Here is a 115343-nt window from a genome sequence, read left to right as displayed (position 1 = left end):
GTAGCGGAAGTATTACGATTGGTGAGAAAGTCATTAAATCAGATGAGAAAAATAAAGGGTTAAAAGAAGTTCGTCAGCATGTTGGATTAGTTTTTCAGTTTCCGGAATATCAATTATTTGAAGAGACGGTTGAGAAGGATATTATGTTTGGACCGATGAACTATGGTGTGTCTGAAGACGAGGCACATCAGCGAGCACGTGATGTCATTCAGATGGTCGGATTAAATGAATCTATTTTAGAGCATTCACCATTTAATTTAAGTGGTGGGCAGATGCGCCGTGTCGCAATTGCAGGTATTTTAGCGATGAATCCAGATGTGTTAGTGTTAGATGAACCAACAGCAGGTCTTGATCCTCAAGGTCAACATGAAATGATGGAAATGTTCAATATATTACATAAGCAGTATGGAAAAACGATTGTGTTAGTGACGCACGATATGAATTTAGTGGCAGAGTATGCTGAGGAAATGATTGTGATGCATCGTGGTGTCATGAAGTTAAAAGGAACACCACAACAAGTGTTCAAAGAAGTTGAAGCATTAAAAGAGTGTGGAATTACATTGCCGATTGCCGCACAAAATTATCATCAGTTAGCGAAAAAAGTCGGATTATCTGTGGATAAACTGCCGTTAACGACAGACGAGTTTGTTAGTCAGATTGAAGCTTTAGTAGGGAGGCGATAGTTGGTGAATGGGATTGTTATTGGTCAATACTTACCAGGTCAATCATTTTGGCATCGACTAGATCCACGTGCTAAGCTTGTGGCGACGTCATTATTCGTGGTGGCAAGCTTTTTGATTGATAGTTGGTTATTCATGGGGTTGTTAATTGTAGCGGAGTTAGTCGCCATGACGTTAACGAAAATTCCATTGAATTATTTTATGAGAAGTTTAAAACCTGTGTTTTTCTTTGTAATTTTAACGTTTGTTTTGCAAATAATTTTTAATAGGCAAGGCCAGGTTATTTTTAGTTTAGGACCGATTGAAATTTATGATGAAGGCTTAAATTTAGGATTCTTTATGAGTATCCGATTAATCATTGTTGTGTTGATTTCAACACTTCTAACGTTGACGACGAAGCCGTCTGATTTAACGTTAGCACTGGAGTCATTATTTAAGCCTTTAAAGAAGATCGGATTCCCTGTATCTGAGTTAGCCTTGATGATTTCAATTGCACTGCGATTTATTCCAACGTTATTCGAGGAGACTCAAAAGATTTTAAAGGCGCAGGCGTCACGTGGTGTGGATATTAGTGAAGGAAAATTTAAAGATAAGGTGATGCAACTGATTTCTCTGCTTGTACCTTTATTCATTTTATCCTTCAAACGTGCCGATGAGTTGGCGAATGCGATGGAGGTTCGTGGTTATGTGCCGGGGCGTTTGAGAACGAGTATTAATCGTTTAAATTGGAAAGTATCAGATACGGTGCTTGTTTTAGTTTGTGGGGCTCTATTTATTGGGGCAATTATTTTTTAAGGTGGCGAATTATGAAAAGAATTAAGTGTACGGTGGCGTATGATGGAACGTTATTTAATGGTTATCAGCGTCAGCCAGGACAGCGTACGGTTCAAGGTGAGATTGAGGCAGCATTAGAGAAGATTTGTAAGGTACCGATTACGATTCATAGTTCAGGACGTACGGATACAGGTGTTCATGCTTATGGACAGGTATTTCATTTTGATAGTGAGGTTAATATGGATGGAACGCGTTATGTTAGGGCGCTCAATTCGATGTTACCAGAGGATATTTATGTTTTAGATAGCCATGAGGTTCATCCTGAGTTTCATTCGCGCTATCATGGTAAGATTAAAGAGTATCGCTATAAGTTGTCATTAAATACGTATAATCCCATGAAGCGTCATTATGTTTATTATCATCGTCGTCCGTTGGATGTGGCGAAGATGCGTGAGGCGATGACGTATTTATTAGGAACGCATGATTTTACATCGTTTTGTGGGAACTTAGATGAGATCAATAAAGAGCGTACGATTTATCGGGCGGAGTTGCTTGATGAAGAGGGTGAGTTAACATTTATTTTTGTTGGAAATGGATTTTTACGATATATGATTCGTATTATGGTTGGGACGCTCATTCAGGTCGGTGAAGGGCGTAAACAACCAGAAGATATTAAAAAAATCCTTGAAATGAGGGATCGTCGTTTAGCAGGACATACGGCTAAACCACAGGGGCTTTATTTACAGCGTGTCGATTATCCAGAGGAATTATTGAAACCTTTGACGGATATCGAGGAGTAAAATTGATATTTGTCAGATGTTGTCTTTCAAGGTGATGGAGAGGTAAAAAATGAAAATATAATTATAAGGTCTTTGTTTGTTTATCAAAGAGTTTATGTTATAATTTATAGTAGATAGGGTGAAATAAGGGGAGCAACGAGTTATTTGTTGAATTATACAGGAGGCAAATATGGCACTAAAATTCATAAATAAATTATTCAGTCGACAAGATCAACCGACACAAAGCATGATTCAACCTAATGACGCTTTAAATCTTGAGGATCTTTCGAAATATACACAAGTGATTACGAACAAAGAAACTTCAGGGTATAAAGGATTAAAGCGTGCGTTTGATGATAAATTGCCAGTTCAGCTGACAGTGGCTGATGAAAATGGTGAGTCTTTTGTAGTTTCAGGGACAATTTCTCATTATGACGAACATTATGAACAACTTTTAGTTATCACAGATTCAACTTTAAAGCGTGTAGTTTTTAGTCAAATTGTTGACGTTAAAATTGAAGAAGAATAGTTTTTATAGAGTAAAGAAAAGAGTCATCGGTTGATGGCTCTTTTTTTGTTATGTACAGATAATAATTAGGAGGAGACATCATCGTTGAAGAAAATTCTATAATGGGCATTACAGAGAAAGAGGGCTAACCGATCTTTCTCTCATAAATAAATTTTCTAATGATTTGTCTCCTATTTTTTTTATTACCCATAGCTTCCCGATGCTACGTGACTCAATCTATTATTGAGATGGTATCTGTTATCCACACATAGGGCCGCCCCCCGTCTATGTAGATAAATGTTTCTTTAATAGATAGGGGAATTTTAAAGTTTGACTATGATGAATGAATGAAGCGATGATATAGTTTTTATGTTTTATCCTTCTTAATAGAGTTCACGTTTTAAATGATTGATGTTTTCGTACATGATGCTAAAGTAGTCGTCACCGTTTTGGATTTGTTCTTCGGTGAGGGTGGCGAGGGTATAGAGGGGGATGCTTTCTAGGTTAAGACTGTTTTGGATTTGTTCGATGATGCTTGAGTCGATGTTAGGTTCTTGGAAAAGGTAGTATAGGTTTAATGTTAGCGAGGTATTGATGAGCTGCTGAAGGTCTTGTTGTGGGAGTTTGTTTTCATAATAGTCTAGGATGGGGATTTGAATGAGTCCATAACTTTGCCATGTAGAGAACGCGTCATGTGTCGTGATGAAATATTTGTTTGGAGCATCACTTAAGCTTTCGAAGGCTTGATTGAGTGTGAGGAGTTTTTCCTTTAATTGATTGTAGTTTGCTTGGAAGATAGCTTCGTATTCTGGTCGAAATGCGGTGAGTTCATTTTTGATGACTTCACACATGATGATAGCATACGATGGATGTAGCCAAAGATGGTTATATACTTTAGACAAGGTTTGTTCTGAGCGACCATCTTTATGTTGTGGGATAGCTTGGGAGTGTCCAGATGATTCTTCGACGGTGAGTGTTCCACTAATGAGGGTTTGTCCTTGTCCAATTTCGGGGGCTGTTTGTTTTTTTACTTCGGTTAACATATTAATTGAAGGAATATGTTGCTCGTCAATAATAGAGGTAAGGTCGAGGGTATAAGGTTCGAGGGTTGGATCGATGTAAATGACTAAGTCTGATTTTTGAGCAGTGTTTAAGGCGTTTACCGTGAGCTTATAGTTGTGGATATCAGCTTCGTCTTGTACTAGTTGGGTTGTGTTGACGTATTGACCTCCAATTTGCTGGGTAAAATAGGTTAATGGGTAAATGGTTGTGGCTACTTTGAGGGTAGACGTCGTTTTGTTTTCGTTAGTTGTGTGAGTACATCCTAAGGTGATGATACAAAGTAGGAAAATAAGATATTTTTTCATCATGTTGTTAAAACTCCTTATCGTAGGATGGTTATATTTTTTCCAATACAATGCTTTTTAATCCATAATGAGGTGGAGATAAATTTCTTTAAAATAGGGGGTATTTGTGAGATAATGTTGTTTGATATTTGATTTTTTGATAAAGGAGTTTAGACGATGAGTGGATTATTTATTACACTAGAAGGCGGAGAAGGTGCCGGAAAGACGACGATTGCGAATGCGGTAATCGATAAGTTATCAACACTTGGAATCGAGACGTTATATACACGTGAACCGGGTGGGATTAAGATTGCTGAGAAAATTCGTGAGGTCATTTTAGATCGTGATCATACGGAGATGGATTGTCGTACGGAAGCTTTACTTTACGCTGCTGCCCGTCGTCAACATTTAGTTGAGAAGGTGAAACCGGCTATGGATGAAGGTCGTATTGTGTTATGCGATCGCTTTGTGGATAGTTCAATTGTGTATCAAGGTTATGCTCGTGGCATTGGGATGGATGAAGTTCGTGAGATTAATCAGTTCGCGATTGAAGGGTTTATGCCGGATTTAACAATCTTTTTTGATATTAAGCCTGAAATTGGGTTAGCTCGTATTGCAGCGAATGATTCTCGTGAGGTAAATCGTTTAGATTTAGAGGGATTAGCCTTCCATGAGTTAGTTTATGAAGGATATAAAAAGCAAGCAAAAATGAATCCAGAGCGTATTGTTTCTGTGGATGCGACAAAGTCTGTTGAGGCATTGACAGATGAGGTTTGTGCATTAATTTTAAGTAAGTTGAATAAATAAGCAAGATGGATTTGAAAGGAGGTGACGCGTGTGCGCGGATGGGAAAAAGTTTCAGATCGCCAGTCTGAGGTGGTTCGATTTTTAGTGAATAGTTATCATAAGAATCGCTTAGTTCATGCGTATATTTTAGAGGGCGCTAAAGGTGTCGGAAAGTTGTTTGTTGCGAAGAATTTTGCTAAAATGTTATTGTGTGAATCAGAGGATAAGATTTGTGGAACGTGTCGAAGTTGTCAGATGATTGAGAATGAGGGACACGTGAATGTTTATGTGATTCGCCCAGAAGGAAATAGTATTAAAAAGGAGCAGATTCAGACGTTGCAATCGGAGTTTTCAAAGATGGCGGCGGAGAATTCGGCGAAGGTTTATATTATTGAAGATGCTGATAAGATGTCGGTGAGTGCAGCGAATAGTTTGTTAAAGTTTTTAGAGGAGCCAATGAAGAATACTTATGCGCTTTTATTAACGGAGAATAAACAGATGTTGTTACCGACGATTCGTTCACGCGCGGTTATCCTTTCTTTTAAATCGTTACCCCATGAGGAGTTAATTAAGCAGTACTGTGAAGCGGGAGTGAATCAGTATGCGGCGATTGTCGCGTCGTTAACGCAAAATTTAGATGAAGGGATTAAGTTAGCGGAATCGGAGCGTTTGGCATCGTTAATTGATTTTGTTTTGAAAACTGAGGATTGTTTTGTAAAGACGAAGTTAGATCCGTCTATTTTGTTCATGCAACATCAGGATCTTTTTAAGGAAAAGGATTCTCAGTTATTATATTTAAAGCTTTTTATGATTTATTATGAGGATGTACTAAGGATGAAGCTAGGTAAGACTGAGCAGCTTGCTTTTAGGTTGTATCCTTCTTCACTTTCCACAAGTGAGCAAGCAAATACGACGACGTCGTGTTTGAATAAGTTGCGTGCGCTTTTGGAGGCGGAGAAGCGTTTGATGGCGAATGCGAATGTGATGCTTTGTTTTGATCAGTTATTCTTAGAGATGAGAGGAGGATTTTAGTCATGCAATATGAAGTAGTAGGGGTTCAGTTTAAGCAGGTTGGGAAGAAGTATTTCTTTGATCCAAATGGGTTTGAGCTTAAAAAAGGCGATTATGTTTTAGTTGAAACGGTTCGCGGGATGGAGTTTGGTACGGTTGTAATTGCTCCGAAGCTGGTTGGTGAGGAAGATGTGTTTTTACCGCTAAAACCTGTGATGCGAATTGCGACGGAAGAGGATATTGAGAAGCATCGTCAAAATAAGGCGGATGAAGCTTATGCAATTGAGGCTTGTGAGCAGTTAATCGTTAAAAATAAGTTAGATATGCAGCTTTTAGGTTGTGAATATACGTTTGATCGTACGAAGTTAATTTTCTATTTTACGGCTGAAGGTCGCGTCGATTTTAGACAGTTAGTTAAGGATTTAGCGTATACGTTCCGTTTACGTATTGAACTTCGTCAAATTGGGGTTCGTGATGCAGCAAAAATGATTGGTGGATTAGGTCCATGTGGACGTGTGTTATGTTGTACATCATTTTTAGGGGAGTTTGCAACGGTAACGATTAAGATGGCGAAAAATCAACAGTTATCATTAAATCCATCAAAGATTTCGGGGATTTGTGGAAAACTTTTATGTTGTTTAAAATACGAGAATGAGACGTATGTGGAATTAATGAAACGATTACCTGACGTTGGAAACCGCGTGTTAACAGAGTTAGGGGAAGGGCGTGTTCGTTCAATTAATATGATTTCTGAAACGTTAATGGTGGAGTACAAAGATACAATCCGTAAACATGACGCCTCAGAAATCCTTAAAATCTTAGACCGTAAAGTCAAAAAAGAAGAAATCCAAATCGATCCAGAACTAAAACAATTGATTGATTAAAAAGTTGAGAGTCGTGTTTAGTCTGCTCGTAAAAGTCGTCTAAACTGATATTGACTCTTTAAGAGTCGATAGGCAGTTTAAGACTTTATAGAGAGACTGCGACTCGAAACTGGATTAGCTAGTGCTATCTATTTCGTAATCTATATTTATAAGGAATAAGTTTTTAGTTTAGCATTTGAGTTTTTCCAGGGAGAGCTCATTAGTGTGAATACTAGTTATTTGTGGTTCATTATTAATGATGCTACTTAGATTGTGGATAAAGTGTTTATTAAATGATATTGTTTCAAGTTTTTTAATATTTAAAAGTCCTTCACCTATATGAAGGACTTTGTCTTAGAAGTAGAATTTTACCGTAGTTTATATTTTTTCATTGGATGGTGCTTGATGTGTTAGATAAGGAAAAGTTTTTGAAAGAGAATGAGGTTTTGAATGATTTATTAGGTTATGATGGTTTAAAAATTATTCAAAATCCTGAGATGTTTAATTTCTCGTTAGATTCGACGTTGCTTGGTGATTATGCGACGTTAAATAAGAATGCGAAGTCGATTGTGGATTTATGTACAGGGAATGCACCGGTTCCTTTATTTTTATCACTTCGTAGTAAAAATGCTCATATTACAGGTGTTGAAATTCAAGAGATGTCTTATGACTTAGCAACACGTAATGTGGCAGTGAATGGTCTGGAAGATCGTATTACGATTGTACAGGGCGACTTAAAAGGGATTCATGAGAAACTTGGAAAGTATGCACATGATGTGGTGACGTGTAATCCACCGTATTTCAAAGTGAATCCAGATAGTAATTTAAATAAAAATGATTATTTAACGATTGCACGTCATGAAGTATTAGCAACGCTTGATGATGTCGTGAAGGAAGCGTCATTATTGTTAAAGCAAGGTGGACGTTTTGCGATGGTGCATCGTCCGGATCGTTTAATTGATATTATTGAAACCTTTAGAAAATATAAGATTGAACCCAAGCGTATGCGTTTAGTGTATCCTCGTATTAATCGTGAAGCTAATGTGCTTTTAATTGAAGGGATTAAAGGTGGTAATCCAGGAAACCTTCGTATTGAAAATCCACTATTTGTTTATGAAAATGAAAAGAGCTTAAATTATAGTCAAGAAATCTTAGATTTATTTATGCTTGGTAAGAAAGAATAGTCGTCTCGATTAGAGGCGACTTTTTTACGATTAAATGAATCTTGTTATAAAGAGTTTGCTTCATGGATAGAATAGTTTTAGGTGATAAGATGAAAAGATCGATTGTATTAATAGTACTGGCTATTTTGACGGTGATTGTTTATTTTTCAAGTTTTTATTATTCGTCAGTAATTGATAGTGTGGCAGTCGCGACAGGGAGTTTAATTTATATTGGACTTTCGGTGGCATCCATTTTAGTGTGGCTACTTATTTTTATTTACTCGGACTCGAAGAATAAATTACCGTGGTTGTTTGTCATTGCATTGTTTCCGGTGATTGGATTGATTTTGTATATTATGCTTGGAAATGGATTCCGAGAAACGTTCCGTTATCGTCGTCGAATGAAACAGCTTGGATCAGACTATGTGGTACCGGCGAGACATCATGATCATTCGGATGTTGAAACGGAATTGAGCTACGAGGCATTAAGATTAGTAAAGTTAAATAAAATAACAAGTCAAAATGATGTCACCTTTAAGACGAAGACGCGTATTTTAACCAATGGTGAGCAAAAGTTTCCGGTCTTATTAGAGGCGATTAAAAATGCAAAAGAGTTTATTTTTTTAGAATATTATATTTTCCACAGTGATGAGATGGGGATGCGTGTCATTGATGCACTCATTGAGCGTGCGAAGGCAGGCGTTGAGATTCGTGTCTTAATTGATTCGATGGGATCTTCAAAACGAATGTCAAAGGATGCGATTCAGATGATGAAGAGTGCTGGAATTATGTTTGCGGAATTTGATAAGGTATGGATTCCATTTTTATCGAATAAAATGAATCATCGAAATCATCGTAAAATTTTAGTGGTGGATGGGAAGTTGGCGATAACAGGTGGTATTAATATTGGGGATGAATATATTCATCGTTCCGTAAAATTTGGCTTTTGGCGAGATACATCTATTCTCATTGAGGGCGAGGCCGTCCATGATTTAGCTGTGATTTTCTCAGGCGACTGGTTTTTTGCAACGGGAGAGAGACTTGAGGATGATCGTTACTATGTGTCTTATCCGAGTGAGGAAGATGGTGGGGTACAAGTCGTTGATGCTGGACCACAATCAACAATCGCGCCGATTAAGCAATCGATTTTTCGAATGATTATGGATGCAAATCATAGTATTTACATTATAACTCCATATTTAATCCCTGATTTTGATGTTATAATGGCTTTAAAAAATGCGGCTTTGTCTGGAATTGATGTTCGAATCATTGTTCCAGGTCGACCAGATAAGAAGTTTGTTTATTATGCAACTCAATCTTATTTTGAACAACTATTGGCCGTTGGAGTTCGTATTTTTACGTATGATGGGGTGTTCTGTCATGCGAAGGTGATTGTTGTGGATGAGAAGATTGCGACGGTAGGAACGACGAATATGGATATTCGAAGTTTTTATTTAAATTTTGAAGTAAATGTCATGCTGTATCAAACCCAATCGATTGAAGCTTTACTAAATGATTTTAATATTGATTTTTCACGTTCGACTGAGATTATTTATACTGAGTGGCAAAAACGTTCAATTATAGCGAGAACAGCACAGTCACTGGCTCAATTATTTTCAGCAGTCATGTAGAAAGGATGGTTAGATAATGATTGCAAATACGCATCGGATGGTAGGTGAGTTTTTATATCAACAGTTATCACCATCAAATCAAGCCTTTATCCACAAACGACGTTTTGTGTATGGAAATATCAAGCCGGATATTCATCAGAAGTATTTACGGATGAGCCATTATCATCGAGATAATGAAGAAATCATTTTTGATATGCTTCATCGTTTGTTAAACAGTAAAGCGAGTATTCCAGAGTTTTCTGAAAAATTAGGGATTTTAATTCACTTTTTCTGTGATTATGCGTGTATTTATCATGCGAATGATTATTTATATGACAATCATTCGATTGCCAAGCATTTGAAGTACGAAGTGATGTTACATCGTTATGCTGCGAAGAAATTTGCGACACTTGATACGGTGAAAATTATTCCGTTTCGAAGTGTGAATGAAATTCGAGAGTATGTCTATAAGTTAACGCATCGTCTTAATCAGGTGCCTATAACTAGAAGTGTGGCACAGGATTTTGAGGACATGGTGGTGCTTTCGGTATCAGTGATGCAATATGTCATCAATCGGTATGAATTTCATAAATTACTGATAAGTCATAACAAAAAAGAAGCCTAAAATCTGTTATAATAGAGGGGATCATTGATAGATGGAGTGACCAAAATGCAGATTCAAAAAAGTTTTAAGCAAGAATTAGCGTGTTTATATTTAGTGGCAACGCCGATTGGAAATTTAGGTGATATGACGCCACGTTGTATAGAAGTTTTAAAGTCAGTGGATTTAATTGCGGCAGAAGATACACGACATACGAAAAAGTTATGTCACGTTTTTGAAATCGAGACACCGTTAACGAGTTATCATGAGCATAACAAGGATTCAAAAGGTGATTACATTATCGAGTTATTAAGCGAAGGGAAAAATATCGCATTAGTAAGTGATGCGGGATTACCTTGTATTTCTGATCCAGGTTATGAAGTGGTCGCTGCGGCGATTGAAGCCGGATATGCTGTGATTCCAGTACCAGGTGCGAATGCAGCGCTATCCGCATTAATTGCTTCAGGTTTAGTGCCACAACCATTTTTATTTTATGGATTCTTAAATCGTGTGAAATCGAAGAAGAAAAAAGAGTTAGAAGATTTAAAATATCAACCGTTCACAACGATTTATTATGAGTCTCCACACCGTATTAAAGAGACGTTACAAGCGATGCTTGAGGTGTTAGGAAATCGCCGTATTGTCATTGCGCGTGAGTTAACGAAACAGTATGAAGAGTTTGTGCGCGGAAGTATTGAAGAAGTGTTAGAGATTGTAGATGAGTTACGCGGTGAGATGGTTGTCATTGTTGAAGGCTCAACTGAGAAAAAAGAGGAGACTCTTTGGTGGCAAGAGCTTGATGTAGTGGATCATGTTGAGCATTATGTCGGGGAAGGATATAGCACGAATGAAAGTATTAAACGTGTCGCTAAAGAACGTAAGATGGCGAAAAACGAAGTTTATCGTGCATATCATATAAATTAACAAACGGGTAGAGGTGAAGAGTATGCAAGAGTATTATCGTGATACATGGGCAGAGATTGACTTAGATGCGATTACTCATAATGTAAAGCAAATTAAAGACTTACACCCAACGAAGGAAATCTTCGCTGTTGTGAAAGCCAATGGATATGGGCACGGGGATGCCGAAGTTTCAAAAGTTGCGATTGAAGCGGGGGTTAGTTGTTTAGCGGTAAGTGGTCTTGATGAGGCATTACGTCTTCGTAATTCTGGGATTGAGGTGCCAATTTTAGTACTTGGAATGACCCGTCTAAAAGATGTACCATTGGCTGCAGAAAATAATATTTCATTAACAGCTCACGATGAAATGTGGATTGAACATCTTGTTTCATTGCCTCTAACAACACCTGTTAAAGTGCATTTGAAAATTGATAGTGGGATGCACCGTTTAGGGTTGATGACGGAGGAGCAGGTTCAAAAGAATTTTAATAGGCTGAAGATGGCACCGATGGTTGAGGTTGAAGGTGTCTTTACTCATATGGCGACGGCAGATAGTGATAAAGAGTATTTAGGGCATCAGATTGAGACGTTTAAGCATTTGATTGCGAGTTTAGATTTAAGTGATGTGAAGTATGTTCATTTAGAAAATACGGCTACATTACTTCAAAAAGAGTTCGATTTTGATCATGGGATTCGTTTAGGACTTGGTCTTTATGGAATTAATCCAGATAAAGAGTTTATCCCGATTGAGTTTGAATTAAAGCCAGCGCTTAAGTTGTTATCAAATTTAGTTCAAGTAAAAAAAATTAAAAAAGGTGATAAAGTTGGATACGGGGCCACTTATGAAGCGCAAGAAGATGAGTGGATTGGCGTTGTTCCAATTGGTTATGCTGATGGTTGGACACGTTCGCATCAAGGACGACATGTCATCGTTAATGGTTATGAATGTGAAATCATTGGACGTGTGTGCATGGATCAGATGATGATTCGTTTGCCAAAACAATTTCCAATGGGAACAGAGGTTACATTAATTGGAGATGGTATGCCAGTTGAACGCGTTGCTGCAGAAGTAGGAACGATTAGCTATGAAATTTTATGCTTAATCAGTGACCGTGTTCCACGCGTCTATAAACAAGGTGGAAAAATAATCGCCGTGAAGAAGATGCGATTTGAGTAAGCTTCCCTACGCTAAGAAGCGAAGCTCTTAGCTATCTTCTACTAGCAGGGTAAAAGAAAGGTTGAGTGTGATGGTTAGACTTCTGTATAGGTCGTATCTAGTGATCGAAACTCATGTTATGAGTTTAGTGGTGCTAGAAGAGTTAATAAGAAGTCTGTCACACGAAGCTGCATTGATGAGTGCCACCATATTATAGAATTATAGGTGTGCAGAGCATTCTCAACTACTAGGTAAATGTTAGCTGAAGTGAGAGCAGCAGTGATCTCTTATTACAAAGGTTAGATTAGCATTTTAAATAATAACAGAAAAGGCAACTCTATCGAGAGCTGCCTTTTCTGTTATTTTGATAGGGGAAAAACTGGATTTTATATTCATGAGAATGTGAAACTATATATAGGATGATTTATTAAAGGGGAATTTTTAATAAACAAGATGGATAAGCAAAAGAAACTGATGACTAATAAGGATTTGATAGTGGCTTATATTTACACGATAATTGTTTTATTTATTTAGACAGTTATTGATTTAAGTAATGGAAAATCGAGCTTAGTCTTATTTTTGTTAGTAACACAAAACCTTATTTTAATAGGTGCTCGTTACTTTTATTAGAGAAAATAATCTGAAATTTCATGATAGTGAGAAGTGGTAAAGATATGTAATGGGGTTATTATTTCTTATGACAATCAAGCTCAATTGGTTTTGATAAATAACTGAAGCATGGAACTCTAGTGCCTCAACAGACCCCTCCTCACTTTATATTTAATCTACAGGAATTGGTTGAGTAATATTTTAAATTGTAGGAGTTAGTAGCATAGTCGTAGCTTTTATTCAATAAGATAAAAAAGATCATGTAAAGCATTATTTTTTTGTGTAAGTTAGATATTGTTTTTATTTGGCTCTTTATTTTTAAGTTGAACTAAAAAGAAACTTGAAGTGAATTTATTATATTTTGAAGCTGAGGTCTCAAATTATGTAAAGCTAAAGCTTTGAGATAAGAAAATATAGCTCTAATTTATATTAGAGGAAATGTGGAAATGATATATATGAATAATATACAAGAATACTAACGTTAAGAAAATCAGTAATAAAATAAAAACTATGATATCTAAAATGAGAAATAATAATTTGTCAGATAACTTTTTCACCTTTTTCTCCTTTCAATCTTTTGGTGTTAAATTTCATCTTAGTAATAGATGAAGGTTAATTAAATTTGACTGTTTAAATTAATTATAAAAAAGTTGATAGCCTATTTTGTTAGTATGGCATCAAATACTAAATAAGACAATATATCACATTTTTAAATTATTAAAGTGATAGGTTTTGAAAATACAAATAACACGATATATTATTATATATAGACCATCACGCCCTAGAGGCACCACAATAAACGAAAATAAAGTGTGCGTTGAATGAGATGGCTTAGGTTCACTCACAATATGTTGTACAATCAAGGACGATGTTTCTTGGATCGAATAGACCGATATATAGACTGTTCTGACAACTTCTCTTTGAACCACATTTTGTCCCTGAGGACGTATAGTAGAATAATAATCATGAAGTTGGCATTGTACGTAAATTATATTCAAAGGAGAATTCAGACCATGGATGTTCTTTACAAAACTTGTTGTGGGATTGACGTGCATAAGATGAAATTGGTTGCCTGTTTGTGTAAAGGCCACAAGCAAGAAATCAAGGAATTTAGTGCCAAAACAAAAGATATCAAAGCAATGGCTAATTGGCTTGAAGAGAATCAATGTGAAATGGTAGCGATGGAATCGACTTCTGTTTATTGGAAACCACTGGTTAACATCTTTGAAATGCGCGGTTTAAATTATATGATCGTGAACGCCAAAGACTTTAAAGCTGTTCCTGGTCGGAAGACAGATGTTTTAGATAGTGCTTGGTTAGCCGATTTACTTCGCCACGGTTTACTTAAATCAAGCTTTATTCCAAGTCGTGAACAACGTGAATTAAGAGAGGCGACAAGGTATCGCAAAGCGATAACTGAAGAAAGAGCTCGTGCCCTTAACAGACTTCAAAAATTATTAGAAGGTGCAAATATTAAAATTGGTTCGGTTCTTTCAACTATTACAGGTAAAACAACGATGAATCTACTGGATTATGTTCTAAACAATGATGAAATGATGGATGAAAAAACAGCTGAAACCTTAATTATCAGTCGGATATCGGCTTCTGTTAAAGAGGTGACAGAGGCGATGGAAGGAATTATGACCCCTTTTCAAAAAATGATGATGAAACAAGTTCTCACGCATCTTCATGAATTATCTGAAAGAATTGAAGAGATGGATATCATCATTGAGACGTATATGGCAGAATATTGGGAAGCGATTAAGAAGCTTGAACAAATTCCTGGAGTCGGAAAGAAAAGTGCGGAAATTATTTTAGCTGAAATCGGATTGGATATGAATCAATTTCCAACTGCGGGGCATCTAGCTTCATGGGCAGGTGTAGCTCCTGGAAATAATGAAAGTGCGGGCAAAAGAAAAAGCGGGCGAACCCGCAAAGGAAATAAGATACTAAAATCGACCCTCGCACAGGCTGCGAAATCAGCAGCTAAGAATAAAAATAGCTTCTTTCATGCTCAGTATCAACGAATTGCCATCAGAAGAGGAAAAAATAGAGCCACCATGGCGGTCGCTCATTCCATCCTAATCGCCATCTATCATATGTTGAAAGACGACCAGGAGTTTATTGATTTAGGATCCGACTACTACCATCAATTTAATACCGAGAAAAAAATCAACTCATACCTGAAAAAGTTAGCTGCTTTAGGATACAGAGTTGATGAGCATTCTACGATATCACCAGTCGGATAATTTATTATCGTAAAAAACAAGTGATTTAAAACATAAAAACACAAACAATTGTTGTTGAAAGTTGCCTTTATTTCGACAGTAATTTATGACATGATTCGAGGCCTACAAGGGAGGTCTTTTCAAAGCTGACCTCACGGAGGGAGTTTGTATTTATTTTCATAGTAGAAACAGATAAGTTTTTCACATTTTTTCGCAGAGTCTTTGGATCACTTCTGAAGGTCTTTCATTGATATGTTGAATAAATCCTTGAACAGCGTTTCTAATCTCATTTATATTTTTATAAAAGACATTATGAATCACAGATTGTTTTAACCATTTCCATAATCCTTCAATTAAGTTTAATTCAGGACTATAAGGTGGTAAAAAAACTAACCTTAATCTATTTTTGTGTTCGTTTAAAAAAGGTTGTATGACTTTAGCGTGATGAATTCTTGCATTATCTAAAATCAAAACAATCTTTCCACTTGGATATTCCTTTAAAACATTGTTTAAGAATTTAAGAAAAATCTCAGCTGTGTAACGTTCTTCTTCTTGAACATAAACGTGACCTGTCTCATAGTTAAGGATTCCTATTAATTTGACACTTTTATTATTTCCGTAAGTAGGAATGATCCGTTGTTTTCCTTTGGGAAACCAATTATTGACTAATGATTGATAATCTCTAATGGAACTTTCATCTTGAAACAATAAATGATCAATCTCTCCACGAATCAAAATTTTTTAATTGTTCAAATTCCTGTCTAAATCCCTCTTGTTTTTCTTGACTAGCTCTCGCTAATGAGTAAGTCGGACGTGTGTAGCTAAAACCTAAGCGTAACAACATGTCACGCATTCCTCCTTTAGTAAATGAGATATCAAATTCTCTTTTTACCCAAAGACATAGAAGCTTACAATTCCAAGTCATATAAGGTTCTAGCCCAACACTTGAAGGTGTTTTCTCAACTATTGTTTCAATTAAAGAAGCTTCCTGTGAAGGTGAAAGTTTCTTCGGACAGCCTGATTTTGGGCGTGGGTTTAATCCCTCAAGTCCATACTTTTTATAATTTCTAACATGTGTTCCGATGGTCTGAGCAGTGAAGGGAACCATCTTAGCGATTTCTACATTTTTGTATCCTTGTAAGTGTAAATAGATCACTTGATAACGAGTATAAAGTTGTTTAGATGATGTTTCACGCATCGCTGTTTCAATTGATTTTAATTCTGTCTGATTCATAGTTGCCCCAATTTCTATTTTAAAATGTATGTTTAATCCCTACTATTTTAACATAGATTTTGACGAATTTTGACCACGAATGTTTGAATTTAAAACTATGAAATACATTTCTGTTTATATATATATGATTTAAATTTATATAAAGATGGGGTTGTTTTTTAGGGAGAGGTAGAATCATAAGTAGTTAATTATTAAAAAAGAAATGGTGGAAGTATGCTTTTAAGTGCAGCGAAGAAAATCAAAAAGTGTCGTGAACACTTTGGAATCTCACAATATAAATTTAAGCAATTTGGTATTAATCAACATTATTTAAGTATGATTGAATCAGGAAAACGAGAACCCTCATCTGATATGATGAAAGATATTTATAATGCTTTATATCAATTAACAGATGGGAAAGTCGAGAATCTTTATACAAAAGAGCAGTTTTTGATGACACAAGATGATCAAATACGATATTGGTTTGAAACAAATTATTCTTCAATCGATCAAAAGATTAAAGATTATGAAAATTATAGTAAAATATTAAGAAAATATAAGATGTTTGACCTTATCATTGAAAATGATATTGCCATTGGTCAATTTTACAAAGAAAAAGGGGAATTTGATTTAGCAAATAAGTTCTTCTTTCAATGTTTAAAAGAAAAAGAAATCACTAAATTACAAAAATCAAAGGTGTATCGAGAAATCGCTTTGAATCTACGTCGATACTCTAACTATAAACAGTCGTGGTACTATTGTTTATTAGCATTAGATGAGTTAGAAGATAAAACGTCAAACGAATATTATCAACTATGTTTTGATATTGGGGCTATGTATTATAAGCTTAACAATTTTGAGGAAAGTAACAAATGTGTAAATTATCTCTTGAATCATTGTGATGTTCCACAATTCATTTCCTTAGGAAAGTTGTTAAAAGCGTTGATTTTACAAGAGTTAGGAGAAAACAAGGAAGCACAGAAGATATATAAAGAATTAATCCAGTTTCCAGTTGATTATACAGATTTCATGTATGCCAATTTCCATCTATCTAGAAGTTATTTTATTGAAAAAGAGTATGACAAGGCATTATCTTATTCACAGCAAGCACTAGATTGCTCCTTGAATGATTATCGCCGAGATTTGATTAGACTTTTAATTTTTAGGATTCATAAAGAGTTAGGAAATTATGAAGAAGCATTAAAATATAGTAACCTATCTAAAAAGGGGATTCTCTCATCTTCAATCTTAGTTCATGTAAAAGAATGGTACGAGGAGAGCATTAGCCTTTTTTGTTTGTTAAAAGACTATGAGACAGCAAAGCAACTGCTACAAGAAGTTAGTTGCCATCATCAATTCTGTAGTTTATTAAATGAGTTTAAATTATTATATTTAAAATATTTATCTCAAGAAAATACCCCAATAAAAGACTTAATGATTGAGGTATTAAATTTGAGTTAAACAATAGAGCAGTGAAGTCTTTAAAGGGAAAAGACTTCTTTTTTATTTGCCAGTGCAGTCAATAGATAGAAAGTAAAAAGTATTTTACAAATTTATAATAGGCTAGGGTGTAAATCTACTTGAATACTAATTCCAGTAAAAAGTTTTCAAAAATAGTGATATTTTGGGGTTATTTTGCAGGGCTTCCTCGTATATTGTAAGGTAAGCGTTTTTTGAGGGAGGGCTGCATTTGATGAAACATTCTGTGAGAGCAGTCATCGTGGAGGATGGCAAGCTACTTTGTGTGAAGTTGGTTGATTGTGCAGATGATGGGCAGTTCTATTATATGCTACCTGGTGGAGAGGCCCTGAAAATAGAGAATATATTTGACGCGACTGTGCGGCATTGTTTAGATAAAGTGAATTTAAAGGTGAAAGTACATGACTTATTGTTTGTGCGGGATTATAAGACCCAGCATTATAATGGTCATGAATCACAGGTTGTTCATGAAACGGAGCACATTTTTTTGTGCCATGTGTTACAGAAGCGGGATGAATTATGGGGGTCAAATCCTGAGGAGAATCAAATTGGTGTCGAGTGGATTCCAATTCGAGATTTAACAGAGTATGAATTTTCACCGCCTGAACTGAGTCACGTCATTAGTTCATTTTGTAAAGGGGAGATTGTGGATATCTATTTAAGCGAATAGTAAAAAAACACCCGATGGGGTGTTTTTTTACTTGAGCGAGAGACGTTTATAGATTTGTGGGAGGTTTTGCAGCGTTGCATTAATTTTATATGATTCATTCTCCTTGTGAATCGTTGCCGTGAGAAGCTCATCTTCAAAGTGATAAGTTTCGATTTCAAAACCATCGGACCGAATATCATAAAGTAACTGACTGAATGGATAATTTTTTAAATCTTTTTTATCGCTGTAATAAATGTACGGTTGGTTCACCACTAAGCGCTCCGTTCGTTTCAGTTGTTTAAGATTATGAATGGTCGTCAGTCTTCGTTGAGCGATATATTTATTTGGATAAAAAAGTGCCGCTGCGATATCACTATTGATTGGTAAGTGTGCGAGACAGTATTCAATTAAGTTAATATCTCTTTTGGTGAGTTGACCTTTCACATTTTTCATATTAGTATCTCCCCCTTGGCAAACAGTTTAGCAAACCTTAGTTGTCGAAGGTTAGAGAAATACAGATTCCGTGTGTATACCTAGATGGATAGTCAAATTTATACAGATGATTTTTGTCTAATTCAAAAGAAGTTTTGTTGATTTGACGAATAATTGGATGCTTTGGAATCAACAGGAGTGTCTGATTTAAAAGAGAATCTAGCTTCATTTTCACTTTAATGTCTAAAGGTGTCTGAAATATGCTATAATAAAGGCATTATGAATTTGAAGAGGTGAATTTTGTGAGTAAGCCAACGTTTTATATTACAACTCCAATTTACTATCCAAGTGGGAAATTCCACATCGGGACAGCTTATACAACTGTAGCTTCTGATGCGATGTCTCGTTATAAACGTGCTCGTGGATTCGATGTTCGTTTCTTAACTGGGATGGATGAGCATGGACAAAAAATTCAAGAGAAAGCGCAAGAAGCAGGCAAAGAGCCACAAGCATATGTGGATGAAATTGCAGATGCAGCGAAAAAGTTATGGGAAATGATGGACATCACAAATGATGACTTCATTCGTACAACTGAAAAACGTCATGAAGAGATGGTAGAAAAAATCTTCGCTAAATTTATGGAAAACGGAGATATTTATAAAGGACATTATGAAGGGTTATACTGTACACCTTGTGAGTCATATTATACAGAAACACAATTAGTGGATGGAAAATGTCCTGATTGTGGACGTGAAGTAAAAGTCGTGAAAGAAGAGTCTTACTTCTTCAACATGAAAAAATATGCGGATCGTTTAGTAGAATACTATAATGCAAATCCTGAATTCATTTTACCTGAATCACGTAAAAACGAGATGGTAAACAACTTCATCAAACCAGGTTTAGAAGATTTATCAGTGTCTCGTACAACATTTGATTGGGGAGTAAAAGTACCAGGTGACCCTAAACACGTCATCTATGTATGGGTAGATGCATTATCTAATTATATTACAGCGTTAGGATATGGATCTGATAACGATGAGTTATTCAACAAATACTGGCCAGCAGACGTTCACGTGGTTGGTAAAGATATCGTTCGTTTCCATACAATCTATTGGCCAATCTTCTTAATGGCATTAGATTTACCATTACCTAAGAAAATCTTTGCTCATGGATTTATCATGATGAAAGACGGAAAAATGTCTAAATCAAAAGGAAACGTTGTTTATCCAGAAATGTTAATTGAACGTTACGGATTAGATGCTGTGCGTTACTTCTTATTACGCGAATTACCATTCGGACAAGACGGAGTCTTCTCACCAGAATCATTCGTTGAACGCGTAAACTTCGATTTAGCAAACGACTTAGGAAACTTATTAAACCGTACAGTTTCTATGATCAATAAATACTTCGGTGGAGAGATCCCAGCTTACGCAGGTCAAGTCACTGAATTTGATCAAACATTAGAAGACTTCATCAAAACAACAGTTGAAAAAGTTGAGAAAAACTTTGAAGACATGCAATTTAGTATTGTGTTAGCTGATATCTGGGCATTAGTGGCTCGTACAAACAAATACATCGATGAAACAGCGCCATGGGTATTAGCGAAAGATGAAGCAAATAAAGAAAAATTAGCATCAGTTATGAATCATTTAGCAGAAAGCTTACGCCAAATCGCGATCATGATTGAACCATTCATGCCTCGTACAACACCACAAATCTTCGCTCAATTAGGAATTGAAGGAGAAGCGTCTAAAGTATGGGATAGCTTAACTAAATTTGATACATTAGCTCAAGGAACAAAAGTGGTTGAAAAAGGAACCCCTATTTTCCCACGTCTGGAGGTAGAAGTAGAAGTGGAATACATTAAAGATCAAATGTCACAATCAGTTAAACCAACAACTGAAGAACCTAAAAAAGAAGAAAAAATCGAAGAAGTTGAAACAACTCCATTAATCGGAATCGATGACTTCATGAAAGTAGAAATCAAAGTTGGTCAAATCAAAGAATGTAAACAACATCCGAAAGCAGACCGCTTATTAGTCTCTCAAATCGACTTAGGATCAGAAGTTCGCCAAATCGTATCTGGAATCGCAGAACACTACCAACCAGAACAATTAGTCGGACGTAAAGTCTTAGTTGTAACAAACTTAAAACCAGTAAAACTTCGTGGTGAATTATCAGAAGGTATGGTATTAGCTGCTTCAAATGATGGAACATTAACATTACCAACAATCATCGATGAATTACCAAACGGATCTAAGGTAAAATAACAAAATTAAACCAGCCTGAATGGCTGGTTTTTAATTTTGTTATTTTTTTATATTAAAGACTTTAGCCTGTTGAGCTCGCGAAGCGTGCGAAACATAAAACCACTTGAGATCTTTCAAAGGATTTAAAAAAATGTAAATAAACGTAAAAATATGTAATATATTGATGCATTATATAATGTATTGATATATTATGTCTTTTATTGTACTATATTCGATGAAAATACAAGGTATTCATAAAAAATACCGAAAATTATCTAAAAAGATGATTGTTTTTTATATATTAGGTTAGAAAGGAGAAACGTGAAGAAATGAAAAAACGTTTATTAACAGGTCTTGTATCTATATTCATGGTTTTTACGATGTCGACAATGATGGTATTTGCAAATGATATTGTGGAAGGGAATATGACTAGCACAGAATTTTTAGAAGAAGGTAATGAAAACAGTGAAATTACTTTAGATGGTGATGTGACACTTTCTGATTCATTAAAAATTGATGCAAAGGATTATGTCATTGATTTAAATGGGCATACGTTAACATTTACAACAGATACAAATCTTGTCACAAATAATACTAATGTTATATTTAAAAATGGAACAATCAATCTTGATGGAATTAAAGGGAATGCGGACACTATCTTAGGAGTAGGGCATTATGGAAGTAGTGCTAACTTAACTTTAGATGGAGTTAAGTTACAAGCTAACAACTACACTTCACCCTATGCTTTAATTTATGTATACAATGACAGTGTATTAAATGTAGAAAATAATTCTGTCTTAACTGCAAAAAATGAAAAAAGTTTATCTGGAGGAGTTATCAAATCTAGCAATGGACAAGCTGGAAAAATAAATATAACGGATTCTACTTTAAACTTTGAAAATGCTGCACGTGGATTTGTGGATGGAACAATCAATATAAAAAACTCTACAGTAAACATGAAGGGATTAAGTAATGGTATTAATAGTAGTACTGGAGGATTAAATCTTACAGTAGATAATTCTAAACTTACGATTACTGGGAGTATTGGACGTGCATTAACACTCGATGGAACAACTGTTAGTTTTAAGAATAATTCTGTAATTGATTTTAGTAACTCACTTGTTAGTGATATTATGTTTAAAAGCCAGGGAAAAATTGAAGTTGATAAATCATCAGAGTTAAACTTCAAAAAAGTTAAGCTTGATGAAGCTGTTAAAGGAACAGAATTAAATGATTTAATCATCTCAGAAAACTATGAATATCAATTAGATGATAAAGGAAATGTTACCATTACACAAAAACCAGGTGATGTAGAGCAACCAGGTGATGTAGAGCAACCAGGTGATACAGAACAACCAGGTGATACAGAACAACCAGGTGATACAGAACAACCAGGCGATACAGAGCAACCAGGTGATACAGAGCAACCAGGTGATACAGAACAACCAGGTGATACAGAACAACCAGGCGATACAGAGCAACCAGGCGATACAGAGCAACCAGGTGATATAGAGCAACCAGGTGATGTAGAAAATCCAAGTGATGTAGAAAACCCAAGTGATACAAACAATGGGGGGATCACTACGACACCAGGTACAGAAAACGATACAACGACAACTGATAAACTTCCTGTTACAGGAGTTGAAAAATTAGCGTATCTATTCGTTGGAATAGTGACTATTACAGTTGGGGGACTTGTGTGGTTTACTTCTGAATCAAGAAAATTAAGACGTAAATAATTCAATATTGCACACACATTAGACTAGTTACTTCGGTGGCTAGTCTTTTTGATTTTCTGTCAAATAGTGTTGCTGATTAAATTGTGACCTGTTTACAACGAATAATTGAAGTAAAGTCCTAATAGCTATTCTGTTAGGATTTTTGTTTTGGGTTTGGTTAAGTTTTGAATCATGAAAATACAGGATTTAATTACCTTACTAGTGGAGGAAACATGCTTCGCATGGCAGGTGACCCAATGATAGAAACTGCGGTAATCAAAGGGAATCCGTTTAATCACCTTAATTTTATGATTGATTCCTTCAATTGGACCATCGGTATAGGGAGTTATTAGCGTGTTTTCAATATAAGCTTGATAAGTTTTAAACGTTTGGAAAGGTATTTGAAATTCTAGCGATAACTCAAGTAGGAAATTTAAAATATCGATTTGACGTATCAGGTGTTTAAAGCAGTAAGTAGATTGATAAGTAGTGGTGTTAAGTAACATGGGATACTTTAGAAATAATTGCCGATAATGTTTAGATTTACGACTATGTTTCTTAAATTTCTTCATGAGTCGAATCTGAGTTTTATTGAGTGCACGAGGAATATGTTGAACAAGATGGAATTTATCAATGATAATTTTGGTATGGGTAAAAAGCTCGTCAATCAAGCGCATGTAAGGAGTATACATAACAATGACAATGTGTTTGACACGCGTACGAACCTCTTTTGAGTATCGTTTAAAAAAGGATTGAAAAAAAGTTGTTTAGTTTATTGTTGATAATTCAACCATTATTTCAAATCACATTTAATCTGAATTCAGATAATGGTTTTTATTATGTCTTTTTCCTATAGCAGTTACCGACGTGGATATTCAGGTGGAGATGGGGCGATCCGGTTAGTATCCACGTCTAGACATAAATCTAATACGATAGTGAATAGACCTTTATATGATAAATGGATAGTTACATTTATGGTATAATAGTCTTAGTATTGCTATTTAAAGTGATTAAGGTTAGAAAGAGATATTAGATCATTGGAATAAACGACTTTAACAGTCCATAATACAATAAATGAATTTATAAAGAGAGGAGAGTATTTATGTTTACGTTATTAGATGAAAAGAAACAATTGTTAGATAGTAAGCGTCCTTTAAGTAGAGAGGTTCTAACGAATTTAAAGAAATATTTTGATGTTGAATTTACCTATAATTCAAATGCTATTGAAGGAAATACATTAACGATTACTGAAACAAAAGTAATCTTAGAAGATGGTCTAACAATAGGTGGTGGTAAAAGTTTAAGAGAACATCTTGAAGTTTTAAATCATAAAGAAGCTATTGATTATATACAAGATGTCGTTAGTAAAGAGTTTGATTTATCAGAAAGAGTTATTCGGGATCTTCATCACATCATTTTAAAGAGCATTGATAATCCGAATGCTGGTGTTTATCGAAAAGCGAATGTATTAATCAGTGGTAGTATGCATCGACCACCAGAATATTTTCTTGTAGAAGATAAAATGAGAGAATTATTAGACTGGTATCATGAAAATAAAGAAACAATGCATCCCGTAAAATTAGCAGCATTATTTCATTTTAAATATGTTTATATCCATCCTTTTATAGATGGAAATGGTAGATCAGCGAGATTATTAATGAATTTAATTCTACTAAGAAATGGATATCCACTAACTGTTATTAGAAATACTGACCGTGTAGATTATATGAGTGCATTAGAAAAAGCGAGTACGACTGGTAATACGGATGATTTTGTGGAATTTATTGCACAAGCAGTAGATAGAAGTTTTGATACTTATTTATATTTAATTGGATAGAAAGTCAAATTGAATTCAATATAATAAACCATTAAATGAAATTGGTAAAGAATATATAGTTGATCCTATCAATGATCTTATACCAGTTTGTCCTAATTGTCATATGATGCTACATTCTAAAAAACCTGCATTTAAACCACATGAAGTGAAATCATTTATTGATAGTAATAAATAAGAAAAAAACATTATCGGAGTTCAGATTAAACCTGACTTGAGATAATGTTTTTTTCTTATTTGAAATAAGGGATAGAGAAAGATATTTCATATTTAGAATTTCATAAGAGATGGATGAGTTTAAGTTATAGTGCTTTTAGTCTGTTTAAGTCATTTCTAAATAGAAGTTTTCATATGTTTATTATGTTATAGACTGAGTTGATAAAGGGAGGATAAAAATGAGTAAAGAAAAAGGAAGTCAATTTTTATTAGCTAACTATGTAAATAATCAATCGGATTGGTTAAACGCACAAATATTAAAATCTTCTATTGATTTATTAAATGAAATCAATGATGAGTTAGCGATAGAGTGGATTTCTCCTTTAAAGCAACATGGGTATAAAGAATATCGAGATAATTTTTTAAATGTTTTAGGGATATCAGGAGAAGTTCCTAAAGAGATATGGCCTAAAAGAGGTCCGGTATGGGATGGATTAGCTAAAGCTAAAGGTAGTAGTGGAGAAGAGATTATTTTATTAGTTGAGGCTAAAGCACATCTGAGTGAAATGAAATCAGAACTTCGTGCAACCTCAACCGAAAGTATTAACATCATTAAAAAGACCTTCCAACAATTTCGTCAAAAGAATGGAATCGATGAAACGTATGCAAGTAGTTGGGAGAACTCCTACTATCAATTAGCCAATCGTCTCATTTACCTAGATTATTTGAATCACACACTCAATACTAAAACGTACCTCGTGCTGATTAATTTCCTTGATGATCCAACAAATGTAAGGACATCACTCCAAGATTATCTGTCTCATTACAAAAAAGTATTTCACGAAATGGGCATTAGTCATCTTAAGTTATTAAAATACGTTATCCTGTGTTACATTTAAATAATCATTAAAAAAGGTCATCTTCAATGAAGATGACCTTATCCCACTTTCCCACCCAACTTATGAGGAATAATATCTGGTATTAAGTTTTAAAAATTAAATTTTAAAAGACACTTACAGTAAGTGAGGATTAGATAAAGAGTAATCGGATAAATTTTAAAATTAAAGTCTATTCCTTGAAATATGTGATGAGTTAAATGATTTGATATTCCCTTCCAACATAAGCTTCCTAAAGACTTACATTAAATCATGAGTCCAATTGAGTTGTTGAATTTGAGTATCTAATTCACGAAACCTTTTAGATAAATCATCAATCTGACGTTGGATATTCAAAACATCAATGATTGTCACAAACTTGATTTCAGACTGACTATAACGATCTTGTTTAATGGTCGCTTCATCAAGTAATGTCGTTAATATTTTTCGTTTCATTTTGATAGCATCTCTTGTTAAAATCAGATCAACGAGAGTCTGACCATTAATGATAATTTGACTATTCGTATAATTAATCCTTTTTGTAATTAGTTCTAGCTTATTGAAAACCTCATCTAATTTTGATAAAAGGTCATCTGGATTTACAAGGGATTCTTCTCCTTCTTGTATCTTTGAACAATGAATAATTTTCGTTTTAAGTTCATAAATATCACGTTGATAATCAGACTTTAACAATAAAGCCTCTGCCAATTTCATTTATTCACCTCATTTATTAAACCGAAATCTTTACTATTATTTTATGAATAGGAAAATACTTTATGACTTTAATTGTAATAAACGGATAAAAAAAACATTATCTCAAATCAGATCTAATCTGAACTCAGATAATGGTTTTTATTATGTCTTTTTCCTGTAACAGTTACCGATGTAGGTATTCAGGTGGAGATGGGGCTTCACCATAGCGCAAATTGTTTAATCTTTTTTGCTTATTTCTTAATATTCTTTATATTTTTTAATTTTTATATCCGCTTTTATGGTATGAGGTTCTCCTTTTTTTCATAGGATTTATTAAGCTTCAGAGATACGAGTTATGACATTGGTTGTCATAATGATGAAGTTATTTTGATTATAGGGGGGATTATCATGAAGAGATATGCAAAATTCTTGATGATTTTTGTGTTTTCTGTCGTGACCTTGACGGCTTGTTCGGGCGATTCTGAATCAAGCGGTAAAGTCCTTAAAGTGGCAAAAGATGTGGAATTGGCATCTATGGATCAGCATATTGCAACAGACGGTTTATCGTTTGAGGTCATTGCTGCTACCATCGAGGGGTTATACACATTAGATGCGGATGGAAATGCGATTCCAGCGATTGCAGAAAGTTATGACTTATCAGAGGATGGCTTAACTTATACGTTCCATTTACGTGAAGATGCAAAATGGAGTAATGGGGATTCTGTTACTGCAAATGATTTTGTTTATGCTTGGCGACGCTTAGTAAACCCGAATACGGCTAGTGAGTATGCTTTCATTATGGATGTAGCGGGGGTAAAAAATGCAGCTGCCATTAATGCAGGTGAAGCATCACTTGAAGAATTAGGGGTTAAAGCTGTGGATGACTATACGTTAGAGGTCAGCTTAGATTTACCGGTTCCATATTTCTTACAGTTAATGACCTTTCCTTCATTTTATCCATTAAATGAAGCGTTCGTGACAGAAAAAGGTACAGATTATGCTCAAAGTCCTGAAGGATTATTAGCAAATGGACCATTTAAAATGACAGAGTGGACACAAGGACATAGCTTCAAAGTAGAGAAAAATGATGCTTATTATGATAAAGATAACGTGAATTTAGATGCAATTGAGTATAAAATCATGAAAGATGCTCAAACGGCAGCGCTTGAATTTGATTCTGGAAACATGGATATCGTTCGTCTAAGTGGGGAGATTGTTGATTTATATAAAGATAATGAGGCGTTTACGTTAATTCATGAAGGTTACTTATGGTACATTGCGCCAAATGAGGAAGTCGAAGAGTTACAAAATGTAAATTTACGTCAAGCATTAGGACGTGCAGTGAATAAAGATCAGTTAACAGAAACCGTGTTAAATGACGGATCAACCGTGGCTGATTTTATTGTACCGGTAAGCTTAGCAACAGGGCCAGATGGAAAAGACTTCCGTGAAACATCAGATGTATATATGACGTATGATGTAGCAAAAGCTCAAGAATACTGGGAAAAAGCGAAACAAGAATTAGGAATTGATTCGTTAACATTAGAGTTATTATTTGAAGATACCGATGCCATGAAAAAATGTGCAGAGTTTATTCAATCTGAACTTCAAAAGAATTTACCTGGTTTAACAATTGAGTTAAAATCTCAACCGAAAAAGAATCGTCTTGAGTTAATGCGAGCTGGGGATTATCAATTAGGACTCACTCGATGGGGACCAGACTATGCAGATCCAACGACTTATTTAGATATGTTTATTACAGGTAGTTCGAATAATTATCCAAATTATTCAAGTGCTGATTATGATGCATTAATGGAACGAATTGATAAAGGAGATTTAGTTTATGATGTAGAGGCACGTTGGGAAGCAATGAAAGAAGCCGAACAATTATTAATCGAAACGGATGCAGCAGCCTTACCAATGTATCAACAAGGAAATACTTACTTAATTAATCAAAAAGTAAGTGGAATTGAAACACACTCAGTAGGTGTTCCATTCATCTATAAAAATGCAACAATTGAAGAGTAAAAATGTGAGATATTACAGGGATATTACTCCCTGTAATCTTTTTATATAGGTTTATATGGAGGTGGGGATATGTGGAAGTATGTTTTGAAGCGGCTAGCTATTTCTGTCGTGACGATTTTTTTAATTTTATTATTATTATTTCTAATGCTTGAATTTATGCCAGGGACACCGTTTAATGATGAAAAACTAACAGAAGCTCAGCGTGCATTACTTGAGGCGAAATATGGATTGGATCAACCCATTTTTATTCGATTTTTTAATTATTTAAGATTAGCTTTATTTGAAGGAGATTTTGGTGTTTCATATGCGATTCAAAAAAATGTGCCAGTTAGTACATTAATTGGTGATCGTGTCATGATTACCATTCGTATCGGATTACAAGCCATTGTTTTAGGAACAGTGATTGGTTTATTACTAGGGTTAATTGCAGCCCTCCGTCGTAATACATGGGCCGATACGGGAGCCACTGTCATTTCGGTAATTGGGGTTAGTGTTCCATCTTATGTGTTTGCGTTAGGACTTTGTTTCTTCTTAGGCTATAAATTTAAATGGTTCCCAATTACGTATAATCTAAGCAAACCATTTTTATCAACCATTTTACCGACTATTGCCCTTTCGATGTTCGTCATTGCGAACGTGGCGCGTTTCTTACGCTCAGAAATGATTGAAGTTTTGCATTCAGATTTCATGTTGCTCGTTAAAGCAAAAGGTGTTAAAAAGAAAAATTTAATTTTGAAACATGCGATGAGAAATGCTTTAATTCCAGTCATCACAGTCGTTGCACCATTAATGGTTAGTTTAATGACGGGAAGTTTAGTGGTGGAGAAAATTTTTGCGATTCCTGGTATGGGGAGCTTATTGGTGACGGCGATTCAAGTTAATGATTATAATGTCATCATCGCCTTATCCTTTATTTATAGTATTTTGTTCATTGGGACGATGTTAGTTGTGGATATTTTATATGGAGTGATTGATCCAAGAATCCGTTTATCGAAAGAAGGTGGAAGTCATGAATCATAATCAAGATTTTTTACAAAATGATTTTGAGTTAGTCTTTCAAGATGAAACAATCCAAACCGATGTGGTTTATCAAGGGCAATCATTTTGGAAAGATGTTTGGCATCGATTTATTCAAAATAAAGGGGCACTTGTTGGATTTGTTTTTATTGTTTTTTTAGTTCTAATGGCTATTTTTGCACCGATGTTTAGTTCACATACGTATGATTCGGTCATTATGGATCATGTCAATTTACCACCTCGTATTCCGGGGCTTGAAAAGTTAGGAATTTTTAATGGAACTCATAATGGAGTCAATATTTATGAACAACGTGGACTAGATAATGTATATTACTTTTTTGGAACAGATACGCTTGGTCGTGATATTTGGACGCGTGTTTGGGTGGGAACTCGAGTTTCCTTATATATTGCCGCGTTAGCCGTAGTCATTGATATGGTGTTTGGGATGACATACGGGATGATTTCTGGTTATCTTGGCGGGCGTGTGGATATTTATATGCAACGTTTTATTGAAATACTAAGTGGAATTCCGAATTTAGTTATCGTGACGCTACTGGTTATTGTGATGAAACCGGGGATTATGTCAATTACGATTGCCTTGTTAATTACGGGATGGATTGGGATGAGTCGTGTGGTTAGATCACAAGTCTTGAAGTTAAAGGAACTTGATTACATTTTAGCCTCTCGAACACTCGGAGTTAAAACACCAGGGATTATTAAGCAGGATATTTTACCTAATATTTTCGGACAAGTGATTATTATGTCGATGTTCTCGATTCCAAATGCGATTTTTTATGAATCATTTTTAGCGTTTATCGGGCTTGGCTTACAGCCACCGATGGCATCACTTGGGGTATTAATTAGTGATGGATTTAAGTCGTTACTTGCTTATCCACATATGCTACTATTCCCAGTTGTGGTTTTAGCAATTTTGATGTTAAGTTTTAATTTGTTAGCAGATGGACTTCGTGATGCGTTTGATCCGAAGATGAAAGAGATGTAGGAGGTGATGTTTATGGGAAGACGAAAAGTTTTATCAGTTCGTGACTTAGAAATTTCATTTGCGACGTCATCAGGTAGTGTCAGTGCGATTCGTGGCGTTCGACTTGATTTATATGAGGGAGAGACACTTGCAATCGTTGGGGAAAGTGGTTCCGGTAAGTCTGTGACGACGAAAGCTATTTTAGGGATTTTAAGTGAGAATGGGAAGATTGAAAAAGGCAGTATTCAGTTTACTTATGAACGTGATGGAGAAGAAGTGACGCGTGATTTAACGAAGTTAAGTGACCAAGAGATGCAACGTCATATTCGTGGAAAACGGATTGCGATGGTATTTCAAGACCCAATGACGTCACTTGATCCAACAATGACGATTGGGCGTCAAATTATTGAAGGGATGCAGGAGCATTATCATACGTCATTTCATGAAGCGAAGGAAAAGGCGATTGAATTGTTAGAGCTTGTTGGAATTACCGATCCTGAGAAACGATTTAAACAATATCCACACCAACTTTCAGGGGGGATGCGTCAACGTGTCGTGATTGCGATTGCGTTAGCGTGTGAACCCGAAGTTTTAATCTGTGATGAACCAACGACGGCACTTGATGTGACGATTCAAGCAAAAATTTTACGTTTATTAAAAGAGATTCAACAAAAAACAAATGTAGCAATTATCTTTATTACGCATGACTTAGGTGTCGTTGCTAATATTGCGGATTATGTAGCCGTGATGTATGCAGGTAAAATTATCGAAAAAGGATCGGTAGAAGAGATTTTCTATGATCCAAGACATCCTTATACGTGGGGACTTTTATCTTCGATTCCGGATTTAGAATCCGATGATGAGTATTTATACACCATTCCGGGAACGCCACCGAATTTATTGTATCAAGTCGAAGGGGATGCTTTTGCACCCCGTAATGAGTTTGCTTTAAATATTGATTATCGCTTAGACCCACCCATGTATAATGTTGGGGGAAAACATCGGGTATCCACTTGGTTGGCTGATGCGAGAGCGCCAAAGGTGGAAATGCCAGAAGCCTTGAAACGTCGAATTGAGAAGATGAAGAAAGGAGGTTGTTTCTAATGGAGCCATTATTAAAGGTTGAGAATTTAACACAACATTTTAAAATAAATAAAAATTACACCGTAAAAGCTGTCAATGGTTTAGATTTTGAGATTTATCCTGGGGAAACGTTTGGGTTAGTTGGGGAAAGTGGGTCTGGAAAATCCACAACAGGACGTTCGATTATTCGTTTATATGAACCAACAGATGGAACTATTTTATTTGATGGTGTGGATATCTCAGGAAAATTAAATAAAGAAACAGAGCGTCACTTACGAACAAATATGCAAATGATTTTTCAAGATCCGATGGCTTCACTCAATCCGCGTAAAAAAGTATTAGATTTAATTGCACAAGGATTAGATGTCCACAAGCTGTATCAATCTAAAGAAGAACGTGATGAAATGGTGTTTAAAATGTTAGAACGCGTTGGGTTATCTCGTGACCATGCGTACCGTTATCCGCACCAATTTTCTGGAGGACAACGTCAACGGATTGGAATTGCCCGTGCGTTAATTATGAATCCCAAACTAATCATCGCGGATGAAGCCATTAGTGCACTTGATGTTTCGATTCAAGCACAAGTTGTGAATTTAATGAAACGAATTCAAAAGGAAACAGGGATTGCCTATTTATTTATTGCGCATGATTTATCGATGGTTAAATATATCTCCAATCGTATTGGAGTCATGCATTTAGGGTACTTAGTTGAAGTGGGAACACGTGATGAAATTTTCAATAACCCAGTCCATCCGTATACAAAATCTTTATTATCAGCGATTCCAAATCCTGATCCGATTTATGAAAAATCTCGAGAAATTTTAATCTATGATTCATCGGATGTGGATTATTCAAAAGGGGTGCGCCATCAACTCAGTGAGACCCACTCAGTTTTAGCGACACCTGAAGAATTAGCATGTTGGATTGAAGATTAAATATGTTAATCTTGAGATAAGAAAGGTAACATATTTGAAACAGAGAAAAGATATTATCCTTGTGGATAATGTCTTTTTTTCATTCATATAATGGAAATAAGAAGAGGGGGATTTTAGTGTCACCGTTGAAAGCGAGAGTAGTTGGTTATGTGTTCCTTATTATTGCTATTGTGTTATTTTTATTGAGATTGTCAGTGCAGAAATATATTCAAGTTTGTTCATGGATAGGCATGGCGGTCTTTTTTACCGCGATGGTTATTTTATTTATTTTTTGGCGCTGCCCGAGTTGTCGAAAATTTTTACCTTTACAAGGGTCGTTAGGGGTTAAGGTTTGTCCGTATTGTGGAAAACAATTAAAATGAAAACCTCAATCCGAGCTTTTTTATTTTAGTTGTTCAGGTTATTTGATTTAAGGTTAATTTAAGTAAGAGGTGTTTAACTAGTAGATAGGAGGACATGTCTATTTTTGGAGATTTAAATACTTTTCTTGTTAATCTATCCTGATTTTAGGATGATTTTGTTATAATGAAAATAACACTTATTTTTCCACAAGATTTCTAAATCAATATCATAAAATGTCCGATATTTTGATGTATGATAAAATTGGAAATGGCGGAAAATATAATGAGTGATTACTTTTAAAGATAGGTGATAACGTGCTTTTTGATACTCATGTACATTTAAATGATAAGAAATATGCCCAAGACTTACTAGAAGTCATGGAACGCGCGAAGAATGAGGGCGTGACACGCATGCTTGTTGTTGGATATGATCAGCGCTCTAATCGACGCGCCATTGAATTAGCGGAACAATATGACTTCATTTACGCCGCTGTGGGATGGCATCCAGTGGATTCTATCTATTTAACGGAAGAATTGTTTGCGGAGTTAGTTGAACAGGTCAAACATCCGAAAGTAGTGGCTGTTGGTGAATGCGGACTTGATTATCATTGGGATACGTCGCCGGTTGATTTACAAAAAGAAGTATTCATTCGACAAATTAAATTAGCTCATGAAGTGAATAAGCCACTTGTCATTCATACGCGTGAATCAATTGCAGATACATTAGAAATTTTAAAAGCTCACGATGCAAATGTAGTGGGTGGTGTGATGCACTGCTATAGTGGAAGTGTGGAAATGGCACGTCAATTTATTGATTTAAACTTTAAGATTTCACTGGGTGGACCTGTCACATTCACAAATGGTCGTCGTCCACAGGCAGTCGCCACTGAGATTGCATTAGAGGATTTATTAGTGGAAACGGATGCTCCATATTTGACACCGCATCCGCATCGTGGAACACGTAATGAGCCGTTTTATGTCTCCTTAGTGGCAAAGAAAATTTCAGAATTAAAGAATTTACCATATGAAACGGTCTGTGAACAGACGACAGCAAATGCTTGTGCCTTATTTAAGATTAAATAAAATGTTGAAAGGTGGATGGTGAAATGAAAAACTTCAATATGGGTAAAGTAATTTATACATTAATTGTTGTATTAGTCACAGCTTGGAGTGTTTTCTTTATTGCTAATTATTATCAAGATAAGAGTGATAATCAAAATGTAAACTCTGGATTGACTCAAAATACAGATTCAGAAGGGAATACTCAAATTGTACAAAACGTGGTTGAGCGTGAAGTCGTAACACAAGAAGAGGCACGAATCGATGCAATTAATAAAGTATCACCAGCGATTGTTGGGGTTGTTAACTTTGCTCGTAATACGACTCAAGGTGAAGGATCAGGAATTATTTATAAAACAGATGGTAATGATGCTTATATCGTGACGAATCAACACGTGGTTGACAATGGAGATTATTTTGAAGTTGTTTTCTCAAATGGAGAACGTGCTGAGGCCACTTTAGTTGGTAGCGATATTTATACAGATTTAGCTGTATTAAAAGTAAGTGGTGTTGAGGTAGAAACAGTAGCTGAATTTGGAAACACGGAAGATTTAAAAGTGGGACAAACAGTGATTGCCATTGGGAATCCATTAGGATTAGATTTCGCTGGATCGGCAACATTAGGGATTGTTTCAGGGCAAGATCGTGTTATTGCTGTGGATTTAAATGGGGATAACCGTGATGATTGGGAAATGACTGTCTTACAAACGGATACAGCGATTAATCCAGGGAATAGTGGAGGAGCTTTAATCAACTTAGATGGAAAAGTTGTTGGAATTAACTCAATGAAAATTGCAACGAGCTCAGTTGAAGGAATGTCATTCTCAATTCCAACTTATGTAGCAATTCCGATCATTACAGATTTAGAGACGTACGGTGAAGTTCGTCGTCCACAATTAGGGGTTTATATTCAAGAAATGAGTATGATCCCAGATCGTTTAAAAGAAATGTTAAAGATCCCGACTGATCAAAAAACAGGTGTGTTTATCTATGAAGTCTTTGAAGGTGGACTTGCTGAAAAAATGGGGCTTAAAGCTGGAGACATTATCACAGCTATTAATGGTGAAGAAGTTGAAGATACAATGGCATTTAGAAAGAAATTATATTTAATGCGCGAGGGAGATAAGCTTGAATTAACAGTTATTCAAGATGGTCAAACCAAAACACTATCAGAAACTATTCAACCCGCAGACGGAAATAGCCTTTAATGAATAAGGAATGTATTGAATAACATTTAAAAGCCAGAGGAGTTGTCCTCTGGCTTTTCTGATTTCAGTTGGTATTTAAACTATAGTTAGAATTCCTTTAATATGAACTATGGTTCATAGAATGTTAGTGAATGACATTAAAATGATAAAAAATAAAAGTTATTATACGGAATTGTTAATGTAGGGTTATTATTGGTATTAATCACAGTAATTAGAATTTCAATTTATTGCGAAGAGAAACATTAATTATTAAAACGAGCATTAGAAGAAGGTATTGTTAAACGATTAGAAAAGCTTCACCCTAATGTCAAGCTAATCGAAGATGAAATCAACTACACGATTAAAAGAAAACTTAAATCACGAATGGTGGACCCATTAATCTTAGAACGTAACGGAGAAGTTATTTCACTTAAGTGAGGTTTCAAAATCAGCTAAAGGGTTAATTGAAGACGCATTAAAGCAGTTAGAAAAAGGTGTTTACTTAAGAGGGGACTACTAATAAAAGTAATCGAGAAGAATAAAAAATCTTCAAAATAGAAGTTTAGAGGCATCTTTGTTCAAGGTGCTTCTTTTTTTCTATCTTGAAGATTTGTATATGTTAGTCATTACTCAATTCTTCATGATGCACAAGGGCACTTTCATGGTGATGTCCGATACAAGCGGTGCTTGGAACATTAGTTGTTTCATAATAGAGTGTGACTTTTTTCTGACAATTCTCTGAAGCTAAATAACCAGTCGTTGGATCAACTTTAACCGCAACGACATCTTTAGGGGTTTCAAACCACTGTGACCCTGATTCTTTGAGTGAGTTTTCCATGACTTGTGACCATATATTTTTAGCATAACGGTTGACCTCAACACCATCTAGTGTCCGTCCTTGATCGTAACCGGTCCAAACCGTCGTTACAAGTTCTGGGGTATAACCAATCATCCATGAATCAGTGTTAGTTGATCCACTTTTTCCAGCGTATTGATGAGTTAAATTTGGAATAATGGAGAGTCCTGTGACTGAAAGATGATTATTTTGTTGCATATTAAACATTCCTGTCATCATTTCATTCATCACATAGGTCTTGGTTGGATCTAAGATTTGCTCACCTTCCGTTGGTTTATCGGAATAAACTAAAAATCCACGATCATCTGTAATTTGTGTAATAAATTTTCGTTCGACAGACTTCCCATTATTAGCAAAGACACTGTAAGCCTCTGCCATTTCCATAATATTGACCGGCTCAACTCCAAGTGCAGCCGATGGAAGTTCAGGAATATCAGCTGTAATCCCAAAACGTTTCGTTGTTTCGGGAAGAACATTGAGCCCTAAAAAGGTATGAGTTTTAACCGCATAAATATTATCTGAAACGGCAAGTGCATTGGCCATCGGAATGTTAGAATACGCATAAGCATTGGAATAATTATTTGGGGTATAAGTATCTTTTCCATCATTATAAGGGAAGGTAGTCGGCTCATTCATAAAGGTGGTGGATGGATTGAATCCATATTCTAAAGCCTCATAGTAAAGGAAAGGTTTCATTAAGGAACCAATCTGACGTTCACTATAAAGGGCTCGATTATACTGAGAGGTCTCATAATCATTACCTCCACTCAGAGCTTTAACGTACCCGGTGGAAGGTTCGATGACAATAACGGCAGTTTGAACCTCTTGATCTGTCACATTCTCTTGAATGGCTTCGTTCACATAGGTTTGAATATCACGGTCTAATGTGGTGTAAATATTTAAGTTACGGTAAGAGCTTGTTTGACCAACTAAGAGTTTGTCCACTTCAGTTAACACCGCATCTACGTAGTATGGCGCATCGTAATCAATGTCTTCTGGGTATTCACCGATGACGACTGTTTCAGTATTCATGGCCTCATCATATTCTTCTTGATTAATATAATTTTCGGCCAGCATCGAATTTAAGACGATTTTTTGACGTTTGGCTGAATTTTCAGGATGACTAATTGGGGAGTAGTAGCTAGGTCCTTTTGGAATTCCAACTAAAACGGAGGCTTCAGCCAATGTGAGCTCACTGGCATGCTTTCCAAAGTAATAAAGTGAAGCATCTTCAATGCCATAATTCCCGTGGCCAAAGTTAATGGTGTTTAAATAACCTTCTAAAATCGTGTCTTTATCGTAACTTAACTCAAGCCGAAGCGTATAAAAAGCTTCCTTAATTTTACGAGACCATGTTTTTTCAAAGCTTAAATAAAGGTTACGAGCGTATTGTTGAGTAATCGTTGATGCACCTTGTGAACGGGTTCCTGACGTGATATTGGTTACCAAAGCTTTGGCTATTCGAAGCGGGTCGAATCCGAAATGGTCATAAAAGTTCCGATCCTCAGTTGCAATGAAACCATTAATCACATACGGAGAAATCTCATTTAGGCTAACCCAGTGTTGATCTTTCGGATACGTCTTCTCTAAAAAGACTTCACCATCCGCATCATAAAACGTAATCGCTGTATTTACATTAATGTCTGGAGCAGGCAAATACTTGAAATATTGATAAACTGTTAAACAAAGAATCGCGACCAGTTCAACACAAATAATCGTGGTCACACGCGTATATTTAGATCTAAAAAAAGTGGATAACATCTCACATAATCTCATAACTTCACCTCGAGATTTAGTTTATCCACAAATTTAAATAATATTTACAAAAAGAGGTAAAAAAATTAAATATAGGAATCAATTAAAAATGAAATTAATGTTAGATAGCGTATATGAAGATATACAGAGAGGAGAGTGTCAAATGTTAATAATATATATATTAATTTTTTTTCTCGGATCTACTTTAGGTTCTTTTTATCACGTGGTTGGATATCGGATGCCGATTGGGGAGGATTGGGTGAGTGATCGTTCCCGCTGCCCAGGGTGTTCTCACGAACTCACATTTTATGAGTTGATGCCGGTACTTTCTTATGTGTTACAAGGTGGGACGTGTCGCTCCTGTGGCATGAAGATTAAGCCGATTTATTTATTATCGGAGATTTTTGCTGGACTCTTATTTGTGTTTCCTGTTTGGTTCTATGGATTTGAAGGATTTACGACAGGTGAAATTTATGTTGCGTGGGCCTTTTTATCGATGCTCATCATCATCACCGTATCCGATATTTATTATCAGTTGATTTTAGACAAGGTACTTCTATTTTTCGGTGCGGTACTTCTTATCCTTTATGTCATTTATCCACAGTATGATTTAGTGTCAGGCTTAATAGGAGCGGGCGTTGGTTTTCTGACGTTATATGCTGTTGGTTTATTGGGACAATTGCTTTTTAAGAAAGAAGCACTTGGTGGTGGAGACATCAAGTTATACGCTGTTATTGGATTTGTCTTAGGGATTTCTAGCACATTCCTATCATTATTTTTAGCAGCAGTTTTAGCTTTAATTTATATGTTAATTTTTATGAAAAATAAGACGAAGCCACTGGGCTTCGGACCATTTATTGCGATTGCTTCTTATCTTTGTTTATTTTATGGTTCATCTTTACTAGATTGGTATTTTAATAAATGAGACGTGTCGTATAACAACGAAACGTCCTTTTATTTAATCTAATTTTTTTATTTATGACGAATTGTCAATACAAATGCGACACTTGCTCATGAAATAGCTCGAATGAAGTTTTCCAACCTAAACATTTTCGTGGTCGATGATTAATGAGGCAGAGTGCCTCATTAACCTCTTCTTCAGTTACCCTTGCTAAGTCGGTCTTCTTCGGGAAAAATTCTCGAAGAAGACCGTTGGCATTTTCGTTACTTCCTCTTTGCCAAGATGAATAGGCATCTGCGAAATAAACAGGAACCTTTAATTCAGCCTCAACTTGCGAGTGGCAGGCAAACTCTTTTCCTCGATCCACCGTATATGTTTTAAATGTATTTACTGGATAGCATTCATAGATTTCACTAATCGCTCGATACATTTCTGAAGCCGAGCGATTTTCTATTTTACAGCCACATAAAAGCGTGTTTGACGTTCAACGAAGGTGGCTAAACAACCTTTACTTTTACCACGACTTGAAACAACCGTATCTAACTCCCAGTGTCCAAATGTATGACGCTTTTTCACCTCTTTGGGACGTTGATGAATCGATGTTCCAATGTTAAATCGTCCACGTGTTTCTCGAGGTTTTCGACGTTTACCCTTTTGTCTTAGACAGCTTAAATCTCCTGATAAAATCGTTCCATCGTAAATCCAACGATAAATGCTTTTAAATGAGATAACACCTTTTAAAACGGTATTAGAAATTTGTTCAGATGACCAAGTTAGTTTTAAATACTGTTGAATTGTTTGTATCAGTTGTTCTGATTTCTCCTCTGAACGATGACAAACTAAGCGACGTTGCCCAGCTAATTCGTCTGCTAACTCAGCCTGATACGTCTGTTGAGTATTTCGTTTCAGTTCACGAGCAATCGTTGAATGATGGCGATTTAATTGCCCCGCAATTTGTCTCGTTGAATAGCCCATTTTTGAAAGAACTTCTATACGTGTACGCTCAAATGTGTTAAGATGTTTATAACTCATAAATAGATCTCCTTGTTAAGAATTTTTTTTGGTAACTTCATTCTATAACAAAGATCCTATTTATGAGCTTTTTTTATGTGTCGCACTTAATATTACAATCTGTCTTATCCATTAAAATTTATTTTATGGTATATTAGGTATAAGTTACATAATTCGACAAAGTCAATGAGAGTACGAGGAGAGGAAGAGAGTTATGGAGACAGAAAAGCTAAAGAATAAGCGATACTGGTTGCTATTTTATTTGCTATTTTCAGGTATTTATTTTATTTGGCGAATCCTTTTTACGATTCCAATCGGGTATGGATGGTTTGCTTTTATTTACGCGATTGTTTTATTAATTGTTGAGATGTTTGGCATGGGAGAATTTTTTGTTCATTTTTTAAATGTAACGAAGGCTGTTGTTCCAGTGAAGCCAGAGATAAGCGATCAGACCTTGTATCCAGATGTGGATGTGTTCATTGCAACTTATAATGAATCTGAGGAGTTATTGTATAAGACGATTATTGGCTGTAAAAATATGCGTTATCCAGATCCAATGAAAGTTCATATTTATTTATTAGATGACGGACGCCGTCCAACAATTCAGCGATTAGCGGAACGATTAGAGATTCACTATTTAACACGTGAAAATAATGAACATGCGAAGGCTGGAAACTTAAATCACGCACTGAGTCAGACATCTTCTCCGTACGTGGTGACACTAGATGCCGATATGATTCCGATGAAGAATTTTTTAATGGAAAGTTTACCGTTTTTTATTGAGAATGAACAACAACGTCAAGAACTTCGTCAACAGGGGGTAGAAGAAGAGGACCTACCACAACCACTGGGGTTTATTCAATTACCACAGGTGTTTTATAATGCGGATATTTTCCAGTATTATTTATATTCAGAACATCGTATTCCAAATGAGCAGGACTATTTTTATCGAGACATTCAGCTTGGGAAAAATTCAAGCAATTCTGTCATTTATGGTGGGTCTAATACCATTTTATCGCGCGCGGCATTAGATGAGATTGGTGGTTTTGTCACAGGCATTATCACGGAAGATATTGCGACAGGCATGCAAATTCAGCGCGCTGGTTATTTATCGTATGCTATTGATTCCATTCAAGCATCAGGTTTAGCCGCGCATGATTTAGAAGGAATTTTAAAGCAGCGTAATCGCTGGGCGCGTGGCTGCATTCAAACATTCCGTCGTTATTGTCCCTTCTTTGTAAGTGGATTAACCTTCAAGCAACGTTTAAATTATACGAATGCGATTTTTTATTGGTATAACAGTTTAAAACGATTTATTTATCTGTTAGCACCAATCTTATTTGCGGTGTTTAATATCATGGTTGTTAAAGCGACCCTTCTTCAAGTCTTAATCTTTTGGCTACCGATGTATGTGATGACATTGATGACACTTCGTCGTTTTTCTGGGAATGTTCGTACGATGAAGTGGACCAATGTGTATGAAACGATTTTAATGCCATCGTTATTACCCGCTGTGTTAGTGGAGAGCATTGGAATTCGTATGAAGAAGTTTGAAGTGACACGTAAGGATAAGAAAGTCGTTCATAAAAACTCAGATGTGTTACGTTTAGCGATTCCTCATATTCTATTCATGGTTTTCACCATCATTGGAATGATGCGTTGCATTTATCAATTATTTACACCAGAGTGGAGTGGCTATGCGATGGTTCTATTCTGGTTAACGATGAATAGTTATGCCTTATTGATGTCGATCTTCTTTATTTTAGGGCGTCCATTGCAACGGTTAAGTGATCGTTTTAAAATGGAGGCTACTGTGGAAGTGAAGTTAGAAGATAGCGTGCATTTATTTAAGGTGTTTGATATCTCGGAGCATGGGATTTCTTTGATCTCCAATTTCCCGTATCTAGTGGATGAGACTAAAAGTTATGAGCTTTCACTGACGCGTGAGGAGTATACAGCAGATTTTGAGGGAAAGTTACTTCGTGTAGATTCATCAGATGATTATCGTTATGTGTTTAAAATTACTCAGATGCACGAAAAAGATTATCAAGAATTTATTAAAATTTTATATGACCGTGTCCCACATTTACCAGATCGTATTTTAGATTCAAGTGTGATTAATGATATTAAATTGAATATTTGTGAACGTCAGAAAAAATCAAAGGGGTTTTTAAGAAAGTTACCGCGTGTACCATTATTGATAGATTTAATGACAACCGAAGGTGAATCTGTTCACGCGATCAATTTTAATTATCAGTATTTCTTGTTAGAAATGAACTGTGAGTTAACAAGTCTGGAGATTCCATTATTAACGCATCCTGAATTTTCATTGCAATGTAATTTTGTTCAGACGATGATTCGACGTAACGGAAAGTATCAAAAAACGTATTCTTTATATGAAGTTAAAAATTATAAAGAGATTCCTGCTTCAGTTTGGAAAACAGAAGTGGCATTTTGGCTCAATCAAAAAATCCCAGCATAGGCTGGGATTTTTTATAAAGTTTCAAAATTTAAATGAGAGATGGACTGTGCTAATGATGGGGTTAATAATGGAATAGAATCCTCATTTAAGGGTAACCATTCATAGTAGTCGTGCTCGTTAGATAGCTTAATCTCACCTTCGAGAATTTCACATAAGTAAATGACGCCCATAATAAGGTAATCATCGTTTATAAAGTCCCATTGATGTAGTAATCGGATGGGTCTGACTAAGAGGGAGGTTTCTTCTAATATTTCTCGACGCAACGTTTCTTCGGCACTTTCATTTTGTTTCATTTTTCCTCCTGGAAGATCAAAGTATTCACAGCGCGAACTGACTTTATGGAGGGCTAAAAATTCATGATTCCGTACAATTAAGCCTTTGACTGAGAAATTAATTTGTGTCATGTGTCCACATCCTTTCACTTGATTTATAATCATTATATGAAGTTTAAGAGAAAAAGATGTCAGAATGTGAGTTCGTTTTGCTAAAGTGATAAAAATAGTGTAAAATAGTAACGATATTATACGATAAAAAGGACGTGAAGACATTGGCATTAACAGCTGGAATCGTTGGTTTACCAAACGTCGGGAAATCAACTTTATTCAATGCAATTACTCAAGCTGGAATTGAAGCAGCTAATTATCCATTCGCGACAATCGACCCAAACGTAGGTGTGGTTGAAGTTCCGGATGAGCGTTTAAATAAATTAACAGAATTAGTTAGTCCTAAAAAGACTGTTCCAACAACTTTTGAATTTACAGATATCGCTGGATTAGTGCGTGGGGCAAGTAATGGAGAAGGGTTAGGAAACAAATTCTTAGCTAACATTCGTGAAGTAGATGCGATCACTCAAGTGGTTCGTTGTTTCGAAGATGGAAACATCATTCACGTTGAAGGTTCAGTTGATCCAATTCGTGACGTTGAAGTTATTAACTTAGAGTTAATTTTAGCGGATATGGAGCAAGTCGATCGTCGTTTAGGACGTTTAGCAAAACAAGCAAAATCAGGAGATAAAGCTGCTAAAGCTGAGCAAGCTGTTTTAGAAAAAGTAAAAGCTGGATTCGATCAAGAATTACCTGCTCGTGCTTTAGAATTAGATGAAGATGATATCCAAGCAATTAAACATTTACAATTATTAACGTTAAAACCAATTTTATATGTGGCTAACGTTGGTGAAGATGACTTAATGGCTGGAGAAGATAATGAATACGTGAAAGCATTACAAGAGTATGCTGATCGTGAAGGTGCAAAAGTCATTAAAGTATGTGCACGTATCGAAGAAGAAATCTCTCAATTAGAAGATGAAGAAAAAGCGGCATTCTTAGAAGAATTAGGAATCAAAGAAAGTGGATTAGATCAATTAATTCGCGAAGCTTATGATTTATTAGGATTAGCAACTTACTTCACAGCTGGGGTGCAAGAGGTTCGCGCTTGGACATTCATTAAAGGAATGACAGCTCCTCAATGTGCAGGAATCATTCATAGTGATTTCGAACGTGGATTTATCCGCGCGGAAACTGTTTCTTACGATGATTTAGTAAAATACGGTTCAGAGCAAGCAGCTCGTGAAGCGGGACGTTATCGTTTAGAAGGAAAACAATACATCGTTCAAGATGGAGATGTTATGTTATTCCGTTTCAATGTATAAAAAAATTCATTTAAATTGAATAAATTTTGGTTAATTAAATCATACTATATATGATTCGTCATTAGGTAGCTACTAAAACTTGTCATGATACCTACAACTAGATTCTAGTGGTGAATCAAAAAATCGGCACGCTACTTGGCGTGCCGATTTAATTTTAAAAAGTGGATGGATTATTAAATTATAACATCTTTTTTTAACTTGCTATAGTAGATATACCTGTGCTATAATATATGACTGTGAGTAATAAGACTATTACTCCTTGCCCGCATATGGGCCGTCTAGACCAAGAGGAGGTGCAATATAATGAGAAAATACGAAATTATGTACATCGTTCGTCCTAACTTAGAAGAAGAAGGACGCAAAGCAGTAATCGCTAACTTCCAAAACATGTTCACTAACATGGGTGCGGAAATCGTTGAAACTAAAGAGTGGGGTATGCGTGATTTAGCATACGCTATCGAAGATTTCACAAAAGGTTACTACGTAGTAATGACAGTTAACTCTTCAATCGAAGCTAAAAACGAATTTGATCGTTTAGCTGGAATCAGCGAAGATGTTATCCGTTACATCGCTATCAAAGAAGAAGAATAAGATTTTAATGTACTAAGTGAGGGTGGTATAAATGATTAATCGCGTTGTTTTAGTAGGGCGATTAACTCGTGATCCAGAACTAAAGTATACAACTAATGGGATCGCAAACTTGCGATTCAGTATTGCGGTTAATCGCACTTTCACTAGTCAAAATGGAGAACGCCAAGCAGATTTCATTAACTGTGTTGCATGGCGCGGCCAAGCTGAGAATATGGCGAAGTTTTTACGTAAAGGATCTCTTATTGGAGTGGAAGGACGTATTGAAACAGGTAGCTATCAGGCTCAGGATGGATCAATGCGTTATACAACAGATGTGGTGTGCGATAGCGTACAGTTCTTAGAACCACGCTCTGCATCTGCTGATCGAGGAAACTTTGGAGCTCAACCATCACAAGACTTTGGTGGAGGCTTTGGAGGTGGATACGGTGGTACGCCATCATTCCAACAACAAGCGCCAGCATCAAATGGCTTTGGTGGAAATCCTTTCGGAGGAGCACCAAGTATGGATCAAGGCTTCGGAAATCCATCGCAATCATTTAATAATGAGCCAGATTTCAGCTCAACTATTAATATTTCTGATGATGATTTACCATTTTAATTTTTAAATAACATATAAAAAATAATTTTAAAAGATGTTAGGAGGAACTATCATGGCTCAATTCCGTCGTGGAGGACGTCGTCGTCGTAAAGTTTGCTATTTCACTACAAACAAAATTACGAAAATCGACTACAAAGATGTAGATTTATTAAAACGTTTCGTATCTGATCGTGGAAAAATCTTACCTCGTCGTGTAACAGGAACAAGCGCTAAATACCAACGTGAATTAACAGTTGCTATTAAACGTGCTCGTCACATGGCATTATTACCATTCTCTGCTGAATAGTAATAACACATTGTTTACAGAGTGGCGCGGACTTTCGCGCCATTTTTTTATAAAACATAAGCTAACCTTTATTATTCGTCAGACGATGTAAAAGAAACATTCGTTTCTTCTGGCGAATCTCGCAACAGAGATATTTGCATCAGGGCCCAATTATTAAAAATATTCAAGTTTTAACGCCACCTTCAATAGAAGGTGGTTTTTTTGTCGCTCATCTAGCCATCTTTAATGGCTTTGATGAGCTATCTTTTTTATCTGAGGTGAGAGTCGAAGCGATATTTTAGGAATAAACTAAATTTAAAGATATGCGTAATAGTTCTTTTACTCCTTTGGCCCAAGAAGTTAATGTGGATACTGTAGGTGATGATAAAAGTGACACTATTTATAGTTTGGTAGTTAGGATTTAACTATTACTACTCTTATGATAATGATTCATATTGTAATTTATGATGAAAAAAGATGTTATATGCTTAGTAATTGAGAGAGCTCGAAAATATTCCTTTTTGTTAGGAGCGAAAAGACAGTCAGCTGTAAATTAGGATGTACATACGATATAAATGTCTTGATTTTGACAGTCAGCTATTCATTGGGGTGTACATTTCAATGCTGAGAAAGCTTGCTATAAAGCTTACGCTAGGTGTTTATGATTCTTTCTACAATTCTATAAGGTGGATAAAAAAAGAACAGGATGAGTGTCCTGTTCTTGTTAATTATTTTTCTTCTTCTTTTGCTTGCTCAGCATTAGCAATTACTTCACATGGTTCAACTTTCATTGTTGAGCGATCTAATAAGTAAGTATCTGTACAGCAACTCATGTCTTCTGTTAAGTGGGCATCACTTAATAAACGAAATGGGTTATAAGAATTGTTTTTTTCCATCTTCTTCACTCCTCATAAAACATTATAATGAAATAACTACACTTCTAATTATATACCTATACCTAAAAAAATTAAGTGTTTTTTATAAGGAAATTTAAAATTTGGGGAAATTATCATCGATGAGGCCTATCAAGGAAATAGATAGGGTAAGGAAGTTTTATTTTATGGGTAAAAAAAGCAGTAGAATGTAACTTCTTTAGTGACGACTTACGGTAGCGAAGTATTTATATGAGAGTATAGGGGTTAAATAGTTATCGACAGGTGAAGAAGAACAAGAAGTGAAGTTAATTTTAGCGTTAAAATAGCAAAGAGGACCTGAAAGAGGTCCTCTTTTATTATAAAAGTGGATCGTATGATTTAAATGAATCGTTATTTATCTCCGTATTAAGGATGAGATGATGATCACTAGTTGAGGTTAGAAGATAAATAGGAGAATTTTATCTTTTTAAATGGTATTGGAGGTTGAAGTTAAATGAAGAATTCAGAGATAAATAATTTAATAAATCTGAATATTTGAAGTTAGATTGTGATGAGATTGTACCGAATACAGAGCTATATTAATTAATTTGAATGCTAGTAATTAAATGGTGAGGATGAGTGATAAGTAAGTGTGTAGATGTAATGGTTGCTAAGATGATGATAGAGATTTGCAATGTTCATAGAGTGATTGTAATGATAATGAGGATACAGTGTTTCAACAGATAGATGAGTTTAAGGAATGAAGATTCTGCGGATTAGTTGGATGAGGAGAGTGAGTGTATGATAAATGTTAGAAGAGTTTTTAATAGATTAAATGTACAATTATTAGTTCGGTCCTTAATGTGTTTTTGCTTTATATACTAGGCTATAGTTTTATCATGTTTCATAGTGAATGGTAAGAGTGAGTACAAGTGTGGTTTTATACTGTTATGATAAGGACTGTGTTTTTGGTTGGAGTGAGTCATGATTATATTAGAAATCCTATGCTTTAAATGTACTGAATGCTTTTGGGGATTTTGTTTTAGATGTGATGCGTTTAAAACTGAGTGATTAGGAGGATATTTAGTTTGAATGTGTGAATTTTGAGGTAAAAATGAATATGTTTTTTAGTGTAAGTGTGCTGTATGTAAAACTGGTGGGTTAGTACAAAATGTGGTTTGAATATACGGATGATGTAGTAGGTATGTGTATGAGTATATGGTTAGAAAGGGAGTTTGTTTTGGGATAATTGTGGTGGATGTAAAACTAGTTAATTGGCATGAAATATGGTTTGAATTTACAAGTTTGAAGTAAGGATGTGGCTAAATGTACTATTAGGGATAAGTTTATTTTTTAGTATAAGATGTGGTGGATATAAAACTGACTAATTAGTAGGGATTGTCGTTTGAATGTATGGAGTGTGGGGGAAGGATGAGTATAAATGTATTGTGATAGTGGATGGTGGTATTAGTTTAAAGGTTGATGTATTAGTATAGGTGTGGCTGGATTGTGTGAATGAGTAGTGGTTAAAAGCTGACGTAAACAAGTAGTGTGGTGTTATAATGATGAGTGAAGTTCATTTTGCTCGGAAGGTGTGTTGTTTAGTGTAGCAGTGAATGGGCTATAATAAGAAGAGTGTATTAAGTTTCAAATATTCAGATGTCTTGATCAAACGTATGAATGTTAAAGGTGATAGATGAGATAAATGAGTGATGATGAAGTTATGAATGGAGGAATGTTAATTTGATGATGTTTTATGAAATAAGTTATGTGATAAAGGAATGATGACAGAAAACAATAAGATGGAGGATTTGTTATATTATTGTGGGATTAGTTAATGGTCTGATCAAGAAACTGTTAGATTATATTGTGTATGTTGGTTTGGATTTGATTTTTAGTTTAGAATCTAACAGGTGAAATGAAGATTTGTTTATCGAACCCTCATTTCAATAATAGTTTATTCAGATGAATCTTTTTTGAATGAGCAAAAGGAATAGTTGCTAGAAAAAGATAAAAATTTTTATAGACGTCCATTTAAAATGAAAATGTGGCTGTGCCCCTATATAAGTGAATATATATTCAGCTCAAATTGTGGTATAATAGAGACGTTAATTGGCATTTATGAAGGGGGTCTTTTAGATGAAGACGAAGTCGCTTGTTAACGCGGCAATTATGCTAGCCATTTATATGGTCTTTTTTGTTTTATATAATATTGGAGTTTTGCCGACAATCATGTCGATTTTATTACCTATTCCACTCATTGTTTATTCAGTCACGACAAATCGAGTTCGAGATGTGTTATGGTTATTGATTGGGTGCTTTATTGGAACATTTTTATTTGGCTCAGTTTATGGACTAGTTACAACCTTGAATTATGGGTTGATGGGTGCTCTGATTGGTATTGGGATTATAAAGAAATGGCCGTATTGGCAACGTCTTTTAAATGCAGCAATTGTATCAGTCATTTCGTTTCCAATTTTAACTTATGTGGTTACAGGATTAAATCTCCAAGAATCCATGGCACAAATGGCGGATGAAATGAATGGGATGCTTGAAGCTATGTCAGCTTTTTTACCAGCGAATAATGCTGAGATGCTGTTACCAGTTCAAAATATGGTTAGTACAATGATGACGACGTTATTACCAACGATTCTTATCTTAATGGGATTAGCTTCAGCGTTTTTAAGTGATACGGTTGCAACTAACGTTCTTAAACGTATGAATTATGAAGTTACTAAACGTGGAAATGTTAACCGTTTCCAATTAGGTGCGAAATTAGCAGTGACTTTATTAATTAGTCAAGTGGCGATTGTATTTATTCCAAATCATGCAGTAAATGTTGTATTGATGAATGTCATTATGCTTTTAAACACGTTGTTCTTATTACAGGGGATTGTGGTGGCAATGTCTTATTTTAGATCTCGTAATAAGAGAGGATTTGGAACTTTTATTATTATTTTTGCTTTAATGTCTAGCTTCTCAATGTTTATTTCGGTGCTCGGGGTGATGGATGCGTTGTTCGATTACCGTGAGCGATTTGCTGTTAAAAAATCATAATGAAAGGTAGGTGGTAATGGTGAAAAAGATTAGGAAATGGTTAGAAGAATATCAAGATCATCTTGGATATCTGGTGATTTCTATTGTTTCTTTAGTAGTGACTGGAATTTATGCTTATTATCAATCTGATGTGATCTCTCTAATCATCTTCTTATATTTTGTAGGAGATGCTATCTATCGTGTGAATGCTTATTTTCACTATAAAGCGGATACGCTAAAGAAGATTGAATCGATTTCGTATCGTGTCAAGCATGCAGGGGAAACAGCGTTTAATCAATTACCGATGGGGATTTTACTTTATGATGAAGCTTATGAAATTGTTTGGTTTAATGGGTATTTAAAGCGCGTTTTTAATCAAGATTTACATGATAAGGTGTTAAAGGATTTAAGTGAACAACTCTATAATCGATCGCTTGGTGATGAGGAATCATTTAAGATAACTGTTAATCAACAGACGTATCAAGTGTTACATATGAAAGATGAACGATTGATGTATTTTACAGATTATACAGAGTATACAGAGTTATCACGAAAATATGTCAATGAACAGCCCGTTGTTGGAGTTCTTGTGATGGATAATTATGACGAGGTCTTTCATAATTTAAATGAACAAGAAAAAAGTGAATTCTATGGAAAAATCATTTCGATTATTATGCAGTGGGCCGATCAGCATAAAATCTATATTCGAACGACAGCTAGTGACCGTTTTGTTTTAATGATGCCGTACGAGGTGTTACAGCAACTTCGCGAGACGAAATTTACGATTATTGATAAGGTTCGCGAAGCAGCTAAAGAAAAAGATATTATGTTAACGATTAGTATCGGGTTAGCAACTGGATACGATAGTTTTTCTGAACTTGGACAACGTGCGAATTATATGTTAGATTTAGCACTAAGCCGTGGGGGGGATCAAGTAGCGATTAAAATCGCAAGTGATGATAAGTTTTTATTCTACGGTGGAAAAACAAATCCAGTTGAGAAACGTAATCGTGTTCGTGCGCGTGTGAATGCACAAGCTTATGAGCGTTTAGTTCGTGATAGTGAACGTGTCATTATTATGGGACATCGTTATCCGGATGTGGATGCGATTGGAGCCAGTATCGGATTATTACGAATGGGAATTGCTTCAAAGAAAGAAGCTTACATTGTTTTAAAGCAGGAGGAGCTAGATAAAACAGCTAAAAATTTTGTTGATGAAATTTTAAAAGATGAAAAGTTGAAAAAGTATTTCATTTCAAGTGAAGCAGCGATTGAATTAATGACCAAAAATACGTTACTAGTAGTTGCGGATACGCAGGATCCAAAAATGGTGATAGAGCCAGCACTTTTACCGCGTGCTAAGAAAGTCGCTGTCTTTGATCATCATCGACGAGGCGTTGATGTGATTGATTCGGTGCTTTCGTTTGCGGAGCCTTATGCCTCATCAACGGTCGAATTAGTTGTGGATATGTTCGATTACTATTCACAGAAAATTAAAATGACGCCATTAGAAGCTTCGATTATGTTAGCGGGAATTATTGTTGATACGCGTCGATTCTCGTATCATACGGGACGACGAACGTATGAAACGGCCGCTATTTTAAAACAAAAAGGAGCGGAAGAGAAGTTAGTTCAGCAATTGCTCCGAACGCCGCTTGAGAATTATTATAGTAAGGCACATCTCATTGAACGAGCAGAAATCTTTAAAGATGAGTTTATTATTGCTTGTGCAGATGATGAGATGGTGCTTGAAAAAGTTCAAATTGCTCAAACAGCCGACGAGTTGTTAAATGTTCAAAATATTAAGGCTTCATTCGTAATCTCACGTATTGATGAGCAGTACATTGGAATTAGTGCTCGTTCACTAGGTGATGTGAATGTTCAAGTGTTAATGGAACAACTGGGTGGTGGTGGGCATTTAAATAATGCAGCAACACAAATGCGTAGTAGCAGTACACAAGATGCTGTTTTACAATTAAAAGAAGTTATTGTTAAAGAGTTAGAAGAAAGTGGTGAGTCTAAATGAAAGTAATTATGTTAGAAGATGTTAAAGGTAAAGGTAAAAAAGGTGAAGTTAAAGATTTTCCAAATGGTTTTGCGAACTTCCTAATTAAACAAAATAAAGCGATGGATGCAACGCCAGGAAATATGAATAAATTAAAAGCTCAACAAGCGGAAGAAGAAAAACAAGCCGAGTTACGCTTAGAAGAAGCCAAAAAGTTAAAAGCTGATTTAGAACAAAAAACAGTGATTGTTAAAGTAAAATCAGGAGATAACGGGCGTGTGTTTGGTTCAGTTAGCACAAAAGCAATTGCTGAAGAGTTCCAAAAACAATTCGGAATCAAATTAGATAAACGTAAAATGGATTTAGAAGAACCAATCCGTGGATTAGGAATGGCACGTGTTCCAATTCATTTACATCCAGAAGTAGTCGCAACTATTTCAGTTCAAATCAAAGAAAAATAAGAGGTTATGATAGATTAACGTTAGAAAGTTGGGTATCCCATGTTAGAATCGCCAAATCGTCAGATGCCTCATAGCACCGATGCTGAACAAGCTATTCTTGGGGCCATGTTGCTCGATGAAAAGGTGTGTGAGGATGTCAAACTCAAATTACAGCCAGATGATTTTTATCATCATCGTCATCGCATTATTTATGAAACGATGCTGATCCTATTGGACCAAAATATTGGGGTCGATGTGACAACAGTTACAGCGTATCTTCAAGATCATAAACGTATTGCTGAAATTGGTGGTGTGGAGTACATCTTAACGATTTACGAAAGTGTCGCAACGACAGCACATACAGAGCATTATGTCGAGATTGTTTTAGAAAAATCAATTTCACGTTTAATCATTAATCGTGCTCAAAGTCTAATTGAGCAAGGATATGATCCAGAGACATCAACTCAAGATTTAATTGATACGGCTGAGCAACAATTCTCAGGCTTAGCTCGATTAAATCAAGGGTCTGATTTTAAACAAATCGATAATGTCATCATTGACTTTATTAAAAACGTTGAGCGTTTATCTCAATCAACAGGTGAAGTAACTGGATTAACAACTGGATTTACCGCACTTGATAATATGACTTCGGGTCTTCAAAATAACGACTTAATTATCGTTGCTGCCCGTCCTGCGATGGGGAAAACCGCATTTGCCTTAAATATTGCGCAAAACGTGGCCAAGCTAAATCATGTGAATGTTGCCATTTTCAGCTTAGAGATGGGGGCCGATCAGCTCGTATCCCGTTTAGTTAGTGCCGAAGGACGAATTGAAGCGCATCGTTTAAAAACTGGGAATTTAGAAGGGGCGGATTGGCGTTCATTGAAAATTGCCACCGATGTATTAAGTAATTTAGGCATTTATATCGATGATACACCTGGTATTCGTGTTGGAGAATTGCGAGCAAAATGTCGACAACTTCATCAACAAAAAGGTCTTGGATTAGTAATGATCGACTACTTACAGTTACTTTCTGGTAGCAAGGCTAACGGTGGGAATCGTCAACAAGAAGTCTCTGAAATTTCACGTATGTTAAAAGAGATGGCACGTGAGTTGAAAATCCCGGTTATTGCTTTATCGCAGTTATCACGTCAGGTGGAAAATCGTGAAGATAAGCGACCAATGATGTCAGACTTACGTGAATCAGGAAGTATCGAGCAGGATGCCGATATCGTTACTTTCTTATATCGTGAAGATTACTATAAAAAGGATCCGGAATTAAACGATAATATCGTTGAAGTTATTTTCGCGAAGCACCGTAGTGGGGCTGTCGGGACAGTTAAGTTAGCCTTTAGAAAAGAAATCAGCCGATTCGAAAATCTGGTTAATGTTCCAGAGTCAGCTCACATCCCAGACGTCTAGTAAAAAACATCTAAGTTTAAGATGCGTTTTACATAAAACACATTTTGACGATACGTTTGACTTATATTATAATTAGGAATGAACAATTAGAGGAGGATTCGACTATGTTTGAACGTTTAGAGGCAATCTTAGAGCGTTATGAAAAAATTAACGAAATGATGGCTGATCCTGCAATCGTTACTGATATTAAAAAATTAACTGAATTATCAAAAGAACAACGTGGTCTTGAAGAGACAGTTAATGTGTATACTGAATATAAAGAAATTGCAGCTTCAATTGAAGATTTAAAAGAAATGGCAAAAGACTCTGATCCAGAAATTAGTGAAATGGCCGAAATGGAATTAGAAGAGTTAAAACCACGCCTTCCACAATTAGAAGAGCGTTTAGAAATCTTATTAATTCCTAAAGATCCCAACGATGAGAAAAACGTAATCGTTGAGATCCGTGGAGCTGCGGGTGGAGATGAAGCAAATATCTTCGCATCAGACTTATACCGTATGTATACAAAATATGCTGAGGTAAAAGGATGGAAAATTCAAGTCATGAACGTTGACTACTCTGAATCTGGAGGGATGTCACAAGTTGAGTTCATGATCTCAGGTGAAAGTGTATACTCTCACATGAAATATGAATCAGGAGCACACCGTGTACAGCGTGTCCCTGCCACTGAATCTCAAGGACGTATCCACACATCAACAGCAACTGTTTTAGTTATGCCAGAGGCTGAAGATGTAGATATCGAAGTAAGTATGAATGATATCCGTGTTGATACTTTCTGTTCATCAGGACCTGGAGGACAGTCAGTAAATACAACTAAATCAGCGGTACGTTTAACTCACGTTCCAACTGGAATCGTTGTATCATGTCAGGACGGAAAATCACAACACGAAAATAAAGCCAATGCCTTAAAAGTATTAAAGGCTCGTATCTATGATTCAATCTTACAAGAGCGTTTAGAGGCTGAAGGTGAAGAACGTCGTTCTAAAATCGGAACAGGTGAACGCTCTGAAAAAATCCGTACTTACAACTATCCACAAAACCGTGTCACTGACCACCGTATTGGATTCACTATCCAACAGTTAGACCGCGTTATGGAAGGTAAATTAGAGCCAGTTGTTGAAGCTTTAATTACAGAAGAACAAAAACGTAAATTAGCCGCTCAAGACTAATGATATTAAATAAAAAATCTAACTTCAAAATGAAGTTAGATTTTTTATTTATTCTCTACTTTATGATTATCTTAAAATTTATTTATATAAGTCTAGAAATAGAAAAAAGCGCCCGGGGGAGGGGCGCTTTTTTAAAAATTAGGAGAAACTGTAAAGGGGGGGAACCTTTACAGTCTTAATTGTGATGACAATTCAATGGGGGGATTGAATTGTCATCTTCCCTCGAGTCTCTCTTGGGGGGGTGAGAGTAGGCTCAGAAAAAGTCTTTACCATAATCGAGGGAGTAAAGTATTAAATACTTTGGGAGAGAATTATAAGGAGAGAGTATGAAAAATAAAACTTTAAAAATTGGGGAGAGAAATGAGTAATGAAATAAAGTTTTATATGGGGGGGAAGAGTATGCCCGTAAGTTCTCGTCTTACGGACAATTATATTATGAACCAGTACTATGAATTTTAAACGTAATTTATGTAAAAAAGTTAAGATTATTTATTATAAAAGTCGTATGAACAAAATAGTGGTGTGAATTTTACACTTAACTACTGATTTCCTTGCTACATCTAATTCTAATATATGTATCATATCCTAAATGGTTCCATGAAAGATTGGATATCTTCCATAATAGAATGAAGGTGCATCTTTATTATAGGAGAGAGTTATATCATTAGGATTCATATTCTTCAGAGTGAGTGTATGCTTTCATATCTAATAATCCAAGATAAGTTGTAAAAAATTTTATTTGCATGTTTTAGCATTTTAGAGTAAAATGATGGTTGATTTTAAGAAGACGGTGATAAAGATGAAAACAATGCGTGAATTGTTAAAATGGGCTGAAGATTACGCCCTTGAAAATGGAAAAGAAGATTCGGCTGTTAAATTATTATTAATGCATGTAACTGGGAAAGAAAGTTATGAGATTTTAGCCGATATGAATATGCAAGTGCCAGTGGAACAAGTTGAAGAATTTGAGCGCTGTGTTAAAACATATGTTGAACAAAATATTCCTGTTCAACACATTATGGGATACGAAACATTCTTTGGACATAAATTTATTGTCAATGATGATGTCTTAATCCCACGCTTTGAAACGGAAGAATTAGTGGCTAATGTTTTATCAACTTATGATGATGTATTTGATGGTGCTCCTGTTAAGGTCGTCGATGTAGGAACAGGAAGTGGAGCGATTGGTGTTACTTTAGCAGTTGAAGAACCGAATATGGAAGTAACGGTGACTGAATTATCAGAGGCCGCTTTAGAAGTTGCGAAACAAAATGCTTCTAATTTAGGAGCAAATGTAACATTCTATCAAGGAGATATGTTACAACCGTTAATTGAACGCGGATTAAAGTTTGATATTCTAGTATCAAATCCTCCATACATTCCATTAACTGAAGATGTGGATCCACTTGTTAAAGATAATGAACCACACTTAGCGTTATTTGGTGGAGAAGATGGATTAAAATTCTATCGTCAAATTTTAAAAGATGCTCATAAAGTTGTAAATGAGAAAAATATTATTGCATTTGAACATGCATATAACCATAAAGAAGCAATGGCGGAATTAGTGAAGCAACATTTTCCTAATTCTAAGTTTGAAACATTAAAAGACTTAAATGGGAAAGACCGCATGACTATTATCATTAATAACTAAGATTTAGCCTAGAAATGTGAAATACATTTTGGTTTCTATATAAAAAATTAATTTCCTTTTAGGGAAGGATAAGAAAAAGGGGATGTCCTATGACATCCTTCTTTTTATAGAAAGGATTTGTAAATGCATGATTTATCAAAGTCATCAATTAAGTGAAGCGTTAGCGATGATTACCCAAGAAGATGTGATTGTTTTTCCAACGGATACAGTCTATGGAATAGGAGCTAGTATTCATTCACCCAATGCTTTAGATAAAATTTTTGAAATTAAAAATCGTCCAACAGAAAAGTCTTTAATTGTTTTATGCGCAAATGAAGACCAGTTAGAGAAAATTGTAGGTCCATTATCAGTAGAAGTTAAAAAGTTGATTGATGCGTTTTTACCTGGAGGATTAACGTTAATCTTAAATTGTTATATGCCTTTACCTAATGAGATTACGCGTGGAAAACAGACAATTGGAGTTAGAATTCCTGATCATCCATTAGCTTTAAAGTTATTAAGTGAATTAGGTCCATTGGCAACAACGAGTGCCAATGTTTCAGGTGAAGTAAGCCCAACAAGGGTAGAGGTGGATAATCCAGTTATTCATCGTGTGGATTATGTCTTTGATGATGGAGAAACGAAAGCACAAATTCCCTCAACTATTTTAGATTGCACGACGAGTGAATTTAAAATTTTACGAGAAGGAGCCATTTCATTAGAAGAAATTCAAAAAGTTTTGCATAAAAAATAATTTTTGAGGAATACTACGTATAATTTTTTGAAAACTGTCCATAATGAGGTATCAGGTGAAAGGGATGGTGTTTAGAATGAATCAGAAATCAACAATTATCGTAGTATTAACATTAATTATGATGGTAACAGTTTATCAAATTGGGAAAGCAGAACCTCAATCAGATAATGCACAAGTCATTGTGAATGATACAGCCATTCGTATTCGTATTATTCCAAATTCAAATAAATATGAAGATCAACAAGCTAAGAAAATGGTTCGTTATGCAATTGATGAATATTTAGCAGCTAATAAATCTGCTTTTGAAACGATTAATTCAACTCGTGAATTTATTATGCAAAATATCGGTGACATTGAAGATACAGTCGCACATGTCTTAGATACGATTAATTATGAGACAGGTTTTGAAGTGAGCTATGGGGCGCATTTATTCCCAGAAAAACAATACAATGGTGAAACATATGAAGCGGGATATTATGAGAGCTTAGTTATCACAATTGGTGAAGGAATGGGGAATAACTGGTGGTGCTTTATGAATCCAGATCTTTGTTTAGGCCCAAGTGCAACATCTAATGAATCAGAAGATTCAAGTGAGTGGAACGCACAATATAATGCAATGGAAAGTACACAAGAAGCGTTCCAAGAAAAAAAATTCAAATCGTATATTGGTGAAGTTGTAGATACTTTGTTTGGTACAAAAGAAACAGAAGCTTATGTAATATCAGATGATTCAACAAAAGCAAATTGGTATTTATATGAGGATGAGTATTAATTAGTCATCACCATCCTCCTTTCCGTCCTTTTATTTTAAAATCTTATCAGCATATTTTATTCCCCTTTAACATATACATGACGTTGAAGGGGGATTTTTATGATGACTGATAAAGAAGTAAAACGTTATGAAGCAACTGATTATGACCTTGTTCTAGAATTTATGAAGAAAGTGACGACACTTGAAACAGTTAATCCACAGATTATTGAGCAATCCATCCTCATTAAACAGTTTGATAAAGTATCAGGAATGGTTTCATTTGAGGCTTTTGATCAAGTTGGGATTATTCGTTATTTTATTTATGATCAAAACATTGTTCCAGATTTATTGGTGAATATGTTTTTTGAATTGTATCGATCAGCTAAAGAAAAAGAGATTAATCAATTAGTCGCTATCACTTCTCATCCATATGCGCGTCAATTATTTGGATTGCTAGGATTTGTGGAAATGAAGAAAACATCCAATCTAAATATTCCGGAGTTATTAAAATTAGAGGATGTTCAACTGATGAGTATCAAATTTTAATAGTAGACAATAAATTTTGGTAAAATATAGATTGTTTTATATAAAGGAGAACTAAAATTGGTTTTAATTACCGATAATTAGTTCTTTTTTTATTTAAAATTTGGAGTAAAGTTAATAGATGAGAACTTACATAGGATTTTTTTTACACCTTTAATGCAAAAGTTTAGAAAAAAATATGTTATAATAAAAAAGATAGAATTATTTTACAGAATAAAAGGAGCGTTATTCATGAAAGTAGCTATTGCATGTGACCATGGTGGATTTGAATTAAAACAAGAAATCTTAGGTTTACTCAAAGACATGAATGTTGAATTCGAAGATTTCGGAAGTTATGATAGTTGTGCAGTTGATTATCCAGATTATGCATTTAAAGTATCAGAGTCTGTAGCCGCGGGGCAATTTGATCGCGGTATTTTAATCTGTGGAACTGGAATTGGAATTAGTATTGCTGCCAACAAAGTAAAAGGGATTCGTTGTGCATTAGTTCATGACTTATTCTCTGCAAAAGCAACAAGAGAGCATAATGATTCAAATGTTTTAGCTATGGGTGGACGTGTCATTGGTCCAGGATTAGCACGTGAGATTGTATCAGTTTGGTTAACGACTGAGTTTATGGGGGCACACCACACTGCTCGTATCGAAAAAATCTCGAAGTATGAAAACGCTTAAGGGATCCTGTGCTTAGGATTTCTTTTTTATTTCATAGATACTTGAAAAAAGTAAATAATTAAAGTGTGTGAAAATAAAAGTGATGTTTTTATTTTTAGACTCTTGAAGTTCTTGGTATTTTTTCTGCGGAGTATACATTGAAATGAAAGTAAAAAAGTTGTAGAATTACTAATTGAATTATATAAAAATATAAGGTGTATGAGGTGACCGATGTGGTTAAAGTTAATATTTTAGATCATCCATTAATTCAGCATAAGTTGACACAAATTCGTCAGAAAGATACATCTACGACGCAATTTCGTCAAATGATTAATGAGATTGGTGGATTAATGGTGTATGAAATTACACGCGATTTACCATTAGAACAAATCGAAATTGAAACACCAGTTGCTAAAACAAAAGCAAATGTAATTGCAGGTAAGAAAATGGTTGTTGTTCCAATTTTACGTGCAGGATTAGGAATGGTTGATGGTATCTTACAAATGATTCCTTCAGCTCGTATTGGACACATTGGAATCTTCCGTGATGAGGAAACATTACAACCTGTTGAATACTTTGCTAAGTTCCCAGAAGAATTAGATCAACGTGATATTTTTATCGTTGACCCGATGTTAGCAACAGGGGGATCTGCTATTGCTGCTATCAATTCAATTAAACAACGTGGCGCTAAAAATATTAAGCTAGTTTGCTTAGTAGGAGCTCCTGAAGGAGTTAAAGCAATTAATGAAGCTCATCCCGATGTAACAGTTTACTTAGCATCATTAGATGAAAAATTAAATGAAAAAGGTTATATCGTTCCAGGTTTAGGAGATGCTGGTGACCGTATCTTTGGAACAAAATAATGAGTCAGCCACATAAAGTTGTTAAAGCCATGAAGTGGATGTCACTTCTTTCTCAAATAGGGATCACCATGATTGCCAATATATTTGTTGGATTATTTATTGGAAAGTATCTCGATCAATGGTTAAACACATCTCCGTTATTTTTACTGTTATTTGTATTTATCGGAGTTTTTAGTGGCATTAAAAGTGTCTATCTGTTAATAATTAAAATAGATAAGAGGGATAAGTCTTGAGTCAATTACAAAATGATCCAATTCGTGTCATTCCTAAACGAGTAATTCAGTTAGCATTAGTATTTACGTTTTTTATTGCCGTGATTACAATGGTATTCAAATTACCAATAGTTAATGTTTTAATTGGATATTGGTTAGGAGTTGTAGTAAATTTAATTAACTTCCGACTTATTGTTATCGGAACAAAGAATGCTCTTGAACAACAAGAAAAAGGTGCTAAATCAACGATGAAGACAAACTTATTGCTTCGTTTAGTGATTTATGCCGGAGCTCTTGTTGCAACAGTTCTTTTATTAGGAACACCAGCATTCGTTGCAGCCTTCATCGGTATTTCGATGGTAAGATTTGCGATTCAAACTGATGGTTTCTTTACGTTTGGTTATGGAAAAAACAAAAAGTAATCGTCGTTGAATATATATAGCTAATTAGAACGTATGATTCGATCTATTTTAGCCACCGATTATCATAATCGGATTAACAAGAAAATATGGAGTCACCTTCAGCAAAGGAATCTCTAAGAAAGGAGGTTAAGAATGAGTCCACTACTGATGAATATCTTCATAGGAGATAAAGAGGGAAACACAATTGTTAATCCAACGGTGTTTAACTCGGTTGTTTTAGTTCTTGTGCTATGTGTGTTCTTTATTATTTGTGGGAATGCCGTTAAAAAGGCTGATCCATCTAAACCATCAAAAGGTATTGTCTTGTTCCTAGAGATTTTAGTGACAGGTATTGAAGGATTAGTTGAGCAAACAATGGGTGTTAAGCACTTAAATTTTGCACCATTCATTGGGACATTAACAGCATATTTAATCTGTGCCAACTTATTAGGGTTACTAGGATTAAGTGCACCAACATCTGATTACAACGTTACATTAGCCTTAGCGGTTATTACGATTGTTGTCATGATCGGATCAGGGATTAAAGCAAAAGGAATCGGAGGGTACTTATACGATACGTACCTTGGAGACTTCCCATTCTTATTACCTTTAAATATTACCGGAGAGCTTGCGAAACCAATCTCGTTATCTTTCCGTTTATTCGGTAATATTTTAAGTGGTGGTATCATTATGTCGCTTATTTATCAAGCGCTTGGATGGTTCTCGCCATTGATCGCACCGGCTTTACATGGATATTTCGATATCTTCTCTGGTGTTATCCAAACATTAATCTTCATCATGTTAACTATGATTTGGTCTCAAGGAGCAATGGAGTAGTTAACAACAAAAAACTAAGGAAAATAAATGTTAAATCAGGAGGAATTAAATTATGTTTTTACAAACAGTTGCATCTTCAATTTCAAGTGAAGCATTCGTATTAGGTATGTCAGCAGTTGGTGCTGGATTAGCGGTATGTTCAGGTATCGGTACAGGGATCGGGCAAGGTAACGCGGCTGGTCAAGCTGCAGCAGCAGTAGGTCGTCAACCAGAAGCAAAAGGTGACGTAATGCAAATGATGATCTTAGGGCAAGCGATCGCCGAAACATCAGCGATCTACGGATTCGTAGTTGCCATCATCTTATTATTCATCAACCCACTTGTTAGCTCATTATAATTCGTAGTACTGTAAGCAGTTATTATACGTAGTTATATTAAAGACAGATAAGAAAGGGGGCAACCTACTTGCAAATCTATATCATGCCAGACTTAGTCAATTTTACGTTACAAATTTTATCGACTTTAGTCTTATTCTTAGTGATTAAACGTTTTGCATGGGCTCCTATGAAAGAATTCTTACGTAAGCGTCAAGAATTAGTTTCTCAAGAGATTAACCATGCAGAAATGTTAAAAGCTGATGCGATGGCTTTAAAACAGTCTGCTGAAGCACAAGTGCAAGTTGCACGCGACGAAGCACGTGAGATTGTTGAAAACTCTAAAAAACAAGCACAACATATGCATGATGAAATCGTGTCTAATGCTCGTAAAGAAGCTCAACAAAAATTATCTAAAGCAGCAGCAGATATTGAGCAAGAACGCAAAGCAGTTTATGCTCAAATTCGTTCAGATATCGTAGAATTAGCTGTATCTTCAGCTGAGAAAATGATTGAAAAAGAAATCGATGCTAATGTTCATAACGAATTATTTGATCAATTCATTGCTAAAGTAGGTGGAAGCCATGAGTAAAATCGCTTCTACTTATGCTCAAGCATTATTTGATGCAGCGCTTGAGTCAAATGTTTTAGAAGACATTAAAAATGATTTCAATGTTATTCGCTCTGTTATGAAAGAGCAGCCACAATTTATGGAGATTTTAACGCTTCCTAAATTAGATAAAAATGATAAAAAAGAGTTAATTAAAACAATTTTCTCTAAAGATGCATCACAAATTTTAGTTAATTTTTTAATGGTTTTAATTGATAAAGATCGTATTAATTTATTAACTGAAATTATGATTGCTTATAACGAATTAGTGAATCAACATTTTGGCATTCTTGAAGGAACTGTATATAGCGCAGTTGCTTTAAGTGAAGGTCAGTTAACAGAGTTAACGTATGCATTCACGAAAAAGTTAAATCAAAAAGTTAAACTTAATGTTGAAATTGATCCATCATTATTAGGTGGATATAAAGTTAATTTAGGTAATGTTGTATATGATAACTCAATCAAATTACAATTAAAGAACTTAAAAAATAACTTATTAAATGTTGAGTTAAAATAGAATAGAGGTGAGCATTGGTGGCCATCAGACCAGAAGAAATTAGTGCAATTTTGCGCGATCAAATTAAAAACTATGAGCAAGTATTAGATGTAACTGAAACTGGGACAGTTTTAACAGTTGGGGACGGAATCGCTCGTGTTCACGGACTTCAAAATGTTATGTCTGGTGAAATTATTGAATTCGCCTCAGGTGCTGTAGGGATGGCACAAAACCTTGAAGAAGATAACGTTGGGGTTATCATCTTAGGTGAGTACCGTTCAATCAGTGAAGGTGACGAAGTTAAACGTACAGGACGCATCATGTCAGTTCCAGTTGGGGACGCTTTAATTGGACGTGTTGTTGATGCCTTAGGAAATCCAATCGATGGTTTAGGACCAATCGAAACAGATAAATTCCGTCCAACAGAAGTAAAAGCAACAGGAGTAATGGCTCGTAAATCTGTACATGAACCATTACAAACAGGTATCAAAGCGATTGATGCTTTAGTACCAATCGGACGTGGTCAACGTGAGTTAATTATCGGTGACCGTCAAACAGGTAAAACTGCAATCGCCGTTGATACAATCTTAAACCAAAAAGGTAAAGATGTTATCTGTATTTACGTTGCAATTGGACAAAAAGAATCTACTGTTAACTCAGTAGTTGAAACGTTAAAGAAACATGATGCGATGGATTATACAATCGTTGTATCTGCAGCAGCATCTTCTCCATCTCCAATGTTATATATTGCCCCATATTCAGGTGTAACAATGGCAGAGGAATTCATGTACCAAGGAAAACACGTATTAATTGTCTATGATGATTTATCAAAACAAGCAGCTGCTTACCGTGAATTATCATTATTATTACGCCGCCCACCAGGTCGTGAAGCATATCCAGGGGATGTATTCTACTTACATTCACGCTTATTAGAGCGTGCAGCGAAGTTAAACGATGAATTAGGAGCAGGATCGATTACTGCATTACCATTCATTGAAACTCAAGCAGGTGACTTATCTGCATACGTTGCAACAAACGTAATTTCAATCACAGATGGACAAATCTTCTTAAAATCAGATTACTTCCACTCTGGTATCCGTCCAGCAGTTGACGCCGGATTATCAGTATCACGTGTAGGGGGATCTGCTCAAATCAAAGCAATGAAAAAAGTTGCGGGGACATTACGTCTTGATTTAGCTTCTTACTACGAGTTACAAGCATTCGCTCAATTCGGATCTGATTTAGATGAAGCAACTCGTGCTAAACTTGCTCGTGGGGAACGTACAATCGAAGTATTAAAACAAGGTGTTCATCAACCAATCGCTGTTGAGAAACAAGTATGTATCCTTTATGCTTTAGTTAACGGATTCTTAGATAGTATTGAATTATCTGATATTAGTCGTTTTGAAAAAGAATTATATACATTCTTAGAAAATGAACGTCCACAAATCTTATCTCACATTCGTGATACAAAAGATTTACCAGACACTGACTTATTAAACGAAGCACTTGAGAGCTTTAAAGCCGTTTTTAACTAATAGAAGGGCGGTGAACAAGTATGGCTCAGTCAATGCGCGACATTAAAGATAAAATTACTTCGACTCAAAGTACGAGTCAAATTACAAAAGCCATGCAAATGGTTTCAGCTGCAAAATTAACAAAATCTGAAGCTAAAACTAAAAACTATCACCATTATATGCAAACACTTGAAGATATGGTTCGTAACATTTCTAGTACATCTAGTATGGGACACCATCCATTCTTCAAATCAAAACGCGAATCAAAATGTACAGGATACTTAGTTATCACATCTGATCGTGGTTTAGCAGGTGGCTATAACGGAAATGTTTTAAAGTTATTACAGCATGAAGTTAACTCTCTAGCGAAAGATCAATATAAAATTTATATGATCGGTAGTAAAGGATTTGATTATGCAAAACGTGCTGATTTAACGATTGAAAATGAATTTGTTTTTGTTCCAGATGACATCATATATCAAGACATTAAACCTGTTGTTGATAAAGTAATCGGTGATTATATGGATGGTGCTTTAAGTGAAGTAGTTATTATTTATAATAACTATATCTCTAAAATCGCTCAAGAACCGACTACAAAACAAATTTTACCTTTAGTACCAAAGAAAGCTGAAAAGGCAACGGCTCAGTATTCATTTGAACCTAAAGAGGAAGATGTAATTAATGCTATTTTACCTAAATACTTAGAAGGTACAATTTATGGGGTAGCAATTACAGCTAAGCTTTCAGAACATGCATCTCGTATGAATGCGATGCAAAATGCAACAGATAATGCATTAGAAATTATTCAAGACTTACAGTTAGTTTACAATAGAGCAAGGCAAGCAGCAATTACGCAAGAAATCACAGAGATTGTTGGTGGAGCTTCAGCCTTAGAATAAAAGGAGGTCATCATAAATGGCAACAGGTCATATTGTAGCCGTAATCGGACCAGTAGTAGACGTGAAGTTTGACTTAGATCATCTTCCTGCTATTTACAATGCCTTAACTGTTGATTATGAAGTTGGTGGGGAACGTAAATCATTAACACTGGAAGTTGCAGTGCAACTTGGTGATGGTGTTGTACGTACTGTCGCAATGGATGCAACAGATGGGTTAGTCCGCGGATTAGAAGTTGTCGATACAGGAAGCGCAATTAGCGTTCCAGTAGGAGAGGTAACTTTAGGACGTATTTTTAACGTATTAGGTCAACCAGTAGATAACAAAGGAGCAGTATCAGCTGACGCTCCTCATGAAGGAATTCATAAAGAAGCTCCTAAGTTCGATGAATTATCTACAACAGTTGAAATTCTTGAAACAGGAATCAAAGTCGTAGACTTATTAGCACCTTATATCAAAGGTGGTAAGATCGGTTTATTCGGTGGTGCCGGAGTAGGTAAAACTGTATTAATCCAAGAGTTAATCAACAACATCGCTCAAGAGCATGGTGGGATTTCGGTATTCGCCGGTGTAGGGGAACGTACTCGTGAAGGGAACGACTTATACCATGAAATGACTGAATCAGGAGTAATTAACAAAACTGCCATGGTATTCGGACAAATGAACGAGCCACCTGGTGCACGTTTACGTGTTGCCTTAACAGGTTTAACGATGGCTGAATACTTCCGTGATGAAATGAAACAAGACGTATTATTATTTATTGATAATATTTTCCGTTTCACTCAAGCAGGTTCTGAGGTTTCTGCCTTATTAGGACGTATGCCATCAGCGGTAGGGTACCAACCAACATTAGCAACTGAGATGGGACAGTTACAGGAACGTATTACTTCGACTAAGCAAGGATCAATCACATCAATCCAAGCTGTATACGTACCTGCAGATGACTATACTGACCCTGCACCAGCTACAACATTCGCCCACTTAGATGCAACAACAAACTTAGAGCGTCGTATTGCGGCAATGGGTATCTATCCAGCAGTAGACCCATTAGCATCAACATCACGTGCGTTATCACCAGATATCGTTGGACAAGAACACTACGATGTAGCTCGTCGTGTCCAAATGATGTTACAACGTTACCGTGAATTACAAGATATCATCGCTATCTTAGGTATGGATGAGTTAAGTGACGAAGATAAAAAAGTAGTACACCGTGCTCGTCGTATCCAATTATTCTTATCACAAAGTTTCCACGTTGCAGAACAGTTCACAGGATTAAAAGGTGCTTACGTACCAGTTGCTGAAACAGTTCGTGCATTCAAAGAAATCCTTGATGGAAAACATGATGATTTACCAGAAGAAGCATTCCGCTTAGTTGGAACAATCGAACAAGCTATCGAAAAAGCTAATAAGATGAAATAGTGTGAGGTGGTACCGTGTCAGTGATGACTATTCGCGTAGTAACACCAGATAAACTTGTATTCGATGGAGAAGCAGAACGCGTCTTCGCTCGTGGGATTGACGGAGATTTTGCTGTTTTACACAATCATATTCCAATGATGACACCATTAGGTGTTGGAGAGTTACGTATCGATATGAATGGGGAAAGCTCATACATTGCTGTTGATAATGGAATTTTTGAGGTTTCAAATAACCACATTAACGTTTTATCAAATGATGCAATGATGGCTGAAGACATTGATGTTGCACGTGCTAAAATGGAGCTTGAGCGTAGTGAACGTCAAAAACAAAACGCTAAAACCCGTGAAGATTTAATTAAATCTGAAATGGAAATTGCGAAACTTCTCAACCAAATACGAGTTGGTGAAAAAAGAATCTCTGAATAAAAAGAGGCCGATATGGCCTCTTTTTTTATAGGAATTCTTATTATTTTCTTATTTGTTATCAAAGGTGTCTTGTCACCTATTGTATCAAAAACAAAAATACCTCTTATTTTATAATGTTACCTATTTCTTATTTTTATCTAACAAAGATACAACAAAGATTTCATGACCAGCACAAGAAGGTGCTTATTACTATACGCCAGCTTTCTTTACAGATAAATACTCTATGAGTCAAGTTCGTACGGAAATTGGAGTAGCTGTTGAAAATGTTATTCTTGGAGATCAGAACCAGAAGTTGCTTCAGAAAATCTACTTAACTTATTCAAATAATAAATAAATCCGTGTAAAATAAAACCTATGAATGATTTATAGGTTTTATTTTTTAGGAGGGATGACAATGAATATTCAAGCGTATTTCATGATTATTTGGTATATTTTAATGTTACCTATTGTGTTTAAAGTTTTAATGTCGTTAAGATTAGAACAACTTTTTAAAAAAGGAACAGGTCGTCAGGAAATCATTCTTTTATATATGATTTTAACAGTTAGTATTAGTAAGCTGTTTTTAGGATATTTTACCGATATCTTTTCTTTAATTAAACAAATCTTTTAGTTAATAGTCATATCACTTTATCTTGTGCATACCTTTGAATAGGATGTATTTTTAGAAAAGATAGGTGATATCGTGAAAAAAATTGCAGTAGGATTTGTAATCTTTATCGTAACTTTGATTTGTATTCCACTTTCATTTCAAGTCATTTACCAAGCACAAAGTCCAGAAACGGATTTTAATCCCCCTCAATCTATGGCTATTACAAAAGAACAAAACGAAGAAGAAAATCAAGAAGAAGAGGGGACGAATGAACAGATAGTGACTGTTTTTAGGGAAGCAAAAAATGAATCCATTGAACTTCCTTTAGAAACATATTTAATTGGAGTTGTTTCAGGTGAAATGCCAGCTTTATATGATCTTGAGGCACTTAAGGCGCAGGCCGTAGCGGCTAGAACTTATACGATTCAATTATTAGAATCACAAGATGCTATTCATGATACGGTCAAGCATCAAGTTTACTTAGACAATGAACAACTCAAAGAGAAGTGGCAGGATAAATTTGATGAGTATTATGGAAAAGTTTCACAAGCTGTTCAGGAGACAGCAGGAGAGATTATTACATATCAAGATGAATTAATTAAGCCATTTTATTTCTCGATTAGTAATGGCTATACAGAAAATTCAGAAGATTACTGGTCAACATCGTATCCCTATTTAAAAAGCGTCAATAGTGAATGGGATAAAACTGCACCTAACTATGAAGTTCAAACAGAATTTACATTAGATGAGTTAAGAAATAAATTTAATAATAAAAGTTTAACAAAAGATAGCTTTGTGATCTTAAATAAAACAGAAGGAAAGAATGTGAATGAAATTTTAGTCGGTGATAAAGTTTACTCAGGACGTGAATTTCGAGAAATTCTCGGTTTAAGATCAGCGGATTTTTCACTAACATTTAATGACAATAAGGTGATTATTACGACATATGGGTATGGACATGGAGTCGGAATGAGCCAATATGGAGCTAATGAATTAGCGAAACAGGGGAAAAACTATCGAGATATCATTAATCATTATTACCAAAATGTTAATATAATTGAAAAAAATTACTAATTTTGAATAAGATAGGAAAAATGTGGTCATCATAACGGTGAGGTGATGATCATATGAAATTCAAAGAAAGAATGTCAAATCTAAAAAACAAAAAATTATTCAAAAAAATCGATCCAATTAGCTTCGCATTAGTTGTACTTCTAGGAGCATCTGCTACATTTGCAGGCGTTCAATTATGGTTAACTGGAATGAACGGAAATCAAACAGTATCTAATCCAGCAAATGGTGATAATGATGTTGTTTATACAAATGGTGATGGAACAACAACTGTCAATAAAACAACAGATGCTAAAACAGTTGCTCTATTACAAGAAGTTATTAAATCGCCACTTGAAGGTGAGGATGTTGTAGTAGCTAAATCGTATTATGACCAAACAGCTGACACATCGATCCAAGTAAAAAGTTTATTCAACTACAAAGTAGGAGAAACAGTATATACTCGTGAATCTAAAGGTGTGAGCTTAAAAAACTCTAATAATGAAGAAGTTAGCGTTGTAGCCGCTTTATCAGGAAAAGTTCTTACTGTTAAAGATGAAGTTCTAAAAGGAACAGTTGTGACAATCGAACATCAAAATGGTGTTAAAACAGTCTATACAGGTGTTTATGATGTAGCTGTTGAAGCGGGAGCTGAAATCGAACAAGGTGATGTAATCGGTAAAACAGGACTTTCACAACTTGAACCGGATTCAGGAAACGTTGTCCACTTTGAAGTGTTAAAAGATAATGTTAAAGTAAATCCTGAAACTGTCATTGATAAAAAATTAGGTGATTTATAATAATAAAAAAGCACTAATGTAAATTAGTGCCTTTTTTTGTTGAAAAATATTTTTTCGCTTTGAAAAGATATAGTCGTACCTATATAATTGTGATAAAATATAAAATAGTGATGAATTATTTAGACATACTAATACTGAAAAATTAGTTTGGAGGAAGGAAAGTATGCTATTTTCTAAAGATATTGGAATTGACTTAGGTACTGCTAACGTATTAATATATGAAAAAGGTAAAGGAATTGTTCTAGAGGAACCATCTGTCGTTTCAATGGATGCACAAACAGGACGAATGATCGCTGCTGGTGAAGAAGCTCGTCAAATGCTTGGACGTACACCTGGAAAGATTGAAGTTGTACGCCCAATGAAAGATGGGGTTATTGCTGATATCGCAGCAACTGAAATGATGTTAAAACATTTTATCAACTCATTAAATATTAAAGGAATGCTTTCACAGCCACGTATCATGATTTGCTGTCCAACTAATATTACATTAGTTGAAAAAAATGCAATTCGTGAAGCAGCGGAAAAATGTGGAGCGCGTGAAGTTTTCATTGAAGAAGAACCAAAAATTGCAGCATTAGGGGCTGGAATGGATATTTCTAAACCATCAGGAAACATGGTTATCGATGTTGGTGGTGGAACAGCAGATATCGCCGTTTTATCATTAGGAGATATTGTTACATCAGCATCAATTAAAATTGCCGGTAACCGTTTTGACCAAGATATTGTAGATTATATCAAAACAAATTATAAATTATTAATTGGGGATCGTACAGCAGAAGAAATTAAAATTAGTGTTGCAACTGTTTATCCAGAAGGTCGCGAAGAAGAATTACAAGTTCGTGGACGTGACTTAGTATCAGGGTTACCACGCACAATTACAATTTCATCAACAGAAGTTGAAGAGTCATTACGTGAATCAGTACGCATCATTGTTCATGCAGCTAAAAATGTACTTGAACAAACTCCTCCAGAATTATCAGCTGATATCATGAACAAAGGTATCGTGTTAACTGGTGGGGGAGCATTATTACACGGATTAGACCGTTTATTAGCAGACGAATTACATGTTCCTGTCTTTGTAGCAGACAATCCATTACATTGTGTTGTTATCGGAACAGGAATCATGCTTGATCATATCGATAAAATCCGCCGTCGTTAAGACAGATAAAAAGCTTCAGACATTTGTCTGAAGCTTTTTTAATAACTTTGAAAGTTAGTGCGTCGGTTATCAACAAAATATTAGATTTTACCAACATTAAAAAATAGTTTCAAAGAAATGATGAGTAAGCAAGAAGTGATGAATACATGAGCTAATGTGTATTCAAGTGTTTAGTTTTATTTCATGAAACTAAGTGATACAATAAATATCCGATGCTATTTATAAAGGGGTGAGAATGCATGAAGCCATTAGCTGATTTAATTCGTCCGAGAACGTTAGATGAGGTTGTTGGGCAACAACATTTAATTGGTGAAAATCAAATTTTAAGAAAATTAATTGAAGTTAATCATATCCCCAATCTTATTTTTTATGGACCGAGTGGGACAGGGAAGACAACGATTGCGAATATTATTGCGAGTCTTTCAAATAAGAAAATCTATAAGTTGAATGCAACCGATGCAAAGACGGAAGATATTAAGCAGATTATTCAAAGTTTAAATACGCTAGAAGGAATGAATGGTATTTTCTTGTATTTAGATGAGATTCAGAACTTTAATAAGAAGCAACAGCAGACGTTGCTTAAATATATTGAAACTGGGCAGATTACCCTGATTACGAGTACAACAGAAAATCCTTATTTTACTATCTTTAGCGCCATTTTAAGTCGGTCTACTATTTTAGAATTTAAGCCTTTGACACCAGAAGAGATTGTAGAGGGACTCAAACGTGCAGTCGAGCTTGTAGAGTCAGAGTTTTATCTCTATCCACTGACTTATGAGGAAGAAGCATTACATTATATTGCTAATGTCGCTAACGGAGATTTGCGTCGTGCGCTTAATGCATTAGAAATTGCACTTTATCCAAACTGTCGTACAGAAAGATTCGTTTTAACCATGGAGGTTGCCCGTGAATGTACGGTGACAGCGGGCTTTTCTTATGATCGATTTGGTGACCAGCATTATGACACTTTAAGTGCGTTTCAAAAATCAATCCGCGGAAGTGATCCAGATGCAGCCATTCATTATTTAGCACGTTTGATTCAAGCCGGTGACTTAACCTCTATTTGTCGTCGTCTGTTAGTGATTGCAGCTGAGGATATTGGACTTGCCTATCCACAAGCGATTTCTATCGTTAAAAGTTGTACAGATGCAGCGATGCAACTCGGTTTTCCTGAAGCTCGTATTCCACTTGCGCAAGCCGTTATTTTACTTGCGAATAGTCCAAAATCAAATTCAGCAATTTCGGCCATTGATGAAGCCTTAGCCGACTTAAAGGTAGGTAACGTTGGTGAAATACCAAAGCACTTAAAGGATGCGCATTATGGAGGAGCAAAGAAATTAGGTCATGGCATCGAATATAAGTTTCCACATGATTATCCTAATCATTATGTTAAACAACAGTATTTACCGAATCGTTTAAAAAATAAAACTTATTATAAACCTGTTCCTAATAAAATTGAACAAGGATTTGTTGCGTATCAAAACTTCATTAAAAATAATAGTCAATAAAAAACCATTATCCATCTTTTTTGTGGATAATGGTTTTTCTTATGCTTCACGATGATAAGGGACTTCTTTAAATGATGTTTCTCCAGGGACAACATCGACTTTACCATTTGTCATATCAATAATCCAAGAGGTAAATGTCTCTTCTGAATCAACATCGATTAAGACTTCAACTGACACTTTATCCGTGTAGTGGACTTGACTGATTAAATAGTCCGTTCCTTCTAAACGACTTTGTATTGTTCCTAGTAAGTTGTAGTCTGCATTGACAAACATGGTTTTCATTGTTTTTCGTTCAATGACTCCAAGTTCTTTAATCGCTTCAGAGACGGCTTTTCCATAAGTACGGATTAAACCACCAGCACCTAATTTAATGCCACCAAAGTAGCGCGTTACAACTACCACACAGTTTTTAATGCCTTGTTTTCTTAATACTTCAAGCATCGGGACACCGGCTGTTCCACTTGGCTCACCGTCATCATTGGCTTTTTGAATTTCATTGAAATCTCCGACTTGATAAGCTGAACAGTTATGTGTAGCATTCCAATGAATTTTTTTTATTTCTTTAATAAATTCCATAGCGTCTTGATCATTATAGACACGTTTGACATGACAAATAAAACGTGACTTATCAACAACGATTTCGTGTTCACCATCTTGTGCAACCATTAAATAACGTTCCAAATGTATCACCTCAACTAGTTTGAATTAATTATAACATAAAAATTAACCATCTTTTCTAAAACTTCATATCTAAAGAGGTAGAGATGATTATGATTGAATTTAAATCTTAAAATGATATTCAGATTGACGAAGAGGTAAAAGTGTTTGATGTAAAAGAATCTACCAGTTATAATTAACAGAATCTAGGTGAATAAGTTGACATTTTTCTTTTTTCCATTAAAATATAAATAAGGTTTGAAATTAAAACTAATTTTGATAGATATTTAGAAGTCATGCATTTTGATGAATTAAAGATGTGCTATAATATTGATAGATAAAATAATGAGGTGGATTATGAAAGTCGCTATTGTAACAGACAGTCTTACAAATTTAACAGCAGCTGATTTAGACCGTTATCCAGATGTTTATTACGGGTATCTAAATGTTATCGTAAATGATAAAGCATATGCTGAACAAAAGGAAATTAATAATAAAGAATTATTTCGTATGATTGATGAAGGAGCTACCTATTCAACATCACAACCTGCACCAGAAGAATTTGTTCAATTATATACAAAATTACTTCAAGACTATGATTATATTTTAGGGTTATTCTGCACAAATCATGTGAGTGGTACAGTTAATTCCGCACGTATTGCTAGTACGATGGTAGAAGGTGCTGAAGGACGTATTACAGTGATTGATACGAATACAGCATCGATAGGAGTAGAAAATGTTCTTTTACGTGTATGCCAACTTTTAGAAGAAGGGAAAGACGTTGAAGAGCTTATTAAAGTAGTTGAATTCTATAAAACTCATGGACCAATGTATTTATATGTAGACGATTTAAATACATTAGTACGTACAGGGCGTTTATCAAAAGCAGCAGCAAGTATCGGAAATTTATTAAATATTAAGCCGATTATCGGATTATCAGATGGTAAATTAGATGTCTTTGATAAAGTTCGTACAAAAAAGCGTGTCTTTAAATGGATTGTTGAACGTTTACGTGAAGATGTTTCAAAATCAGGAAAGCAAATTGTTCGTATTACACATGTGAATGCCGTTGAAGGTGCAAATGAATTAAAAGCGTTAATGGAAGAGGCATGTAAAGATCAAGTTGAGGTACATGTAGGAAATGAAATCGGACCAGTTATGGCGATTCACTTTGGACGTGGTGGAGTTGGAGCTTGCTGGATGCCGGATCAATATAACATTTAATAGTCATCATTTGGGAGGTAAAAGGATATGGCAAAAATAGCGATCGTATCTGATAGCACAGGATGTATTCCTGCTGAAGAATTAAAAGCGTTAGATATTCATGTAAACTATATTTCAATTGTATTTGGAACAGAGTCTTACCGTGAATTTATTGATATGACACCAGAAGAATTTATGGAGCGTTGTGAAAACTATAGTGGATTACCAACGACATCACAACCGTCACCAGGGTCAACGATGGAATTATATGAATCATTATTTGCACAAGGATATGAGGATATTATTCATATCAATATTTCAAGCCAATTAAGTGGAAGTCATCAAACAGCTAAAACATGCGCAGAAATGGTTAATCCAGAACATATTCATGTGTTTGATTCACGCACAGTTACTTATACACAAGGGATGTTTGCTGTCTATGCGGCTAAAAAAGCACAAGAAGGTGCTTCAGTACAAGAAATTCTTGATTATTTAGAAATGATGCGTGAAAATAATCAATTCTATGCTGCCATCAATGATTTAACGAATTTACGTAAAGGTGGACGTTTATCAAATGTGGAAGCTGCTTTAGGAAGCTTATTGCAAATTAAGCCAATTTGTCAAATGCAACCGGATGGGACATTACAAGCAATTGAGAAAATTCGTACCTTTAAAAAGTCATTAAAACGATTAATTGAAATTGGAAAAGAAGCAAAATTAACGGATGATTATCAATTAGTTGTTATGCATATTGGTAATGAAGAAGGAGCTAAAACAGTCCAAGCTGAATTACAAGAAGTTTACCCAAATCACGAAGTTAAGATTTATCCAATTTCATTAGTTGTTGCGGTTCATGGTGGACCAGGTGCTGTTGCCATTGGATGGGTAAAACATAAATAATAGAAATGGAATGCAATTTGCATTCCATTTTTTATTATTCTGATGTGTTGCTAGTCATTTAAAGTTTAACACTAGTATAAATTGTAATAATTAGTATTTATATCACAAATTAATAAAAATAGATAGTTGTCATATTTTGTTGATTAATGGAATGTTGTATACTTATTAGGTATAACATTCCATTTTTTTGGATGTTGTTAGAGGACAAAATACAACTAGGAGGAGTTTTTAGTGAAGAAGTGGAGTAAAGAGTTATTACCTATTGTGTTGGTTTTGATTTCTTGTGGATTTATTATTTGGATTTCAGGTTTTATTTTTGAGGGAGGCTATTTACCGAATCGATTAAATCGTGATGTTCAGTATTATAGTGCAACAGTATTAGAGGTTCAAAATGAAGATTTAGGGCCTGATAATTATACGGGAGAGTTTACTGTTGGGGTACAGGAGATACGTGTTAAATTAGATGATGGACCATATAAAGGAGAAGAATACACATTCAAAAATCATATTAGTCGCTTATACAATACGATTGTAAAAAAAGATACAAATATTATTGTAGGAACTTATTTAGATGAGGGAGAAATTCTTGATCTGACTGTAAGTAGTTATAAGCGTAATCATGTGTTAGGGTTATTAGCAGTTATTTTCTGTGCATTAGTTGCATGGGTTGGAAAATTTAAAGGAATTAAATCACTGGTATCATTATTATTTACAGGTGTATGTGTTATTTTCTTAATGTTACCATTAATGTTAGGTGGAATGCATCCAGTGTTAGCTGCCATTATTATCGTCTTTTTAAGTACATTTGTGACGTTATGGCTAGTAGCGGGATTAAATAAAAAATCAATAACAGCAATTATTGGAACATTATCAGGAGTATTAATTGCAACCTTAATTGCTTATATTTTTAGTGACTTGGCGCATTTATCAGGTGGAACAATGCAAGATACTGAAGCTTTACTTTATGTTTCTGAAACAAGTAAACTTCAAATTAAAGGATTGTTACTAGCAGGGATTTTAATTGCTTCATTAGGTGCTGTAATGGACGTTGCAATGTCAATTTCCTCATCCATGTTTGAGCTGGCGAGTGTTAGCTCAAAATTAACCACAAGAGAGTTAATTCGTAGTGGAATGAATGTTGGAACTGATATGATTGGGACGATGACGAATACGTTGATTTTAGCGTTAGCAGGAGGATCGTTATCGACTGTTATTTTAATTTATTCAGCAACAATTAGTGAACTTCAATTAGTAAATCTGGATGTACTTGGAACAGAGTTAATTCAAGGAATTGCTGGAAGTATTGGAATTGTTATTACGGTTCCAATTACAGTCTTAATTGCAGCTTATATGTGCATTAAGAAAAAATAATTGAAAAAAGAGGCGCATTTGTGTGCCTTTTTTTGTTAATATATCATTTTTATACAAAAAATAACATTATTATCTAAAAATGTATAAAATTATAGAAATTATTTGGTATAATTTAATTGGTTGTAAAATGAAAAGGCCATTTTCATGACAGCTAGAAATTAATTCATGGAGGGTATTATGAGGACCACTTTTTTAAAGAAGCTACTAAATAGTACATTAGCTTTTAGTATTGCGACATCAGGAATCATTATTCCTAACCCAAAGGCATATGCACAAGCTATGCAAACAGAAGCTGAACAACAAAATGATGAATTATTAAGTGTTGATTTCAGTAACTATCCTACTCTAGCAGAAGGATGGGAAGCAAAAGCTGATAAAAAGCCTTATTCAGGTGGTGTAACATCATCAAAATCATTAAAGTTAAATAAGTCAGGATATTATTTACAAACACCATCATTCAACTTAGAGAGTGATGCAACATTAACTTTTTATACAAAAGGTTATTCAACACAAGTAAATGTAGAATCTGTTTTAAAAGTTCAAGTATTAGAAAATGGAGTTTGGACAGATATTCATACATTAACAACATTTGATACAGCAAACTTTATTAAGACAGAAGTTAAAGTACCTCAAACAGCGACAAAGGTAAAAATTTTATTAGAAACAAAAGGTGCCTTTAATGTTGCATTAGATGGGGTTGCATTAACAGGAACAGGATCAATTGTTGAAGGGGGAACTGAAGAGACGCCAGAAGTACCTGATAGTGGAGAAGTAACACCTCCAGCTAATGGTGGAACAACAACTCCAGATAATACAGAAAAACCAGGAAATGGAGAAACAATAACTCCACCAACTGAATCAAAACCAGATGCAGATGCTTATGGAGAATTAGTAATCTCAGGAGCATCAACACTTGAAGTTGGAATGAACTCAACATTACAAGTAACAAATCAAGAAGGCCAAACTGTATCTGATGTTAAATTCGAATCAACTGTTCCTTCAGTTTTAACAGTGGATCAAGCTGGAAAAATGAATGCTGTTGCAGAAGGAATTACTCAAATTTCAGCAACAACAATGATTGACGGTAAAAAGTATATTGGACAAAAACGTATTGAAGTAACAAAAGCTGGAGAATACCCAGTAACTGTTTTTGATGAAGGGTTTAAAGAGTTTCCAAACTTACCACAAGGTTGGAGTACAAATTTAGCCGATGATGATAAGTATTCAGGTGGAAATATTGCTGGACCTTCATTAAAATTCGCAAAGCAAGGTCAATATATTGAAACTGATGAATTCCGTTTAATTGGACATGGACTATTAAAGTTTGCTGCTAAAGGAAATTCTTCTCAAGCATCTGGAACAACAGTTTTACGTGTTCAATATCAATCGAACTTTAAAGATGAGTGGAAAAACTTAGCCATGTTTAATTCATTCAGTAGTAAATATGAAAACTTCGGAGTTCGTATTCCTGAAGATGCAACACGTATTCGTATTTATATCGAAGAGAAAGGACAAATGAATATTTCATTTGATGATATGAGCTTCCATGCACAAAAATTAGGTGTAAAAGAAGAAGATACTGAAGCGCCAGTTATTTCATTAGTTGATATGGTTGATTCAGGAAATTTAGATTACGATATTACAATTAAAGCTAATGTTACAGATAACCGTAAAGTTGGAGATGTAACACTATACTATCGTGTCGTTGGGGAAAATGAATTTAAATCAGTTCCAATGGGATTAAATGATGGCGTATATCAAGGGATTATTGGAAAGAAAGATTTAGATGCTAAAGGAATTGAGTATAAGATAGAAGCGTCAGATATCGAAGGAAATAAAGCGACGACAGATATAAATAAAATTTCTATTTCATCAGATGATAAGACAAATCCAGAAATCACATCCATTTCACCAGCCGATAACGCAAACGTAGGTAAAAATAAAACCCCTAAAATTTCAGCAAAATATGCAGATCGTTCAGGAATTAAGTTAGATTCAATTAAATTATTCTTCAATGATGAAGAAGTAACTGAAAAAGCAACAATTACTGAAACTGAATTAACTTATCAAGTTAAAGAAGCATTAGAAAATGGAACTTACAAAGTGAAGTTACAATTAGCTGATAATGCAGGTAATAAAACTGAAAAAGAGTGGACATTTAAAGTTGCAGATGTTGCACGTAACTTATACTTCGGACAATTACACTCGCATACAAATTTATCAGACGGTGCTGGATCAATTGATGATGCGTATACTCACGCTAGAGAAAATGCCAAGGTTGATTTCTTAGCCGTAACAGATCACTCAAACTCATTTGATAATGATACACAAGCCAATATTGCAGACGGATCAATGAGTGAAAAATGGCAAACGGGATTAAGTGCGGCTGATAAATATAATGAAGATCATAAGTTCACTGCTATTTATGCTTATGAGATGACATGGTCAGCAGGTACTGGTAAGTACGGGCACATGAATACATTCAATACAGAAGGATTTGAAACTCGTACAAATTCTGCAATGAATTTACGTAACTATTACGAAACATTAAAAACACAACCACAATCAGTTTCACAGTTCAATCACCCAGGTACAACATTCGGTGATTTCGTAGACTTCGGATTCTATGATGAAGAAATTGATGAGTTAATTACATTAATCGAAGTTGGAAATGGTGATGGACCAATTCGCAGTAGTGCACACTTCCCATCATATGAATATTATACTCGTGCATTAGATAAAGGATGGCACGTTGCTCCGACAAATAACCAAGATAACCACAAAGGGTTATGGGGAAATGCCAATACGGCTCGTACAGTTATTGAAGCTGAGGAATTAACACGAGATAGTTTATATGAAGCCATTCGTGAGCGCCGTGTTTATTCAACAGAAGATGAAAACTTACACATTTCTTACGAGTTAAATGGTGCAACAATGGGGTCAATTTTATCTGAACAAGATTCGGCTGAAGTTTACATTAAAGTAATGGATCCAGATGCTGGGGATACAATCGATAAAATTCAATTAATTACAGATGGCGGACGTGTTGCTCATGAAATTACAAATGTTGATGCAACAGAGAAAGAGTGGACATTATCATTTGAACCGGAAGCATCATCAACTTATTATTATGTTAAAGTAACTCAAAATGACTTAGATATTGCTGTTACAGCTCCAGTATGGATTGGAGAAAAAGAAAACGTAGGTATTTCAGGTGTAACAGTAAGCTCTTCAAAAGTATTAGTGGGAGACGAAGTTACGGTAGATGCAGTTGTATATAATAATGAGGCAACTCCAGTAACAAATGCAAAAGTTGAATACTTTGTAAATGGATCTTCTGAACCAATTGCAACAGCTGCCTTAGCAACAATTAAACCATCTGATACAGCAACATTAAGTGCGTCATTCCCATTAACGAAAAAAGGGAAAAATGTTATTGAAGCGGTAATTACATTAACGGTTAATGGAGCTGAACGTCAATATTCAGAGCGTATCGAAGTAAAGACGTTTGATTCAAGCGAAGTAAGCCATGTGTTAATTGATGGTAGTCATGCAAATGCTTATGTGACGGAATCAAAATATCCAAACAAAATGCAGTATGTAACCGAATTAGTGGGCCAAGAAGGTGGAATTGTTCACATTAATGAGAAAGAAATTACAGCTGATGTGTTAAATGGAATGGATGTTTTAATTTTAACCGATCCATCAAATGATCATTTCTATAGTAATTCAGAAGTAGAAGCCATCAAAGCATACGTTCAAGCTGGTGGACATTTAATTATTACCTCAAAAGCTGACTATGGTGATAAAACAGGTGAGTATGGTAATGCTGCACAAGGAAATAAAGTATTACAAGCTATTGGATCAGCTTTACGTTTCAATGATGACCAAGTTATCGATAATACAGAATATAGCAACCAAAAATTCCGTTTATACTTCGATGATTATAATGAGGAAAGTCCATATACTAAAGGAATTGACTTCGGTAAAATTGAGCAAGGAAATTCAAGTAATCAAGATTATAAATTCAGTTTCTATAGTGGAAACTCAGTGTTAGTTGAGAACGAATCAGCAAATGTAGATGTTGTCGTTAAAGGACATCCAACGACACAAAATACTGATGCTGATAATCAAGGTGACTGGACAGAAGTTAAACCAGGTGAAGTTGTTGCTTTAGCTGTTGAAACATTAGATAATGGAGCAAAAATTATTGCCTCTGGGGTAACATTCTTCTCAGACTTTGAAATGGATCCAACTCGTGATTATTCAAACCGAACAATTATGACAAATATCATTAATGATGTAGCACCAGCAAAAGCAGCTCAAATTACACCGATTGCTGAATTACATGTTGACGCAAATGGAGATAATGAGCCTGATTTAAAAGGTGAAACTCGTACGATTGAAGGAATCATCACATCTGGAAACAACAATCCATTAACATCGTTCTTTGATGTTGTTTATGTACAAGATGAAACAGGTGGAATTACAATTCACCCAATCGCTAATACAAAATTAAAATTAGGTCAAAAGGTACGTATTACAGGTGTTGTTGGTTCTTATGAAGGTGATACACAATTAGGTGAAGTTCAAGAATTAACAGATGTAGAAATCATTGATGAATCAATTAACTTAGTTGAGCCAACAAAATTAACAGCAGCTCAAACTATGTTAGAAGAGTATGAAGGACTTTTAATTTCAACTCAAGGTGTTGTCAAATCAATTGATACACAAGCCGGAAATATTATTATTAGTGATGAATCTGGAGAAGCACGTGTTCACATTAATGGATATATTGGTGGCGGACAGTCAGGAGAAGCTGTTGGAGCATGGGCTAATCGTATTAAAGTTGGTGATACATTATCAGTTATTGGATTAGCAGCTGAAGATGCAGCAGGTAAACGTATCCGTGTTCGTAACACAGATGAGGTAATTGTTGTAGATAGTGAAGAAACACCAGGAAATGGTCAACTTGAGATTCCGGAATCATTAAAAGAGGTTATCGATACTGATGTATTAAAACCAATCTCAGGAAATGCGACGCAAGAAAATCCATTAGTGCTTGAAGTTTCAGAAGAAGCAACAGTTCAGTCAATTAAAGATTTAATTAAAGGTTATGAAGTAACAGTAACAGTGTATCATGCACGTCAATCGTTAACTTATAACTTAACTTTAACAAATACACAACATACACATTACTTATCATTAGTTGTTCCAGCAATGAACACTGAAGTTATTGATTATTTAAATCAATTAGTAGATGATTCTGATAACGGAAACAACAATGGAAACGGAAACAACAACGGAAACGGAAACAACAATGGAAACGGAAACAACAACGGAAACGGAAACAACAACGGAAACGGAAACAACAACGGAAACGGAAACAACAACGGAAACGGAAACAACAATGGAAACGGAAACAACAACGGAAACGGAAACAACAATGGAAACGGAAACAGCAATGAAAATGGAAATAATCTAGCTGAAGAAAAACCTGAAACAGGTTATGGACAGTTATTCGGATGGTTCGCAGCAGGAATGGCATTTATTATTGCTGGATATGTAGCTTATACAACGAATAAACGTAAAAATGAATCTAAATAATTTATTTTATTAGACTGACTCTTTTGAGTCAGTCTTTTTTTTTGTAAATGAATAAGAAAAAATTGAATATACTAAATAGCAATAGACTAATGATAGACATAGTAAATTTATAAGAATAATTATGTTATTTATAAATAGAGGAGTGTGAATTAAACGATGATTACGACTATAACGTTAAATCCCGCATTAGATAAGTTAATGAAGATTGATGCTATCAATATTGGTGAAACGAATCGTGCTGAGATTTTAAGTACTTCTGCGGCTGGAAAAGGAATTGATGTGGCAAAAGTATTACGAGATTTTAATCGCGAAGTAAATGCCACTGGTTTTTTAGGCGGAATAGTGGCACCTATTTTTAAGCAATGTTTTCAAGATGAAAAAATTAATGATCATTTTATTAATATTAAAGGAACAACACGCACAAATATTCAATTATTTGATACAAAAGGAAAACGTACTGAGTTACTTGAAAAAGGTCCTAAAATTGAAACAAATGAATTAACGGAGCTCTTACATAAGGTAGAAGAGTTATCCAAAAAAAGTACAGTTGTTGCGATTTGTGGGAGCGCACCTCGAGGAGTTGATGAAGATTACTTCACGAAACTTATTCAACTTTGTAAAAATTACTGCGATAAGGTTATTGTAGATACATCAGGATCTTTACTGAAAGTCGCTATTGAACAAAAACCATGTTTAATTAAACCGAATCAAGATGAAATGCTTGAGTTAATGGGAGTTCAATCTGCGACTCAAGATCAAATGCTTGATTTTGCTCAAGAAATTTGTCGACAGGGGATTGAGTATGTTCTAATTTCATTAGGAAAAGAAGGTGCAATGTTAGTCTCAGAACAAGGTGCTTGGAAAGGAAAGGCACCAGAAGTTGAAGTTAAGAGCACTCTTGGATGCGGTGATACCGTTGTGGCTTCAATGTGTATCTCTTTCGCAGAAGGTGACCAGCCGGAAGAGATGTTAAAAAAAGCAATTGCTTTATCGAGTGCGAATGCTATGACTTTTGAGACAGCTCATGTGATTGAATCTGATTATAAATCTCTATTGCCTCGCTGTCATGTTGAAAAAATTAAATAAAAGAAATCCAACACCTCTAGCGTAATTGATGTTAGAGGTGATTTTTATGTTTGATATCAGTGGACGAGAATGGACAGAGGAAGAATATTTACGACTTCATGAGCAAGGATTGGTTCAGGAAAAGGACGTCGTAAAGGTGATAGGGGTTCACAATCAAATGTGTGAGCGCTGTTTGAATCAATCAGATGAATGGTTTGGTACTTTTACTTACAAGGGACAATTGATTACCTACTGTCGCCAATGTTTAGATTTTAAAATGGTAGATAACTGTCATTATTTATATCGGTCATTAATGCCTGCAAAAGTAACACAAAATGCTCACGTATTAAATTTAGATTTTAAACTCTCTTCACTTCAACAAAGAGCCTCAGATTTCGCTAAAAATATTCTAAAAAAAGGAGAAACTGGAATTATTTGGGCGGTGTGTGGAGCCAGGAAAAACAGAGATGATGTTTGAAACCATTGCTCTTGCTTTACAGCAACAAAAACGAGTTTGTTGGGCGATTCCAAGAGCTGATGTGGTCATCGAGTTGGTACCTCGACTTAAACAAGCCTTTCCGTATGCGTTGGTGATTGGACTGCATGGTCACTCTGATGAAAAAATGGATTATGGGGATATTGTGATTAGTACAACTCATCAATTGATTCGTTTTTATCAAGCATTTGATTTGTTGATTATCGATGAGGTAGATGCTTTTCCATATACATTTGATGAGATGCTACCACGGCTAGCAAAGAAAGCTTGTAAACCAACCTGTGCTACGATTTATTTATCTGCAACACCATCAAAAGCGGATCAAATAGCGATTAAGAAGGGGGCTTTGAAATGTTGTCTCATTCCTGCAAGGTATCATTTATATTCGCTTGACATTCCCAAATTTCAATGGGCAGGGAATCTTGAGAAAGCTTTGAAGAAAGGGCGTCTTCCTAAGGCTGTTTTACGTTGGATGAGAAAAAAACTTGCGACTAATCGGCGAGCCCTTTTATTCGTTCCAACGATTGAAGCGGGGCATTTTCTTCAACAGGTATTAAAAAAGCTGCTGAAATTAGAAGTTGCCTTCGTTTATTCGAATGATGAGGAGAGAATTTCAAAAGTAAAAGCATTTAAAGAGGGAGAAGGGCAGTTTTTAATTACAACGATGATTCTAGAGCGTGGTGTGACGATTGCTGATATTGATGTGGCTATTTTTTGTGCTGAACATGAAGTTTATGAAGAAAGTGCCTTAGTACAAATCAGTGGACGTGTCGGTAGAAATCCTAAGTATCCACATGGAGAGATTATTTTCTTTCATTATGGAATTACAGAAGCGATGGATGCCGCGCGTGAACAAATTAAGCGAATGAATCAAAGCGCATGGAAGCAACATTTATTAAAAGAGGAGCCAAAATATGAGATGTCTAGTTTGTTATCAATTTATCGTTATTAACCGATTTCAAGAGTTGTTAGCGCTTGAACCGCCAATAATTTGTGCGACTTGTCAACAATACTTGGTTAGGAAGAAGGGACCTTGTTTATTTGAACAAAATGAATGGATGACTGAAGTTGTAGAGCGATTGAAAAAAGGAGATCTCATTTTAGTTCAATTATTTATTTCGGCATATTATCAAGAGATTAAGAGACAATTAAAATTAAAATCTCATATTATGATTTTAAATCCTGTATCACAGGGCCCTTATCCATGAATGGATATTTTATTAGAGCAGGTAGAGAAACGATTATCCAAGCAAGAAAGAGAGAAACTTCAATTGATTTTTGTTTCGTTAGATAACATTTCAAATGAGACCATCAGAATTTATTAAAAATTTATAACCGTTTTAGAGGTATAGAATTCACTAATTTTGATTAAAATGATATAAATCTCTTTTTAATAAAGAAGGAGTTCGACAAAGAAGTTTATAATCCGTTTTATGTAACAGTTTTATGTTCGACAAAAAACGGAAACCGCTTTCTTTTTGCTGGGGTTTATATTATAATAAAGGTACATCAGATAGATAGGAGTGATTCTAATGAGAATTCAAATCAGGGGAGCTAATCGTTTCAACGTAACGGATGCAATTAGAAATTATATCGAGGAAAAAGTGGGAAGTTTACAACGATTCTTACCTACGAACCAAGATTTAGAGGCTCGCGTCTACATTAAAATCTATGATGTGATTCAAAAAGTAGAGGTCACTATTCCAGGTAATCAATTTATCTTACGTGCTGAGGAAGCGAGTGATGATTTATATGCAGCGATTGATTTAGTTGTAGATAAGTTAGAACGTCAAATCCGTCGTCATAAAACGAAGGCGAATAAAAAAATCCGTGAGCGTGAAGGAATTAGTAATTACTTCATTACGATTGATGATACACCAGAGGTTTATAATGAAGAGGATGAGGTCCCTTATAAAGTGAAAAATGTTCATTTAAAACCAATGGACGTTGAAGAAGCCATTATGCAATTAGAGTTATTAGGACATGATTTTTATGTTTATCGCGATATGGCGGTTGATGCTGTTTGTGTGGTATATCGTCGTAACGATGGTAAATATGCTGTTATTGAAACAAATAACTAATTGATGATTATTAGAAGGGACTATCTGAGGATAGTCTCTTTAGTGTGTATTTAAAAATCTATCTGCATTCATTTGAGGGCTGTCTCTAGTTAGAGGTAGCCTTTTATATCGGAAGCAAATGTGCTAGAAATAAAGGGAAGTTTGGAATAAGTGTGATCGGTTTTCGTTGGAATAAAGACTTGAAGTTCATCTTTCAAAAGAGGAAGGTGACAAAAATTAGGTAACATTATGTCCATATGGGGATTTTTTGTGTACATGTTTATTCAAAAGTGGTAACATTATGTTAATAAACAGAGTATTAGCTAGCATAGGTTAGTTAACGATAGACAAGGAGCGATGATGATGATTTCAGCAATTAAGAAAATGTTAGATCCAAGTGTGAAAGTATTAAAACGTGCTGATAAATTAGCAGATGAAGTAATTGCTTTAGAACCACATATGCAAGGGTTAACAGATGAGCAACTTCAAAATAAAACGCTAGAGTTCAAAGAGAGAATTGAAAAAGGGGAAACGCTAGATGATTTATTAGTTGAAGCATTTGCTGTTGTTCGTGAAGCATCAACTCGTGTACTTGGTATGAAACCATATAAAGTACAAATTATCGGGGGGATTGCTTTACACGGCGGGAACATCGCTGAGATGAGAACAGGTGAGGGTAAAACTTTAACTTCAACGATGCCAGCTTACTTAAATGCCTTAGAAGGTAAAGGGGTACATATTATTACAGTCAATGAATATTTAGCGAGTCGTGATGCTCGTGAAATGGGTGAATTATATCGTTGGCTTGGACTAACAGTTGGTTTAAACTTAGCAGGGATGCCGTCTGAAGAGAAGAAGAAACAATATGCATGCGATATTACATATTCAACGAATAATGAATTAGGATTCGATTACTTACGTGATCATATGGTGCTATATGCAAAACAAATGGTACAACGTAAATTAAATTATGCCATTGTGGATGAGGTTGATTCCATTTTAATTGATGAGGCCCGTACGCCATTAATTATCTCAGGTGGACAAAAACGTACAGCAAACTTATACGCGCATGCTGACCGTTTTGTTAAAACATTAAAAGATGAAGAAGATTACAACATCGATATTAAAACAAAAAATATTCAATTAAATGAAGGCGGAATTGAAAAGGCAGAACGCACATTCCGTATTGAGAACTTATACGATATTAAACATGCCGTCTTATTACACCATATCAATAATGCCTTAAAAGCAAACTATGTGATGGCTCGTGACGTAGACTACGTCATTCAAGAAGATGAAGTTGTAATTGTTGACCAATTTACAGGACGTTTAATGAAGGGTCGTGCTTATTCTGAAGGTCTTCACCAAGCGATTCAAGCAAAAGAAGGTGTATCGATTAAGCAAGAAACATCAACATTAGCAACAATTACATTCCAGAATTTATTCCGTTTATATAGTAAATTATCAGGAATGACAGGGACAGCTAAAACAGAAGAAGAAGAGTTCCGTAATATTTATAATATGATGGTTGTTGAGATTCCAACGAACCGTCCAATTGCCCGTCAAGATGCACCAGATTTAGTTTATAAAGATATGAATGCGAAGTTTAACGCGGTTGTTAATGATGTTATTGAGCGTCATAAACAAGGACAACCTGTTTTATTAGGGACAGTAGCCGTTGAAACATCAGAATATATCTCACAATTATTAAAACGTAAAGGTATTCCACATAACGTCTTAAATGCGAAGAACCATGAGCGTGAAGCTGAGATTATCATGGATGCTGGGAAAAAGGGTGCTGTTACAATCGCGACAAATATGGCTGGTCGTGGGACAGACATCAAGTTAACAGATGAAGTGAAGGCTTTAGGTGGATTAGCGGTTATTGGGACAGAGCGTCATGAATCACGTCGTATTGATAATCAGTTACGTGGACGTTCTGGACGTCAAGGAGATCCAGGATATACACGTTTCTACTTATCATTCCAAGATGAATTAATGCGTCGTTTCGGTTCTGATCGCATGCATACGATGGTTGATAAATTAGGAATGGATGAAAATGAGCCAATTGAAAGTAAAATGGTTACTAAAGCGGTTGAATCAGCACAAAAACGTGTAGAAGGTAACAACTATGATATGCGTAAAAATTTACTGGAATATGATGATGTCATCCGTCGTCAACGTGAAGTCATTTATGGACAACGTCAAGATATTTTAGAAACGGAAGACTTAACAGATGTTATCTTTGGTATGATTGACTCTTCAGTAACACGCTTAGTTCATACTTATTCAGTAGGAGAAGCACAAGATTCAAAACAAAAGGATGCTCCTGAATATAATTATGAAGGATTATTAAATTACTTAAATACGAACTTATTCCCAGTGAATAAAGTAGAATTATCAGCACTTGAAGGAAAAACAGAGGCTGAAATGATTGAGTACATTGCTAATCTTGTTAAAGATGATTACCGTCAAAAAGAGCAATCTATTGACTCTTCAATCTTCCATGAATTCCAAAAAGTTATTGTTTTACGTGTCGTTGATACGCACTGGATGAACCATATTGATGCCATGGATGCATTACGCCAAGGAATCCATTTACGTTCGTATGGTCAAATCAATCCATTACATGAATATCAAAGTGAAGGATTTGAAATGTTTAATCGTTTAATTGAGCGTATTGAAGATGATGTAACACGTTATATCTTACGCGCAGAAATTCGTCAAAACTTACAACGTGAAGAAGTGGCTAAACCAACCGCGACGAATAGTGGAAAAGAAGAGAAAAAACGCCCTGTCACACGTAAAACTGAAAAAGTAGGACGTAATGATGAGTGTCCATGTGGAAGCGGGAAGAAATATAAACAATGTTGTGGAAATGATAATTAATAATTATCTACTTTTACCATCAACTGTTAATAGTAGGCGATTCTATATATAAGTTGAAATAAGTTTTCATATCATAAAAACTTTTAACCCCTAGTAATGGAGAATTATTTTGCGAGCAAAACTGCTAGGTGATTCATCGCTACTATAGTTGGTCTTAGTCTCAAAAGGACTTGGGAACTAAGTGTGATTGAAAAATATGAAAAACCTTTTGTTTTCTATATATATAAGTCGAGATAAATTTTCTTGAGAGAAAATTTTTAACTGGACTATAGGTTGCCTAGATAGGTAAAACATATCAGTATTTTTTATTTGCTACTTAAGATGTAGAATACTTATCTGTTTATATATAGAAATAGATCATTATTCAATATAGAGTCGATCAAATTAATAGTCTTAAAATATCATAAATATAGGCTAATTATAGAAGCAGTAACATTTTTTACAGTGTAAAAAAATTACTGCTTCTTATATCGTTCAAGGATATCATAATGATAATCTTTTGAACTTGTTTTGCGTTTATGATAACAATTTTAAAAACATGAAAATTGATATAAAGAAGTGGTGACAGAGATGGAAATTCATGAAATAAGAACAGAAATCAAGAAAATGTCTGAACGTATCTCTCAATTTAAAGAATCTTTAAATGTTGAGCAAAAAGAAGCTGAGATTAAAGAGTATGATGCAAAGATGCAAGCGGTAGGTTTTTGGGATGATCAACGTAAAGCTCAAGAAGTTATTAATGCAGCCAATGCAATCAAAGATAAAGTTAATACATTCTATACTTTAGAAGGTGAAGTAGAAGATTTAGCCGTTGCTTTTGAGTTAATTTTAGAAGAACCCGATGAGGACTTACAAGTTGAACTTGAATCACAGATTAGCGAAGTCAGTGAGAAGTTAAATAAGTTTGAATTAGAAATTTTATTAAGTGGTCCATATGATGCAAACAATGCTATTTTAGAACTACATCCAGGTGCGGGTGGAACAGAATCACAAGACTGGGCTGAAATGTTATATCGTATGTATACGCGTTATGCTGAACGTAAAGGGTTTAAAGTAGAAGTTTTAGATTATCTAGTAGGTGAAGAGGCTGGAATTAAAAGCGTAACAATCAAAATTAAAGGAACAAATGCATTTGGTTATTTTAAAGCCGAGCGTGGCGTACATCGTTTAGTTCGTATTTCTCCATTTGATTCAGGGGGGCGTCGTCATACGTCATTCTGTTCTTGTGATGTCATGCCTGAATTCTCAGGAGATATTGATATCGAAATTCGTGCTGAAGATTTAAAAATTGATACGTACCGCGCAAGTGGAGCAGGTGGTCAGCACATTAATACAACTGATTCAGCGGTACGTATTACGCATTTACCAACGAATACGATTGTTACATGCCAAAACCAACGTTCACAGATTAAAAACCGTGAAGCTGCGATGGAGATGTTAAAATCTAAGTTATATCAACGTAAGTTAGAGGAACAAGAAGCGGAGTTAGCAAAAATCCGTGGTGAAGTTAAAGAGATTGGATGGGGAAGTCAGATTCGCTCATATGTTTTCCATCCGTACTCATTAGTTAAAGATCATCGCACATCATATGAGGTGGGAAATGTCCAAGGTGTTATGGATGGCGATTTAGATGGATTTATTGATGCTTATTTAAGACATAGTATCTAACGGTGGAAGTTTGTGGATAACTCATGCTATAGATAGAAAGATACACAGATTACATGTATAATGAATTTAAATATAAGTAGTGAGTAAAAGGAGTGAAGGAGATATGAAAAAGATTCCTAGTTTTACAGTTAATCATGATGATTTATTACGTGGAATTTATGTTTCACGCCAAGATGTCATAGGACAAGAAATCGTAACAACATTTGATATTCGTACAAAATTACCGAATCGTGAACCAGTTATGAATACTGCTGAAATTCATACGATTGAACATTTAGCTGCAACATTTTTACGTAATCATGAAACAGCAGCAGATCAGACTATTTATTTTGGACCAATGGGATGTCGTACAGGGTTCTATTTAATTTTAAAAGGCGATCTAAAATCAGAAGAGATTGTAGATTTAGTTAAAGAAACCTTTGAATTTGTTGCGAATTATGAAGGTGACGTTCCAGGTGCAAGTGCGCGCGATTGTGGAAATTATTTAGATATGAATTTACCAATGGCGAAATATGAAGCTAAGGCCTTCTTAGAAAATACATTAAACCAAATCACAGAAGCTAATTTAGTTTATCCAGCGTAATAAAAAAGAGGAGAATCTTTTACGAGATTTTCCTCTTTTTTTGGTTTAGAAAAACTTTATAATGTGTAAAGAATGTAAAAAGTCATTAGTTTAAGGCTTTGATAGCCTGTTTTGTTCGACATTTTCTATTAATATAAAATTGATTATGCTAAAATGTTAATGAAAGATTATTGAAAAATATACATAAAAAATATTAGTATTTGTTGGCAATTGCCGGATTGAAAACGAAAGTATCTGGCAGATATGTTATAATGAGAAAAGACGTCTAGAGATAGGTGGGGAGATTATGATTGAGTTTACAAATGTCAGTAAAAAGTACGCAAATGGAGTTATTGGGCTTCATAATATAAATATTCAAATTGAGCCGGGAGAGTTCTTGTTCGTGATTGGGCCGAGTGGGGCAGGGAAATCATCATTTTTAAAAATGATTAATCGTCAAGAAAAATCTACGGGTGGTCAAATTATGGTTAAGGGACTTAATGTGAGTAAACTTAACCGCTTTAAAGTACCAAAGTTACGTCGTCAAATTGGTGTCGTATTCCAAGATTTTAAATTATTGCAGAAAATGACGGTTTATCAAAATGTTGCTTTTGCTTTAGAAGCCATTGGATTGCCGAGTAAAGAGGTTCGTGCAAAAGCAGTAGCAGCTATTGAATTAGTTGGATTAACGAATAAAATGCGTTTTTATCCTAATCAATTATCAGGGGGAGAACAGCAACGTGTGGCAATTGCCCGTGCCATTGCGAATAACCCAGATATTATTATTGCCGATGAGCCAACTGGAAACTTAGATCCAGAAAATTCAACTCAAATCGTTAATATTTTAAAGAAATTAAACGATGAAGGAAAAACGATTATTATGGCAACTCATGATCATGAGCTAATCTTTGAGCAAGATTGCCGTGTGATAACAATTGATCATGGAACAATTTTTAGTGATGAGGTGAAAGGTTACTATGAAACTAATTAGACAATTTTTCCGTTATATCCGAGACGGATTTAAAAATATTTGGAATAACTTATTCATGTCACTTTCATCAGTCATTACCTTAACCTTAACTTTAAGTTTATGTTCATTATTCGTATTATTTGCTCATAATACGAGTAATTTTACTGAGCAAGTAGAAAGTGAAATTAAAATTTTTGTTGAGTTCTCAAAAGAAGCAACAGAAGAACAAATTGCTGCGGCAATTGATTTAATGAAATCGCAAGAGCACGTAGCAGATATTATTCATACGACAAAAGAAGAAGAGTATACGGATTTTATTAATCGTATTGGTGAAGATGATCCGGAGTTAGCCACTTTCTTTGAAAATACAAGTGATGAAAATCCGTTACGAGATTCAGTAGTTGTAGCTGCAGATGATGTAAAGAATGTGGATGAAGTGGCTAAAGTCGTTAAAGAGATTGATGGTGTTGATTATGTGGATTATGGTGAAGAATCATCGTTAGCAGCTTTTTCTAATATTACAAATATTATTCGTAAGTCATTCTCATGGATTGTTGTTATTTTATTAATCTTAGCTGTATTCTTAATCCAAAATACAATTAAATTAACTATTTATGCACGTAAAAATGAATTGAAAATTATGAAATTAGTTGGAGCATCAGTTTCACATGTTACAGTCCCATTCTTAATTGAAGGTTTCATTATTGGTATTTTAGGGGCTGTAGGTCCTATCTTATTTACCATTTATGGTTACCAATTTTTATATGAATTATTCGGAGGCGTTTTAGTTATTCCGATGCTTCAAATGACAGCACCGTTCCCAACAGTTTATGAATTAGGTGTTTTAATAGGAATTCTATCAATTATTGTGAGTTTATTGGGAAGTTTCTTTGCAGTTATTAAATATTCATTAAAAATCTAATTCATTAAGGTAAGGGAGGGAATAAATATGTCAAAAAAGATTTTTACAATGTTAAGTTTGGCTCTAATGCTTAGTTTAATTCCAAAGTTTTCTTTTACAGTAGATGCAGCTACTACATGTTCCACTAAACAAGAGTGTAATGACATTATTAGTGAGGCGCAAAGTCAGATTTCTGATTTAAAAAGTAAAGAGGCTGCTGTTCAAAAAGAGATTGATATTGTAGAAGGAGATATGGGTACAACGATCCAAAAAATCTCTGAAACAGAAACTGCTATTTCTGAATTTGAAAAGAAAATATCAATTAAAGAAAATGAAATTAAAAATAGTGAAAATGAAATCAAAAAATTAGAAAATGATATTCAAGAGCTTAAAGAAGTTGTTGCAGAACGTATGCGTGTTTCACAACGCTTATCTCGAGGAAATACTATTTTGCAAGTCTTATCTGAATCAGATAGCATCGTTGATTTTATTCGTCGATTACGTGTTGTTAATCACTTTGCAGAAAGTGATGCAGAATCAATGGATGAGCTAAGTTTATTAGTGAGTCAACAACAAGCGATGCTGGCTACTTTAAAGGTTCAAAAGCAAGAGCTTGCTGAGAATAAAGCTAGTTTAGAAGTAGAGCGTGAGACTCTAACAGCTTATCAAGAAAAGTTAGAACAACAAAAACAAGAATTAGCAAAACAAATGCAACAATTAGAAAGTGAACGTTTATCGGCAGCTGAGATTATCTCTATTGCTGAAGAACAAAAGAAAATTCTAGAGCAAACGCCACCTCCTCCTGTTTCAAGTGGAGGTTCATCTAGTAGCGGTGGTGTCATTAGTGGAACTGGATTTATGATTCCATTAGCAACAGGATATGTGAGCTGTGAATTCATGTGTTATCCAAATCATACAGGAATTGACTTAGCAAACTATGGTGATACATCAACCCCTGTTTATGCTGCACAGGCGGGAACGGTTATTCGTGCAGGATGGCATAGTGCCTATGGAAACCATGTTATGATTACACATAATGTTAATGGACAGATTTTGACAACGGTTTACGCACATATGCATTCAGCTCCATATGTATCTGTTGGTCAACAAGTATCAAGAGGAACACAGTTAGGTACAATGGGGAACACGGGTAATTCTTTTGGAGCTCATTTACATTTTGAGGTTTATGAAGGATACTATAATTATCCATACGCTGTTAATCCAAGAAACTATATCAGTTTCCCATCATCATGGTAGTAGAAAAAAGACATGTTATGACATGTCTTTTTTATTGTTTATGAAATTAAGTCATTATATCAAATAACCACAATATAAACTAATTTATTCCATTTTATAATCATGACAAAGAAAATAAAAATTGATAAAATAGAGATAATCCTATAAAGTCTACATTTTTTGGTATCGTTAGGAAATGATATAAAGGGTATAGAAGATATTCAATTAAAAGGAGTGATTGCATGAAGCGTAAGAGAGTATTGCAACTTGTGGGAAGCTTTTGTTTAGGAGCTGTTGTTACATTATTACTATCTTTAGTATTTCCAGCTAAAAATCCAGCTCAAACTATTGTTTCACCAGCTAATTATGGGGAGACAGCTTCAATTAATCAAGTGTATGAAGCATTAAAGACATATCATTATTTTTATGAAGGTGACAGCCAATCTTTAATTGATGGAGCTATTTCAGGAATGATTGATGCTTTAGGCGATCCTCATTCAACATATTTTACAATGACAGACTATGAAAATTTTGTTGAGCACTTAGAAGAGACTTATTCAGGGATTGGATGCGAAGTAACGAATGTTAATGGGTATACAATGATTGTATCGCCATTTCCTGATTCACCGGCAGATGAAGCTGGAATTTTAGCAAATGATTTAGTCATTGAGGTGGATGGAGAAAATGTAGTCGGTCAAAATTTACAAGAGGTAACGAGTAAAATTAAAGGTCCTGTTGGATCAACAGTAATCCTCGGAATTCAACGCAACGATAATCCTGAGTTAATTTCTATTGAAGTGACAAGACAAGCGATTGATCAAGAAACGGTTAAATCAGAATTAATTCCAGCTGGGGAAGACTTAATTGGATATCTTCAAATTTCAACTTTTGGAGAAAATACGGCGAATGAATTTAAGCAAGCGATTGAAGCTTTAGAAGAACAAGGAATGACTTCTTTAATCGTCGATTTAAGAAATAATTCAGGTGGTTATTTAACAAGTGTAGTCGAGATGGTTGATTATATCCTTCCACCTGATCAAGTGATTACAACAATTGAATCTCGTGATGGTAGCGGAACAACATACAAAACAACAAGTGAAGGAAAAGATTATCCTGTTGTGACGTTAATTAATGAAGGTAGTGCTTCAGCTTCAGAAATTTTTGCTGCTGCGATGAAAGAGGCTGGCAAATATGATGTCATTGGAACGACATCTTATGGAAAAGGAACTGTCCAAGTTTCGATGCCATTAGATGATCATTCTTCTTTAAAAATTACAACTCAAGTGTGGAAGACACCAAATGGAAATTGGATTAATGAAGAAGGGGTAACACCAACGATTGAGGTAGAAGCACCAGAATTTTATTACTATTATCAAGTTTATTTAACAGACGGAGCACCACTTGAATTTGACATGGTAGATACAGCTATTAAAAATGCTCAAAATATTTTAAAAACATTAGGTTATAACGTTGGAAGAACCGATGGATACTTTGATGAATCAACCGTGTCAGCGGTGAAAGAATTCCAAGTGGATCATAGTATTGAAGCAACGGGTGTAATTGATAATAAAACAGCGAGCGAATTAACATTAGCATTACGAGAAAAAATTCGTGATAAGCAGTACGATACTCAACTTCAAAAAGCAATTGGTATGTTGCAGCAATAATAAAAATAGGAAGATTTATTATCTTCCTATTTTTATTATGATGAATTCTTTAAGAATGGTTCATAGTAAGTGAGGAATGGTTTCTTTTAGAGCAAATCTTATTGTCTAAATTGACAAGAAAAAGGTCAGCGGTTAAGTAGATAGCGGTGGATTTTTAGATATGATATAATGGATTTAATGTGAGGTGACATTTAATGACAAATGGTAAGTTTCAGATTGTTTCTAAGTATGCGCCTTCAGGTGATCAACCAAAGGCGATTGATGAATTAGTTCATAATATAAATAATGGTGTTAAAGAGCAAGTTTTATTAGGAGCAACAGGGACAGGGAAAACATTCACGATTGCTAATGTTGTTCAAGCAGTGAATAAGCCAACCTTAGTCTTAGCCCATAATAAAACGTTAGCAGGACAATTATATAGTGAGTTAAAAGAGTTTTTCCCAAATAATGCGGTTGAATATTTTGTCAGTTACTATGATTATTATCAACCTGAAGCGTACGTCCCATCATCGGATACGTTTATTGAAAAAGATGCAAAGACGAATGATGAAATTGATAAGTTACGTCACTCAGCCACTGCAGCACTTCTTGAGCGTAATGATGTGATTGTCGTGGCTTCTGTTTCATGTATTTACGGGATTGGGGATCCAGAAGAATATAAAAAGATGATGGTTTCTATTCGTGTTGGAATGGAGATGGAACGAAATGATCTATTAAATGAGTTAGTTCGTATTCAATATCAACGTAATGACATTGATTTTCATCGTGGAACCTTCCGTGTACGAGGAGATATTGTTGAAATCTTACCGATTGCCACGGAAAAGAATGCAATTCGCATAGAGTTCTTTGGTGAGGAAGTTGATCGTATTCGTGAGATTGATACGTTAACTGGTGAAGTGTTAAGTGAACGTAAACACGTCGTTATTTTCCCAGCCTCTCACTTCGTAACAGGTGAAGAACGGATGAAAATTGCCCTTAAAAATATCGAGGATGAGTTAGAGGAGCAGGTTAAATACTTTGAGTCAGAAGGTAAATTATTAGAGGCTCAACGTATTGAACAACGTACACGCTATGATTTAGAAATGATGGCAGAAATGGGATTCTGTTCAGGTGTCGAGAATTATTCAGGACCACTTTCTTTACGTGAGCGTGGAGCAACGCCATACTGTTTACTTGATTTCTTCCCAGATGACTGGTTATTAGTCGCGGATGAATCACACGTGACGCTTCCACAGGTAAGAGGAATGTATAACGGGGACCGTGCCCGAAAAGAAACACTTGTCAATCATGGATTCCGTTTGCCTTCAGCTTTAGATAACCGCCCACTACAATTCAATGAGTTTGAAGACAAAATTCATCAGGCCATTTATGTATCAGCAACGCCAGGTGATTACGAATTAGAACGTACTGATCAAGTGATTGAGCAAATTATTCGTCCAACGGGATTACTTGACCCAGTGATCGAGTTACATCCAAGTCGTGGACAAATTGATCACTTAGTGGGTGAAATTTATAAACGTATCGAGAAAAACGAGCGTGTCTTAATTACGACTTTAACGATTAAGATGTCAGAAGAATTAACGAATTATTTAAAAGAATTAGGGATTAAAGTAGCTTATTTACATTCTGAGATTAAGACGCTAGAACGTATCGAAATTATTCGTGATTTACGTGTGGGAACGTATGATGTTTTAGTTGGAATCAACTTATTACGTGAAGGATTAGATATTCCAGAAGTTTCACTGGTTGCTATTTTAGATGCAGATAAAGAAGGATTCTTACGTAGTGATCGTTCACTTATCCAAACCATTGGTCGTGCGGCTCGTAATGCAGAAGGACGTGTTATTTTATATGCAGATAAAGTAACTGGATCGATGCAACGTGCAATTGATGAAACAGCTCGTCGTCGTGAAATTCAGGAGAAATATAATGAAGAGCATGATATTATCCCAATGACTGTTCGTAAAGATGTGCGAGATGTGATCCGTGCAACTGAAGTGGTTGAAAAAGAGGCGAAGTATGATAAGAAAATGTCTCGTAAAGATAAAGAAAAGTTAATGCAAAAACTTGAAAATGAAATGAAGGAAGCGGCAAAAGCGCTTGACTTTGAAACAGCAGCAACACTTCGTGATGCAATGCTTGAATTAAAAATTGAGTTAGGCTTATAATAGAGTTAATAGGAAGATAAATGTGGCAATGAGTCACTAAAGATAAGGAATGAGATAAATCTATGGAAAGTTTACGTGAGTTATATAAAGTAGGAAATGGCCCATCTAGTTCACATACGATGGGACCTGCTCGTGCAGCAAAAGTATTTATGGGACGTTATCCTGAAGCGACGTCTTATGAGGCTGTATTATATGGAAGTTTAGCTGCAACAGGTGAGGGACATTTAACGGATTATATTATTATTAAGACAATGGATCCAAAGCCAGTAAAGATTACATGGCGTCCAGAAGATTTCCGTCTCTTCCATCCAAATGCAATGCAGTTCATTGCTTATAATGAAGCGAATGAAGAAATCGGAACATGGACGGTTTATTCAGTAGGTGGAGGATCGATTATTGAAGAAGGCCAAGCTCGTGATGAGGTTGAGAGTGTTTACCCAAATACAACGATGAATGAAGTATTAGACGTGTGCAAAGAAAAGAACTGGACATTAGCTGATTATGTTTATGCTTATGAAGCAGATATTAAACCTTATTTAGAAGAGATTTTAGCTGTGATGCGTGAAAGTTTAATGAATGGATTAGTTGCAGAAGGAACGTTACCAGGAAAGTTAAATTATCCACGCCGTGCGAAACAATTCTTTGAACAAGCAAAAGCAAATCCAGAAGATTTATCTATTTTAATTTATGCGTATGCTTTAGCAGTTTCAGAGCAAAATGCGTGTGGAGATGTGGTAGTTACGGCTCCAACGTGTGGAGCTTCAGGTGTTTTACCAGGTGTTTTATTTGCTTTACAAGAACGTGAAGGATATAGTGATGAGCAATTGGTTGACGCGTTAGCTGTGGCAGGACTTGTAGGGGATTTAATCAAAACAAATGCCTCTATCTCAGGTGCAGAAGTTGGATGTCAAGGTGAAGTGGGATCGGCTTGTTCAATGGCAGCGGCAGCTGTCGCATTCTTAAAAGGAGCATCTAACTTACATTGTGAATATTCAGCAGAAATCGGGCTTGAACATCATTTAGGAATGACATGTGACCCTGTATATGGATATGTACAAGTACCATGTATTGAACGTAATGCTGTTGCAGCAAAACGTGCGTATGATGCTGCAAAATATGCGATGTTAACAGATGGATATCATACGATTACATTAGATCAAGTAATGCAAACGATGAAAGAAACGGGGCATGATTTAATGGCAAAATATCGTGAAACGGCTCAAGGCGGGCTTGCGAAACATTTTGCAGAATGCTAATGGACTAGGATTTATGAGGTTTTAATGGTATAATAGAGGATATTTAAAGTGAATGAACAACAGTAAAGGAAGTGACTGTATGGCAAATGAAGAAGCTAAGAAACCAAGCAAAAAACGTAATGTAACGAAAAAGCAAGTTGTTTTATATAGCTATATCGGAGTTTTGGCAGTTGTAACGGTCTTATTCGGTTATAATGTTTTAAAATATTTTTACTTAGATCCTCTAAAGGTTGCGGGGCAGCCGATTTACGGTTATCGTACGGAGAACTTGCAACCTATTACTGATTCGATGATTTCTAACGCTGAACAAGTAGGTGCAAGCCAATCAGGTGTAAAAGAAATAAAAGTGACGGTTCAAGGACCAGTTGTCTATTTTGATGTACGCGTTAATGATGGAGTTGATGTGGAGAAGGCACGTGCTGCCGCCGAAGCAGCAGCAACTGAGTTTTTAGCACAAGCAGGGGATGTTGCTAATGGTTACACTGTACAACTTGTTGTTTCATCAGGTGATATTAAAACATTAGTGGAGACAAATCGTGAAGAGGAATTAGCTTATTATAAAGAACATCGTCTTGATATTGTAGAAAGAATTGTCGCGCAAGCAGAGAAATATCCAACTGCAAAAAATATTGAGCGTGCTCAAAATAATATTAATGTCATGCCGAAGGACTATAATGAAAAGACTGGTCAGTATGAAGCACGATATCCTGAGGAGAAAGCAGCATTTCAAGCACGTATCGATGCTTTAAAACCATTAACAGCTGAGGAAGAAGAAGAATTAGGTGAAATTCCGTATTTAGAGGTGGATCAATCGATTAAACCAACAAATATTTCACCTTATCCAAGCTGGGGTGCTTACGATACAACAACAGAAACATTTGAATGGCAATAAAGGACGGGGAGACTAATAGTCTCCCTCTTCTTATGAAGAATTAAAATAGAAGTCTCAGTAATTGTTAGACTTTAATACTATAACTAAAAATGTAAAAATACTTTTTGTATATATAGGTGATAAATGATGGCGAAGAAAGTAGTACCAGTTCAAAAGAATGAATATTATGATGTGAAAATTGAAAGTTTAACACACGATGGATTAGGTGTAGCACGTGTGGATGGATTCCCAATTTTCGTATCAAATGCGCTAGTTGGCGAAGAGATTAATATGAAAGTGACACTTGTTAAAAAGACATACGCGTTCGGACGCGCCGTTGATTATTTTGTGACAAGTCCTGAACGTGTCGAGCCTGCATGTGGTATTTATAAACAATGTGGTGGTTGCCAAGTTCAACATTTAAGTTATGAAGGACAGCTTCAAATGAAGCATGATACAGTGGTTAACCAATTAAAACGTATTGGACATATTGAAGATGCAAATGTATTACCGACCATTGGAATGAAAAATCCAAGTCGTTACCGTAATAAAACACAAGTACCATTTGGTTATGCAAATGGTGAAGTAGTAGCGGGATTCTATCAAAAACGTAGTCATGAGATTACGAATATGAAGTCGTGTTTAATCCAAACGGATATTTCAGATCAAATTGTGGATACCATGCGTGAGTTATGTCGTGATTTAAATATTGATCCTTATAATGAGTCATTAAATTTAGGAGTGTTACGCCATGTTATTGTTCGTGTTGGATTTAAGACAGGCGAAATCATGGTAACACTTGTTACTCGTACAAAAACTATTCCAAACATTGATACTGTGATTGAAACTTTAATCAACAAGTATCCACAAATTAAGAGTATTGCTCAGAACATCAATCCAAAAGTAACAAATGTTATTTTTGGAGATGAAACAAAGATTTTATATGGAGAACCATATATTTATGATGAAATGAATGGAATTCGATTTGCGATTTCACCACGTTCATTCTATCAAGTGAATCCAGTACAAACTGAAACGTTATATTCAAAAGCAGTAGAATTTGCAGGATTAACAGGAAATGAAGTCGTATTCGATGCCTATTGTGGAATTGGAACAATTACGTTATTTTTAGCACAACATGCTAAAGAAGTTTATGGCGTTGAGATTATTCCTGAAGCGATTGAAGATGCGAAAATGAATGCGAAGTTGAATGGCTTTGATAATGCGCAATTCGCCGTTGGAAAATCAGAAGATGTAATTCCAATGTGGATTGAAAATGGAATTGTTCCAGATGTCATCGTCGTTGACCCACCTCGCAAAGGATGCGATAAAACATTACTTGATACTATGTTAGAAGCGAAACCAAAACGTATCGTTTACGTATCATGTGATTCATCAACATTAGCTCGTGATTTAAAAATCTTAATCGAAGGTGGATATAATCTAGAAGTCGTTCAGCCAGTTGATATGTTCCCACAAACAGCGCATGTGGAGACCGTAGTATTGATGTCAAGAGTAAGCAAATAAAGGGCGAAAAGAAAGCTATAAAACTGCTTGAAACTTTTGAATATAAACCTGAAAAATATGCCGAAAGGGTTAATCATATTTTTGAAGTACTCAGTCTTTCACTTTTTGAATGCTACGATATGACCGAGAAGCTTTATAAAGAAGTGAAAAAAATTGCAACGGAGATAAATAACTTTTTAAACGAGGGAAATTCAGATGAAAGAAAACAAATATGATGATAATATATTTTTTCAAAAATACAGTCAAATGAGTCGCTCACAGCAGGGACTAGCCGGTGCAGGAGAATGGGAAACATTGAGAAAGCTGCTGCCGGATTTTAAAGATAAGCGTGTGCTTGATTTAGGATGCGGCTATGGATGGCACTGTATTTATGCGATGGAACACGGTGCTTCTTCTGTTGTAGGTGTTGATATTTCTCATAAAATGCTCGAGGTAGCCAAAGAAAAAACACATTTTCCACAGGTTGAATATAAATGCTGTGCTATAGAAGATGTGGAATTCCCAGAGGAGAGTTTTGATGTAATATTAAGTTCACTTGCGTTTCACTATGTAGCAGATTATGAGATTTTAGTAAAAAAGATATATAGAATACTGAAGTCTGGGGGTAAGCTAGTTTTTACGGTTGAACATCCTGTTTTTACTGCCTATGGAACACAAGACTGGCATTATAACGAAAAAGGAGAAATACTGCATTTTCCAGTGGATAATTATTATTATGAGGGCAAACGGACAGCTGTGTTTTTGGGAGAAAAGGTTACAAAATATCATAGAACACTGACCACATATCTAAATACACTGCTTTCAAATGGTTTTATAATAAATCAGATTGTGGAGCCGCAGCCGCCGGAAAACATGATGGATATTCCGGGGATGCAGGATGAAATGCGCCGTCCCATGATGCTGATTGTATCGGCCAACAAAAAAATGGATAGATAGAACTAAAACACCTATAAGGTATAAATGGAGGCAATTTATGCTTAAAGAAAAAATTATTATAGAGATGAAAGAAGTATTCAAAGAAATTCCTTTTGGCATAGAGCATACTCTTAAAGTTTTGAAAAATGCAGAAGATATAATGAACGGAGAAAATATCGGAGAGGAAGAAAAAGAATTCATCAGTATTACTGCTATACTACATGATATTGGTGCGGTTGAAGCACAAAAAAAATACGGTTCTATTGATGGTGTCTATCAAGAAAAGGAAGGACCAGCAGTAGCGAAAGAAATATTAAAAAAGGTAGGCTATAACAAAAATATTGATAGAATATGCTTTATAATAGGCAACCATCATACTCCATCTAAAATTGATGGACTTGATTTTCAAATACAATGGGAAGCTGATTTGCTTGAAAATTTAACGGTTATGGATAAAGAAAAAGAACAGGAAAAGATAAAAAAGTGTATAGGTGAAAACTTTAAAACAAACACAGGAAAAAGGATAGCTTATAATCGCTTTATTTTAGATTAGTAGTAGATTATTACAGTTATGTATTTTATATCGCAAAGAAAAATAGTAGTTAAGTTTAACCCTAGATAATAAGCAGCAAAGGAGTGCGATAATATGATATCTAATAATACCTCCATGCCTACAACGGATGCATTATTGAAATTGCAGGAAAAAACTTACTGAAATACGTTATATTTATTCTTTTGACCCTAAATTATTCACCATAAAAATGCAAAAAGCGTTGAGTCCTTAGTGGAATCAACGCTTTTTCTTTATTTTTTATTTCACCTTTTAAGTGAAGCATTTTGCTATGAAAATAATCTCTCATTTGATATCGTTTTAATCGCCAAATCAAAACTAAGGAGAGATTACATTTTTATGATACATCAAGAACAACTTCGTTTCAATCAAAAGATTAAATTTAATTTTAAGGGTGGGGATTTAACATCGGATGCAGGACTGTTGTTAATTCAAGAATTTATGCATCACATGAAGTTTCCAGAACTCTTAAAACAATACTTTTATTTAGAGACTGATCAGGCGATTCGAACTCATACGAATCACGACCTTTGTCTCCAACAAATTTATCAAACCATTGCTGGTTACCATTGTGCAGATGATGCCGATGAATTAAGAGCCGAACCACTAGTCACACAGTTACTTAACAAGACTTCCTTAGCTTCACAACCCACGTTATCTCGTTTTTATCATCGACTCACCAAGGACACAAGTAAGCAATTTGAACTCATCAATCAAAAGCTATTATCGCAATTTTATCAAGTCGAAACGCCTCATCATTTTATTTTTGATGTGGATTCCACTCATTTTCAAACGTATGGACACCAATATGGGAATTCCTTTAATGCTCACTATCAAGCACAAGGCTTTCATCCTCTCATGGTTTTTGATGGAATGACTGGAGACTGTTTAAAAGTTGAGCTTCGTGCGGGCAATGTTTATACCTCACGAAATGTCGTTTCTTTTCTTGGTCCCGTACTCTCTCGTTATAAAAAAGAATTTCCTTTAAACTATCGAATCGTTCGTGGAGACAGTGGCTTCGCTCATAAAGAACTTTATAAATTGTGCGAAACATTAGATACGAAGTATCTGATTCGCCTAAAAGCGAACGCCACGTTATATCGATTAGCACAAGAAGTGACGGGTGACTTATTAGCGGATTGTTCACTGCAATATTCTCAACAACTTTATGGGGAGTTTGACTATCAAGCAAAGAGTTGGGATCGGCCAAGACGTGTCATCGTTCAAGTGAGACGAAAAGCAGGCGAACTCATTCCCGATTATTTATTTTTAGTGACGAACATGGAAACAAGACCAGAGATGGTGGTCAATCTATACGCTAAACGCGGGACGATGGAAAACTATATCAAAGAGTGTAAAAATGGGTTTAGAATGGATAAGGTGAGTCATAAACACTTGATGACTAATGTCAACCGAATTCAACTCGTGGTGTTAGCCTACAATCTTATCAATGGATTCAGACGATTAACATTACCTCGTGAGTTTTCTAACATGCAGATTGAAACTTTAAGGACCAAGCTCATTAAAATCGCTGCCAAGCGAGTGAAACAATCACGAAGAATCCTGTTCAAACTCTGTAGTCACCATCCTTACAAAGAAGTTTTCCATCACTGTTTAAAAACGATTCAGGCCATTCAGTTAGAGTAAGTGACTGAAGTCGTTCTTTGAAAATGAGATATTTTTTAGAGAAACACATCACCAAGGGGGGGTCTACCCTTTTTTAGAGATTTGGAGTATGAATTAACTCAAATTTAAGATTAAAACGATAAAAAGCTGTGGTTTAGACTAAAATTTAGTTTGTCCACAGCTTTTTTTGAATGGTCATGAATAATTCAGGTTATATTGTATGAACTGAGAAAATAAATTTGATTTAATAAAGGAATGAGAAGAGTATAAGGTGGAATAATGAGTGACACGCTCTAATGAAGAAGATGGGATTGCTTACACTATTATAGTTGATTTAATTAAAATTAAATTTTTTATCTGACAGGATAGTGATTATTGATTTTTTAGCAGCTTACTCTCACTTTTTATATGTTCAATAATTTCTTTTCATGATTTTCTCTAAGGAAAGAGTAGTTTTTTATTTTATATAAATCTAGATAAGTTTTTTATATCGGAACAATTTTAGTTCGATGATTGCCTGTCTTAGTTTTAAAGCCGATTATGAACTAGCCTGTTATAAAATTGTAGGATACTTTTTTATTAGAGAAAGTTAAAAACTTCCCATTAGCGTAAGAGATGGGAAGTTTTTTTAATGTTCACATATGATAAATTTCGTTATAAATCCGTTTTTATATCATTAATTCTCTGAAATTGTAATTATTTAGAAATTTGAATCGTATGATTAATATAAGAACAAGTTAATTTAGTTTTAGTGAGGAGGGAGATCATGGATTTTGAATTTATTAGGACGTATACACCGATGTATGTAGAGGCTGCTAAGTTAACCATTAGTATTGCTTTTTTAGGAATTTTATTATCTACTTTTTGGGGATTTATTTGTTGTGTGATTCGATATTATAAAGTTCCAATTTTACAGCGAATCATTGGTGTGTATATTGAGCTTTCAAGAAATACTCCTCTATTAATTCAGTTGTTTTTCTTGTATTTCGGATTGCCGAAGCTAGGAATCTTTTTAAGTTCTGAAGCATGCGGGGTATTAGGGTTAACCTTTTTAGGTGGAAGTTATATGGCTGAGGCGTTTCGTAGTGGGCTTGAGGCTATTCCAATAAGTCAAACAGAATCAGGATTAAGTTTAGGATTAACAAAATGGCAAGTGTTACGATACATTGTTATTCCACAGGCAGCTGTTGTTTCTTTACCTGCTTTTACTGCCAATACAATTTTTTTAATTAAGGAAACATCTGTCTTTAGTGTTGTCGCACTTGCGGATTTAATGTATGTCGCTAAAGGATTAATCGGGTTATATTATAAAACAGATGAATCATTACTGATGTTAGTTATTTCTTACTTACTGCTGTTATTACCGATTTCCCTAATTTTAAGCTTCATTGAAAGGAAGGTGCGCTATGAAGGAGTGGGGAATTAGTGTTTTATTTGAAGGAAGGAATTTTATTCGTTTATTAGAGGGGTTATGGGTTACGTTAGAAATCTCATTAATCTCGGTTTTCATTTCAGTGATTTTAGGGGTTGGAATGGGAATTTTAATGAGTGTAAATTCTAGAATTATGAAGTTTATCTGTCGTATCTACTTAGAGAGTGTTCGAATTATTCCACAATTAGTGTTACTGTTTTTAGCTTATTTTGGCTTAAGTAAGTCGTTTGGAGTTAACTTATCAGGTGAGGTCGCTGCAGTTTTAGTTTTTTCTTTTTGGGGAATTGCAGAAATGGGAGACTTAGTACGTGGGGCATTAAGTTCTATTCCAAAACATCAATATGAAACGGGACTTGCGATTGGGTTAAGTAAGCGACAGCTTTATCAATATGTCATTATTCCTCAAACGATTCGAAGATTATTACCTCAGATGATTAATTTAGTGACACGTATGATTAAAACAACCTCGTTAATTGTACTAATCGGTGTTGTAGAGGTAGTAAAGGTTGGTCAACAAATTATTGAAGCTTCTCGATTAACAGTACCAAGTGCTGCTCTTTGGATTTATGGTGTTATCTTTCTTCTTTACTTTATTATCTGTTATCCAATTTCATTACTAGCGACGAAGTTAGAGAAGCGGTGGGAGGTGTAAAAAACGATGATGAGTGAAACGATATTAAAGTTAAACCATGTGACGAAAAGTTATGATCAAAATGTTATTTTTTCAGATTTATCATTAGAAGTAAAAAAAGGAGAAGTCGTTGTAATTTTAGGACCATCTGGTTGTGGAAAAAGTACCTTACTTCGATGCATTAATGGACTAGAAAAAATTCAAGAAGGAGATATCTTACTAGAGGATGAATTGATTGGTCATCAAAGTAAGCAAATGCCATTGATTAGACAGAAAATTGGCATGGTATTTCAAAGTTATGAATTGTTTCCACATATGGATGTATTACATAACATTATCTTAGGCCCTACAAAAGCGCAAGGACGTGATAAAGCCGAAACCATTAAAGAAGCCGAAAGATTACTCGCTCGAGTGGGATTGCTTGATAAGAAAAACGCATATCCACGTCAATTATCTGGTGGGCAAAAACAACGGGTGGCTATCGTTCGTGCCCTTTGTATGAAGCCAGAAATTTTATTGTTTGATGAGGTGACAGCTGCCCTTGACCCAGAAATGGTTCGAGAAGTATTAGATGTGATTCTTTCCCTTGCTAAAGAAGGAAGTACGATGGTAATCGTCACACATGAAATGGAATTTGCCCGTGCGATTGCTGATCGAATTATCTTTTTAGATGAAGGGAAAATCATTGAAGAAGCAGATCCAGAAACATTTTTTACAAATCCAAAAACAAAAAGGGCAAAACAGTTTTTAAATCTATTTAAATTTGAATAGAAAGGATGAATGAAAATGAAAAAGTGTTTATTATGTTTGGTTACTTTATTGTTAACGTTAGGTGTTTTTACAGCGTGTCAAACTTCTTCATCGGATGATAGCCAATCAAAAGCAAGAACGGTTGAGGAAATTAAACAAAGTGGCAAAATTGTCATTGGCGTATTTAGTGATAAAAAACCATTTGGGTACGTTGATTCTAACGGAGATTATCAAGGGTATGATGTTTATTTTGGTAATCGTATCGCCAAAGACCTTGGGGTAGAAGTTGAGTATGTACCAGTTGAAGCAGCGAGTCGTGTAGAGTATTTAGTTTCTAATAAAGTCGATATTATTTTAGCGAACTTTACAGTGACTGAAGAGCGAAAAGAAAAAGTAGATTTTACGCTTCCTTATATGAAAGTGGCTCTTGGTGTCGTTTCACCTGATAAGGCTTTAATTACAGATGTAGAAGATTTAAAAGGTAAAACGTTAATAGTATGTAAGGGAACGACAGCAGAGACATTTTTTACAGAAAATTATCCAGAAGTTAACTTATTAAAATTTGATCAGTACAGCGAAGCTTATAATGCGTTATTAGATGGTCGTGGAGATGCGCTTTCTACGGATAATACAGAAGTATTAGCATGGGCCATTGAAAATGAGGGATTTAGTGTTGGAATTGAATCATTAGGAAATATTGATACGATTGCAGCGGCAGTTCAAAAAGGGAATCAAGATTTATTAGATTGGTTAAATAATGAAATTGTTGAACTCGGAAAAGAAAAATTCTTCCATGCCGATTATGAAGAAACATTAGCTCCAGTTTATGGGGAGGCAGCAGATGCAGATAATATTGTTGTAGAAGGCGGTGTGGTTGAGTAAGTATATCATTAGAAAAATCCCTTAATGTTTTAAGGGATTTTTTATTTATAAGTATAGGAAAAATTAATATAATAGGATATCATAGTTGATGGAAGGGGGAAGTGGGATGTATCAAGATATTAAAGGATTTAGCAATTGGCGAGTCATAAAACCAATTAAGAAAGGTTGGTCCAAAGACTTAAAATATTATATTGAGACGATTGATAATGAAAAGTTACTGTTAAGAATTGCAGATATTTCATATTATGATGAGAAACAAAAAGAGTATGAGATGATAAGTAAATATTCAAAGTTAGGATTTAAGATGTCCATGCCGATTGATTTTGGAACATGTAATAAGAATCAGTACGTTTATATGCTGTTAACTTGGATTGAAGGAATGGATTTAGAAGAGGCTTTACCTAATTTATCAACAAAAGAGCAATATGAGTTAGGGAGAGAAGCGGGAATGATTTTAAAACAAATACATGCGTTAAAAGTGCCAAAATCTCAACTCCCAAAAGAAACAAAAATACCTAAGAAATTGAGTCAGCTGAATCGTTATGTGAACTCTAACGTTAGACTAAAAAATGATAGTTCTATACTAGAATATATTAACAGTAATATACATAAAATGTGGAGAAGGAGTCCGTGTTATTTGCACGGTGATTTTCATCCAGGAAATTTAATTTTGACACCTAAAGGGACAATTGGAGTGATTGATTTTAATCGGTGGGAAATCGGAGATCCTTACGAAGAATTTTATAAGCTTGAAAGTTTTGGGATTGAGTGTAGTGTTCCATATTGTATTGGTCAAATTCATGCTTATTTTGAAGATCAAGTCCCAGTACAATTTTGGGAAACTTTAGCGGTGTATGTGGCCCATGCTTCTTTATATTCAATTGCTTGGGCAGAAAAATTTGGTCAAAATGATGTTGATAAAATGATTGAACGCGCTCAAATAGCATTTGATGACTATGATTATTTTAAATTGATTATTCCAAGTTGGTATCCATTAAATAGAGCTGAACAAATGAAGTAATAGCATTTGACAAAAATCTTCAAAAGGTTGAAGATTTTTTTATTTTGATAAAGAAATGGGCATTAAGACACAAGTGTTTACCGAAATATGGTATGATTTTGAATCATAGTCACGATGTGGGATGGTTAGAATGAAAGAGATTAGTACTTTAAATTTAGAATTAATCAGAATATATATATAAACAGATAAGTTTTTCACATTTTTTCGCAGAGTCTTTGGATCACTTCTGAAGGTCTTTCATTGATATGTTGAATAAATCCTTGAACAGCGTTTCTAATCTCATTTATATTTTTATAAAAGACATTATGAATCACAGATTGTTTTAACCATTTCCATAATCCTTCAATTAAGTTTAATTCAGGACTATAAGGTGGTAAAAAGACTAACCTTAATCTATTTTTGTGTTCGTTTAAAAAAGGTTGTATGACTTTAGCGTGATGAATTCTTGCATTATCTAAAATCAAAACAATCTTTCCACTTGGATATTCCTTTAAAACATTGTTTAAGAATTTAAGAAAAATCTCAGCTGTGTAACGTTCTTCTTCTTGAACATAAACGTGACCTGTCTCATAGTTAAGGATTCCTATTAATTTGACACTTTTATTATTTCCGTAAGTAGGAATGATCCGTTGTTTTCCTTTGGGAAACCAATTATTGACTAATGATTGATAATCTCTAATGGAACTTTCATCTTGAAACAATAAATGATCAATCTCTCCACGAATCAAAATTTTTTAATTGTTCAAATTCCTGTCTAAATCCCTCTTGTTTTTCTTGACTAGCTCTCGCTAATGAGTAAGTCGGACGTGTGTAGCTAAAACCTAAGCGTAACAACATGTCACGCATTCCTCCTTTAGTAAATGAGATATCAAATTCTCTTTTTACCCAAAGACATAGAAGCTTACAATTCCAAGTCATATAAGGTTCTAGCCCAACACTTGAAGGTGTTTTCTCAACTATTGTTTCAATTAAAGAAGCTTCCTGTGAAGGTGAAAGTTTCTTCGGACAGCCTGATTTTGGGCGTGGGTTTAATCCCTCAAGTCCATACTTTTTATAATTTCTAACATGTGTTCCGATGGTCTGAGCAGTGAAGGGAACCATCTTAGCGATTTCTACATTTTTGTATCCTTGTAAGTGTAAATAGATCACTTGATAACGAGTATAAAGTTGTTTAGATGATGTTTCACGCATCGCTGTTTCAATTGATTTTAATTCTGTCTGATTCATAGTTGCCCCAATTTCTATTTTAAAATGTATGTTTAATCCCTACTATTTTAACATAGATTTTGACGAATTTTGACCACAAGTGTTTGAACTTAAAAACTATGAATTACATTTCTGTTTATATATATAATCAAATTTTAGAAGGACAGTTATCATGCGATGAAGTAATCTCAATCATTAGAGGAATGAAATGTAAGGGAGAAGTTGGATTCGAATAGTTAGAACAATTTATTGAATTCATTCAAAGAAGAGAATTATATCAGATTAGTGGCCGACTTTTGAATTTTTGTGGGTTTAATGCGATAGAGGAGTATAGTCGAGAAAAAGTTTAGAATATTTAGAAAAGATTTATAATTATTGGGATAAGTTCAAGATGAAATAGGAATTATTTCAAATTATAGTGGAATGATGTGTGCTTATTTTGGATTAGGGATGTATGACGAAAGTTTAAATTGGGGGATGAAAGGATTACGTTTAGCTAAAAAAAGCAAAGATCATCACTTGATTACGCAAGCCTTAGCTAACATTGCTTTGAGTTATTTAGAGCTTGGTTATTATACGAATTCAAAACGAGCATTTGACGCAGTCCGAAAGTTGGCAATGCCAAATGATGAATCAAATAAGACGGCACTAGATATATTAGAAGCACGATTACACTTAGTGGATTCTAATCTGGAGGCTGCTAGTAAATTTATTGAGCAAGCACTCGAGAATTCTTTAAGATTAAAGTATCGTTTATTAATTTGGGAAAGTTATCGTATTAGAGGTGTCGTTAACTATCGATTAGGGATTATGAGCAATCTTATCAAAATTTTGGAGATGCCATTTGTATCGCTAAGGGTCAACAGTTATTAGATAATCGTGATCAAACACAGTCATTAAGTGTTATCATGTTTGATGTCGATTATTTTAAGAAAGTTAATGATACATTTGGCATCAGGCAGGTGATGAGGTACTTCAACAGGTAGGGAATTTATTAAATAAATATAAAAATAAAACCATGCTAGTTGGACGTTATGGTGGAGAAGAATTTATTATCTTTTTAGCGGATTAATCTGAACCTGATGTGTTACGGTTTGTAGAAGTCGTTAGTCAGGAATTACAACAACTTCACTTTAGTTTTTCATCTCCATATAAAATAACAGCACGCTTTGGCATTTATCACTATCATTGTGGAAAAGACAAATTAGATGAAGGAATTGTGGCCGCAGATAAAGCTCTTTATCAATTTAAAATAAATGGACAAATCAAATTACTTTATATGAAAAAGTTTAGAATAAAAAACTGCTCAATTAAGAGCAGTTTTTTATTTTTCAGAAAAAGTAGCTGCGAATTCTTGTATAACATTGTGAACCTCATCGACATGGTTAGGTTTAATCAACATCGTAATTTTAGGAATGAATTCTCCAATATCAGCACGAGTAAATGTACCAGCCTCTTGTTTTTTGAAGTTTTCATTAATAAGTGCTTGTGCTTCATCTATTTTTCCATCTTGAACTCTTTTAAGGATATAATTTAAGAATTGCTCTTGTTTATTATTCATTGTTTGACCTCCTATCAAATATAGTATGTACGTTTGTTTCGAGAGTATTAAGCGATAGATGTAATTAAGGGGAACGATTTTAAATGATGACAAGCTTTCTTTATTTTTAGTGAGATGAACTATCAGGTTTATTTTTTCTTGATTGACAATGCAAACAAAAGGTGTTAATCTAAATTATATAGTATTAAAAACTAAGTTGATTAGAAATGTTAACTTTTATATATGGAGGGCTTAGTATGATTAAGATTGTGGCGGATTCATCAACGCTTTATTCAAGAGAAGAGGCAAAACAAAATGATTTAGATATTAGACCGTTATCGGTAACGATTAATAATAAAAGCTATAAAGAATTAGAGGAATTAACAACTGAAGGTTTAGTAGAAATGATTAATGAGGGGTATTTTCCAAGTTCATCTCAACCTTCAATTGGAGATGTCGTAGAGATGTATGAAAAATATCCTAATGAGGAGATTATTAATATTTCATTAGCGGATGGATTATCGGGAACGTATCAATCAGCATGTATGGCAAAGTCAATGGTCGATCATGAAGAAAATATTACAGTTATCAATTCGAAGACGCTTTGTGGGCCACATCGTTATCTTGTAGATGTTGCTGTGAAATTAGTTGAAGCGGGCAAGACGAAGTCTGAAGTAGTAAGCGAAATTGAATCGCTAATAGAAACTTCTACTTCTTTCCTGATTCCGAAAGATTTTGATTATTTAGTTCGTGGTGGACGTTTATCACCATTGGTTGGTCGCATTGGTGGTTTAGTAAAGTTAGTACCGGTCATGACATTATCTGAGGATAGTACACGTTTAGAGAAATTTGCGACGAAACGTACATTCAAAAAAGCAATTCAAGCGATTTGTGATGATTTAATAGCGAAAGGCGTAAATGATGAATATAAGATTTATATTTCACATGCATGTGATGAAGAGTTGGCAATGGAGACAAAAGATATTATAATTAAAAATATAGGAAGTATTGAGACTGAGGTAATGCTGCTGACACCCGTTTTTACAGCACAAGGTGGTCCAGGATGTATTGCAGTGCAGGCTATTAAAAAACATGATATTTTAAAATAGAAAGTTAGGAAGAACTATGGATCATAAAGAAATGTTAGAGTTTCATTGCCCAAGATTTGATGAATTGCCAACGATTCCTTTGTACAAGGATCAGGTTATTTCGTATGTCGAAGATGTACTGAAACCATTAAATTTAAATCCAGAGGAAAAGTTATTAACACCAACAATGTTAAATAATTACGTCAAACAAAAGGTTGTATCTCCACCAGTCGGTCGTCGTTACACTGAAAAGCATTTAGCGTATTTGATTGTCGTTTGTTTATTTAAACAAGTTTATAGTTTAACAGAAGTTTGTGAAATGATTAAAATTCAGATGAATTTATATCCAACAAAGGAGGCTTATGACTTCTTCTGCGTTGAATTAGAGAAAGCCTTACAGTTTGTTTTTATTAATCGTGAATCCATTGAACCAAACTCAGCAAAGAATATTACATTTGAAACAGAAGTTTTACGCTCTGCTGTCATGTCTATTGCACATAAGTTATTTATTCAAAAATATTTACTCGATAAGAAAGAAGCAATACCTTCAAAAAAAAGCAAATAAAAGAAAATCTTCTTCTTATGAAGAATTAGTACTCGATCGATTTTTAGAACCAGATGTTAAAAAATAAGAAAACTCCTACTAATTAGTCTCAGTAGGAGTTTTTTTGTAGAGTTATTTGACGCTCTTAACTTTATATTCTTGGAATCGGTATTTTTGTCCGGTTGGATTTACTTTTCCTTCAGGAACCTCTTCAACAAACATGCCATAAGGTCGTACGAAAAGGCCGCATTCACCGTATAGGGCTCGATAAAGAACCATGGTTTCTTGCGTTTCTGAATGTTTGACGAAATCCTCAACTAAATATAAATCACCTTTAAAGTGTCTAAAGATTTTTCCTTTTGAATTTGTAATATCTCTCACATTAAAACTTCCTTGCTTCAATTATCTTCTTTATTATATAGCTTTTTTTCTTGTTCATGTTTAAATTTGTATTAGTGTCCCTATAATTGATATAATAGGAGATGCTTTAGGAGGATATTTTTTTATGAAATTAAAATTAAGTGATTCATTGATTGAACGTATAGCAAGGTTTGACTCAATTTTTTATAACGGGAACATCTTGCATGATTCTGGAGCTGTTAAGACAATTAATTTTTTAAAAACTCAAAATTCCGATGCTCCTTATGAAATTTGTTCCATTGTTCATGACTTTACTGGAAGAGAGTATCATGCCGAAGCTGATTTCGATACTAAAGGAAACATTCAAAGTATCGGTTGTGACTGTCCAGCATCACATCACTATCAATCATGTTGTATACATGTTGTAGCAATGCTATTTCAAGCACAATATGAACAAAAAAGTCGTCGTATTTCTTGGGAGGATGCTATAGTATTTTATCAAAGAAATACGATTAATCAATTGTTAGATCGATATGAAGATTCATTAGTTCAAGAGGTGAGAATGAATTTAGAAGATACATCCACCGTATCTTTAATTCCTAAGTTAAGATTTGAAGGTGAGGTAACAAAATTAGAGTTATCGATCGGAAAAAAACGATTTTATGTTATTAAAGATTTGTTTGATTTTATTAATCGAATAGATACACAATCAGAATTTATTTATGGAAAAGAATTAACTTTTAATCATGATATTCGTCGTTTTGATGAGCAATCATTAAAAATTCTAAATTTTGTGAAATCGATAGTAAAGGACCGACAGTTTATTACACAGCAGTATCGATTACCAAACTCGGAACGTCGTAGTTTATTGCTAAGTTCTATGAAATTGCGTGAATTACATGATTTATTACTTAATACGAAGTTAAATTGTTATGTTGAAAAAGACGAATGGAAATCTATCTTAATGACTAATCAAAGACCAAATATTCAATTGAAGATTGAACAAGCTAAGAATAAAGGACTACTTCTTACACAAACAAAAGGAAAAATGTTAATACGTGGTCGAGGAAAGGATTATTTCCTTTTGACACAGGATAGCTTATGGTTTATGGATGAAGAGTTTATTAATTATATCTTCCCAATTTTAAAAGAAATTATTGTAATGAGTGGCTACTTATATATTTCAAGTGAACAAATTCCTCACTTCTTATCTGTTATTTATCCACGTATTGCCGCATTTGTTACTGATGATAGCATTAATTATTTACAAGGTAAATATGAGATGCCACAACTTGATAGTAAAGTATATTTAGATTTAAATGATGATTTAGCGGTTGAGGCAAAAGTAGAATATGGTTATAATGGCCATTTGTATAATCCACTTACTGACGAGTTACCATCAACTATTGTTCGTGATAAAGTGAAAGAAGCGCAACTTATGAATGTGTTTGAAACTTATGATTTCAAGATTGATAAAGATAAGATGGTGCTTAATGATGATCATCAAATTTATCAGTTTATGAATCAAGGCGTTCCGGCCTTAATTGCACAGCATGAAGTAAATGCGACGGAACGTTTTAAAGGGATGAGCCCAAAACAAGTGAATAAGAAAGTATCAGTCGGGGTACGTTTACAAAGTGATTTAATGACTTTTAAATTAGAAGATTTAGCATTTGATGTGTCCGAGTATCAAGAGGTGTTGGCACAGTATCAATTAAAAAAGAAATATTATCGTTTAAAAGATGGAAGCTTTTTAGAGTTAGATTCTGAGTATATGCAATCGTTTTTTAATTTAGTAGAGGATTTAGAATTAACCGAAGAAGACTTACAACAAGATGAAATTCAACTCTCGAAATATCGTGCACTTTATTTAGAACGAATGCTTGAAAAAAATGAAGTTAAATCTAAGAAAAATAAGGCCTTTCGTCAATTAGTTAATGATTTTGAACAAATTGATGAAATGGAATATGAACTGCCACAAAATTTACAAGCGACGTTACGTCCATATCAGGAAACAGGTTATCGTTGGTTAAGAACGTTATCTGATTATGGAATGGGTGGAATTTTAGCTGATGATATGGGGCTTGGGAAGACGCTACAAGTGATTGCTTTATTGTGTGCAGAGTACGAGCGAGAAGTTGATAAACCAAGCCTTATTGTTACTCCGAGTTCACTGGTCTTCAACTGGCAAGCAGAGTTTGAGCGTTTTGCCCCACATTTACGTGTGTTGACGATGACAGGAACAGTGAGTGAGCGCAGCAAGAAATTGAGTACTTTAAACAATTATGATGTGATTT

102 protein-coding genes and 3 pseudogenes (2 of these 105 cut by a window edge) are annotated in these 115343 nt (G+C 35.0%); 91 read left to right on the top strand and 14 right to left on the bottom strand.

From position 1 onward, the window contains the following. The 4 genes from J0J69_RS07475 to J0J69_RS07460 form a co-directional block, all read left to right on the top strand. On the top strand, positions 1-683 hold the 3' portion of the coding sequence (locus J0J69_RS07475; RefSeq protein ID WP_055275233.1) for an energy-coupling factor ABC transporter ATP-binding protein. The gene continues 178 nt to the left of window position 1, outside the view; only the last 683 of its 861 coding nucleotides appear in the window; its start codon lies beyond the left edge, outside the window; the stop codon is at positions 681-683. A gap of 3 nt (positions 684-686) precedes the next feature. Continuing rightward, on the top strand, positions 687-1475 hold the full coding sequence (locus J0J69_RS07470) for an energy-coupling factor transporter transmembrane component T family protein (RefSeq protein WP_212726183.1): 789 nt from the start codon (positions 687-689) through the stop codon (positions 1473-1475). 11 nt (positions 1476-1486) lie between these two features. Beyond that, positions 1487-2254: a tRNA pseudouridine(38-40) synthase TruA gene (truA, locus tag J0J69_RS07465; RefSeq protein WP_212726184.1), complete on the top strand. Its 768-nt coding sequence runs from the start codon at positions 1487-1489 to the stop codon at positions 2252-2254. Between the two features lie 169 nt (positions 2255-2423). After that, positions 2424-2762: a YolD-like family protein gene (locus J0J69_RS07460; protein WP_055243379.1), complete on the top strand. Its 339-nt coding sequence runs from the start codon at positions 2424-2426 to the stop codon at positions 2760-2762. A 362-nt stretch (positions 2763-3124) separates the two neighbouring features. On the opposite strand, the gene J0J69_RS07455 is transcribed toward J0J69_RS07460, so the two are convergent. Further along, on the bottom strand, positions 3125-4111 hold the full coding sequence (locus J0J69_RS07455) for a metal ABC transporter solute-binding protein, Zn/Mn family (protein WP_212726185.1): 987 nt from the start codon (positions 4109-4111) through the stop codon (positions 3125-3127). A 153-nt stretch (positions 4112-4264) separates the two neighbouring features. Between J0J69_RS07455 and tmk the strand changes: the two genes are divergently transcribed. The 9 genes from tmk to J0J69_RS07410 all read left to right on the top strand — a co-directional run bounded on the left by tmk (position 4265) and on the right by J0J69_RS07410 (position 15035). After that, positions 4265-4894 carry a dTMP kinase gene (tmk, locus tag J0J69_RS07450; protein WP_055275228.1) on the top strand — a complete coding sequence of 210 codons (630 nt, stop codon included), beginning with the start codon at positions 4265-4267 and terminating at the stop codon, positions 4892-4894. 30 nt (positions 4895-4924) lie between these two features. After that, on the top strand, positions 4925-5905 hold the full coding sequence (holB, locus tag J0J69_RS07445; RefSeq protein WP_212726186.1) for a DNA polymerase III subunit delta': 981 nt from the start codon (positions 4925-4927) through the stop codon (positions 5903-5905). Between the two features lie 2 nt (positions 5906-5907). Beyond that, positions 5908-6768: a PSP1 domain-containing protein gene (locus J0J69_RS07440; protein ID WP_055243526.1), complete on the top strand. Its 861-nt coding sequence runs from the start codon at positions 5908-5910 to the stop codon at positions 6766-6768. Positions 6769-7154: 386 nt separating this feature from the next. Then, positions 7155-7931, top strand: coding sequence for a tRNA1(Val) (adenine(37)-N6)-methyltransferase (locus J0J69_RS07435; RefSeq protein ID WP_238580547.1), 777 nt, complete (start codon positions 7155-7157; stop codon positions 7929-7931). A gap of 62 nt (positions 7932-7993) precedes the next feature. After that, positions 7994-9541 (top strand): cardiolipin synthase, encoded by a 1548-nt coding sequence (gene cls / locus J0J69_RS07430; RefSeq protein WP_237252792.1) that lies wholly within the window; start codon positions 7994-7996, stop codon positions 9539-9541. Between the two features lie 16 nt (positions 9542-9557). Further along, the gene (locus J0J69_RS07425; RefSeq protein WP_212726187.1) at positions 9558-10145 is read left to right on the top strand and encodes a zinc dependent phospholipase C family protein; all 588 of its coding nucleotides are present in this window, start codon (positions 9558-9560) and stop codon (positions 10143-10145) included. A gap of 45 nt (positions 10146-10190) precedes the next feature. Then, positions 10191-11045 carry a 16S rRNA (cytidine(1402)-2'-O)-methyltransferase gene (gene rsmI, locus J0J69_RS07420; protein ID WP_055243523.1) on the top strand — a complete coding sequence of 285 codons (855 nt, stop codon included), beginning with the start codon at positions 10191-10193 and terminating at the stop codon, positions 11043-11045. 22 nt (positions 11046-11067) lie between these two features. After that, positions 11068-12198, top strand: a complete 1131-nt coding sequence (gene alr, locus J0J69_RS07415; protein ID WP_212726188.1) for an alanine racemase — start codon at positions 11068-11070, stop codon at positions 12196-12198. Positions 12199-13799: 1601 nt separating this feature from the next. Beyond that, positions 13800-15035, top strand: coding sequence for an IS110 family RNA-guided transposase (locus tag J0J69_RS07410; RefSeq protein ID WP_212725294.1), 1236 nt, complete (start codon positions 13800-13802; stop codon positions 15033-15035). A gap of 180 nt (positions 15036-15215) precedes the next feature. Here J0J69_RS07410 and J0J69_RS07405 read toward each other — a convergent pair. Next, positions 15216-16248 (bottom strand): IS630 family transposase gene (locus J0J69_RS07405; protein WP_202966217.1). Its coding sequence is split into 2 segments (ribosomal slippage): positions 15216-15749 and positions 15751-16248, totalling 1032 coding nucleotides; the frame shifts between segments, so codons are not numbered across the junction. A 213-nt stretch (positions 16249-16461) separates the two neighbouring features. On the opposite strand from J0J69_RS07405, the gene J0J69_RS07400 reads away from it, so the two are divergent. Together J0J69_RS07400 and J0J69_RS07395 are read left to right on the top strand one after the other, a co-directional pair. Next, positions 16462-17688, top strand: a complete 1227-nt coding sequence (locus J0J69_RS07400; RefSeq protein WP_212724760.1) for a helix-turn-helix domain-containing protein — start codon at positions 16462-16464, stop codon at positions 17686-17688. A gap of 232 nt (positions 17689-17920) precedes the next feature. Beyond that, positions 17921-18376 carry an NUDIX domain-containing protein gene (locus tag J0J69_RS07395; RefSeq protein WP_237252475.1) on the top strand — a complete coding sequence of 152 codons (456 nt, stop codon included), beginning with the start codon at positions 17921-17923 and terminating at the stop codon, positions 18374-18376. A 27-nt stretch (positions 18377-18403) separates the two neighbouring features. On the opposite strand, the gene J0J69_RS07390 is transcribed toward J0J69_RS07395, so the two are convergent. Then, a complete protein-coding gene (locus J0J69_RS07390; protein WP_237252474.1) occupies positions 18404-18808 on the bottom strand; it encodes a hypothetical protein in 405 nt (134 codons plus the stop codon). A 281-nt stretch (positions 18809-19089) separates the two neighbouring features. Here J0J69_RS07390 and metG point away from each other — a divergent pair, with 281 nt between their 5' ends. Both metG and J0J69_RS07380 read left to right on the top strand, forming a co-directional pair. Next, entirely contained in the window at positions 19090-21057 is a 1968-nt protein-coding gene (metG, locus tag J0J69_RS07385) for a methionine--tRNA ligase (protein ID WP_212724762.1), read from the top strand. Positions 21058-21365: 308 nt separating this feature from the next. After that, positions 21366-22775, top strand: coding sequence for a peptidase (locus tag J0J69_RS07380; protein WP_237252472.1), 1410 nt, complete (start codon positions 21366-21368; stop codon positions 22773-22775). 125 nt (positions 22776-22900) lie between these two features. Here J0J69_RS07380 and J0J69_RS13525 read toward each other — a convergent pair whose 3' ends face one another. Together J0J69_RS13525 and J0J69_RS13520 are read right to left on the bottom strand one after the other, a co-directional pair. Next, on the bottom strand, positions 22901-23260 hold the full coding sequence (locus J0J69_RS13525; RefSeq protein WP_370456894.1) for a transposase: 360 nt from the start codon (positions 23258-23260) through the stop codon (positions 22901-22903). Continuing rightward, positions 23243-23500, bottom strand: a pseudogene (locus J0J69_RS13520) (transposase); the annotation flags it as partial. The pseudogene J0J69_RS13520 and the gene J0J69_RS13525, both read right to left, overlap by 18 nt. A 356-nt stretch (positions 23501-23856) precedes the next feature. Here J0J69_RS13520 and J0J69_RS07375 point away from each other — a divergent pair. Together J0J69_RS07375 and J0J69_RS07370 are read left to right on the top strand one after the other, a co-directional pair. Further along, a complete protein-coding gene (locus J0J69_RS07375; protein WP_055275209.1) occupies positions 23857-24591 on the top strand; it encodes a Fic family protein in 735 nt (244 codons plus the stop codon). A gap of 392 nt (positions 24592-24983) precedes the next feature. Beyond that, complete coding sequence (locus tag J0J69_RS07370) at positions 24984-25643, top strand: hypothetical protein (protein ID WP_212724764.1); 660 nt, start codon at positions 24984-24986, stop codon at positions 25641-25643. A gap of 237 nt (positions 25644-25880) precedes the next feature. On the opposite strand, the gene J0J69_RS07365 is transcribed toward J0J69_RS07370, so the two are convergent. Then, positions 25881-26333: a DIP1984 family protein gene (locus J0J69_RS07365; RefSeq protein WP_055244534.1), complete on the bottom strand. Its 453-nt coding sequence runs from the start codon at positions 26331-26333 to the stop codon at positions 25881-25883. A 387-nt stretch (positions 26334-26720) separates the two neighbouring features. Between J0J69_RS07365 and J0J69_RS07360 the strand changes: the two genes are divergently transcribed. The 7 genes from J0J69_RS07360 (at position 26721) to J0J69_RS07330 (ending at position 34965) form a co-directional block, all read left to right on the top strand. Beyond that, the gene (locus J0J69_RS07360; protein ID WP_237252469.1) at positions 26721-28340 is read left to right on the top strand and encodes a peptide ABC transporter substrate-binding protein; all 1620 of its coding nucleotides are present in this window, start codon (positions 26721-26723) and stop codon (positions 28338-28340) included. A 69-nt stretch (positions 28341-28409) separates the two neighbouring features. Further along, the gene (locus J0J69_RS07355; RefSeq protein WP_055275185.1) at positions 28410-29360 is read left to right on the top strand and encodes an ABC transporter permease; all 951 of its coding nucleotides are present in this window, start codon (positions 28410-28412) and stop codon (positions 29358-29360) included. Further along, positions 29350-30360, top strand: coding sequence for an oligopeptide ABC transporter permease (gene opp3C / locus J0J69_RS07350; RefSeq protein ID WP_212724765.1), 1011 nt, complete (start codon positions 29350-29352; stop codon positions 30358-30360). The genes J0J69_RS07355 and opp3C overlap by 11 nt, the downstream gene beginning before the upstream one ends. A 6-nt stretch (positions 30361-30366) precedes the next feature. Beyond that, the gene (locus J0J69_RS07345) at positions 30367-31443 is read left to right on the top strand and encodes an ABC transporter ATP-binding protein (RefSeq protein ID WP_370456869.1); all 1077 of its coding nucleotides are present in this window, start codon (positions 30367-30369) and stop codon (positions 31441-31443) included. After that, a complete protein-coding gene (locus J0J69_RS07340) occupies positions 31443-32357 on the top strand; it encodes an ABC transporter ATP-binding protein (protein ID WP_055305535.1) in 915 nt (304 codons plus the stop codon). Before J0J69_RS07345 ends, J0J69_RS07340 begins: the two co-directional genes overlap by 1 nt. 656 nt (positions 32358-33013) lie before the next feature. After that, positions 33014-33781 (top strand): TatD family hydrolase, encoded by a 768-nt coding sequence (locus tag J0J69_RS07335; RefSeq protein ID WP_212724767.1) that lies wholly within the window; start codon positions 33014-33016, stop codon positions 33779-33781. A 23-nt stretch (positions 33782-33804) separates the two neighbouring features. Continuing rightward, on the top strand, positions 33805-34965 hold the full coding sequence (locus J0J69_RS07330) for a S1C family serine protease (RefSeq protein WP_237252466.1): 1161 nt from the start codon (positions 33805-33807) through the stop codon (positions 34963-34965). A 598-nt stretch (positions 34966-35563) separates the two neighbouring features. Here the strand turns inward: J0J69_RS07330 and J0J69_RS07325 are convergent. Beyond that, complete coding sequence (locus J0J69_RS07325) at positions 35564-37576, bottom strand: transglycosylase domain-containing protein (protein WP_212724768.1); 2013 nt, start codon at positions 37574-37576, stop codon at positions 35564-35566. Positions 37577-37718: 142 nt separating this feature from the next. Here J0J69_RS07325 and J0J69_RS07320 point away from each other — a divergent pair, with 142 nt between their 5' ends. Further along, positions 37719-38480, top strand: a complete 762-nt coding sequence (locus tag J0J69_RS07320; protein WP_237252465.1) for a prepilin peptidase — start codon at positions 37719-37721, stop codon at positions 38478-38480. 64 nt (positions 38481-38544) lie between these two features. Here the strand turns inward: J0J69_RS07320 and J0J69_RS07315 are convergent. After that, a pseudogene (locus tag J0J69_RS07315) lies at positions 38545-39488 on the bottom strand (IS30 family transposase). 193 nt (positions 39489-39681) lie between these two features. Here J0J69_RS07315 and J0J69_RS07310 point away from each other — a divergent pair. After that, a complete protein-coding gene (locus J0J69_RS07310) occupies positions 39682-41949 on the top strand; it encodes a glycosyltransferase family 2 protein (protein ID WP_212724769.1) in 2268 nt (755 codons plus the stop codon). 11 nt (positions 41950-41960) lie between these two features. Here J0J69_RS07310 and J0J69_RS07305 read toward each other — a convergent pair whose 3' ends face one another. Beyond that, the gene (locus J0J69_RS07305; protein WP_212725715.1) at positions 41961-42353 is read right to left on the bottom strand and encodes an NUDIX hydrolase; all 393 of its coding nucleotides are present in this window, start codon (positions 42351-42353) and stop codon (positions 41961-41963) included. 143 nt (positions 42354-42496) lie between these two features. Here J0J69_RS07305 and ychF point away from each other — a divergent pair, with 143 nt between their 5' ends. The 4 genes from ychF to rpsR all read left to right on the top strand — a co-directional run bounded on the left by ychF (position 42497) and on the right by rpsR (position 45072). Further along, entirely contained in the window at positions 42497-43597 is a 1101-nt protein-coding gene (ychF, locus tag J0J69_RS07300) for a redox-regulated ATPase YchF (RefSeq protein WP_055243506.1), read from the top strand. 303 nt (positions 43598-43900) lie between these two features. Then, complete coding sequence (gene rpsF / locus J0J69_RS07295; protein WP_055243505.1) at positions 43901-44188, top strand: 30S ribosomal protein S6; 288 nt, start codon at positions 43901-43903, stop codon at positions 44186-44188. Positions 44189-44219: 31 nt separating this feature from the next. Further along, positions 44220-44786, top strand: coding sequence for a single-stranded DNA-binding protein (locus J0J69_RS07290; protein WP_055243504.1), 567 nt, complete (start codon positions 44220-44222; stop codon positions 44784-44786). A 52-nt stretch (positions 44787-44838) separates the two neighbouring features. Further along, positions 44839-45072, top strand: a complete 234-nt coding sequence (gene rpsR / locus J0J69_RS07285; RefSeq protein ID WP_006784586.1) for a 30S ribosomal protein S18 — start codon at positions 44839-44841, stop codon at positions 45070-45072. Between the two features lie 707 nt (positions 45073-45779). Here the strand turns inward: rpsR and J0J69_RS07280 are convergent. Beyond that, positions 45780-45947, bottom strand: coding sequence for a hypothetical protein (locus J0J69_RS07280; RefSeq protein ID WP_172676274.1), 168 nt, complete (start codon positions 45945-45947; stop codon positions 45780-45782). A gap of 2097 nt (positions 45948-48044) precedes the next feature. On the opposite strand from J0J69_RS07280, the gene J0J69_RS07275 reads away from it, so the two are divergent. From J0J69_RS07275 to J0J69_RS07150, 26 genes are all read left to right on the top strand, one after another. Further along, positions 48045-48962 carry a DUF2232 domain-containing protein gene (locus J0J69_RS07275; protein ID WP_055275178.1) on the top strand — a complete coding sequence of 306 codons (918 nt, stop codon included), beginning with the start codon at positions 48045-48047 and terminating at the stop codon, positions 48960-48962. A 19-nt stretch (positions 48963-48981) separates the two neighbouring features. Next, complete coding sequence (locus J0J69_RS07270; RefSeq protein WP_055275176.1) at positions 48982-50967, top strand: DHH family phosphoesterase; 1986 nt, start codon at positions 48982-48984, stop codon at positions 50965-50967. Next, positions 50964-51407: a 50S ribosomal protein L9 gene (gene rplI / locus J0J69_RS07265; protein ID WP_055242771.1), complete on the top strand. Its 444-nt coding sequence runs from the start codon at positions 50964-50966 to the stop codon at positions 51405-51407. Before J0J69_RS07270 ends, rplI begins: the two co-directional genes overlap by 4 nt. 39 nt (positions 51408-51446) lie before the next feature. After that, positions 51447-52808, top strand: a complete 1362-nt coding sequence (dnaB, locus tag J0J69_RS07260) for a replicative DNA helicase (protein WP_055242773.1) — start codon at positions 51447-51449, stop codon at positions 52806-52808. A gap of 104 nt (positions 52809-52912) precedes the next feature. Continuing rightward, positions 52913-53977, top strand: coding sequence for a peptide chain release factor 1 (gene prfA / locus J0J69_RS07255; RefSeq protein WP_212724771.1), 1065 nt, complete (start codon positions 52913-52915; stop codon positions 53975-53977). Positions 53978-54776: 799 nt separating this feature from the next. Then, positions 54777-55628: a peptide chain release factor N(5)-glutamine methyltransferase gene (prmC, locus tag J0J69_RS07250; protein WP_212724772.1), complete on the top strand. Its 852-nt coding sequence runs from the start codon at positions 54777-54779 to the stop codon at positions 55626-55628. Positions 55629-55755: 127 nt separating this feature from the next. After that, positions 55756-56361 (top strand): L-threonylcarbamoyladenylate synthase, encoded by a 606-nt coding sequence (locus tag J0J69_RS07245; RefSeq protein ID WP_212724773.1) that lies wholly within the window; start codon positions 55756-55758, stop codon positions 56359-56361. A gap of 76 nt (positions 56362-56437) precedes the next feature. After that, positions 56438-57133 carry a stage II sporulation protein R gene (locus J0J69_RS07240; RefSeq protein WP_212725714.1) on the top strand — a complete coding sequence of 232 codons (696 nt, stop codon included), beginning with the start codon at positions 56438-56440 and terminating at the stop codon, positions 57131-57133. Positions 57134-57232: 99 nt separating this feature from the next. After that, positions 57233-57658 (top strand): hypothetical protein, encoded by a 426-nt coding sequence (locus J0J69_RS07235; protein ID WP_237252464.1) that lies wholly within the window; start codon positions 57233-57235, stop codon positions 57656-57658. 228 nt (positions 57659-57886) lie between these two features. After that, positions 57887-58327: a ribose 5-phosphate isomerase B gene (gene rpiB, locus J0J69_RS07230; protein ID WP_055242784.1), complete on the top strand. Its 441-nt coding sequence runs from the start codon at positions 57887-57889 to the stop codon at positions 58325-58327. Positions 58328-58539: 212 nt separating this feature from the next. After that, a complete protein-coding gene (gene upp / locus J0J69_RS07225; protein ID WP_055242786.1) occupies positions 58540-59169 on the top strand; it encodes a uracil phosphoribosyltransferase in 630 nt (209 codons plus the stop codon). Further along, positions 59169-59402, top strand: coding sequence for an AtpZ/AtpI family protein (locus J0J69_RS07220; protein WP_055242789.1), 234 nt, complete (start codon positions 59169-59171; stop codon positions 59400-59402). The genes upp and J0J69_RS07220 overlap by 1 nt, the downstream gene beginning before the upstream one ends. Further along, positions 59399-59803: a hypothetical protein gene (locus tag J0J69_RS07215; RefSeq protein ID WP_055242790.1), complete on the top strand. Its 405-nt coding sequence runs from the start codon at positions 59399-59401 to the stop codon at positions 59801-59803. Before J0J69_RS07220 ends, J0J69_RS07215 begins: the two co-directional genes overlap by 4 nt. 132 nt (positions 59804-59935) lie before the next feature. Next, complete coding sequence (gene atpB, locus J0J69_RS07210) at positions 59936-60619, top strand: F0F1 ATP synthase subunit A (RefSeq protein ID WP_055242792.1); 684 nt, start codon at positions 59936-59938, stop codon at positions 60617-60619. 52 nt (positions 60620-60671) lie between these two features. Further along, positions 60672-60956 (top strand): ATP synthase F0 subunit C, encoded by a 285-nt coding sequence (gene atpE, locus J0J69_RS07205; RefSeq protein ID WP_055242795.1) that lies wholly within the window; start codon positions 60672-60674, stop codon positions 60954-60956. Positions 60957-61024: 68 nt separating this feature from the next. Further along, entirely contained in the window at positions 61025-61525 is a 501-nt protein-coding gene (gene atpF, locus J0J69_RS07200) for a F0F1 ATP synthase subunit B (RefSeq protein WP_055242797.1), read from the top strand. Continuing rightward, positions 61518-62060: a F0F1 ATP synthase subunit delta gene (locus tag J0J69_RS07195; protein WP_055242799.1), complete on the top strand. Its 543-nt coding sequence runs from the start codon at positions 61518-61520 to the stop codon at positions 62058-62060. The genes atpF and J0J69_RS07195 overlap by 8 nt, the downstream gene beginning before the upstream one ends. A gap of 17 nt (positions 62061-62077) precedes the next feature. Then, positions 62078-63577 carry a F0F1 ATP synthase subunit alpha gene (gene atpA / locus J0J69_RS07190; RefSeq protein ID WP_055242801.1) on the top strand — a complete coding sequence of 500 codons (1500 nt, stop codon included), beginning with the start codon at positions 62078-62080 and terminating at the stop codon, positions 63575-63577. Positions 63578-63597: 20 nt separating this feature from the next. Next, a complete protein-coding gene (atpG, locus tag J0J69_RS07185; RefSeq protein WP_212724776.1) occupies positions 63598-64455 on the top strand; it encodes an ATP synthase F1 subunit gamma in 858 nt (285 codons plus the stop codon). A 16-nt stretch (positions 64456-64471) separates the two neighbouring features. Further along, on the top strand, positions 64472-65875 hold the full coding sequence (gene atpD / locus J0J69_RS07180) for a F0F1 ATP synthase subunit beta (RefSeq protein ID WP_055242805.1): 1404 nt from the start codon (positions 64472-64474) through the stop codon (positions 65873-65875). 23 nt (positions 65876-65898) lie between these two features. Beyond that, on the top strand, positions 65899-66300 hold the full coding sequence (gene atpC / locus J0J69_RS07175; protein WP_237252482.1) for an ATP synthase F1 subunit epsilon: 402 nt from the start codon (positions 65899-65901) through the stop codon (positions 66298-66300). Between the two features lie 394 nt (positions 66301-66694). Beyond that, positions 66695-66910 carry a hypothetical protein gene (locus J0J69_RS07170; protein WP_055242809.1) on the top strand — a complete coding sequence of 72 codons (216 nt, stop codon included), beginning with the start codon at positions 66695-66697 and terminating at the stop codon, positions 66908-66910. Between the two features lie 72 nt (positions 66911-66982). Further along, positions 66983-67963: a stage II sporulation protein D gene (gene spoIID / locus J0J69_RS07165; RefSeq protein WP_212725713.1), complete on the top strand. Its 981-nt coding sequence runs from the start codon at positions 66983-66985 to the stop codon at positions 67961-67963. Positions 67964-68016: 53 nt separating this feature from the next. Then, on the top strand, positions 68017-68739 hold the full coding sequence (locus J0J69_RS07160; RefSeq protein ID WP_055242815.1) for a M23 family metallopeptidase: 723 nt from the start codon (positions 68017-68019) through the stop codon (positions 68737-68739). Positions 68740-68902: 163 nt separating this feature from the next. Then, positions 68903-69898 (top strand): rod shape-determining protein MreB, encoded by a 996-nt coding sequence (gene mreB / locus J0J69_RS07155; protein ID WP_055242818.1) that lies wholly within the window; start codon positions 68903-68905, stop codon positions 69896-69898. 239 nt (positions 69899-70137) lie between these two features. Further along, positions 70138-71406, top strand: a complete 1269-nt coding sequence (locus tag J0J69_RS07150; RefSeq protein WP_055275170.1) for a replication-associated recombination protein A — start codon at positions 70138-70140, stop codon at positions 71404-71406. A 39-nt stretch (positions 71407-71445) separates the two neighbouring features. Here the strand turns inward: J0J69_RS07150 and J0J69_RS07145 are convergent, their stop codons facing one another. After that, a complete protein-coding gene (locus tag J0J69_RS07145) occupies positions 71446-72087 on the bottom strand; it encodes a YigZ family protein (protein ID WP_082411186.1) in 642 nt (213 codons plus the stop codon). A gap of 333 nt (positions 72088-72420) precedes the next feature. Between J0J69_RS07145 and J0J69_RS07140 the strand changes: the two genes are divergently transcribed. The 28 genes from J0J69_RS07140 to J0J69_RS07000 all read left to right on the top strand — a co-directional run bounded on the left by J0J69_RS07140 (position 72421) and on the right by J0J69_RS07000 (position 108308). Continuing rightward, positions 72421-73287, top strand: coding sequence for a DegV family protein (locus J0J69_RS07140; protein ID WP_055275168.1), 867 nt, complete (start codon positions 72421-72423; stop codon positions 73285-73287). A gap of 27 nt (positions 73288-73314) precedes the next feature. Then, positions 73315-74166 carry a DegV family protein gene (locus J0J69_RS07135; protein WP_055242824.1) on the top strand — a complete coding sequence of 284 codons (852 nt, stop codon included), beginning with the start codon at positions 73315-73317 and terminating at the stop codon, positions 74164-74166. A 231-nt stretch (positions 74167-74397) separates the two neighbouring features. Beyond that, on the top strand, positions 74398-75537 hold the full coding sequence (locus tag J0J69_RS07130; protein ID WP_212724179.1) for a YibE/F family protein: 1140 nt from the start codon (positions 74398-74400) through the stop codon (positions 75535-75537). Positions 75538-75714: 177 nt separating this feature from the next. Further along, positions 75715-81144, top strand: coding sequence for a CehA/McbA family metallohydrolase (locus J0J69_RS07125; RefSeq protein ID WP_212725712.1), 5430 nt, complete (start codon positions 75715-75717; stop codon positions 81142-81144). Between the two features lie 156 nt (positions 81145-81300). Next, positions 81301-82230: a 1-phosphofructokinase gene (pfkB, locus tag J0J69_RS07120; protein ID WP_212725711.1), complete on the top strand. Its 930-nt coding sequence runs from the start codon at positions 81301-81303 to the stop codon at positions 82228-82230. Positions 82231-82276: 46 nt separating this feature from the next. Further along, on the top strand, positions 82277-82687 hold the full coding sequence (locus J0J69_RS07115; protein ID WP_237252460.1) for a hypothetical protein: 411 nt from the start codon (positions 82277-82279) through the stop codon (positions 82685-82687). Further along, positions 82656-83657, top strand: a complete 1002-nt coding sequence (locus J0J69_RS07110) for a helicase-related protein (protein WP_256637849.1) — start codon at positions 82656-82658, stop codon at positions 83655-83657. Before J0J69_RS07115 ends, J0J69_RS07110 begins: the two co-directional genes overlap by 32 nt. Continuing rightward, complete coding sequence (locus J0J69_RS07105; protein ID WP_055242741.1) at positions 83620-83913, top strand: hypothetical protein; 294 nt, start codon at positions 83620-83622, stop codon at positions 83911-83913. Before J0J69_RS07110 ends, J0J69_RS07105 begins: the two co-directional genes overlap by 38 nt. 324 nt (positions 83914-84237) lie before the next feature. Next, positions 84238-84786, top strand: a complete 549-nt coding sequence (hpf, locus tag J0J69_RS07100; RefSeq protein ID WP_055275157.1) for a ribosome hibernation-promoting factor, HPF/YfiA family — start codon at positions 84238-84240, stop codon at positions 84784-84786. A 339-nt stretch (positions 84787-85125) separates the two neighbouring features. Then, positions 85126-87654, top strand: a complete 2529-nt coding sequence (secA, locus tag J0J69_RS07095; RefSeq protein ID WP_419606451.1) for a preprotein translocase subunit SecA — start codon at positions 85126-85128, stop codon at positions 87652-87654. A 570-nt stretch (positions 87655-88224) separates the two neighbouring features. After that, positions 88225-89322, top strand: a complete 1098-nt coding sequence (gene prfB / locus J0J69_RS07090; protein ID WP_070100325.1) for a peptide chain release factor 2 — start codon at positions 88225-88227, stop codon at positions 89320-89322. A gap of 103 nt (positions 89323-89425) precedes the next feature. Then, positions 89426-89905 carry an S-ribosylhomocysteine lyase gene (locus J0J69_RS07085; protein WP_055242735.1) on the top strand — a complete coding sequence of 160 codons (480 nt, stop codon included), beginning with the start codon at positions 89426-89428 and terminating at the stop codon, positions 89903-89905. 286 nt (positions 89906-90191) lie between these two features. Continuing rightward, positions 90192-90875 (top strand): cell division ATP-binding protein FtsE, encoded by a 684-nt coding sequence (gene ftsE, locus J0J69_RS07080; RefSeq protein WP_055275154.1) that lies wholly within the window; start codon positions 90192-90194, stop codon positions 90873-90875. Continuing rightward, entirely contained in the window at positions 90862-91776 is a 915-nt protein-coding gene (gene ftsX, locus J0J69_RS07075; RefSeq protein ID WP_212725709.1) for a permease-like cell division protein FtsX, read from the top strand. The genes ftsE and ftsX overlap by 14 nt, the downstream gene beginning before the upstream one ends. A 27-nt stretch (positions 91777-91803) precedes the next feature. Then, positions 91804-93012, top strand: coding sequence for a murein hydrolase activator EnvC family protein (locus tag J0J69_RS07070; protein WP_212725708.1), 1209 nt, complete (start codon positions 91804-91806; stop codon positions 93010-93012). A 221-nt stretch (positions 93013-93233) separates the two neighbouring features. Beyond that, positions 93234-94658 carry a S41 family peptidase gene (locus tag J0J69_RS07065; RefSeq protein WP_055305987.1) on the top strand — a complete coding sequence of 475 codons (1425 nt, stop codon included), beginning with the start codon at positions 93234-93236 and terminating at the stop codon, positions 94656-94658. A 194-nt stretch (positions 94659-94852) separates the two neighbouring features. Beyond that, complete coding sequence (gene uvrB, locus J0J69_RS07060) at positions 94853-96826, top strand: excinuclease ABC subunit UvrB (RefSeq protein WP_055242722.1); 1974 nt, start codon at positions 94853-94855, stop codon at positions 96824-96826. Positions 96827-96888: 62 nt separating this feature from the next. After that, the gene (locus tag J0J69_RS07055; RefSeq protein WP_212724174.1) at positions 96889-98082 is read left to right on the top strand and encodes an L-serine ammonia-lyase, iron-sulfur-dependent, subunit alpha; all 1194 of its coding nucleotides are present in this window, start codon (positions 96889-96891) and stop codon (positions 98080-98082) included. 79 nt (positions 98083-98161) lie between these two features. Next, positions 98162-98974: a hypothetical protein gene (locus J0J69_RS07050; protein WP_237252458.1), complete on the top strand. Its 813-nt coding sequence runs from the start codon at positions 98162-98164 to the stop codon at positions 98972-98974. 126 nt (positions 98975-99100) lie between these two features. Then, positions 99101-100480: a 23S rRNA (uracil(1939)-C(5))-methyltransferase RlmD gene (gene rlmD, locus J0J69_RS07045; RefSeq protein WP_212724172.1), complete on the top strand. Its 1380-nt coding sequence runs from the start codon at positions 99101-99103 to the stop codon at positions 100478-100480. 195 nt (positions 100481-100675) lie between these two features. After that, the gene (locus J0J69_RS07035; protein WP_005816203.1) at positions 100676-101416 is read left to right on the top strand and encodes a class I SAM-dependent methyltransferase; all 741 of its coding nucleotides are present in this window, start codon (positions 100676-100678) and stop codon (positions 101414-101416) included. A gap of 37 nt (positions 101417-101453) precedes the next feature. Continuing rightward, a complete protein-coding gene (locus tag J0J69_RS07030; protein WP_212725706.1) occupies positions 101454-101948 on the top strand; it encodes an HD domain-containing protein in 495 nt (164 codons plus the stop codon). Between the two features lie 357 nt (positions 101949-102305). Beyond that, complete coding sequence (locus tag J0J69_RS07025) at positions 102306-103613, top strand: IS1380 family transposase (protein WP_212725705.1); 1308 nt, start codon at positions 102306-102308, stop codon at positions 103611-103613. 745 nt (positions 103614-104358) lie between these two features. Beyond that, positions 104359-105018, top strand: coding sequence for an amino acid ABC transporter permease (locus J0J69_RS07020; protein ID WP_212725704.1), 660 nt, complete (start codon positions 104359-104361; stop codon positions 105016-105018). Further along, positions 104999-105676, top strand: coding sequence for an amino acid ABC transporter permease (locus J0J69_RS07015; RefSeq protein WP_212725703.1), 678 nt, complete (start codon positions 104999-105001; stop codon positions 105674-105676). Before J0J69_RS07020 ends, J0J69_RS07015 begins: the two co-directional genes overlap by 20 nt. 9 nt (positions 105677-105685) lie before the next feature. Continuing rightward, entirely contained in the window at positions 105686-106426 is a 741-nt protein-coding gene (locus J0J69_RS07010) for an amino acid ABC transporter ATP-binding protein (RefSeq protein WP_237252477.1), read from the top strand. A 15-nt stretch (positions 106427-106441) separates the two neighbouring features. Beyond that, entirely contained in the window at positions 106442-107287 is an 846-nt protein-coding gene (locus J0J69_RS07005; RefSeq protein ID WP_212725702.1) for a cysteine ABC transporter substrate-binding protein, read from the top strand. A 106-nt stretch (positions 107288-107393) separates the two neighbouring features. Continuing rightward, positions 107394-108308, top strand: a complete 915-nt coding sequence (locus tag J0J69_RS07000) for an aminoglycoside phosphotransferase family protein (protein WP_212725701.1) — start codon at positions 107394-107396, stop codon at positions 108306-108308. 194 nt (positions 108309-108502) lie between these two features. On the opposite strand, the gene J0J69_RS06995 is transcribed toward J0J69_RS07000, so the two are convergent. After that, a protein-coding gene (locus J0J69_RS06995; RefSeq protein ID WP_202966217.1) for an IS630 family transposase occupies positions 108503-109535 on the bottom strand; the annotation gives its coding sequence in 2 pieces (ribosomal slippage) (positions 108503-109036 and positions 109038-109535; 1032 coding nt in all). Positions 109536-109940: 405 nt separating this feature from the next. On the opposite strand from J0J69_RS06995, the gene J0J69_RS06990 reads away from it, so the two are divergent. Further along, the gene (locus tag J0J69_RS06990; protein WP_212725700.1) at positions 109941-110387 is read left to right on the top strand and encodes a tetratricopeptide repeat protein; all 447 of its coding nucleotides are present in this window, start codon (positions 109941-109943) and stop codon (positions 110385-110387) included. A gap of 35 nt (positions 110388-110422) precedes the next feature. Then, a pseudogene (locus tag J0J69_RS13515) lies at positions 110423-110586 on the top strand (diguanylate cyclase). A 252-nt stretch (positions 110587-110838) separates the two neighbouring features. Here J0J69_RS13515 and J0J69_RS06985 read toward each other — a convergent pair. After that, entirely contained in the window at positions 110839-111075 is a 237-nt protein-coding gene (locus J0J69_RS06985) for a hypothetical protein (RefSeq protein WP_068759101.1), read from the bottom strand. A gap of 236 nt (positions 111076-111311) precedes the next feature. On the opposite strand from J0J69_RS06985, the gene J0J69_RS06980 reads away from it, so the two are divergent. Beyond that, positions 111312-112163: a DegV family protein gene (locus J0J69_RS06980; RefSeq protein WP_212725699.1), complete on the top strand. Its 852-nt coding sequence runs from the start codon at positions 111312-111314 to the stop codon at positions 112161-112163. Between the two features lie 16 nt (positions 112164-112179). After that, positions 112180-112707: a DUF1836 domain-containing protein gene (locus J0J69_RS06975; protein WP_212725698.1), complete on the top strand. Its 528-nt coding sequence runs from the start codon at positions 112180-112182 to the stop codon at positions 112705-112707. Positions 112708-112818: 111 nt separating this feature from the next. On the opposite strand, the gene J0J69_RS06970 is transcribed toward J0J69_RS06975, so the two are convergent. Further along, complete coding sequence (locus J0J69_RS06970; protein ID WP_256637846.1) at positions 112819-113067, bottom strand: DUF1653 domain-containing protein; 249 nt, start codon at positions 113065-113067, stop codon at positions 112819-112821. Positions 113068-113191: 124 nt separating this feature from the next. On the opposite strand from J0J69_RS06970, the gene J0J69_RS06965 reads away from it, so the two are divergent. Then, a protein-coding gene (locus J0J69_RS06965; RefSeq protein WP_212725696.1) for an SNF2-related protein crosses the window boundary here: on the top strand, positions 113192-115343 show its 5' portion. 1088 nt of this gene lie beyond the right edge of the window; 2152 of the gene's 3240 nt are visible here — the first part of the coding sequence; the start codon lies at positions 113192-113194; its stop codon lies off the right edge, out of view.

The organism is Turicibacter bilis (assembly GCF_024499055.1).
Classification (GTDB): Bacteria; Bacillota_I; Bacilli_A; order MOL361; family Turicibacteraceae; genus Turicibacter; species Turicibacter bilis.
This window is presented reverse-complemented; position numbering and strand designations above follow the sequence as displayed.

Excerpts from the sequence above, each read along its gene's own strand:
- J0J69_RS07290 (WP_055243504.1), top strand. The coding sequence starts at position 44,220 with ATGATTAATCGCGTTGTTTTAGTAGGGCGATTAACTCGTGATCCAGAA.
- J0J69_RS07455 (WP_212726185.1), bottom strand. The coding sequence starts at position 4,111 with ATGATGAAAAAATATCTTATTTTCCTACTTTGTATCATCACCTTAGGA.
- J0J69_RS07010 (WP_237252477.1), top strand. The coding sequence starts at position 105,686 with ATGAGTGAAACGATATTAAAGTTAAACCATGTGACGAAAAGTTATGAT.
- atpB (WP_055242792.1), top strand. The coding sequence starts at position 59,936 with ATGAGTCCACTACTGATGAATATCTTCATAGGAGATAAAGAGGGAAAC.
- atpE (WP_055242795.1), top strand. The coding sequence starts at position 60,672 with ATGTTTTTACAAACAGTTGCATCTTCAATTTCAAGTGAAGCATTCGTA.
- J0J69_RS07015 (WP_212725703.1), top strand. The coding sequence starts at position 104,999 with ATGAAGGAGTGGGGAATTAGTGTTTTATTTGAAGGAAGGAATTTTATT.
- dnaB (WP_055242773.1), top strand. The coding sequence starts at position 51,447 with ATGTTAGAATCGCCAAATCGTCAGATGCCTCATAGCACCGATGCTGAA.
- J0J69_RS07150 (WP_055275170.1), top strand. The coding sequence starts at position 70,138 with ATGAAGCCATTAGCTGATTTAATTCGTCCGAGAACGTTAGATGAGGTT.
- J0J69_RS07125 (WP_212725712.1), top strand. The coding sequence starts at position 75,715 with ATGAGGACCACTTTTTTAAAGAAGCTACTAAATAGTACATTAGCTTTT.
- rlmD (WP_212724172.1), top strand. The coding sequence starts at position 99,101 with ATGGCGAAGAAAGTAGTACCAGTTCAAAAGAATGAATATTATGATGTG.
- J0J69_RS07170 (WP_055242809.1), top strand. The coding sequence starts at position 66,695 with ATGAATATTCAAGCGTATTTCATGATTATTTGGTATATTTTAATGTTA.
- hpf (WP_055275157.1), top strand. The coding sequence starts at position 84,238 with ATGAGAATTCAAATCAGGGGAGCTAATCGTTTCAACGTAACGGATGCA.
- cls (WP_237252792.1), top strand. The coding sequence starts at position 7,994 with ATGGATAGAATAGTTTTAGGTGATAAGATGAAAAGATCGATTGTATTA.
- J0J69_RS07440 (WP_055243526.1), top strand. The coding sequence starts at position 5,908 with ATGCAATATGAAGTAGTAGGGGTTCAGTTTAAGCAGGTTGGGAAGAAG.
- J0J69_RS07055 (WP_212724174.1), top strand. The coding sequence starts at position 96,889 with ATGGAAAGTTTACGTGAGTTATATAAAGTAGGAAATGGCCCATCTAGT.
- J0J69_RS07195 (WP_055242799.1), top strand. The coding sequence starts at position 61,518 with ATGAGTAAAATCGCTTCTACTTATGCTCAAGCATTATTTGATGCAGCG.
- atpD (WP_055242805.1), top strand. The coding sequence starts at position 64,472 with ATGGCAACAGGTCATATTGTAGCCGTAATCGGACCAGTAGTAGACGTG.
- ftsE (WP_055275154.1), top strand. The coding sequence starts at position 90,192 with ATGATTGAGTTTACAAATGTCAGTAAAAAGTACGCAAATGGAGTTATT.
- J0J69_RS07305 (WP_212725715.1), bottom strand. The coding sequence starts at position 42,353 with ATGACACAAATTAATTTCTCAGTCAAAGGCTTAATTGTACGGAATCAT.
- J0J69_RS06980 (WP_212725699.1), top strand. The coding sequence starts at position 111,312 with ATGATTAAGATTGTGGCGGATTCATCAACGCTTTATTCAAGAGAAGAG.
- rpsR (WP_006784586.1), top strand. The coding sequence starts at position 44,839 with ATGGCTCAATTCCGTCGTGGAGGACGTCGTCGTCGTAAAGTTTGCTAT.
- J0J69_RS07240 (WP_212725714.1), top strand. The coding sequence starts at position 56,438 with ATGAATCAGAAATCAACAATTATCGTAGTATTAACATTAATTATGATG.
- J0J69_RS07035 (WP_005816203.1), top strand. The coding sequence starts at position 100,676 with ATGAAAGAAAACAAATATGATGATAATATATTTTTTCAAAAATACAGT.
- J0J69_RS07115 (WP_237252460.1), top strand. The coding sequence starts at position 82,277 with ATGTTTGATATCAGTGGACGAGAATGGACAGAGGAAGAATATTTACGA.
- J0J69_RS07070 (WP_212725708.1), top strand. The coding sequence starts at position 91,804 with ATGTCAAAAAAGATTTTTACAATGTTAAGTTTGGCTCTAATGCTTAGT.
- J0J69_RS07000 (WP_212725701.1), top strand. The coding sequence starts at position 107,394 with ATGTATCAAGATATTAAAGGATTTAGCAATTGGCGAGTCATAAAACCA.
- rsmI (WP_055243523.1), top strand. The coding sequence starts at position 10,191 with ATGCAGATTCAAAAAAGTTTTAAGCAAGAATTAGCGTGTTTATATTTA.
- rplI (WP_055242771.1), top strand. The coding sequence starts at position 50,964 with ATGAAAGTAATTATGTTAGAAGATGTTAAAGGTAAAGGTAAAAAAGGT.
- J0J69_RS06990 (WP_212725700.1), top strand. The coding sequence starts at position 109,941 with ATGTGTGCTTATTTTGGATTAGGGATGTATGACGAAAGTTTAAATTGG.
- rpiB (WP_055242784.1), top strand. The coding sequence starts at position 57,887 with ATGAAAGTAGCTATTGCATGTGACCATGGTGGATTTGAATTAAAACAA.
- J0J69_RS07410 (WP_212725294.1), top strand. The coding sequence starts at position 13,800 with ATGGATGTTCTTTACAAAACTTGTTGTGGGATTGACGTGCATAAGATG.
- J0J69_RS07365 (WP_055244534.1), bottom strand. The coding sequence starts at position 26,333 with ATGAAATTGGCAGAGGCTTTATTGTTAAAGTCTGATTATCAACGTGAT.
- J0J69_RS13525 (WP_370456894.1), bottom strand. The coding sequence starts at position 23,260 with ATGTTACTTAACACCACTACTTATCAATCTACTTACTGCTTTAAACAC.
- prmC (WP_212724772.1), top strand. The coding sequence starts at position 54,777 with ATGAAAACAATGCGTGAATTGTTAAAATGGGCTGAAGATTACGCCCTT.
- J0J69_RS07030 (WP_212725706.1), top strand. The coding sequence starts at position 101,454 with ATGCTTAAAGAAAAAATTATTATAGAGATGAAAGAAGTATTCAAAGAA.
- J0J69_RS07135 (WP_055242824.1), top strand. The coding sequence starts at position 73,315 with ATGGCAAAAATAGCGATCGTATCTGATAGCACAGGATGTATTCCTGCT.
- J0J69_RS07140 (WP_055275168.1), top strand. The coding sequence starts at position 72,421 with ATGAAAGTCGCTATTGTAACAGACAGTCTTACAAATTTAACAGCAGCT.
- J0J69_RS06975 (WP_212725698.1), top strand. The coding sequence starts at position 112,180 with ATGGATCATAAAGAAATGTTAGAGTTTCATTGCCCAAGATTTGATGAA.
- uvrB (WP_055242722.1), top strand. The coding sequence starts at position 94,853 with ATGACAAATGGTAAGTTTCAGATTGTTTCTAAGTATGCGCCTTCAGGT.
- atpC (WP_237252482.1), top strand. The coding sequence starts at position 65,899 with ATGACTATTCGCGTAGTAACACCAGATAAACTTGTATTCGATGGAGAA.
- J0J69_RS07355 (WP_055275185.1), top strand. The coding sequence starts at position 28,410 with ATGTGGAAGTATGTTTTGAAGCGGCTAGCTATTTCTGTCGTGACGATT.
- J0J69_RS06985 (WP_068759101.1), bottom strand. The coding sequence starts at position 111,075 with ATGAATAATAAACAAGAGCAATTCTTAAATTATATCCTTAAAAGAGTT.
- J0J69_RS07370 (WP_212724764.1), top strand. The coding sequence starts at position 24,984 with ATGAGTAAAGAAAAAGGAAGTCAATTTTTATTAGCTAACTATGTAAAT.
- mreB (WP_055242818.1), top strand. The coding sequence starts at position 68,903 with ATGCTATTTTCTAAAGATATTGGAATTGACTTAGGTACTGCTAACGTA.
- J0J69_RS07005 (WP_212725702.1), top strand. The coding sequence starts at position 106,442 with ATGAAAAAGTGTTTATTATGTTTGGTTACTTTATTGTTAACGTTAGGT.
- J0J69_RS07220 (WP_055242789.1), top strand. The coding sequence starts at position 59,169 with ATGAGTCAGCCACATAAAGTTGTTAAAGCCATGAAGTGGATGTCACTT.
- truA (WP_212726184.1), top strand. The coding sequence starts at position 1,487 with ATGAAAAGAATTAAGTGTACGGTGGCGTATGATGGAACGTTATTTAAT.
- ftsX (WP_212725709.1), top strand. The coding sequence starts at position 90,862 with ATGAAACTAATTAGACAATTTTTCCGTTATATCCGAGACGGATTTAAA.
- J0J69_RS07380 (WP_237252472.1), top strand. The coding sequence starts at position 21,366 with ATGAAAAAACGTTTATTAACAGGTCTTGTATCTATATTCATGGTTTTT.
- J0J69_RS07340 (WP_055305535.1), top strand. The coding sequence starts at position 31,443 with ATGGAGCCATTATTAAAGGTTGAGAATTTAACACAACATTTTAAAATA.
- pfkB (WP_212725711.1), top strand. The coding sequence starts at position 81,301 with ATGATTACGACTATAACGTTAAATCCCGCATTAGATAAGTTAATGAAG.
- secA (WP_419606451.1), top strand. The coding sequence starts at position 85,126 with ATGATGATTTCAGCAATTAAGAAAATGTTAGATCCAAGTGTGAAAGTA.
- J0J69_RS07065 (WP_055305987.1), top strand. The coding sequence starts at position 93,234 with ATGAAGCGTAAGAGAGTATTGCAACTTGTGGGAAGCTTTTGTTTAGGA.
- J0J69_RS07050 (WP_237252458.1), top strand. The coding sequence starts at position 98,162 with ATGGCAAATGAAGAAGCTAAGAAACCAAGCAAAAAACGTAATGTAACG.
- J0J69_RS07390 (WP_237252474.1), bottom strand. The coding sequence starts at position 18,808 with ATGAAAAATGTGAAAGGTCAACTCACCAAAAGAGATATTAACTTAATT.
- J0J69_RS07360 (WP_237252469.1), top strand. The coding sequence starts at position 26,721 with ATGAAGAGATATGCAAAATTCTTGATGATTTTTGTGTTTTCTGTCGTG.
- J0J69_RS07320 (WP_237252465.1), top strand. The coding sequence starts at position 37,719 with ATGTTAATAATATATATATTAATTTTTTTTCTCGGATCTACTTTAGGT.
- J0J69_RS07460 (WP_055243379.1), top strand. The coding sequence starts at position 2,424 with ATGGCACTAAAATTCATAAATAAATTATTCAGTCGACAAGATCAACCG.
- J0J69_RS07325 (WP_212724768.1), bottom strand. The coding sequence starts at position 37,576 with ATGAGATTATGTGAGATGTTATCCACTTTTTTTAGATCTAAATATACG.
- J0J69_RS07105 (WP_055242741.1), top strand. The coding sequence starts at position 83,620 with ATGAGATGTCTAGTTTGTTATCAATTTATCGTTATTAACCGATTTCAA.
- opp3C (WP_212724765.1), top strand. The coding sequence starts at position 29,350 with ATGAATCATAATCAAGATTTTTTACAAAATGATTTTGAGTTAGTCTTT.
- alr (WP_212726188.1), top strand. The coding sequence starts at position 11,068 with ATGCAAGAGTATTATCGTGATACATGGGCAGAGATTGACTTAGATGCG.
- J0J69_RS07400 (WP_212724760.1), top strand. The coding sequence starts at position 16,462 with ATGCTTTTAAGTGCAGCGAAGAAAATCAAAAAGTGTCGTGAACACTTT.
- J0J69_RS07425 (WP_212726187.1), top strand. The coding sequence starts at position 9,558 with ATGATTGCAAATACGCATCGGATGGTAGGTGAGTTTTTATATCAACAG.
- atpG (WP_212724776.1), top strand. The coding sequence starts at position 63,598 with ATGGCTCAGTCAATGCGCGACATTAAAGATAAAATTACTTCGACTCAA.
- J0J69_RS07085 (WP_055242735.1), top strand. The coding sequence starts at position 89,426 with ATGAAAAAGATTCCTAGTTTTACAGTTAATCATGATGATTTATTACGT.
- J0J69_RS07020 (WP_212725704.1), top strand. The coding sequence starts at position 104,359 with ATGGATTTTGAATTTATTAGGACGTATACACCGATGTATGTAGAGGCT.
- J0J69_RS07330 (WP_237252466.1), top strand. The coding sequence starts at position 33,805 with ATGAAAAACTTCAATATGGGTAAAGTAATTTATACATTAATTGTTGTA.
- J0J69_RS07395 (WP_237252475.1), top strand. The coding sequence starts at position 17,921 with ATGAAACATTCTGTGAGAGCAGTCATCGTGGAGGATGGCAAGCTACTT.
- rpsF (WP_055243505.1), top strand. The coding sequence starts at position 43,901 with ATGAGAAAATACGAAATTATGTACATCGTTCGTCCTAACTTAGAAGAA.
- prfB (WP_070100325.1), top strand. The coding sequence starts at position 88,225 with ATGGAAATTCATGAAATAAGAACAGAAATCAAGAAAATGTCTGAACGT.
- J0J69_RS07025 (WP_212725705.1), top strand. The coding sequence starts at position 102,306 with ATGATACATCAAGAACAACTTCGTTTCAATCAAAAGATTAAATTTAAT.
- J0J69_RS07375 (WP_055275209.1), top strand. The coding sequence starts at position 23,857 with ATGTTTACGTTATTAGATGAAAAGAAACAATTGTTAGATAGTAAGCGT.
- tmk (WP_055275228.1), top strand. The coding sequence starts at position 4,265 with ATGAGTGGATTATTTATTACACTAGAAGGCGGAGAAGGTGCCGGAAAG.
- J0J69_RS07345 (WP_370456869.1), top strand. The coding sequence starts at position 30,367 with ATGTTTATGGGAAGACGAAAAGTTTTATCAGTTCGTGACTTAGAAATT.
- J0J69_RS07245 (WP_212724773.1), top strand. The coding sequence starts at position 55,756 with ATGATTTATCAAAGTCATCAATTAAGTGAAGCGTTAGCGATGATTACC.
- J0J69_RS07160 (WP_055242815.1), top strand. The coding sequence starts at position 68,017 with ATGAAATTCAAAGAAAGAATGTCAAATCTAAAAAACAAAAAATTATTC.
- J0J69_RS07280 (WP_172676274.1), bottom strand. The coding sequence starts at position 45,947 with ATGGAAAAAAACAATTCTTATAACCCATTTCGTTTATTAAGTGATGCC.
- J0J69_RS07310 (WP_212724769.1), top strand. The coding sequence starts at position 39,682 with ATGGAGACAGAAAAGCTAAAGAATAAGCGATACTGGTTGCTATTTTAT.
- J0J69_RS07235 (WP_237252464.1), top strand. The coding sequence starts at position 57,233 with ATGATGACTGATAAAGAAGTAAAACGTTATGAAGCAACTGATTATGAC.
- prfA (WP_212724771.1), top strand. The coding sequence starts at position 52,913 with ATGTTTGAACGTTTAGAGGCAATCTTAGAGCGTTATGAAAAAATTAAC.
- J0J69_RS07275 (WP_055275178.1), top strand. The coding sequence starts at position 48,045 with ATGAAGACGAAGTCGCTTGTTAACGCGGCAATTATGCTAGCCATTTAT.